We start from the raw sequence: 111802 nt of genomic DNA on the forward strand, positions 1-111802 counted from the left end.
GCTTGCCTTCGGTCTTCATGATCAACCAGGTGCACCCCAGCAGCGCATACGCCACCACCAGTGCCGCACCGCAGAACAGGGTGAAAGGCGTCAGCCAGTCCAGCGAGCCGCCGGCGAACTGTCGGTCAACCACTTTGAAGCCATCGATAAACGCACCGAGGGCCACGCCCTGGAAGAAGGTCGCGGTGATCGAGCCACCGATAAACGCCTTGTCCCAGACGTGCACCTTGTCGTCCTTGGCCTTGAAGCGGAACTCGAAGGCCACCCCGCGAAAGATCAGCCCGATCAGCATCAGGATCAACGGCAGGTACAAGGCCGAAAGGACCACCGAGTAGGCCAGCGGGAAGGCCCCGAACAACGCGGCGCCCCCCAGTACCAGCCAGGTTTCGTTACCGTCCCAGACCGGGGCGACGGTGTTCATCATCACATCACGGTCGCTCTTGCCCTTGATGAACGGGAAAAGAATCCCGATCCCCAGGTCAAAGCCGTCCATGACCACGTACATCATGATGCCGAAGATGATAATCACGGCCCAGATCAGTGGAAGATCAATACCCATGACTCAATTCCCCTTGTTCAGGCTGTCGCTGTGGTCACCTTCGGTGCCGTCATCGGCAGCGGAAAGCGGACGGGCCGGCGTGCGTTGCTGACCAGGACCACCGTGGCTCGGTTCGGCCCCTTCATTGAGCTTGGGCCCCTTGCGCACCAGGCGCATCATGTAGCCCAGGCCCACACCGAACAGCGAGAAATACACCACCACAAACAGCGCCAGGGTAATGCTCATCTGCACCACGCTGTGCCCGGAGGAGGCATCGGCAGTGCGCATCACCCCGTAGATCACCCACGGTTGGCGTCCGACTTCCGTGGTGAACCAGCCCGCGAGAATTGCGATCAGGCCAGAAGGCCCCATCCACAGGGTCAGGTACAGGAACGCGCGGTTCGAATACAGCCGATCACGCTTGCGCAGCCACAGGCTCCACAGGCCGGTGAAGATCATCAGCATGCCCAGGCCGACCATGATCCGGAACGACCAGAACACGATGGTCGAGTTCGCCCGGTCTTCCGGCGGGAATTCCTTGAGCGCCGGCACCTGCTTGTCCAGCGAGTGGGTCAGGATCAGGCTGCCCAGGTACGGAATTTCCACCGCGTACTTGGTCCGCTCCTCCTTCATGTCCGGCCAGCCGAACAGGATCAGCGGCGTCGGTTCGTCGCCATGGTTTTCCCAGTGACCTTCGATCGCGGCGATTTTCGCCGGTTGGTGCTTGAGGGTGTTGAGGCCGTGGAAGTCACCGATCACGGCCTGGATTGGCGCGACGATCAACGCCATCCACATGGCCATCGACAGCATGGTGCGGATCGCCGGGTTGTCGCGACCGCGCAGCAGGTGCCAGGCCGCCGACGAACCGACGAAGAATGCGGTCGCGACAAAGGCAGCGGTGGCCATGTGCATCAGGCGATAGGGGAACGACGGGTTGAAAATCACCGCAATCCAGTCCACCGGGATGACCTGGCCGTTGATGATTTCGTAACCCTGGGGGGTCTGCATCCAGCTGTTGGAGGCGAGAATCCAGAACGTCGAGATCAGCGTGCCGATCGCCACCATGATCGTGGCGAAGAAGTGCAGCTTGCGCCCTACCTTGTTCCAGCCAAACAGCATGACGCCGAGGAAGCCGGCTTCGAGGAAGAATGCCGTGAGCACTTCATAGGTCAGCAATGGCCCAGTGACGGAGCCCGCGAAGTCCGAGAAACGGCTCCAGTTGGTACCGAACTGGTAGGCCATGACCAGGCCGGAGACGACTCCCATGCCGAAGTTGACGGCAAAGATCTTCGACCAGAAATGGTAGAGGTCACGGTAGGTGTTGTTGTTGGTTTTCAGCCACAGGCCTTCAAGCACCGCCAGGTAACTCGCCAGGCCGATGGTGATCGCCGGGAACAGAATGTGGAATGAGATGGTGAACGCGAACTGAATTCGGGCGAGATCAAGTGCCTCCAAACCGAACATAAGTCTTCCTCTGTCAGGTAAAACGGCTACAGGCTTGTGGCCTGCACCCACCGCCCCCACGGGTATGGAGTGTGGCGAATTCGAATTCGTTCTTTTTTTACAATCATCACAACGCAGGGAGTCTGGCCATCTGGCCGTCAGAACAAATCCCCCAAGGGCTTTGATCTGGATCAAGCAACGATCAAAGAGTAGTCGCATTTTCAGCGACAGAGCGTGTGGTCTATTGCCGCGTGACAGGTTGCCTCAGGACCCTGGCGCGCCAATCCAGGCGATCGCTGCAACCTTTAGTTACAACTTGATGATAGGCTCAGCTTTTTCCCCACCAGACCTGTCTGCCGATGCCCAGCCCAGAGCCCCTGCTGTTACGCCATCACCGCCCTTTCCTTGCGTTCTGGCTGGCGCGGATTTTCACCGCCAGCGGTTTCCAGATGCTCACAGTGGCCATTGGCTGGAACCTCTACCAGCTCACTGGCAACGTGCTGGACCTGGGGTTGGTCGGGCTGGTGGAGTTCGCTCCGCGGGTACTGTTCATGCTGCACACCGGGCATGTGGCTGACCGCTATGACCGGCGCAAGGTCGCTGCCCTCTGCCAGTCCTTGCAGGCTTTGATCGCCCTGGCCCTGACCATCGGCAGCGCCACCGACCAAGTGACCCGCGAGCTGATCTTCATCCTCGCCTTCCTGCTGGGCGCTGCCCGCTCGTTCGAGATGCCCACCACCCAGGCCCTGCTCCCCAGCATCGTGCCCACGGCCTTGTTCCCGCGTGCGGTGGCGGCGGCGCAGTCGGCGCAACAGTCGGCCACCATCATCGCCCCGGCCCTGGGCGGCCTGCTCTACGCCTTTGGCAGCGTCTGGGTCTATGGGCCGACGGTGCTCTTGTACGTCATCGCCTGCACCCTGATGCTCAACCTGCCTGCGCGGCAAACCCCGCTGAACAAAGGCAAGGCCACCCTGGATTCACTGCTGGCCGGCGTTCGCTTCATCCGCAGTCGCCCAGACATTCTCGGGGCGATCTCCCTGGACCTGTTCGCGGTACTGCTGGGCGGCGCCACCGCGCTGTTGCCGGTGTTCGCCAAGGACATCCTGCTGACCGGGCCATGGGGCCTGGGGCTGCTGCGCTCGGCACCGGCAGTGGGCGCCCTGCTGATGTCACTCTGGCTGGCGCGGTTTGCCGTGGAGCGCAAAGTCGGACGGGTGATGTTTACCGCCGTCGGCGTGTTCGGCGTGGCGACCATTGCCTTTGGCCTGTCGACCTCATTCTGGTTCTCGTTGGCGGTGCTGGTGGTGCTGGGGGCGGCGGACATGATCAGCATGGTGATCCGCGCCTCTTTTGTGCAACTGGAAACCCCGGATGAAATGCGCGGCCGGGTCAGCGCCGTGAACGGCTTGTTCATCGGCGCTTCGAACCAGTTGGGTGAATTCGAATCCGGCCTGACGGCGCACTGGTTCGGCACTGTGCCAGCGGTGGTCATGGGCGGAGTTGGCACGCTGTTGGTCACCGGCACCTGGATCAAGCTGTTCCCGACCCTGGCCCAGCGTGATCGCATGCATGTGCCGGTGGCTGCCCCCGAGAATTCGCCGACCGTAGCTAAGCCAGCAACTCCCGCGCCACCGCCAGCTTGACTGCCCTGCCGCACAGTTGCTCCACCAATTGCAGGGCAAATGCCAAGGCCGCCGCCGAACCCTGGGCGGTAATGCAGTTGCCGTCGACCACCACCGGCTGATCGACGAAGGTGCAGCCCAGCAGTTGCTGACTGACGGCCGGCAGGCAGGTCATGCGGCGTTGGCGCAATACGCCGAAGGCCTGCAGGGCAAGCGCCGGCGATTCGGCGATGGCGGCGAACAATCGGCCGGCGGCGGCCTGGTCCTTGAGCAATTGCTGCAGCGGCTGATGGGCGGCCAGGTGCTTACCGCCGACGGCGCCGCCAGGCAGGACAATCAGGTCGAAGGGTTGCGCCAGCACGTCCACCAGCATCGCATCGGCGGTCAGGCGTGTGCCCCGGGCGCACGTCAGCATGCGCCGCGCCTCGATGCTGGCCACCACCACTTCGACGTTCGCCCGGCGCAGCACGTCGATCAGGGTGACGCTTTGCAGGTCGTCGATGCCCTCGGCAAGGGTAATCAGGGCTCTAAAGGTCATGGTCGGTGTCCACAGGGTGATCCTTAAAGCGTAGTCACCTTTACTGACAGGCGTTCAAGTCCCCCCGCACGGCCCATTACTTGATGTAGATCTGGGTCGACAGGGTGTTGGCCGGTGCGTTGATCGAGGAATTGCGGAACGTGAAAGTGCCACGCTGCTTGCCGGCCATATCGAAGATATAGAGGTAGCCGACGATCTTGCTGACCATGCCGGCGCATTCCGTCAGGTCGCCATTATCAAAGGCACATACCCGGGTGCGCACGCCATCGATGTCCGCGCCATCCAGCCCGGCCTGGGGTGAACGGCCATAACCGACCTCCAGCACGTAGATCTTGATGTTCGGCCCTTCGTGATCACAGCTGGTTTGTGCCTGCCCAGGACTGATGTCCTCCATGCCGCAGGACGGCGACTGGACCTTAAGCACCTTGATTTCGCTCAACGGCGGTGCGGAAGCCGCCTCGGCCACCTGCATGCCGGACAACAAGGCGCCACACACACCCACCACCAGAGCCAACCCGCGTTTTTTAGAAGACATGACCACTCCCGAAACCAGCGCGCAGTATGCCCCACCCGTCTCAAAGGCAAAACATCGCCGACGATCGCAGCCATAGCCCCAAGCTGCTGGTATGATGCGCGGCTTTTTCCGACCGACAGAAAAATCCCGGGCGCCTGCTGTGGTCTGTGCTTTGCTGTTCAAGTCGATACATTCACGGCGCAAGATGCGCCACGGGGAGCAGACATGCTGGAAAGGCTGTTTCAACTCAAGGCACACAACACCAACGTGCGCACCGAGATTCTTGCGGGCGTCACGACCTTCCTGGCCATGGCCTACATTTTGTTCGTCAACCCGAGCATCCTCGGCGAGACAGGCATGGACAAGGGCGCAGTGTTTGTCGCGACCTGCCTGGCGGCCGCCATCGGCTCCACCGTGATGGGCCTGATTGCCAACTACCCGATCGCGCTGGCACCGGGCATGGGCCTGAACGCCTTCTTCACCTACACCGTGGTCCTGCACATGGGCCACACCTGGCAAGTGGCGCTGGGTGCGGTATTCATTTCGGCGGTGCTGTTCTTCCTGCTGTCGATCTTCCGCATCCGCGAATGGATCATCAACAGTATCCCGCTGCCGCTGCGTTCGGCGATTGCCGCCGGTATCGGCCTGTTCCTGGCCCTGATTGCCCTGCACAACGCAGGCATTGTGGTCAGCAACCCGGCGACCATGGTCGGCCTCGGTGACCTGAAACAACCGGCTCCGATCCTCGCGACCCTGGGCTTTGCCCTGATCGTGGCCCTTGAAGCCCTGAAAGTACGCGGTGCAGTGCTGATCGGCATCCTGACCGTGACCATCGCCTCCATCGCCCTGGGGTTCACCCCGTTCGGCGGCGTAGTGTCGATGCCACCCTCCCTGGCGCCGACCTTCCTGCAACTGGACATCAAGGGCGCCCTGGACATCGGTCTGGTCAGCGTGATCTTCGCCTTCCTGTTCGTCGACCTGTTCGACAACTCCGGCACCCTGATCGGCGTCGCCAAGCGCGCCGGCCTGATGGGCAAGGACGGCCACATGCCGAAAATGGGCCGGGCGCTGATCGCCGACAGTACGGCGGCCATGGCCGGTTCCCTGCTGGGCACCTCGACCACCACCAGCTACATCGAATCGGCAGCGGGCGTCAGCGCCGGCGGCCGGACCGGCCTCACCGCCGTGGTCGTGGCCATCCTGTTTCTGCTGGCGCTGTTCTTCTCGCCACTGGCTGCCAGCGTTCCGGCTTTCGCCACCGCGCCGGCCCTGCTGTTCGTCGCCGTGCTGATGACTTCCGGCCTGGCGGAAATAGACTGGGATGACATCACCGTGGCTGCGCCTGTGGTGATCACCGCCCTGGCGATGCCTTTCACTTACTCCATCGCCAACGGCATTGCCTTCGGTTTCATCGCCTGGACCGCAATCAAACTGCTGTCCGGTCGTGGCCGTGAGCTGAACCCGGCGCTGGTGATTCTCTCCATTCTGTTCGTGATCAAGTTGGGTTGGTTCAACGCATGACATTCGATTCCCAGGCTTACGCCGCTCAGCTCGAAGACAAGGTCACGCGCCTGCGCGACCTGCTGGCCCCGTTCGATGCCCCGCAACCTGCGGTGTTCGACTCGCCGCTGGCCAACTTCCGCCTGCGCGCCGAATTCCGCCTGTGGCGCGAAGCCGGCGAGCGGCACTACGCAATGTTTTCCCAGGAAGACAAGCGCACGCCGATCCTGATCGAAGAGTTCCCGATCGCCAGCCTGCGCATCAACCAGTTGATGCCGCAGCTCAAGGCCGCCTGGCAAGCCAGCGCAGCCTTGAGCCACAAGCTGTTCCAGGTGGAGTTCCTGACCACCCTGGCGGGCGACGCGATGATCACCCTGTGCTACCACCGCCCGCTCGATGAGCACTGGCATGCGGCGGCCAGCCAGTTGGCTGCCGACTTGAATGTCAGCGTGATCGGTCGCTCCAAGGGTAAGCGCGAAGTGATCGGCCAGGATTATGTGGTCGAGAAACTTGAAGTCGGTGGGCGTACCTTCAGCTATCGCCAACCCGAGGGGGCATTCACCCAGCCCAACGGCACGGTGAACCAGAAGATGCTCAACTGGGCGTATGACGCCCTGGGCGAGCGCCCGGACGATCTGCTGGAACTGTATTGCGGCAATGGCAACTTCACCCTGCCCCTGGCGACCCGCGTAGGCAAAGTGCTGGCCACCGAAATCAGCAAGACCTCGGTCAATGCTGCGCTGAGCAACCTCAGCGAAAATGCGGTGGACAACGTCACCCTGGTGCGGCTATCCGCTGAAGAGTTGACCGAAGCCTTGAACGAAGTGCGCCCGTTCCGTCGCCTGCACGGTATCGACTTGAAGAGCTACGCGTTCGGCAGCGTGTTCGTCGATCCACCGCGCGCGGGCATGGACCCGGACACCTGCGAGCTGACCCGACGCTTCGACAACATCCTGTACATCTCATGTAACCCAGAGACCTTGGCAGCCAACATCGCCCAGTTGCACGACACTCATCGCATCACCCGCTGCGCGCTGTTCGATCAATTCCCGTGGACCCACCACATGGAATCCGGGGTCTTGCTGACCCGTCGTTGATCGCTGATCACGCTCCACAAAAAAGCCGTCCCGAGGACGGTTTTTTTGTGCCTGCTCACAGCGTCGTATCGACCTTGCGTGGCCGCCCACCCTTGCGGCCATTGGCACGGGCAGCGTCGGCCTTGGCGGCGCTGCTCTGGCGACCATTGCGGCTGGCGATGAGCGAGGCGGCCATGTCCATCAGCGGTTTGCTTGCCAGAATCAGTCCGGCGATGGACACCTGCAGGTCCTTGCGCTCATGGCAGAGCGCCGTACCGCCGAACCCGACCTGCAAATCCGCGAAGTCGCTGCTGTCCAAGCCCGTGAACTCGGGGTAATTGTGCACGGGCAGCAGCACGGCACTGCCATCCTCGAAGCCGATCGACAGGTGTTGCCCCACAAGGCTCACGCACTGGGCGCAAATGCCGCTACGACGCACCTCGCCGCGCTCGATGGCTTCGTCCACGACCTTCTCTGTCAGCGGCCGGTCCGCAGGGGTCTTGGCTTGTATCCTTTTCATAATTCAATCTCCACGCCTTCACAGGCGCCCACTAACTCCATCAGGGTTGTATTGCCCTTGAGGTCATAACGCGCCGAAGCAATACGCCGGATCACCTTGGGGTTACGGTTGATCAGCACCATTTCATTGGCCTGGCTATCCCACAGCTGATTGCGCAGACAGGTCGTATGCAGCTTCACCCACCAGACACAACGCGCTCGGCGCAAATGAGCAGCTTGTTTGAGTGTCTGGCGCAGGCCCTCCAACACCGCCAGCGGCGGCCTTCGCGATAGCGGGGTGACATCCAGGAGCTCTACGCCGTTGTGCCAGAAGCTGAACACAAAGCGCGCACCCCAGGCGCCACCATCGACATGTACGTGGGGCGGACAGTGCTCATCGCGCAACATGATCACCAGCGACAGTCCTTTGTAGCTGCATATCTTCATGCTAACCCATCCGTTAGGTTTTTGAGCTGAAGTTTCCCACCGTTCCTTGAGATCCCGACCGAAGGCAATCTTTCACCCACGGCAAATCCCACCTCAGGCTAGTTCTGCCTAGGCGATAACACCTGCCATGCAGGGGAGAAATGGGTAAGCAATCTTTGCTGCGCCCACCAGGGGCTTGGACAGCGCTCGGGTAAACGGTGTCCTGGGCGGATACCGGAGCCAAAGCCCCTCACCACAGCTCAGGCCTGCAGGTAGCGCAACACCGACTCACAGATCATCTGCCGATGACGCTGCTTGATCGCCGCATCGGGCAGGTCGATCTGGAAGATCTCACCGACGGTGTGGCGGTTCGACACTCGGTAGAAACAGAACGAGGTGATCAGCAGATGCACGTCCAACGGGTTGAGTCCGTCACGGAACACTCCCTCCACGACCCCGCGCCGCAGTATCCCCCCCAGTGCATCGAGGATGGTGATGTTCATCGCCTTGATCGCCTCGGAGTGCTTCACGTACTCGGCGTTGTGAATATTCTCGATGCTGACAATGCGCACGAAATCGACATTACGATCATGGTGATCGAAGGTGAACTCCACCAGCCGCTGGATGGCTTCACGCGGCGCGAGCTCGGCGAGTTGCAAGCGATTCTCGGTACTGCGGATATCCCCGTAGAGTTTCTCCAGCACCTCGACGTAGAGCTGCTCCTTACTCCCGAAGTAGTAATAGATCATGCGCTTGGAGGTATGGATTCGTTCGGCGATGGCATCCACTCGCGCCCCGGACAGCCCCTGCTGGACGAACTCGACAATGGCTTCTTGAAGGATGTTCTCGCGGGTCTTTTGCGGATTGTTCTTGCGACTCTTGCGCGGCTCGAGCGCTGCCGCTTCGGGCGCTACGGTAAGGTCTGTGGTCATTCTCATTCCGGGCTCGTGGCCGACGCTGCAGAGGCTGGCGATTATGGGCCGCTCGCTGCAGCGAAGGAAGTATCGCTACCTCGTATAGCCCCCCTGCTTACGATTTCAATACAACTTGCCCCGGCACACCCCGGCGCTGTCGCTCACCTGCGTTTACACATTGCCCGTCACCCTCCGTGCCATAGCTGGTGTATGCAGACACCAGGCAATGAATGCCGCTCAACTCACAAGGAATGTCGACATGTTATGGAACAAAGCCCGTCCCAGCGATAACGTTACGGATACCCGCAAATCCTCCTCCAAGCGCTTCCCCCCCGGCAAGAAACTCGGGATCGCCCTCGGTGTTGCCGCCCTCTCGGGGGTTGTGGCGTTGGGCAGCCTGACCTCCACCCAGGAGACTGACCCGCCAGAGACACCCCTGACCGAAGTCACGCCGGTACACACCGATGACCCCGACCTGGCGTTCGTGCGCGCCGTGCTCGGGGATACCGAGGACACCTGGAGAGCCCAGTTTCTAACCCTGGACCAGCCCTACCCTGAACCCACCATGATCCTCTTCGAGCAGGGTGTGGCTTCCGCCTGCGGTTACGCCTCGTCGGCGGTCGGGCCGTTCTATTGCCCTGACAGTCAGGTGCTGTACCTGGACTTGGGATTTTTCCGCAAAATGGCCCAGCAGATGCCCAACTTCGGCGAGTTTGCCCAGGCCTATGTGATCGCCCACGAAATCGGGCATCACGTGCAGACCCGCCTGGGGTTATCCCGGCCCTTCGACGAAGCCCTGGCTGCCGGCCAACTCACCGCCGGTGACAACGGCCTGGAAGTGCGCGCCGAACTGCAGGCCGACTGCCTGGCGGGCGTCTGGGCGCACCATGCCCAGCAACGCCTGAACTGGCTGGAGCCAGGCGATCTGCAAGCCGCGCTGGAAGCGGCTGCGGTGTTCGGCGACGATTACCAGCGCGGGAACCAAACGACCGGCCCGATGCCTGAGACTTTCACTCACGGGACGTCTGTGCAGCGCGTGCGCTGGTTCGAGCGCGGTTTCGAGCAAGGTCGCATCGAACAGTGCGACACCTTCTCGGCCAATCCGCTGTAGCACGGCAGCGTCGCACATCGAATGCCATACTACCTTTCGTCCGACATCGTCTGACGACCGGACTGGCGACTATCCCACTCACCAGCAACACTCACACCACGCGTAATCAGAGGATTCCCACATGTTATGGAAAAAAGGCCGCCGCAGTGACAACGTGGTGGATGCCCGGGGTGAGGGTGGTGGCGGCGGTGGCATGCGTTTTGGCGGGGGCAAGGGGCTGAGCCTGACGGCCATCGTGCTGATCGTCGGGATCGGCTGGATCACCGGGCAGGACCCGATGCAGATTCTCGGGCAACTGGCCGGGCAAATGGACCAACAGTCAGCCCCTGCCACCACCCAAACCCGCAAGGCGCCGCCGGCCAATGACGAGCAGGCGGAATTTGTGGCGCGAATCCTCGGTGACACCGAAGACACCTGGGGCCAGATCTTTCAACAAGCCGGGCGCCAGTACTCGGCGCCCAAGCTGATGCTGTTCAGCGGTCGGGTCAACTCGGCCTGCGGCGGTGCTTCGGCGGCGACCGGGCCGTTCTACTGCCCGGCGGATCAAAGGGTGTACCTGGACATGAGCTTCTTCCAGGAAATGTCCCAGCGTTTCGGCGCGGCCGGCGACTTCGCCCAGGCGTATGTCATCGCTCACGAAGTCGGCCACCATGTGCAGACCCTGCTCGGGGTATCCGCCAAGATCCAGGCTGCGCGCCAGCAAGGACGACGCATGGAAGGTGATGGCGGGCTGCTGGTGCGCCAGGAATTACAGGCCGACTGCCTGGCCGGGGTCTGGGCCAACCATGCGCAAAAACGTTTGAACTGGCTTGAGCCCGGGGACATAGAAGAAGCGATGAACGCCGCCAACGCCATCGGCGACGACCGTTTGCAGCAACAGGGTCAAGGTCGCGTGGTCCCGGATTCATTTACCCATGGTACTTCGGCGCAACGCGTGCGCTGGTTCAAGACTGGCTTCGCCCAAGGCCAGATCAATCAATGCGACACCTTTGCCGCGAAGAGTCTCTGAATGGCAAAACCCTGGCTGGCGGTATTTGTTCTGTCACTGGGGTGCTGATTATCCTCCATGGAGGTTTGCACAACGCCCGTAGAGGATCAGGCTGCAAGCAAATTGCGCAACGCCACGCAGTCGACGGCGTGCCAGTCGGTCAATTCCGGCCATGGATTGTCCGGTAGATTCACCAGCACCGTGCGCGTGCCCGCCGCACGACCGCAATCGAGGTCAAACCGGTAGTCACCGACCATCACCATATTGCCAGGTTCAACATCCCAGGCCTGGGCCAGTTTCAGCAATCCACCGGGATCGGGCTTGGGCGGCGCATCGTCGCGGCCCAGGACGTCCTCGACCGCAAAGCAGTCCGCCAAGCCAATCGCCTGGAGCGTGATATGGGCCAGTTCCCGCGCATTGCGGGTAAGGATGCCCAGGCGATAACCACGCCCGGCCAACTCACGCACCAGCTCGACGGCGCCAGGGGCCGGCTGCGAACCCAGCGCCAGGTCCCGTTCGTGTTCCAGCAGCCAGGCATGCTTGGCCGCGGCTTCGGCGGCGGGCAACGCTGCGAGATGGGTCAGGATGTCGTGCTCGGGGGGAATCGCCAGGGCCTGGCGAATCGCCGCAAAATCATGCACGGCCACCGTCAGGGTGCCGTCCATGTCGAACACCCAGTGGCGTACCTGCGCCAGGCTCATGCCCAATCCTTACGGTGGCGAATCAGGCCTTCCTGGGTCACCGAGGCCACCAGTTTGCCCGCGCGGTTGAACACGCTGCCGCGAGTAAAGCCCCGGGAGTTGCCGGCCCACGGGCTGTCCATGGCGTACAGCAGCCAATCATCGGCACGCACGTCGGCGTGGAACCACAATGCGTGGTCGAGGCTGGCAACCTGCATGTCTTTTTGCCAGACCGATTTGCCGTGGGGCAGCAATGAAGTGACCAGCAGGCCGAAGTCGGAGGCGTAGGCCAGCAGATACTTGTGCAGCGCCGGCGAGTCGGCCAGCGCACCGTCGGCGCGAAACCAGACGTACTTGACCGGGTCGGCCGGCTGCGGATTGTAGGGATCACTGTCGGTCACCGGACGGAACTCGATCGGCTTGGCGCACAGCAGTTTTTCGCGCATGTGTTCGGGAATCAGGTGCGCGCGTTGCTGGGTCAGTTCCAGCTCCGAGGGCAGGTTTTCCGGACCGACCACCTGGGGCATCGCGCTCTGATGGTCGAAGCCCTCTTCGTCGTACTGGAACGACGCGCTGCAGGTGAAGATCGGCTGGCCCTTCTGGATCGCGGTCACCCGGCGGGTGCTGAAGCTACCGCCGTCGCGGACCCGGTCCACCTGGTAGACCACCGGCAAACCGGCGTCGCCCGGACGCAGGAAATAACCGTGCAGCGAATGCACGTGACGCGCTTCTTCAACGGTCTGGCTGGCCGCCGACAGGGACTGGCCCAGCACCTGACCGCCGAACAACTGACGAAAACCCAAGTCCTGGCTACGGCCGCGAAACAGGTTTTCTTCGATCGGTTCCAGGGTCAGCAAGTCGACCAGATCTTCCAGCACTTGGCTCATTCAGACTCTCCTCACACAGAGCAATGCCGCGCAGTCTTGGCTGCGGCGGTCGATTCAGGTTTTGGCCCGGGCCAACATTGCGCACATTGTAAACATCCCGGCCAGCTTATCCATGCAAGGTTTCCAACCATTGCTCACGGGTGATGCGGTACAACACGTGGCTGCGCAGCGGATGACCGGCTTGCAGCTTGGGGTGCTGGAAATCGCCTGCCGGGTCAGGGTGCATGCCAATGGCCTGCATGACTTTCTGAGACGGCAGGTTGGCCTCGGTGGTAAAGGCCACCACCTGATCCAGCAGCAAGCGGTCAAAGCCGCAGCGCAGAGCGGTCCAGGCCGCTTCGCTGGCATACCCAAGACCCCAGTGTTCGCGGGCCAGGCGCCAAGCGATTTCGGTGGCCGGGGTGAACGGGGCGTCAAACCCGACCACCCCCAAGCCGGTAAATCCAATGAATGCACCATTGTCCTTGCGCTGCAGCGCCCACGGACCAAAACCGTGCTCGGCAAAATGTCCGCGGATTCGCCCGATCAATGCAGCGCTTTCCAGGCGACTCAAGGGTGCCGGGAAGTAGCGCATGACTTGCGGGTCGGCGCACATCGCGGCAAATTCCGGCAAGTCCTCATCACGCCACTGGCGCATCAGCAGCCGCGCGCTCTCAAGTTCCAGTATCGGCTCCATCGCTCCCCTCCGTTTCCCTGCATACAAGTCTAGATCGCTGGTAGGATCCTTCACTTCGTCACTCCACGCCACGAACCGACCATGCCCCTGCCGCTGATTTACCACGAAGACTACAGCCCCGAGTTTCCAGCGGAACATCGTTTCCCCATGGACAAGTTCCGACTGCTGCGCGATCACCTGGTGGACAGTGGCCTGACCGAGGACCAGCACCTGCTGCGTCCACAGATTTGCCCGGCAGACGTACTGGCCCTGGCCCACGACCCCGGCTATATCGAACGCTACATGAGCGGCGAGTTGTCCCGCGAAGACCAACGGCGCCTCGGCCTGCCCTGGAACGAAGCCCTGGCCCGGCGCACCGTGCGGGCGGTCGGCGGCTCCCTGCTGGCCGCCGAACAGGCGCTGGAACATGGCATGGCCTGCCACCTGGCGGGCGGTACCCATCACGCCCACTACGATCACCCCGCCGGCTTCTGCATCTTCAACGACCTGGCGGTAATCAGCCATTACCTGTTGGCAAGCGGACGGGTTTCACGGGTGTTGATCTTCGACTGTGACGTGCATCAGGGCGACGGCACGGCGCGGATTCTGCAACATACCCCGGACGCGGTGACGGTTTCCCTGCATTGCGAAAAGAATTTTCCCGCACGCAAGGCCGACAGCGACTGGGACATTCCGCTGCCCATGGGCATGGGCGATGCCGAGTACCTCAAGGTGGTCGATGACGCGCTCAACTACCTGCTGCCGCTCTACCAGCCGGACCTGGTGCTGTACGACGCCGGGGTCGATGTGCACAAGGACGACGCCCTGGGGTATCTGAAGCTGACCGATGCCGGGGTCGCCGCCCGCGATGAGGCCGTATTGCGCCACTGCCTGGGCCGCGACATCGCGGTGATGGGCGTGATTGGCGGCGGCTACAGCAAAGACCGTGAGGCCCTGGCTCGGCGTCACGGCATCCTCCATCACAGTGCGCAACGGGTCTGGCAGTCATCAGGCTGTCATTGAGTTGTGGATGCTTTACCCACAATGCCTGTGGAACGGCCTGTGGATAACCTGAGTGAAAGGACCTGCAAGCCCTGTCCACTATGGCCTACAAGCCACTGATCATTTTTCAACCAACGCCCTAGAACCGCCGAGCCCCTGTAGCAGCTGCCGAGCCCGCGAGGCTGCGTTCGGCTGCGCAGCAGCCGCCAGACTCAACGCACCCGGCGAGGACTGCCTCCTCGAACGCAGCCTCGCGGGGCTCGACAGCTGCTACGGGGGGCTTGTGGTGCTGCTAGAATACGCGGCCTTTCGAGCCGAATCGCAGTGCATGCCATGAGCCAACCCGTCGCCCACCCTCCCCAGCACGTCGCCATCATCGGTGGCGGCCCTGCCGGCTTGATGGCCGCCGAGGTGCTGAGCCAGGCCGGGGCCAGGGTCGACCTCTACGACGCCATGCCGTCGGTGGGCCGCAAGTTCCTGCTGGCCGGTGTCGGCGGCATGAACATCACCCACTCCGAAGCCTACCCGGCGTTCCTTGCACGCTACGCCGCACGCGCCCCGCACATCGCCCCGCTGTTGCGCGGCTTCGATGCCCCCGCGCTGTGTGATTGGATTCACGACCTGGGGATAGAAACGTTCGTTGGCAGTTCCGGCCGGGTCTTTCCCACCGACATGAAAGCCGCCCCGCTGCTGCGTGCCTGGCTCAAGCGCCTGCGCGATGGCGGAGTAGTTATCCACACCCGCCATCGCTGGCTAGGCTGGAATCCGGACGGCAGCCTGCGCATTGCCAATCCGGACGGCGAACAGAAGATCAACCCCGACGGCCTGTTACTGGCACTCGGTGGCGGCAGTTGGGCGCGACTGGGCTCCGATGGCGCCTGGATGCTGCCCCTGGAACAACGCGGAGTCGCCCTGGCGCCTTTGAGACCGAGCAACTGCGGGTTCGAGGTGACCGCCTGGAGTGAGTTGATGCTCAGCAAATTTGCCGGCGCGCCGCTGAAAAACATCGCCATCGGCTTGAATGACGATGTCCCGCGCCTGGGGGAATGCGTGATCACCGCTACCGGGGTTGAGGGCAGCCTGATCTATGCCTTGTCCGCGCCGATCCGTGATGCCATTGAGCAGCAGGGTTCGGCCACTGTGCACCTGGATCTACTGCCCGGGCGCCCTGTGGATAAAATCCACGCGGCGCTGAGCAAGCCGCGCGGCTCCCGTTCCATGGCCAAACATCTACACAGCCAGTTGGGCCTGGATGGCGTCAAGGCCGCGCTGCTGCGCGAGCTGACACCGAGCGAGTCATTCGCCGATCCATTGGCGCTGGCCCACGCCATCAAGGCGCTGCCGCTGGCACTGGTCAAGGCCAGGCCCTTGGACGAAGCCATCAGCAGCGCCGGCGGCGTGACGTTCGAAGCGATGGATGAACAACTGATGCTCAAGGCATTGCCCGGCGTGTTCTGCGCAGGCGAAATGCTCGATTGGGAAGCGCCGACCGGCGGCTATCTGCTGACCGCCTGTTTCGCCAGTGGGCGTGCGGCCGGGTTGGGGATGGTGCAGTGGCTGAAGAGCAGCTACACGCTATAAGCCGCAAGCTTCAAGCTTGCGGCTTATAGCCGCCTCACTTCTTCTTGCGCGGCCCGGTGTTGAATACCGGCACTTTGCGCACCGGCTTGACCGGCACATCGGCCACGGTCTCACCGCTATCCACCCATTTACCCAGGTTACGTTTGCCACCACCGGAAGCCTTGGGCTTCTTCGGCTTTTTCGGCTTCTTGATCACCTGGCCGCTGGCGTCGGTGTCCGGCACCCGGTGCTCCGGCTCGAAGTCCTGCTCCATATGGCGAGTCAGGGCCTGACGGGTCAGCGTCTCGATCGCCGACAACAGGTTCACTTCATCGGCACACACCAGCGAAATCGCCTCGCCGGTGGCCCCGGCACGACCGGTACGGCCGATCCGGTGGATGTAGTCCTCGGCCACGATCGGCAAATCAAAGTTCACCACCAGCGGCAGGTCTTCGATGTCCAGGCCACGGGCCGCGACGTCAGTAGCCACCAGGATCTGGATTTCGCTGGCCTTGAAACGATCCAGCGCCCGCTGGCGGGTCGCCTGGGGTTTGTCGCCATGAATACCGTCGGCATTGACGCCCAGGCCCTGGAGTTTCTCCACCAGCGCGTCCACGCCGTTACGGGTCTTGGCGAACACCAATACCTGCTTCCACTTTTGCTTGCGCAGCAAATGCACGAACAGCTCTGGCTTGCGCTTCTTGTCGACGGTGTAGAGCCATTGCTTGACCGTGTTGGCAGCAACGTTGCGCGGGCTGACTTCGATGCTCAGCGGATCATTGAGCATTTGCCCGGCCAGCAGGCGGATCTGATCCGAGAAGGTCGCGGAGAACAGCAAGGTCTGGCGCTTTTTCGGCAGCACCCGGTAGATATTCGACAGTTCTTCGGAGAAGCCCAGGTCGAGCATGCGGTCCGCTTCGTCGAGCACCAGGGTCTGCAGCTGATTGAATTTCAGCGCGTTCTGGCGGAATAGGTCGAGCAGGCGACCGGGAGTCGCCACCAGCAGGTCGACGCCTTTGCGCAGCTTCATCATCTGCGGGTTGATGCTGACGCCGCCGTACACCGCGTAGGTGCTCAACGGCAGATGCTCGGCGTACTGGCGCACGCTTTCATGCACCTGTTCGGCCAGCTCGCGAGTTGGCACCAGGATCAGCGCACGCACCGAGTTACTGGTGACTTTCGGCCCCTCCATGGCCAGCAACTGCAACAGCGGCACGGCAAAGCCGGCGGTCTTGCCGGTGCCGGTCTGGGCGGCGGCCATCAGGTCGCGACCGGCCAGCACCGCCGGAATGGCTTGCGCCTGAACCGGGGTCGGGGTCTGGTAACCGAGCGTCTCAAGGGCGCGCAGCAAGGGTTCGATCAGGCCAAGAGTGGCGAAAGTCATTGGGATACCGTAGGAAAAAATCAGCGCACGTGGGCAATGCGCGGCAGTTTACCTTAAATCACTGCGGTTTCTGCTTACGCCACTGCGGCAAGCCGATCAACACCACGGCACTGATGATCACCGTCATCGCCAGGGCTTCCTCCATGCCAATGGTTTCACCGGCAAAAACAATCCCCAGCAACACCGCCACGGCCGGGTTGACGTAGGCATAACTGGTGGCCGCTGCCGGGCGCACGTGCTTGAGCAGGTACATGTAGGCGTTGAACGCGACGATCGAACCGAGCAGCACCAGGTACATCAGCGCTGCCCAGCCTTCGATCGGCGGCAGGCTATGCAGGCGTTCGCCGGACAGTGCGCTGGCGATCATCAGCACCACGCCACCCACCAGCATCTCGGCGGCACTGGCCATCGCTCCTTGGGGCAACGGCAAATGCTTGCTCCACACCGAACCAAAGGCCCAGGCCGCGGCGGCAAAGATCAGCAACGCCGCACCCAAGGGGCTGGACTGCAGGTTGGAGCCGAGGTTGAGCATGGCGATCCCGATCAGGCCCAGCACAATCCCCGCCCACTCCAGGCGGGTATTGCGCGCGCCCCAGAAATAGCCGCAGAGCAAGGTGAACAGCGGCACCGTGGCCACCGCCAATGCCGCCACGCCCGAGGCCACGCCCGCGTGCTCGGCAACCGTCACCGCGCCATTACCACAACTGAGCAACAGCACCCCGATCGCTGCGGCCGCCTTCCATTGCTGCCACGTGGGCGCCGGCACCCCGCGCCAGCGCAGAAAGGCATACAGCAGGGTCCCGGCAATAATAAAGCGCACGCCCCCCAGCATCAGCGGTGGCCAGTACTCGACGCCGATGCGGATCACCAGGTAGGTCGACCCCCAGATCACATACAGCGCAAAAAAGGCTCCAATCAGCGGTAACGGGAAACGGCGAAGACCAGGCATGGGACGCTCTGAGGCAGGACAAGTGGAGCGTTATTCTAGAAAGCCGACGGACGGAACTTAAGTTACAAAACCTGTTTATAAGGCCCGTACACTTTTCAAAACACGGAGATAACAGCTATAAGCCGTACTTTCGAAAGTCAGCGGTTCAGGGAGCCTGTTTATGGATAAATACGACCGAATGCTGCTCAGTGCCCTCATGGAAAATGGGCGAGCGTCCTACGCCGAATTGGCGCGCAAGGTGAACCTGTCGGCGCCCGCCGTCGCCGAGCGGGTCGCCAAGCTGGAGTCCAGCGGTGTGATCACCGGTTACCAGGCCACCGTCGACCTGGCCAAGGTCGGCCTGCCGATCCAGTGCCTGATCGAGTTGCGCCTGACCCAGCACGGCAACCAGAAAGCCTATGACGAAATGATCAAGATCCCCCAGCTCACCGAGTGCCATCGCGTCACCGGCGACTCCTGCGTGATCATGCGTGGCGCGGTGGCCTCGATGATCGAGTTGGAAGACTTGATCAATCGTGTCGCCCGGTTCGGCTCCAGCAAGACCTCGATCGTGCTCTCCAGCGCCTTCGAAAAACGCGTCCCCCTGGGGCAACTGGAAGGCAACGCTAAAAACGGCGCATGAGGTCTAGGGGGTGGCCCGGAAGGTCAGAACCCGCGATGGCGCTTGAGATGCTCGTTGATCTTCGCCGCCGGAACTTTCTGCAAGCTGCGCAGCAGGTCATGGGACAGCTCGCGCAAGCCGTGCGTGTGCCGCAACTCCTGCGCCAGGTGCGCAGTTAGGTTGGCCGCCATCTCGGCGTCGGCCATGGCCCGGTGAGCCTGGCCGGTGTGGGGCAACCCGGCGAAACGGGTGAGGGTACCCAACTTGTGGTTGGGCGCCGCCGGCATCAGGCGGCGGGCCAGCAACAGCGAGCAGGCAAAGTGCTGCAAGCGCGTGCGCTTGATCTGCCCCAGCTCGAAGTCCCAGAACTTCTGGTCGAATGCTGCGTTGTGCGCCAGCAGTGGCGTGGTCCCGACAAACTCGTTGACCTCGTTCATCACCTGCTGCGCACTGGGTGCGGTGCGCAGCATGGCGTTGCTGATGCCGGTCAGTTGTTCGATAAATGCTGGCACGCGCACGCCGGCATTCATCAGGCTCTGGTAACGCTCGACGATGCGCCCCTGTTCTAGAATCACCACGGCGATTTCCGTGGCCCGGCAACTGCTGCTGGGGGAGATTCCGGTGGTTTCAAAGTCGATGACGGCTATGCGTTCCAAACCTGTTCCTTGCGTTCAATAATCAGTTTTTGAGCAACAACGCGCCTTCGATCGGTACGTAGCGTGTGGCCGCGCGAATCAGCGAATTGGCGGTGAGACCCGGCACGCCATAGGCAACGGCGGCCACCCCGTGCTTGTTGATGATGCGCTCGAGCAGCATGTCGAAATCGCCGTCACCGGAGGCCAGCACCACTTCGTCGACGTGGTCGGCGGCGTCCATGATATCCAGGGTAATACCCACGTCCCAGTCGCCCTTGGCCGAGCCGTCGCTGCGCTGGATGTAGGGCTTGAGCTTCACGATGAAACCGAGGTTACGCAGGATCTGCTGGAACTGCTGCTGCTTGCTGTCACCGCGATCGATGGCGTAGGCATAGGCCTCGACGATCTGCCCGTGCTGGCTGATGTCAGCCCACAAGGCGGCATAGTTGAAATGACAGCCGTAGGCCTGGCGCACGGTGTAATAGAGGTTCTGGACATCGGCGAACACTGCGATCTTCTTCACCGCACATCCTCTTGGCGCGCACAGGCGCAGGCGATTGTTCGGACCCCGGGCCCGAAAAGTCGCCCAGTATGCCAGTCGCAAGGAAGGTTGGGCGAATCATCAGTCCGGGACGGCGCAACGCCCCGGACGAATGGCGGATCAGACGAAGCTATCGTCGTCGCCGAACAACGACGAGCCGTCATCGCTGTAGCCGGCGTCGGCAAACCCGCCCTGGTCGTTGCCGTAGCTGTCGTTACCGGCCATGCGCGGTTCGTCACTCCAGCCGGTGCCGGTGTCATTGACTGGCGCGGGCTCTGGCTTGATCACCTCGACGACTTCCTGGGGCGCCTGGTTACTGTGGAACAGGCTGCTGATGCCCTGCGCCAGCATCACCCCGCCCGCTACCCCGGCAGCGGTCTTCAGGGCGCCACCGAGGAAGCTGCCGCCAGCCGCCGGCGCCTGTTGCGCCGCAGCGCCTGGGCTCTGGGCCGCAGCCGTGAAGTTTTGCGCGCCGGACTGGGCATTGGGCGCCGAGCGTCCGGGCTCACGCCAACCATTGCCGCTGGATGTCGGCGCTACGCGGGATGCACCAGGCTGTGGGTCACGCGGCCCGCCAAACAGGCTGGACAGGAACCCGCCACTGCCGCTCGGCGCCGCTGCCGGGGTCTGCGCCTGGGCCTGCAACACCTGGTTGCGCAATTGCTCAACCTGTTGCGCGAGCGCTTGGTTTTGCTCGTCGAGGCGCTTGAGCGCCGCCTCTTGCACCAGGATCGCCTGGGTCATGAAATAACCGGCATCGGGCTGGCGGCCCAGGTGCTGGTTGATTCGCGCTTGCGCCAGGGCGTCGCGCGGTTCGGCCTGGGTTTGCGCCTGTTGCAGCCGTGCAAACAGGTCATCGATCAGGGATTGCTCTTCGCTGTTCATGGCGACCTCATAGATTGCCGGAAAAATCTTTGCCCTCATCCCGTGTGGATTAGGTGCCCGGCAGTAATGGGGCCGACGCCAGCTGTTTCAATGCGCTTTACCTAACGTTTACCTTTGTTCAGGTAAGGCTCCCATCGGTTACAGTGTCGCCATACTTTGCAACCTGCGAAAGCGACCGATGAATCCGTTAGACGTACTCCGCGACTCCTTGTATTTCTTCAAGCGCAACCTGGGCGGCATCGTCTCGTTGTGCCTGCCGCTGGTGGTGATCGAGGCCCTGCTGCAACAATTGGTCGACCACACCCAGGGACCCGAGGCGTTTCCCGGCTACAGCGTGATTGTCGGGCTGCTGGTCTACCCGTTGTACACCGCCGCGCTGATTCTGTTTCTCGATGCCCGCAGCCGTGGCGAATCTCCACGCACCCGTGACCTGTGGGCAGCATCGGCCAGCCTGTGGCCACGCTTCGCCTTGCTGACGGCCGTCAACACCCTGATGATTCTGGTGGGCCTGTCGCTGTACTTCCTGCCGGGCATCTGGCTGATGGTGATGCTGGCGTTCGCCGAATACCTGCTAGTACTGCGCAACCTGGCGCCGTTGGCCGCGATCCGCGAAAGCATGCGCCTGGCCCGAGGCAATTTCCTGCGCATCCTGGTGTGCATTCTCTGTGTGATGGGGCCACTGTGGCTGCTCAAGGGGGTGAGCGTCTCGCTCTATCCGTCACCACAGAACCCGGTGCTGTCGGTCCTTATCGAAAGTGGCCATAGCTTCCTGCAACTGTTCACCAGCGTGGTGCTGTTTCGCCTGTTCATGCTGATCAGCGAAGCGCCTGACAAAACCCAGGGCAATGCCTGACCGCAGCACCCTTGGGCTCGGACCCTGCTCTCGGTTATGCTCGGGACCAACTTTGTAACGCCATAAGCCGAGCCCATGACCCGCCTACTGCGCTACACCCTCTTAGGCCTGCTGATCCTGGCAGGCCTGTTGCTGGCCTCGACCTACAGCCTGACCTGGCGCCCCGAGGCCAAGGAACCCCTGACGGTGCAGTGCAGCGCCCCGGCGCCCTCGCTGGTGCCTGGCCAGGCGCTGAAGGTCATGACCTGGAACGTGCAGTACCTGGCGGGCAAGCGTTATGTGTTCTGGAACGACCTGGCCCAGGGCAGCGACGAATCCCCGACCCCGGAAGACATGGCCTTCAGCCTCGATGAAGTGGCGCGGGTGATCCGCGATGAGCAGCCGGATGTAGTGCTGTTGCAGGAGCTGGATGACGGGGCCAAGGCCAGCGACTATCAGGACCAGCTCAAACTGCTCCGCGAACGCCTGGCGGACCTTTATCCCTGCAGTACCTGGGCGTTCGACTGGAAGGCTGACTTCGTGCCGGACCTGCATATTTTTGGCAGTGTCGGCCGGCAATTGGCGACCTTGAGCCGCTACCAGATCGAACACGCCGAACGCCAGCAACTGCCCGAGCCGCCGCAGAACTTCATCAGTCGCCAGTTCCAACCGAAAAACGCCTTGCTGGTGAGCTACCTGCCCCTCAGAGACGGCGGCCAGTTGGCGCTGCTCAATACTCACCTGGACTGGGTGCGCCAGCCGGACGACAGCCTGCAGAACAAGGTCGCGGCGGTCGCCAAGGTGTTGGATAAGTTCGAGGCGCGCGGCACCCCGTGGCTGATCGGTGGTGATTTCAACCTGCTGCCCCTGGGCCAGTTCCAGCGCCTGCCCCCCGAACAGCGCACGCCCTACACCGCCGACAGTGCCCTGCACACGCTGTGGGACAAGTACCCGATGATCCCGACCAATAACGAAGCCAGCGGCATCGACCGCGCCCGCTGGCTGACCCACTATCCCAACGACCCTGGCCTCAACGGCCCGGACCGGACGGTCGACTACCTGTTCTACAGCCCCAGGCTCAAGCGGGTACAAGCCGAGGTCCGGCAGGACGATACGCTGCGCATTTCCGATCACTTGCCGGTGATTGCGCGGTTTCTGCTACCAGCAACACCGTAAGCACGGTTTTTTTGTAGGAGCGAGCTTGCTCGCGATGGCGGTGTGTCAGGCAACCTTGATGTTGAATGGACCGGCCCCATCGCGGGCAAGCCCGCTCCCACAGATCCGGATTCAGGTGCTCGCGGATGTTGCATACGGCCACCCAACCATCAGGACTTGCGCGGTTTGGCCCGCGCCGTGGCTTCTGCCACCAGAGGGTCATCGGGCCAGTAGTGCTTGGGGTATCGGCCCTTCAGGTCCTTCTTCACTTCGGCGTAGGTACTGCGCCAGAAATTTGCCAGGTCCTGGGTCACCTGCACCGGGCGGCGGGCCGGTGACAGCAGGTGCAGCTTGACCACCTGCCGGCCACCGGCAATGCGCGGGGTCTCGGCCAGGCCAAACAATTCCTGCAGGCGCACTGCGAGAATCGGTGGTTGTTCACTGTAGTCCAGGCGGATCGACGACCCCGAAGGCACGCTCAGGTGATGGGGCGCCAGCTCATCCAGGCGTTGGGGCAACGGCCAGGGCAGCAAGTTATGCACAATGCTCGACAGGTCCAGGTTGGCAAAGTGGCTGAGCCGTGAAACCCGCCCCAGATAAGGCATCAGCCAGTGTTCCAGGCTCTTGAGCAGCGCGCCGTCGCTGACATCCGGCCAACTGCTGTCGCCCTGCTGATCGAGGTCGAGCTGGCGCAAGAGCGCCACACGGGCCTGCCACTGGCGCAGCTCCGGGGTCCAGGGCAACAGCTCCAGGCCCTTGCGCCGCACCAGGTTGACCAGCGCCTGGCTGCGCGCCGCTTCATCCAGGCCGGTCAACGGCTCACGACTCAATACCAGCTCGCCGACCTTACGCTGGCGCTCAGCGCGCAGCACGCCTTCGCGCTCGTCCCAATCCAGTTGATCGACGCAGCGCACTTGCTCGGCCAATACCGAGTCGAACAGCGCCGGGTCAAAATCCGCCGCCAGGTAGATCCGTTCTTCCCGTTGCCCCTGGCGACTGCCCAAATCGGCGACGACCAGCCAGCCCTGTTTCATCAGGCTGTCCGCCTCGGCAAACAACGCCGCGCGTCCGTTGGCCAAGCGATATTCCGCCCCGCCCGCACGGCGCTGCTGGGCCACGCGGTCCGGGTAGGCCAGGGCCAGCAACGCGCCAAGCCAGCGCGGATGTTGCGGGTCCGGCACCGGTTGCTCGGGTTTGCCACGCAGATAGCCGCGATACTGCCGCGCCAGTTGCCGAGCCCGCTGCACACCACCCTGGGCGCCCCGGGCAGCCCGTTCCTCACCGGACAGCAGCACCAGGCGACTGTGCAGGTCGGCACCGGCGCCGCGCAAAATATCCCGCTCGCCGAGCAACGCCGCGACATCGCAGGCCATGTTCGCCAGGCCCAGCGCCTGGCCGCGCAGCAACAAATGGGCAATCCGCGGGTGGGCCGGCAGTTCGGCCATAGCCTGGCCATGCCGGGTCAGTTGCCAATCTTGCGGCGAGGAGCCTTGCAGGGCCCCCAAGCGTTCGAGCAGGTCCTGGGCCTGGGCATACGCCGCCGCCGGCGGCACATCGAGCCACACCAGTTGCCCCGGAGTCACACCCCAACGCCCCAACTGCAACGCCAGGCCGGCGAGGTCCGCCGAGAGTATTTCGGCACTGGCATAGGCTGCCAATTGTTCATGCTGGTCCTGGGACCACAGCCGATAACACACCCCCGGCTCCAGGCGTCCGGCACGACCGGCACGTTGGGTGGCGCTGGCGCGGGAGATCCGCTGGGTATCGAGGCGTGTCATGCCGCTGCCAGGGTCGAAACGCGGCACCCGCGCCAGCCCGGCATCGATTACTACCCGCACGCCGTCAATGGTCAGGCTGGTCTCGGCGATGTTGGTCGCCAGCACCACTTTGCGTTGCCCCGCCGGCGCCGGATCGATGGCCGCCCGCTGCGCTGCCAGGTCGAGTTCGCCGTGCAACGGGCACAACAACACCGTGGAGCGCTCACCCAGGGCATCGGCCAACTGCTGGTGCACCCGACGGATTTCCGCTTGCCCGGGCAGGAATACCAACAGGCTGCCAGTCTCATCATTCAAGGCTTCGAGCACGGTCTGCACCAACCGTGGCTCGATGAACTCACCCGGCTGAAACGGCCGGCCCCAGCGCATCGCCACCGGGTACATGCGGCCTTCGCTGCGCAGGATCGGCGCATCATTCAGCAAGCTGGCCAGGCGCTCGCCTTCGAGAGTGGCCGACATCAGCAGAATCTTCAGTGGCTGCTCGTCGCGAAACAACTCCCGGCCATTGAGGCTCAGGGCCAGGGCCAGGTCGGCATCCAGGCTGCGCTCGTGGTACTCATCGAAAATCAGCAGGCCAACCCCCTCCAGCGCCGGATCTTCCTGCAAGCGGCGGGTGAGGATGCCTTCGGTGACCACTTCGATACGGGTGTTGGGACCGACCTTGCTGTCCAGGCGGATCCGGTAGCCGACGGTTTCCCCGACTTTCTCCCCCAGCTCACTGGCCAGGCGCTCGGCCGCTGCGCGCGCCGCCAGCCGGCGCGGCTCCAGCATCAGGATGGTTTGCCCGGCCAGCCACGGCTCGTTGAGCAGCGCCAAAGGCACGCGGGTGGTCTTACCGGCGCCGGGCGGTGCTTCGAGCACGGCTTCATGGCGTGTCGTCAGGGCTTCACGCAGCGCGGGTAAAACTTCATCAATCGGCAAAGAAATCATGCTGGCTCCAAAACAGAGCGGCGAGTATAACGGCGAACTGCTTTGCGTTCGTCACGGTCCTAATTCATAGCGACGACGTTTCGTTTCAAGTTTGCCGAGGAGAATTCTTATGCGTGTTCCGTTTCGTCTGATTGGTGGTGTGCTGGTAGCGACCCTGCTGACCCAACTGACCGCGTGCGGGTCGATTTTCTACCCCGATCGCCGTGGCCAGATCGACGGCAAGATCGACCCGGCAATTGCCGTGCTCGATGCCGTTGGCCTGCTGTTTTATGTGATCCCCGGGCTGATCGCCTTTGCCGTGGACTTCACTACCGGGGCGATTTATTTCGAGCCAGGCAAGACCGCCCAAGTGGCCCCGGAAAAACTCCAGCAAGCGATCGGCGCCGACGGCCAGGTCGACAACGCCAAGCTGCAGACCATCCTGCAAACCGAGTTGGGCCGCAGCTTCCCGTTGGACGATCCACGCCTGATCCAGCATAAGGGCAGTGCCCAGCAACTGGCATCGCTAGGGTTGCAACCCGCCGCTTGATGACGCGCACCGAAGGAACGATGCACCTATGACCAGCAGCCCGGAACACGCTCGCCTGTTACGCCTGGCCACCCGCGCCTCGGTGGCGGTGGCCAGCATCCTGATTATCGCCAAGGCCATTGCCTGGTGGTTAAGCGGGTCGGTGAGCATGCTCGCCGGCTTGACGGACTCGGCACTCGACGGCGTGACCTCGCTGCTCAATCTGCTGGCGGTGCACTACGCCCTGCGCCCGGCGGACGACGATCACCGCTATGGGCATGGCAAGGCCGAGTCCCTGGCGGGTATGGCCCAGGCGCTGTTCATCGGCGGCAGTGCGTTACTGATCGCCTTCCAGGCTTTCGACCGGCTCAAGCATCCGGAGCCGGTCGGTGCGCCCTGGATCAGTATCGGGGTGATTGTGTTTTCCCTCGGCCTGACGGCAGCATTGCTGCTGTTGCAACACCGGGTTATCCGCGAAACCGGGTCCAATGCGGTGCGCGCCGACTCACTGCACTACCGCTCCGACCTGCTGCTCAATGGCAGCATCCTGCTTGCCCTGGTGCTGGCTGGGTTTGGCTGGCATCAACTGGACGCCTGGTTCGGCCTGGCCATTGCCGCCTACATCCTGTGGAGTGCGATACAGATCGCCCGGGAAAGCTTTACCGTGCTGATGGACGAGGAACTGCCGCCCGAGATCAGCCAGCACATGCTCGAACTGGCCTGTGGCGTGCCCGGCGTCCTGGGCGCCCACGACTTGCGCACCCGGGTCTCGGGCAACCACTGGTTTGTGCAACTGCACCTGGAACTGCCAGGGGACCTGACCTTATCCGTCGCCCATGGCATCAGCGACCAGGCGGCCGATGCCATTCACGCCGCCTACCCACGAGCCGAAGTGCTGGTGCACGCTGACCCGATTGGCTCAGCCGCAAGCGGCAAGCTTTAAGCTCACAGCTACCACTGAACCTGATAGTCCCGCGAGCCCAGGCAATTGCCCGGGCCTGGCCTTATTTCGCGCACCATAAAAAAGGGAGGCCCGTCGGCCTCCCCTTGAGAACTTAGTCCGTGCTCGACGCTTTTGACGCCGGCTCACCTCACTCCGTCTTCTGGACAGTGTGTAGCCCGGGGGCCAACTCGCCTCCTGTGGGAGGGGTGGCCGCGGCTGGCCTGATTCGGCGGGCCGCTGTGGACTGTTTGTCCGGGCAGTGATTCTGGTAATAAGAATAGGCCTGAGGCCACGGCAGAGGATTGCGAATATTGCTCAAATAAACATAACTTGCGCAATTTTTCACCCCTGATAGATAATCCACCGCAATTGTTAAGACAAAGGCCTGTTTCATGAGCAAACTCGACCGATACGACTTGAGCATTTTGGCGGAATTGCAGCGCGACGCACGCATCTCCAATCAGGAGCTGGCCGAGCGCATCGGCCTTTCGCCCTCGCCTTGTTCGCGGCGGGTCAAACAGTTGGAGGACGATGGCTACATCAGCCGCCAGGTCGCCCTGCTCGACCGCAAGCTGCTCGGCTTGAGCCTGACGGCCTACGTATTGATCGGCATGGACCGCCACACTCCCGAGCGCTTCGAAAATTTCGAGGCCGCCATTCGCACCCTGCCCCAGGTACTGGAGTGCAGCCTGGTGACCGGGATGGACGCCGACTACCAGCTCAAGGTGGTGGTGCCGGACATGGACCATTACCAGAAACTGCTGCTCGGCCACCTGACCCGGATTGAAGGGGTGACCAGTGTGCGCTCCAGCTTCGTGCTCAACCAGGTATTGAACAGTACCGAGTTGCCGTTGACCCATTTGCGCGGCTAAGTACGCCATCGCGGGCAAGCCTTGCACCTACGGGGCGCAAGGCTGCGGCACACCGACGCAGGTCAATGCCCCGCCGCGCGCCCTTGGCGTATACTCCCCCGGCCTTTTTTGCCCTGCGCACGCTGGAGATGTTCGATGGATCCTGCACTGTTGGAAGAGTGGATGATGACCGGCCTGGTCAGCATCCTGATCATTTTCATGGGTTTCATCGTCTGGGACCTGGCAAAGAAATCCAAGGCCGGACGTTTCGGCTCGTTCATCCTGTTCTTTGTGCTGGGCCTGGGTGTGGCGGCATTCATCATCAAGAGCGTGGTAATTGGCCTGATCGAATCCGGCACTTTATAAGCGCGCCGGCACTTCCTTCCACTGGCCCTGGTCGAGCCCCTCGAGCGTCCAGTCGCCGATTCGCACGCGCACCAGGCGCAAGGTCGGCAAGCCCACTGCCGCGGTCATGCGCCGCACCTGGCGGTTGCGCCCCTCACGAATCACCAACTCCAGCCAACTGGTCGGCACGCTTTTACGAAAGCGTACCGGCGGGTTGCGTGGCCACAGCTCCGGCGTTTCCAGCTGACGCGCCTCAGCGGGCAAGGTCATGCCGTCATTGAGCTCGACACCGTCACGCAAGCGCTGCAACTGCTCGGCCGACGGCTCGCCTTCGACCTGCACCCAATAAGTCTTGGCCAACTTGTGCTTGGGGTCGGCAATCCGCGCCTGCAACTGGCCATCGTTGGTCAGCAACAGCAGCCCTTCGCTATCACGGTCCAGGCGGCCGGCCGGGTAGATCCCGGGAATCTCGAGGTAATCCTTGAGCGTCGCCCGCCCTTCGCCATCACTGAATTGCGTCAGCACATCGAAGGGTTTGTTGAACAGAATCAGTTTCGGTTCAGCCGGCGGCGCTTTGGCCACGCGGCGCGGGCCTGCGGGGGCAGCACCTGGGCGACGGGAAGGAGGACGAGGACGGGACATGGCAAACACAACATCTAACGGTCAGGGCTGCCCATGCTAGTGCCCCGACCGTCAAATGACCACGATAACAATCAGCGGAACGGCGGCTCGTCAAAGCTGCGCAGTTTGCGCGAGTGCAATGAGTTGAGCTCGGTGCGCAGTAGATCCACCGCGGCGATGCCGATTTTCAAGTGCTGGCTGACCGCACGCTCATAAAAAGCGTTGGCCGAACCCGGCAGCTTGATTTCACTGTGCAGCGGCTTGTCCGAGACACACAGCAACGTGCCATACGGCACCCGCAGACGATAACCCTGGGCGGCGATGGTGCCGCTTTCCATGTCCACCGCCACGGCCCGCGACAGGTTGATCAACGGTCGTTCCTGGGCCCAACGCAATTCCCAGTTACGGTCGTCGTAGGTCAGCACGGTACCGGTGCGCAGGCGTTTTTTCAGGTCATCGCCCTTCTCGCCCGTGACGTTGGCAGCCGCCTGTTGCAGCGCCATTTGCACTTCGGCCAGCGCCGGGATCGGAATGTTCGGCGGCACCACCCGGTCGAGAATCCCGTCGCGCCGCATGTAGGCGTGGGCCAGCACGTAGTCGCCGATCGTCTGCGATTGGCGCAGGCCACCGCAGTGCCCGATCATCAGCCAGCAGTGCGGACGCAGCACAGCCAGGTGGTCGGTGATGTTCTTCGCGTTGGACGGGCCGACACCAATGTTGACCAGGGTCACGCCATGCCCGTCGGACGCCAGCAAGTGGTAGGCCGGCATCTGGTAACGGTGCCAGACCACACCTGCGGCAATGGCCGAGGCTTCGCCGTGATCCATGCTCTTTTCGATGATCACGTTGCCCGGCAGCACCATGCGCACAAAGCGCGGGTCGCTGCGCAATTGCTCCAGGCCATGGACGATGAACTGGTCGACATAACGATGGTAGTTGGTCAGCAGGATCCACGGCTGCACATGCCGCCAGTCGCTGCCGGTGTAGTGCACCAGGCGGCGCAGGGAGAAGTCGACCCGCGCGGCGTCGAACAGGGCCAGAGGCAGCGGATCGGTATTTTCCCAATCGTACAGGCCGTCGGCGATGCCATCGGTGGCCGCCGACAGGTCGGTGCTCGGGAACACCCGCGCCAGCACCGCGGCGGTCACGCCGGAGCCGGCCAGTTCATCGCCCTGCTCGACCACATAGGGGTACGGGATATTCTGCTGGCTGACACCCACTTCCACCGTCACGGTGAAGTCGTGCATCAAGGGCACCAGTTGCTCCAGCAAGTACTTACGAAACGCCGCCGGATGGGTGACGGTGACGCTGTAGGTCCCCGGCAACTGCACCTTGGCGTAAGCCCGGGTGGTCTGTGGGACTTCGCCCTGGCACAGGTAGGTCAGGCGCAATTCCGGGTAGCGGAACATCGCACGCTGTTCGGCATCGGGTTCGATGCGGTCTTTCAGATAACGCTTGAGCGCCTGGTTCAACGCCGTAGTGGCTCGCTCGTGCAGCGCGGCGAGCCGGTCCACGGCTTGTTCAGCGGTTTGAACGACAATAAAGGCTTCGGTCACGATCAGCTTCCTGTGTTCTGGCTTGCAGGCCTTCATCTTGCCTGCAACGTTGCTTCACGGGAACAGTGGCGTGTTGGTTACGCTTCAATTCCGGAACACTGGAAATCCTGTGGGAGCGGGCTTGCCCGCGATTGCGGTGTGTCAGGCAACATTGATGTTGAATGTTTGATCGCAATCGCGAGCAAGCTCGCTCCCACAGGGCTTTGTTGTGGTCAGTAGCGCTGCGGGGTCGAACGGGCGACGATGGCTTCCACATCCAGACCTCGCGGCAACGCACCGTAAACCCGGCCTCCACCGTTCAGGCGACTGGCGATAAAGGCGTCGCTGACGCTGGCATTGCCCGCCTCGAGCAACAACTTGGCCTGCAGGCCCAGGGCAATGTCCTCGGTCAGTTGGCGGGCGCGGTATTGGATGTCGCTGGTGTCCTTGAACGCCGCCTGCAACTGCTGGATGTGCGTGGCCAGGCGTTTGTCGCCATGCCCGTCGCCCAGTTCGCTGAACAGTGCATCGAGCACTCCGGGCTCTTTGGACAGGGCACGCAGCACGTCCAGGCACTGCACGTTACCGGAACCTTCCCACGTCGAGTTCACCGGCGCCTCACGGTACAGGCGCGGCAGGATGCTTTCCTCGACATAACCGGCGCCGCCCATGCACTCGGCAGCTTCATTGATCATGGCCGGGGCGCGCTTGCAGATCCAGTACTTGCCCACCGCTGTCACCAGCCGGGCGAACTTGGCTTCCTGGGAGTCATCCAGTTGATCCAGCGCCTGCCCCATGCGCAGGCTCAAGGCCAGGGCGGCCTCGCTTTCCAGCGCCAGGTCGGCGAGCACGTTCTGCATCAGCGGCTGTTCGCTGAGAAACTTGCCACCCACCTGGCGGTGGGCGCAGTGATGGCTGGCCTGAGTCAGCGCCTGGCGCATCAAGGCACTGGAGCCGACCATGCAATCAAAACGGGTCATGGCGACCATTTCGATAATGGTCGGTACGCCACGCCCCTCCTCGCCGATCATCCACGCCAGCGCCCCACGAAACTCGACTTCACTGGACGCATTGGAGCAATTGCCCAGTTTGTTTTTCAGGCGCTGGATGTAGAACTGGTTCCGCGTGTCATCCGGTCGATGGCGCGGCAGCAGGAAGCAGGTCAGGCCCTTGTCGGTCTGGGCCAGGGTCAGGAAGGCGTCGCACATCGGTGCCGAGCAGAACCATTTATGGCCCACCAGTTCATACGCCTGGCCCGGACCGGCCGCACCGACTGGATACGCCTTGGTGGTATTGGCCCGCACGTCGGTGCCGCCCTGCTTCTCGGTCATCGCCATGCCGATCGTGACGCCGGCCTTGTGGGCCATGCCGACATTGCGCGGGTCATACTCGCGGGCGAGGACTTTCGGCAGCCATTGCCGGGCGATGTCCGGCTGCAGACGCAAGGCGGGCACGCTGGCGAACGTCATGGTCAGCGGGCAGCCACTGCCGGCTTCGGCCTGGCTGTGCAGGTACGTCATGGAGGCCCGGGCAACATGGGCGCCGGCCTGTGGATCGGTCCAGGGCAAGGACGTCAGCCCGTGCTCGACCGCAGCCCGCATCAGTTCATGGTAAGCCGGGTGAAACTCCACCAGGTCGATGCGATGACCATACCGATCATGGCTGCAGAACAGCGGCTTGTTCTGGTTGGCCAAAAACCCCGCGGCCATCAACGGACCACCGGCCAAGGCACCATAGGCGTCGATTCGCGACTCGGCCCAACCCGCCCCGAAACGCCGCGACCACTCTTGCAGCGGCAGGTCGACGCGGTACAGGTTGACCCCGTCCAGGGAGGGTGGCTGATTGGTGACTTCGTGGGTTTCGGCGAACTGGTGCAGGTTCATGGCGGGCCTCCTTGGGTCAGCGAAGACCCTCAGTTAAGCACCCTGCCACCCCCTCACAAAGTGGCATATACGCCTAAATGCCGGCGCTTTCACCTTGCTGCTGGCAAAGTAACCGACGATGCAGCACCGCCTGCAACTCTTCGAATTTCACCGGTTTGCTCAGGCAATCAGTCAGCCCGGCCTCGAAGTCCAGGCTGGTGGTGGCCACCGCAGCCAGCACCGCAACGTTGGCGTAGCCCGGCAGCGCACGGATCTGCTCGCACATCGTCTGCCCCGCCAGCGCGGGCATCGGACTGTCCAGCAGCACCGCATCAAAATACTCCCGGCGCAAGCACTCCAGCGCGGCGGGGGCGCTGTCGACACTGCGCACCCGATAGCCGAGCTTGAGCAACATGCCGCGCACCACCAGTTGATTGATACTGTCGTCGTCGACCAACAACACCCGGCAATCCTGGGGGTCGCGCACGCTCACCAGGTCCTGGCCGTGACGCACGGTAGCGGTGCTCGGCGGCAGCGTCACCACCTCGAACTCGACATCCAGCTGAAACCGGCTGCCACGCCCAGGTTCAGAGCGGTGGGTCAGGCGCCCGCCGATCAACTCGACCAATTGCCGACAGATCGCCAACCCCACTCCCAGGCCGCCGTACTCGCGGGTCATGGAACCGTCGAGCTGGAAAAAGCGCTGATACATGGTCGCCTCGCCCAGGTCAGTAAAGCCGATGCCGGTGTCGATTACGGCAAAGGACAACGCCTGGCGCCCGGCTTCAGCCGGCTTGCCGCTGACCCGCAACGCCAACCCGCCGACGTGGGTGAACTTGATCGAGTTGTCCAGCAGGCACTCCAGGCACTGCACCAGCTTGGCGCTGTCACCGTGCAGGCGATCGGGCAAGCCCTGGGCCAGCTCAACCTTGAAATCCAGGGCCTTGCTCGCGGCATTGGCGGCGAACTGCTGGTGCAGGCCATCGACCACCGAACGCAGGCTGAACGACTCCGGGTAGGCCTTGAGGCGCCCGGCCTGCAACTCGGTCAGGGTCAGGATGCCGTTGACCATGCGCATCATGTCCCGGGCCGAACCGGCGGCGGTCTGCTGATACTGCTCCAGCTCCGGATCCATCTCGACGGTCTGCATCAACTCCAGCGAACCGATCACCCCATTCATCGGCGTGCGCAGTTCGTGGGTCAGGGTCGCCAGGAACTCATCCTTGAGCTGGTTACTGTGGGCCAGTTGCTGGTTCAACACTTCCAGCTTCTGCCCGGCATCGAACAATGTCTGTGCCTGCTGCTCGCGCATGGTGTTGATGCGGTCAGCCAGGGCCAGGGACAGCAATGCGACCTCAATCGCCGAACCGATCTGGCTGGCGTACATGGTCAGGAACACGTTAGGCAGGTAGCCCAGCACCATCAGCGTATTGACGATGCCGCCGAGCAGGAACGCCGACCAGGCGATGATGAAATAGCGTGCTACCCGCAGGCCGCGCCACCAGGCGAAAATCCCCGCCGAGAAAATCACCACGGTGAAGATCAGCGCCAATGCCGTGGCCAGGCGCAGGGCCAGGGCATAGCTGGTCATCAACGACAGGCCGACCACCACCGCGCTGCAGGCCACCAGCGTCAATAGCAGGCGATCGAACCAGCGACTGTGACTGGAGGTTTGCAGGAAACTGCGGGCGAACTGGCTGCCGAACAGCGCCGCGCAGCCGATGAAAAACGGTGTCGAGGCGTTGGCCCACCAAGGGTTGTTCGGCCAGAAGTACTCCACCGCCGCCCCGTTCACCGAGAGCTGGTACAGGCCGAACGAGGCGATATAGAAGATGTAATAGAGGTAGCTGGTGTCGCGCACGCTGAGGTAGATGAACAGGTTATAGACCAGCATCCCCAGCAGGACCCCGTAAATCAGCCCGAGGATATACAGGCGCACCGGCTGGTCTTCCAGATAGGCCGTACTCGACCACAGCGCCAGCGGCGCCTGGATCGAACCCTGGCTTTGCAGGCGCAGGTAGACGGTCTTCTGTTCATTGGCCACGAAGGGCAAGTCAAACAGGTAGTTGTTCTGGCGAATTTCCCGGGTGGCGAACGGCAAGGCGTCACCGGTGCGCTGCTTGAGCTGATAATTCCCAGTGCCATCGGGCAGGTACAGGTCGACGTGATCCAGGGGTGGGTACGCCAACTCCAGCAGCCAGGTACGCAGGACCTCGGGATTGCTCGGGCGGTAATGCAGGTCGATCTTCAGCCAGAACACCGAACGGGAGTAACCGGCATTCAGGGTGGCTTTGTGGTGGGGGCTGAAATGACCGGCCGCCGCTTGGGCCTGGACGTCTTTGATGCTCGCAGTGCCGGCGACATCCTCGTACACCTGCATGATCCGACCCAAGGGGAGCTTTTGGGTGAACTCATCAAAGTCCGCTGCGCTCGCCAACATGGGCAAACTCAACAGCAACATCAGCAAATAGCGCATAAAGCCCCAGCATGGCCTGTCCGGTGCGTCAGGAAGCCCCCCCATTTCCTTTTGAGCAGACGTCGAACCGATACAACCTGTTATTGGTTTGGATCCACTCTAGCATAGCCGCTGGTGGCGTTTGAACACCATTGAAATTTTTAGTTTGAAGGCTCTAGAACGGGCCTTTCGGCGGAACAGAGCGGTCAATACCTGAAGATCCAGTCAGATTATGAGGATCATCCCTAACCGCCCGCCGCTGCCACGAGCCCACGCGGCTGGCAGCAAGTCCTGGCGTGCTGCCAGGCGCACCGAAAAAACGTGTTTGGTGGTAAGCTCGCGCACCATGAATATCTACAGCTCTCGCCCCGTTGTCCTCTGTCTCTCCGGCCACGACCCAAGTGGTGGCGCCGGCTTGCAGGCAGATATCGAAGCCCTGCTGGCTCAGGGTTGTCATGCGGCCCCGGCCGTCACTGCCCTGACCGTGCAAGACACCGTCAATGTCAGTGATTTCCGCGTCCTCGATCGTGAGTGGGTACTGGCCCAGGCCAATGCCGTCCTCAACGACTCGCAGGTTGCGGCGGTCAAGCTGGGCATGCTCGGCTCACTGGAAATGGTCGACACCGTGGTCGAACTGCTCCAGGCGCATCCGCACCTGCCCGTGGTCTGCGACCCGGTGCTGCGCGCCGGCGGCGGCGGACGCCTGGGCAAGGACGAAGTCGGCTACGCCATGCGCGAGCGCCTGCTGCCATTGGCGATCATCGCCACCCCTAACCTTCCTGAAGCCCGGATCCTGGCTGAACTGCCAGACGGCAGCGCCGACCAGTGCGCAGAAAAACTCCTGCCCTACGTCAAACACTTGCTGATTACCGGTGGGCATGGCGACGAACATCAAGTACACAATCGCCTCTACAGCCGCGACGGTCACCGCGAAACCTTTACCTGCCAGCGCCTGCCCGGCAGCTACCACGGATCCGGATGCACCCTGGCCAGCGCCCTGGCCGGTCGCCTGGCCCAGGGCGAACACCTCGCCAGCGCGGTGAAGTCGGCACTGGACTACACGTGGCGCACCCTGCGTGACGCCGAACAACTGGGCAAAGGCCAGTTTGTTCCGCGCCGCCTGCCGCTGGATTTTTGCTCGTAACGCCATGAGGCTTGCCCGATGAAATTACGTGGTCTGTACGCCATTACCGACAGTCAGTTACTGGCCGGCAAGTTCCTGCCCTATGTGCAAGCGGCACTGGAGGGTGGCGTGACCTTGCTGCAGTACCGCGACAAAAGCACCGACGAGGCGCGCCGCCTGCGCGAAGCCGAAGCCCTGCGCGGCCTGTGCGAGCGCTACAAGACCCAGTTGATCATCAACGACGACGCCGAACTGGCCGCACGCCTGGGCGTCGGCGTGCACCTGGGGCAAACCGATGGCCCGCTGACCCCGGCCCGGGCGCTGCTGGGTCGCCAGGCGATCATCGGCTCGACCTGTCACGCGCAGATCGAGCTGGCCGAACAAGCGGCCAAGGAAGGTGCCAGTTATGTCGCCTTCGGCCGCTTTTTCAACTCCAACACCAAACCCGGCGCACCGACCTGCAGCCTCGAACTGCTCGACCAGGCCCGCGCCCGGCTACACCTGCCGATCTGTGCGATCGGCGGTATCACCCTGGACAACGCCGCCCCGCTGGTGGCCCATGGGGTCGACCTGCTGGCCGTGGTGCATGGCCTGTTCGGCGCCGACAGCACGAGCGAAGTGACCCGCCGCGCGCGCGCCTTCAACGCATTGTTCAATTCCTGAATTTTTGAGAGCCCTACCATGTCTCGTTCCGAAATCCTGTTTGCCAACGCCCAGAAACACATTCCCGGCGGCGTGAATTCGCCCGTACGTGCATTCAAGAGCGTGGGCGGCACCCCGCTGTTCTTCAAGCACGCTGAAGGCGCCTACGTGACAGACGAAGACGACAAGCGCTATGTCGACTACGTCGGCTCCTGGGGCCCGATGATTCTCGGCCACAGCCACCCAGAAGTGCTGGACGCTGTGCGCAAGCAACTGGAACACGGCCTGTCCTACGGCGCCCCAACGGCGATGGAAACCGAAATGGCCGACCTGGTCTGCTCGATCGTGCCGTCGATGGAAATGGTGCGCATGGTCAGCTCCGGCACCGAAGCGACCATGAGCGCGATTCGCCTGGCCCGTGGTTTCACGGGCCGTGACAGCATCATCAAGTTCGAAGGCTGCTACCACGGCCATTCCGACAGCCTGCTGGTCAAGGCCGGCTCGGGCCTGCTGACCCAAGGCGTGCCAAGTTCCGCTGGCGTACCCGCCGCCTTTGCCAAGCACACCCTGACCCTGCCGTTCAACGACATCGATGCGGTGGCCAAGATGCTCGGCGAAGTCGGCCAGGAAGTGGCGTGCATCATCGTCGAGCCGGTAGCCGGCAACATGAACTGCGTACCGCCGGCTCCGGGTTTCCTCGAAGGCCTGCGCAGCCTGTGCGACCAGCACGGCGTGGTGCTGATTTTCGACGAAGTGATGACCGGTTTCCGCGTGGCATTGGGCGGCGCCCAAGCGCACTACGGCGTGACTCCAGACCTGAGCACCTTCGGCAAGATCATCGGCGGCGGCATGCCGGTGGGTTGCTTCGGCGGCAAGCGCGAAATCATGTCGCACATTGCCCCGCTGGGTCCGGTCTACCAGGCTGGCACCCTGTCGGGTAACCCGCTGGCCATGGCGGCCGGCCTGACCACCCTGCGCCTGATCAGCCGTCCGGGCTTCCACGCCGAACTCAGCGACTACACCAGCCGCCTGCTCGATGGCCTGCAACAGCGTGCCGATGCCGCGGGCATCCCATTCGTCACGACCCAGGCGGGTGGCATGTTCGGCCTGTACTTCAGTGGCGCCGACGACATCGTGACCTTTGACGACGTCATGGCCAGCGATGCCAACCTGTTCAAGCGTTTCTTCCACCTGATGCTCGAAGGCGGCGTGTACCTGGCGCCAAGCGCCTTCGAGGCAGGCTTCACCTCGATCGCCCACGGCGACGCCGAGTTGCAGTTGACCCTGGACGCGGCCGAGCGAGCATTTGCCGCGCTGAAGTAAGCCAAAACCGCTGACGTCGACCTCGGTCGACGTCAGCTTTATCCTACATTGCTGTCTTTTTGCTGCTACGACTATCCAAGTTGCCGCTAAAAGCGGTAGATATAGTTCCCGCGCGGCAGAAAAACGAGTAAAGACTTTGTAAGGAAGGTCCTGCTTATTTCATAATGCGCGCTTATTGGATCCCTCGATGGGTCCGCGCGCCCTTCAGAGGTAAGTCGATTCCCATGAACCGCACCGGCCGCACCCTTGCATTGGGCTGCCTGTTGCTCCTTCAGCCGCTGCTCGCGCACGCACAAGCCGGCGGCAACTCGTTGTTGATCCCGGCAATGGGTCGTTGCACCCTCAATACCCAGCCTGAAGACCTGAAGGAGGCCCTTGAAGCCTGCCAGAAAGCGTCGGACGCCGGGGATGCGGAAGCGCAATACGAGTTGGGCGAGTTCTACTACGACGGTAAAAATGCACCGCGCGACCTCAATCAAGCCCTGAGCTACTTCGAAAAGGCCTCCCTGCAAGGCCACGCCCAGGCGCAATTCAAACTCGGCACCATGTTCTTCCACGGCGAAGGCGTGCCCGCCAATAACGTCCAGGCCTATATCGTGCTGAAAATGGCTGCGGTCAACGGCGCCGAAGATGCGCTGGACACGGCCGACGAAGTCGCCGAGCACATGCAACGCGATGAACTGGAAGTCGCCACCCAGGTGCTGGGGCAGATTTTCCGCAAATACCTGATGGAGCTGCAAAGCGCGGATGGGCGTACGCCGTTCTCGCCGCTGCCGTAAGCCTTCACTGACCTGTCTGGCCCCATTGCGAGCAGGCTCGCTCCCACAAACAGTGTGTTCACAGAAGACCCGCTGTGGGAGCTAGTCTGCTAGCGATGAAGACGACGCGGTGTTAAGGCTTACTTCTCAGGCATCGGCATCGGAAACGGCATGACATTGCCGACCGCGCCACGGGCTTCGCTGATTTTTGGCGTGCCCAGGCGCTCGACCTCGTCGATGCGCACAATCGAATGCATCGGCACAAAACTGCGCACCACGCCTTCGAACTGCGCCTTGAGCTTCTCTTCGCTCGGATCGACGACCACTTGCGTGCGCTCGCCAAAGACGAACTCTTCCACTTCCAGGAAGCCCCACAGATCGCTTTGATAGATCTGCTTGGCGTACATTTCGAACACCTGGCCCTGGTTGAGGAAAATCACCTTGTAGATTGGAGCTTCACGTTTGGTCATGGTGGGCGGGTAACACATCGAGGGATAAAAATGAGGGCGCGAACTATAGCATAGCCGCTGGACGCACGACGGTAGGAACCTGAGGACTTGTTCCCTATAATGCGCGGTTCTTTGAATCACGTGATGACCCCGTCCATGGCCAAGAAGCTTTACATCGAAACCCACGGTTGCCAGATGAACGAGTACGACAGCTCGCGCATGGTTGATCTGCTGGGTGAACACCAGGCCCTGGAAGTGACTGCCCGCGCCGAAGACGCGGACGTGATTCTGCTCAACACCTGCTCGATCCGCGAACGTGCCCAGGACCGGGTGTACTCCCAGTTGGGCCGCTGGCGTGAGCTGAAGCTGGCCAACCCGGAGATGGTGATCGCCGTCGGCGGCTGCGTGGCCAGCCAGGAAGGCGCCGCCATCCGCGACCGCGCGCCCTATGTCGACGTGGTCTTCGGCCCGCAGACCCTGCACCGCCTGCCGGAAATGATCGACGCCGCGCGGATCACCAAACTGCCGCAGGTCGATGTCTCGTTTCCGGAAATCGAAAAATTCGACCATCTGCCCGAACCGCGCATCGACGGCCCGAGCGCCTATGTCTCGGTGATGGAAGGCTGCAGCAAGTACTGCACATTCTGCGTGGTGCCCTATACCCGTGGCGAAGAAGTCAGCCGACCGTTCGATGACGTGATCGCCGAGATCATTCACCTGGCCGAGAACGGCGTGCGTGAAGTGACCCTGCTGGGGCAGAACGTCAACGGTTATCGCGGCACCACCCACGACGGGCGCCTGGCAGACCTGGCCGAGCTGATCCGGGTGGTTGCCGCGGTCGATGGCATCGACCGCATCCGCTACACCACGTCCCATCCGCTGGAATTTTCCGACAGCCTGATCCAGGCTCACGCCGACGTGCCGGAGTTGGTCAAGCACCTGCACTTGCCGGTGCAATCGGGTTCGGACCGAATCCTTTCGGCCATGAAGCGCAACCACACTGCGCTTGAGTACAAGTCCAAGCTGCGCAAGTTACGCGCCGCCGTACCGGGCATCTGCATCAGCTCGGACTTCATCGTCGGCTTCCCGGGCGAAACCGAGAAAGACTTCGAACAGACCATGAAGCTGATCGAAGACGTTGGCTTCGATTTCTCCTACTCGTTCGTCTACAGCCAGCGCCCAGGCACCCCGGCCGCCGACCTCGCCGACGAGACGCCGGAAGAGCTGAAAAAACAGCGCCTGAACGCCCTGCAGCATCGCCTCAACCAGCAAGGCTTCGAAATCAGCCGACAAATGGTCGGATCGATCCAGCGGATCCTGGTCACCGATTACTCGAAAAAAGACCCTGGCGAACTGCAGGGGCGCACCGAGAACAACCGTATCGTCAACTTCCGCTGCGACACGCCAACCCTGATCGGCCAGTTCGCCGACGTGCACATCGACGCCGCACAGCCGCACTCGCTGCGAGGTTCGCTGATCCAATAACACCACATTCCCCTGTGGGAGCGAGCAAGCTCGCTCCCACAGGGGGAAGGTGTTCAACATTGGTCTGTATAAGAGCTTTCGCACCCAGGCCACTGGCGTTATCCTTGATTTCATCTTAATTGCCCAAGGGCGGCTGAAAACAACCTTGAACGCACCCATAGAACCGCATCGTTTCATCCTCGAGCCCTTTGAGGCTCACCGCTTCGCCAATCTGTGCGGGCAATTCGACGAGCATTTGCGCTTGATCGAACAGCGCCTGGCGATCGTGATCCGCAACCGCGGCAATCAGTTCGAACTGATCGGCGAGCTCAAGCACACCACCTCGGCGGAAAACCTGCTGCGCCGCCTCTACCGTGAAACCAAGGGTAGTGAGCTGTCGCCGGACATGGTTCACCTGTTCCTGCAGGAATCGGCCGTCGAAGAGCTGGAAAACCACGCCCCTGCCGAACCCGCCGTAGCCTTGCGCACCAAAAAAGGCATGATTCGCCCTCGCGGCTTGAATCAGCAGCGCTACGTGAAGGAAATCCTCGGTAACGATATCAACTTCGGGATCGGCCCAGCCGGTACCGGCAAGACCTACCTGGCTGTCGCCTGCGCGGTAGATGCCCTGGAGCGCGAGCAGATTCGCCGCATCCTGTTGGTGCGCCCGGCGGTCGAAGCTGGCGAGAAACTTGGTTTCCTGCCGGGCGACCTGTCGCAGAAGATCGACCCGTACCTGCGCCCCCTGTACGACGCCCTGTATGAAATGCTCGGCTTCGAATACGTGGCCAAGCTGATCGAACGCCAGGTCATCGAGGTCGCACCGCTGGCCTACATGCGTGGTCGCACCCTGAACAACAGCTTCATCATCCTCGACGAAAGCCAGAACACCACGGTGGAACAGATGAAGATGTTCCTGACCCGGATCGGCTTCGGGTCCACGGCGGTCATCACCGGTGACATCACCCAGGTCGACCTGCCCAAGGGCACCAAGTCCGGGCTCAACCACGTGATTGAAGTGCTCGAGGACGTACCGGGTATCAGCTTTACCCACTTCAAGCCCAAAGACGTCGTGCGCCACCCGCTGGTGCAGCGCATAGTCGAAGCCTATGAGCGCTTCGAGAATCGCGTTGCACCCGACTCCCCGAAGGACAACCGCCGCGATGCTTGAGCTTGACCTGCAGCTTGCCACCGAGGGCAACGCCCCCAGCGAAGCCCAATTCCGCCAATGGTGCGAGCTGGCCCTGCGCCAGCGCACGGCCGACTCGGAAATGACCATTCGCCTGGTCGATGAAGCCGAAGGCCGTGAGCTCAATCACACCTGGCGTCAGAAAGATTACGCAACCAACGTCCTGTCGTTCCCGGCCGACGTGCCCGACGAGTTTCTCGACATCCCACTGCTGGGCGATCTGGTGATCTGCGTGGCCGTGGTCGAGCGTGAAGCCGCCGAGCAAGGCAAGGCGCTGGACGCCCATTGGGCTCACCTGGTGATTCACGGCTGCTTGCATCTGCTTGGTTACGACCATATAGATGACGAGGAAGCCGAGGAAATGGAAGCACTGGAACGAACGTTGCTTGCCGAACTGGGTCATCCGGACCCTTACGCAGACGACGAAACCGAACTATCCCCTACTGTTACAACAAAGGATTCAGAGTAATCGCTATGAGCGAAGATCGATCGAGCAACGGGCAGAAGTCATGGCTGGGTAAGCTCACCCAGGCTTTTGCCCACGAGCCGAAGAACCGTCAGGAGCTCCTGGAGCTGCTGCGCGATGCCCATCAGAACAAGTTGCTGGACAGCGAAGCGCTGGCCATCGTCGAAGGCGCCATCCAGGTGGCTGACCTGCAAGTGCGCGACATCATGGTGCCGCGCTCGCAGATGGTCAGCATCAAGGCGACCCAGACTCCCCGTGAGTTCCTGCCAGCCGTGGTCGACTCGGCTCACTCGCGCTATCCGGTGATCGGCGAAAGCCACGATGACGTGATGGGCGTATTGCTGGCCAAGGACTTGCTGCCGTTGATCCTCAAGGAAAACGGCGACAGCTTCAACATCAAGGACCTGCTGCGCCCGGCCACTTTCGTGCCGGAGTCCAAGCGCCTGAATGTGCTGCTGCGTGAGTTCCGCGCCAACCATAACCACATGGCCATCGTCATCGACGAATACGGCGGAGTGGCGGGCCTGGTGACCATCGAAGACGTGCTGGAACAGATCGTCGGCGATATCGAGGACGAGCACGATGTCGAAGAAGACAGCTACATCAAGCCCCTGCCCAGCGGCGACTTCCTGATCAAGGCCCTGACGCCGATCGAGAACTTCAATGAGTTCTTCGACAGCGAATTCTCCGACGATGAGTTCGATACCGTAGGCGGCCTGGTGATGAGCGCGTTCGGGCATCTGCCAAAACGCAACGAAATCACGGAAATCGGCGCCTATCGCTTTCGCATCCTCAATGCCGACAGCCGTCGTATCCACTTGCTGCGCCTGACACCTATCGCCCGGTAACCCCTAAGGATCGAAATGCGCTGGATAACCCGCCCCGGCTGGCCCGGTAACCTGCTGGCCGTGGCGGCCGGTGCAATCACCACCCTGGCGCTGGCGCCGTTCGATATCTGGCCGCTGGCACTGCTGGCGGCCGGCTTGTTCTATGCCGGCCTGCGCCATCTGACCCCGCGCCAGGCACTGGGGCGCGGCTGGTGCTTCGGTTTCGGCCTGTTCGGCGCCGGTACCAGCTGGATCTACTACAGCATCCACCACTTCGGCGGCGCCTCGATGCTGCTCGCCGGCTTCCTGATGCTGCTGTTCACCGCGGCGATCGCCTGGTTCTTCGCCCTGCCCGCCTGGGTCTGGGCGCGCTGGCTGCGCCGTAACGAAGCGCCGCTGGCCGACGCCCTGGCCTTTGCCGCCTTGTGGGTGGCCCAGGAAGCATTCCGCGGCTGGTTCCTTACCGGCTTCCCCTGGCTCTATTCCGGCTACAGCCAGCTCGATGGCCCGCTGTCCGGCCTGGCGCCAGTGGGTGGGATGTGGCTGGTGTCGTTCACCATCGCCCTGACCGCAGCGCTGCTGTGCAACGCGCCACGCCTGCTACGCAACCGCCGCCCTGGTTTCATCGCCGCCGGCGTGGTGCTGCTGGTCGGCCCATGGGCGGCGGGCATCGCACTCAAGGGCCACGCCTGGACCAGCCCGTCCGGCGAGCCGTTGAGCGTGGCGGCCATTCAAGGCAACGTCGAACAAAGCATGAAGTGGGACCCGGCGCAGCTCAACTCGCAGTTGGCGCTGTACCGCGACATGAGCCTGAGCTCCAAGCGCGTCGACCTGCTGATCTGGCCGGAAACCGCGGTGCCGGTACTCAAGGAGTCCGCCGAGGGCTACCTGAGCATGATGGGCACCTTTGCTGCCGAGCGGAATTCGGCGCTGATCACCGGTGTGCCGATTCGCCAGGTGGTGCACCAGGAAAAACGCTTCTACAACGGCATTACCGTGGTCGGTGAAGGTGACGGCACCTACCTCAAGCAAAAGCTGGTGCCGTTTGGTGAATACGTGCCTCTGCAGGACGTGCTGCGTGGCCTGATCGCCTTCTTCGACCTGCCGATGTCAGACTTTGCCCGTGGCCCGGCCGACCAGCCGATGCTGCAAGCCAAGGGCTACCAGATAGCCCCGTTCATCTGCTACGAAGTGGTCTACCCGGAGTTTGCCGCGAGCCTGTCAGCGCGCAGCGACCTGCTGCTGACCATCAGCAACGACACTTGGTTCGGCACCTCCATCGGCCCGCTGCAGCACCTGCAGATGGCGCAGATGCGCGCGCTGGAAGCCGGGCGCTGGATGATTCGAGCGACCAACAATGGCGTCACCGGGCTGATCGACCCATTCGGCAAGATCACCGTGCAGATCCCGCAATTCGAGCGCGGCATCCTCTACGGCGAGGTGGTGCCGATGCACAACCTGACACCGTACCTGCAATGGCGCTCGTGGCCGCTGATCGTCCTCTGCCTATTGCTGTTTGGCTGGGCACTGCTGGCCAGCCGGATGGCCAAGACCGTCTAGAACCGAACCCGCCCCTTGTAGGTGCTGGCTTGCCAGCGAACGCCTGCAAGGGGTGCAACGGGTCATCGATAAAACAACGCATACCCCGCCTGCCCCGCCGCCTCATTCAACAACTGCCCGGAGCGCCAGATCGACTTGAAGGTCGGTAGCCAGCCACCCAGTGGCTCGGCATTGGCGTTATCGCTGCCCAAAAAGCCCATTGGCGCCGGCACCACGCTCAATCCCGCGGCCTCAAAACTCCAGACACTGCGCGGCATGTGCCAGGCCTGGGTCACCACCACTACGCGCTTCAAGCCCAACGGTTGCAGCAGTTCGGCGGTGAACTGGGCGTTTTCCCAGGTCGTGCGGCTGCGCCCTTCCTGCCAGCGCACCGTGACCCCGAAATCTTCCTGCAGCGAATCGGCCATCAGCTTGGCCTCGGTCGGCGGCGTGCCGTAATGCAGGCCGCCACTGGTCAGTACCGGCAAACCCGAAGCCTTGGCCAGGCGCGCCGCATAGCGTTCACGCTCCAACGCCACGCCCGTGGGCTGGTCGGAACCCCAGGCCGGGTCGCCTCGCTCACGACCAGCGCCCAACACCACGATCACATCCGCGCGCTCGGCCAGGCTCGCCCACTCACTGCGCGCCAGCGCCGGTTCACGCTCAAGAGCCTTGGCGCCCCATTGCACCATTACCGGCAAGCTCATCAGCCAGAATCCACCGGCACCCAGGACAAAACACAGGGTTGCCAGACGCGGCCGGGAACGGCGAAACCACCAGGCTAGCGCCAGCAGCAGCAAAAGAATGCCGGGCGGCATGAGCAGTTGTTTGACCAAGTAACGAAAAGGCATCGAGCATCTCCAAAGATGCCCGAAGCCTAAGTGGGTTGAAGTAAAGCGACAACCAAGGTGACGGACCTTTTCATCAAAAAACCATCACCGGTGACTTCATGTGCCCGCTCGGGGCGACAAACACGTACCTGATCACTTACTTGACCTGCAGGGACCGGACCTTTACCGCGTCGCTGCCAGGTGCCTTGTCTTTCAACCAGATGACTTTGGCCGAACGAGGGGCATCGTTGTGCTTCACTGCTGTTGACAAGACTCCATGCGCCTCGCGTTCACTACGGTCCAGATAAGCCTTGATCAGATCGAACTCTGCGCGGCTCAACCCGCGAAGTTCCAGTTCCAGCGGACGCTCATCACGCAACCGCCCGGCGGTCTTTACCGCGTCCAGGGCCATCCCCAGACGATCTATCAGTTTTTCGTACAACTCGGGTTGCGTAACTTTTGTTTGCGACTCAACCATCCCTCACCTCATTGAAGATAAGACCTACTCCCCAACTAGAGCTTAGCTTCGTCGCACAAACCGGCCGCGCGCCGCGACCAACGGCCCCAGCTGTGGTTAACGCGGCGCAATCAGGGTTTCCCTAGGCCGAGTACGGTCATGTATGCTACGGCGCTTCCTGTAACTCCACTTCCAGCTCGGCTGGGCATCGAAAACGCCACATGTGGCGCAATCCAGGTCCAGCGTTGCATTGAAGAGGATTAGGCCACCCCTAATCAGTTAAAAAGTAGCCATGCACGAACAATATCAGCCCCGTGAAATCGAAGCCGCCGCCCAATCATTCTGGGACGAGCAAAAGTCCTTTGAAGTCAGTGAACAGCCAGGCAAGGAGACTTTCTATTGCCTATCGATGTTCCCTTACCCCAGCGGCAAGCTACACATGGGGCACGTGCGCAACTACACCATCGGCGATGTGATCTCCCGCTACCAGCGCATGCTCGGCAAGAACGTCCTGCAACCCATGGGTTGGGACGCCTTCGGCATGCCGGCGGAAAACGCCGCGATGAAGAACAACGTCGCACCGGCCAAGTGGACCTACGAAAACATCGCCTACATGAAGACCCAACTGCGCAGCCTGGGCCTGGCGGTGGACTGGTCGCGCGAAGTGACCACCTGCAAGCCCGATTACTACCGCTGGGAACAATGGCTGTTCACTCGCCTGTTCGAAAAAGGCGTGATCTACCGTAAAAACGGCACCGTGAACTGGGACCCGATCGACCAGACCGTCCTGGCCAACGAACAGGTAATCGACGGGCGCGGCTGGCGTTCCGGCGCGCTGATCGAAAAGCGCGAAATCCCGATGTACTACTTCAAGATCACTGCCTACGCGGATGAGCTGCTGGAGAGCCTCGACGAACTGACTGGCTGGCCGGAACAGGTCAAGACCATGCAGCGCAACTGGATCGGCAAATCCCGCGGGATGGAAGTGCAGTTCCCGTACAACGTCGATTCGATCGGCGAAGCCGGCACCCTGAAAGTGTTCACCACCCGTCCGGACACTTTGATGGGAGCGACTTACGTCGCCGTGGCCGCCGAGCACCACCTGGCTTCGCTGGCTGCAAAAAACAATCCTGAGCTGCAAGCGTTCATCGCTGAATGCAAAGGCGGCAGCGTGGCCGAAGCCGACGTCGCCACCCAGGAGAAAAAGGGCCTGCCGACCGGCCTGTTCGTCGAGCACCCGCTGACCGGTGAAAAACTCCCGGTCTGGGTCGCCAACTATGTGCTGATGCACTACGGCGATGGCGCGGTAATGGCGGTGCCGGCCCACGACGAGCGTGATTTCGAATTCGCCCACAAGTACAACCTGCCGGTCAAATCGGTGGTGCGTACCAGCGCCGGCGAAACCAACCCGGCCCCGTGGCAAGACGCCTACGGCGAGCACGGTACGCTGATCAACTCTGGCGAATTCGACGGCCTGGATTTCCAGGGCGCGTTCGACGCCATGGAAGTGGCCCTGATCAAGAAAGAACTGGGCGCCTCGCGCACCCAGTTCCGCCTGCGCGACTGGGGCATCAGCCGCCAGCGCTACTGGGGCTGCCCGATCCCGATCATCCACTGCGAAACCTGCGGTGACGTGCCAGTGCCGCAAGATCAACTGCCGGTCGTACTGCCCGAAGACGTGGTACCGGACGGCGCCGGTTCGCCATTGGCGCGCATGCCTGAGTTCTACGAGTGCAGCTGCCCGAAATGCGGCGCACCGGCCAAGCGCGAAACCGACACCATGGACACCTTCGTCGAGTCGTCGTGGTACTACGCCCGCTACGCCTCGCCGCACTTTGAAGGCGGCCTGGTAGAAAAATCCGCGGCCGACCACTGGTTGCCGGTTGACCAGTACATCGGCGGTATCGAACACGCCATTCTGCACCTGCTGTACGCGCGCTTCTTCCACAAGCTGATGCGTGACGAAGGCCTGGTGAGCTCCAACGAGCCGTTCAAGAACCTGCTGACCCAGGGCATGGTGATCGCCGAGACGTACTACCGTCGCGAAGCCAACGGCGCCTACACCTGGTTCAACCCGGCGGACGTCGAGCTGGAGCGCGACAGCAAGGCCAAAGTGATCAGCGCCAAGCTGATTGCCGACGGCCTGCCGGTGGAAATCGGTGGCACCGAGAAGATGGCCAAGTCGAAGAACAACGGCGTTGACCCACAGTCGATGATTGACCAGTTCGGCGCAGACACCTGCCGCCTGTTCATGATGTTTGCCTCGCCACCGGACATGAGCGCGGAATGGTCCGACTCCGGCGTCGAAGGTTCGCACCGCTTCCTCAAGCGCGTCTGGCGCCTGGCGCAAGCGCACATCACCCAGGGTCTGCCGGGCAAAGTGGACGTCGCCAGCCTGAACGACGAGCAGAAAGCCATTCGCCGCTCGATCCACCTGGCCATCAAGCAGGCCAGCCACGACGTCGGCCAGAACCACAAATTCAACACTGCCATTGCCCAGGTGATGACGCTGATGAACGTGCTGGAAAAAGCCCCGCAAGGCACCGCACAAGATCGCGCCCTGGTTCACGAAGGCCTGGAAACCGTGACCTTGCTGTTGGCTCCGATCACCCCGCACATCAGCCACGAGCTGTGGCATCAACTGGGCCACGCCGATCCTGTGATCGACGCCGGCTGGCCAGTGCAGGATGACAGCGCTCTGGTCCAGGACAGCTTGACCCTGGTTATCCAGGTCAACGGCAAGCTGCGTGGCCAGATCGAAATGCCGGCCAGCGCCACCCGCGAAGAGGTCGAAGCTGCGGCGCGCGCCAACGAAAACGTACTGCGTTTCGTCGACGGCCTGACCATTCGTAAAGTGATCGTGGTACCCGGGAAACTGGTCAACATCGTCGCCAGCTAATTGGAGCAGGTGCCAGGCCCGGCCTGGCACCGAACAAAACCTTTCGGGCGCCATAGCGGCCCACATGGTTTCAAGGGGAGCAACAAGATGATCAAACGCAATCTGCTGGTGATGGGCCTCGCGGTCCTGCTGAGCGCCTGCGGTTTCCAGCTGCGCGGCACCGGTACTACCGCACTGGCAATCAAGGAACTCGACCTGAGCGCACGTAACGCCTATGGCGAAACCGTGGTCATGATGCGCCAGGTATTGCAAAGCAGCGGCGTCAACGTGGTTACTGGTGCACCGTACAAACTGGTGTTCACCGACGAACAGACCACCCAGCGCAGCCTGAGCTACTCCGGTGCCGGGCGGACCGCCGAGAACGAACTGACCACGGTGCTCAACTACCAGATCGTTGGCCAGAACAACCTGTCGCTGATCAGCGACAAACTGCAGGTGCAGAAGGTTGTCATGCACGATGGCAGCAACATCACCGGCTCCGTCCAGGAAGAAGACGAAGCCCGCAAGGAAATACGTCGCGACCTGGTGCAGCGCATGATGTTGCGCTTGCAGCAACTGACCCCGGCCCAGCTGGATCAACTGCAGCAGACCGCTGACGCCCGCGCCAAAGCCGAAGCCGATGCTCTGGAAGCGGCGCAACAGACTGAAGCGAACACCCCGCGCCAGTCGCCGCTGCAAGTCCCTGCCGAGTAAGTCTTACGGGGCGCCTGTGCGCCCCGTTTGCCCCGCCCTATGAAACTCGCCCCCGCCCAACTCGCCAAACACCTGCAAGGCGCCCTCGCGCCGGTCTACATCATCAGCGGCGATGACCCGCTGCTCTGCCAGGAAGCCGCCGACGCCATTCGCTCGTCTGCCCGCCAGCAAGGTTTTGATGAACGCCAGGTCTTCAGCGCCGATGCCAGCTTTGACTGGGGCACGCTGCTGCAAGCCGGCGCCAGCATGTCGTTGTTCGCCGAAAAACGCCTGCTGGAGCTGCGCTTGCCGTCCGGCAAACCGGGGGACAAGGGTGCCGCGGCCCTGATGGAGTACTGCTCGCGTCCGGCCGAAGACACCTTGCTGCTGATCAGCCTGCCCAAGCTCGACGGCAGTGCGCAGAAAACCAAATGGGGCAAGGCCCTGGTCGAAGGCGCGCAGACCCAGTTCGTGCAGATCTGGCCGGTGGACGCCAACCAGTTGCCGCAGTGGATTCGCCAACGCCTGTCCCAGGCCGGACTCAGCGCCAGCCAGGATGCCGTTGAACTGATTGCCGCCCGCGTCGAAGGCAACCTGCTGGCGGCCGCCCAGGAGATCGAAAAGCTCAAGCTGATGGCTGAGGGCGGGCAGATCACGGTCGAAACGGTGCAAGCGGCCGTGGCCGATAGCGCGCGCTTCGATGTGTTCGGGCTCACCGATGCGATTCTCAACGGTGAAGCCGCCCACGCCCTGCGCATGCTCGAAGGCTTGCGTGGTGAGGGCGTGGAACCACCGGTGATTCTCTGGGCCCTGGCCCGTGAGCTGCGCCTGCTGGCCAACCTGTCGCTGCAATACAGCCAGGGCGTGCCGCTGGACAAAGCCTTCAGCCAGGCCCGACCACCGGTATGGGACAAACGCAAACCGCTGATGAGCAAGGCCCTGCAACGCTACTCGGCGCCCCGCTGGGCGCAACTGCTGCTCGAAGCGCAACGCATCGACGCGCAGATCAAGGGCCAGGCCGCGGGCTCACCGTGGATGAGCCTCAGCCGCCTGTCGTTGCTGATGGCCGGCCAGCGCCTGATGCTACCCGCCGAGTAATCTTGTAGCAGCTACCGCAGGCTTCGCCAGCGGCTACAAATCGTCCGGGCGCGAAAGGTCCTACATAATGTAGGGGCTAGACAGTTCCCTCACTTCAGCCGATGATTCGCCCCGCACCACCCACCCCAGGAGTACACCGCCCATGAGCAGAAAACAGCGGCCCAACAAGGCCAAATCCATCGTCGCCCAGCCATTGTTCCGCAGCCGCCAGGAACAACCGGCCAAGGGCAAAGGCAGCTACCGCCGCGAAGCCTTCCAGTCTAAAAGCTGGGAGGCTTCTTACTTTCTGGCCGCTTGAAGCGCAGCACCCCCTCGACATGTTAAGGTCGGCACCTGATTCGTATTCTCTGGACCTGTGCATGCCCTTTAGTATTTCCCGTCGTTGGCACCTGCGCCAACTGATCGCTGCCACAAGCCTCGTTCTGCTTGTCGCCTGCGCGGAAAAACCAACCGCCGCCGACGCCCAACCGCTTCAGACCATTCCTGTCCCGACTGCCCCGGCCATTGTCCCGCCGGTGGTACCGACCGGCGACAATCTCGAGATCCAGCCGACCCAGACCTTCGAGCAATGGCAGGCCAACTTCCGCAAGGACGCGCTCGCCGCCGGTGTCAGCCCGAGCCTGTTCGACCGCGCCTTTGCCGGCGTCACCCCGGACATGAGCGTGATCCGCGCCGACCGCAGCCAGCCAGAGTTCTCCCGTCCGGTGTGGGAATACCTCGATGGCGCGCTGTCAGCCTTGCGCGTGCGCCGCGGCCAGGCGCTGCTGGAGCAATACGCCGAGACCCTGGGCGCGATCGAACAGCGCTACGGCGTCGATCGCCAGGTACTGGTTTCCGTCTGGGGTATGGAAAGCAACTTCGGCAGCTTCCAGGGCGACAAGTCGGTAATCCGCTCGCTCGCGACCCTGGCCTACGAAGGCCGGCGCCCGGGCTTTGCCCACGCGCAATTGCTGGCCGCGCTGCAGATTCTGCAACAAGGTGATATCGCCCCCGAGAAGATGCTCGGCTCCTGGGCCGGCGCCATGGGCCAGACCCAGTTCATCCCGACCACCTACAACACCCACGCCGTGGACTTCGATGGCGACGGGCGCCGCGACATCTGGGGTAGCCCGGCCGATGCGCTGGCCTCCACCGCGCACTACCTGCAAAGCTCTGGCTGGCAGAAAGGCCAGCCGTGGGGTTTTGAAGTCGAGGTGCCGAGCAGCTTCAACTACTCGCTGGCTGACGGAGCGATTCGCAAGACCGTCGCCGAATGGACACAGCTGGGCGTCAAGTTGCCCAACGGCGCCAGCGTGCCAGCCGGTTCCGAGCAACTGTCCGCCGCCTTGCTGCTGCCGGCCGGTTACCGTGGCCCGGCGTTCCTGATCCTCGATAACTTCCGCGCAGTGCTCAAGTACAACAACTCGTCGTCCTACGCCCTGGCGGTCAACCTGTTGTCCCAGCGCTTCAGCGGTGGCGGCCGGATCAACGGCGAATGGCCCAAGGATGACCTGCCGCTGAGCCGTTCCGAGCGCATTGAATTGCAGAATCTACTGAGCACCCACAACTACGACGCCGGCAACCCCGACGGCATCATCGGCGCCAATACCCGCAAGGCTATCCGCGCGGCACAACAGTCATTCGGCTGGCCGGCTGATGGCTACCCGACGCACAAACTGCTGGACGCCTTGCGCAGCCGTTAAGAACCTCGCGAGCAAGCCGCAAGCGGGCCGGGCGGCGCTCCGCTTGCCAGGGATAGCGGTGGGTCAGGCGCCAGCGATGCTGAATGTACCGACCCCATCGCGAGCAAGCTCGCTCCTACAACCTGACCACCACATCCTGTTCCAGCACCAGGCTCTTGCCCCCCGCATCCAGCGTCACCAGGGCGCCCATCGGCAAGCTCAGGTTCGGGTCGCAATGGCCGCTGCGCCAGCCGGCCAGTACCGGAATCGCGAACGGCGCGAAAGTCTGCTTGACCAGGCGTGCCAGGGCATCGCTTTCAACTCCCGCCACATCCCCCACCAGCACCCCGCGCAAGCGGCTGAGTTTGCCGGCCAGGCGCAAGTGCGTCAGCAACCGATCGATGCGATACAGCGGCTCGTTGATGTCTTCGATGAACAGAATGATCCCGTCGGCGTCTATTTCGAACGGCGTGCCCATGGTGGCGGCGATCATCGACAGGTTACCGCCCAACAGTCGCCCCTGGGCGATGCCTGGCTCGATGGTCGTCAATGGGTAGGCCACCGGGTGCGCCAGCCGACTGCCGGCCGTCAGTTGACCTCGGAGCAGGCTGAACAACGACGCCTCGGTCGGCGCTTGTTTGCCCCCCAGCAGGTCGGCATTGAGCATTGGCCCGTGAAAGGTGACGAACCCCGCATAGCGACTGATCGCCAGGTGCAAGGCGGTGATGTCGCTGTAGCCGACAAACGGCTTGGCATGCCGGCGCAGCAGCTCGTAGTCGATCCGGTCCAGCAGGCGCGGGCTGCCATAACCGCCGCGCAGGCACAGGATCGCGTCGATGGCCGGGTCACTGAACGCCTGGTGCAGGTCATTGAGGCGCACCTCATCGCTGCCCGCCAGGTAACCGTCCTTCTCCAGGACCCCGGGGTAGATCTTCAGCGAGTAGCCGCGCGTGCGCATCCAGAGCAGCGCCTGTTCGGTATCCAGGGCCGCCGGACCTGCGGGCGCAATCACTGCGATGCGGCCCGCAGCGGGTAACGCCGGTACGGCGGTATGTGGCGCAACAATGGCAGTAGAGCGAGTGGTCATCCGTGATTCCTTCCTATGACCCGATTAAAAAAAAGCCCGCAAAGCGCTAAACCTTGCGGGCCCTTGGTCTTTCACCCAGCGATCAGGACGACATCAGCTCGGCCTTGACCAGCTTGGCCTGCTCGTCCGCGTGGTACGAGGAACGCACCAGCGGGCCGGAAGCGACGTTCTTGAAGCCCATCTTGTAACCTTCCTCGGCGAACCAGGCGAAGGTGTCCGGGTGCACAAAACGCTGCACCGGCAAGTGGCTGCGCGACGGCTGCAGGTATTGGCCCAGGGTCAGCATGTCGATGTCGTGTTCGCGCATGCGCTTCATGACTTCGATGACTTCTTCGTCGGTTTCGCCCAGGCCCAGCATCAAGCCGGACTTGGTCGGAATGTGCGGCATCATCTGCTTGAATTTCTGCAGCAGGGTCAACGACCACTGGTAGTCCGAACCCGGACGCGCGGCCTTGTACAGGCGCGGCACGGTTTCCAGGTTGTGGTTGAACACATCTGGCGGCTCGGCGGCAGTGATGGCCAGCGCCACGTCCATGCGCCCACGGTAGTCGGGGACCAGGGTTTCGAGCTGCACGTTCGGCGACAGCTTGCGGATCTCGCGGATGCAGTCGGCAAAGTGCTGGGCACCGCCGTCGCGCAAGTCGTCGCGGTCGACCGAGGTGATCACCACGTACTTGAGTTTCAGGTCGGCGATGGCGATGGCCAGGCTTTCCGGCTCATTGACGTCCAGTGGTTTCGGACGGCCGTGACCGACGTCGCAGAACGGGCAACGACGGGTGCAGATGTCGCCCATGATCATGAAGGTCGCGGTACCGCCCGAGAAGCACTCGCCCAGGTTCGGGCAGGAGGCCTCTTCACAGACACTGTGCAGCTTGTGTTTGCGCAGCAGGGCCTTGATGCGGTCGACTTCCGGGGAAACCGGGATACGCACGCGAATCCAGTCTGGCTTCTTGGGCAGTTCGGTGGTCGGAATGATCTTTACCGGGATGCGTGCAACCTTCTCGGCGCCGCGCAGCTTAACGCCGGCTTCAACCTTGGCACGCGGGGCCGGACGCTCGGTGACATCCAGCGTCGGGATCATGGTTTGCACTGCATCAGTAGTCATATCAGTCGATTCCGCCCGTTAGGGTCGTCTGCTCAGCATAGTCGAGGTGTTTGACGAGCTGCGCGCGCAGCCGGGCACTTACCTCGGCAAATTCTATCGGCCCTGTATGGTCACGCAGCTGAGTCATTGCCAGCCCGGCGTAGCCACAGGGGTTAATCCGTCGGAACGGCTCAAGGTCCATATCCACGTTCAGGGCCAGGCCATGAAAGGAACAACCGTGGCGGATCCGCAGTCCCAGCGAGGCGATCTTTGCACCGTTGACGTAAACCCCTGGTGCATCCGGCTTGGCCACGGCGCTAACACCATAGCTGGCCAGCAACTCGATCAGGCAGCGTTCCATCCGGCTGACCAGGTCCCGCACGCCAAACCCCAGCTTGCGCACATCCAGCAGCAGGTACGCGACCAACTGCCCCGGGCCGTGATAGGTCACCTGGCCGCCGCGGTCGACCTGCACTACCGGGATTTCCCCCGGCAGCAGCAGGTGTTCGGCCTTGCCGGCCTGGCCCTGGGTGAACACCGGCGGATGCTCGACCAGCCAGATCTCGTCGGCACGCTCGCTGCCACGCTCGTTGGTGAAACGCTGCATGGCCTGCCAGACCGGCTCGTAAGCCAGCTGGCCGAGCTCGCGAAAGCCCAGCGGTGCGGTCATCACAGCACCATGTGCACGAAACCGGTAGCCCGCAGCTCGCTATTGATGTCGTAGAGCTGTTCCTGACCGGTAGCAATGATGTGCAACTGGATGGTCGTGTACTTGCCATTGGTACTCTGGCGCTCGGCCAGGGTCTTGTGGTCTACGGTGGCGTGCTTCTCCAGGATCGCAATGATCTTGTCCTTGAAGCCCACTCCGGTATCGCCGATCACCTTAATCGGGTAATCCGCGCAAGGGAATTCGATCTTTGGCGCCTTTACTTCTGTATCTGTCATGGCGTAACGGCCTCGTAAGCCGTGGCAACGGACATGGCCCCGCTCCAGGTCGGAACGGGGCCATGCAGGTCCACACTAAATCAGTTGAACAAGCCGAAGAAGAATAGACGGATGCTATCCCACATGCGGCGCAAGATACCACCCTCCTCGACGGCGTCCAGCGCGATCAGGTCGGCGCTGTGCACCACCTTGTCGTCCAGCTTGACTTCGACTTTACCGATCACGTCGCCCTTGGCGATTGGCGCGATCAGTTGTGGGTTCATGGTCATGCTGGCAGCGAGCTTCTTCAGCTGGCCTTTGGGCAGAGTCATGGTCAGGTCTTGGGCCAGGCCAGCCTTGACCTGGTTGGTGGTGCCCTTCCAGACAGGAGCCTGGGCCAGCTCGGCGCCTTTTTGGTAGAACGTCTGGGTTTCGAAGAAGCGGAAGCCGTAGGTCAGCAGCTTCTGGGTTTCGGCTGCACGCGCGGTGTCGCTGTTGGTGCCGAACACCACGGAGACCAGGCGCATGCCATCACGTACCGCCGAGGACACCAGGCAGTAGCCGGCTTCGTCGGTGTGACCGGTCTTCAGACCGTCGACGGTCTTGTCGCGCCACAGCAGCAGGTTGCGGTTAGGTTGCTTGATGCCGTTCCAGAAGAACTCTTTCTGCGAGTAGATCGCGTAGTGAGCCGGGTCTTCGTGGATGATCGCGCGCGCCAGGATGGCCATGTCATGAGCCGACGAGTAGTGCTCTGGGTTTGGCAGGCCGGTCGGGTTCATGAAGTGGCTGTTGGTCATGCCCAGGTCAGCGGCAGTCTTGTTCATCATGTCGGCAAACGCGTCTTCGCTGCCGGCGATGTGCTCGGCGAGCGCAACACTGGCGTCGTTGCCCGACTGGATGATGATGCCGTGCAGCAGGTCGCTGACCGACACCTGCGAACCGACCTTGATGAACATCCGCGAACCGCCGGTACGCCAGGCGTTTTCGCTGACGGTTACCGGATCGTTTTCACCGATCTGGCCACGACGGATTTCCAAGGTCGCGATGTACGCGGTCATCAGCTTGGTCAGGCTGGCCGGCGGCAGACGTTGGTCACCGTTGTTCTCGACCAGCACGTTGCCGCTGCTGGCGTCCATGAGCACGTAGGCCTTGGCGGCCAGTTGTGGTGACGACGGCATCATCTCGGCCGCGAAAGCGGACGGCGAGAGGAGCAGCGGGACTAGCAGGCACAGGCGTTTGGCAAAGGTGGTGATGTTCATCCGTCTCTCGAAATCGCTAATGGAAACTGCCCTCGCGGGCAAAACTAATCTGACAACCTTCCCGGCACGGGCCTTGGGGTTGTCGCGTGTTCAGTTGTTCACTCACTAACCCTTGCCGGGCTTTTGTTGTACTACGAGCCAACAACTCAGGTTCACCCCCCAATACCGCAAGCGAACCTTGAATCAGGTGTTACTTACTCGGCCGTGACCAGGCTCGGCGAACCGAGATTGGCCAGGCGCACGCTGTTTTGCACTTGCGTAATCTCACCCGGCGAACCGATAGGCCCCAGGCGAACCCGGTGCAGGGTCTGCTGATTGCGCACGATAGAGCTGATGAACACCGGAGCGCTCACCATCCCGCTGAGCTTCGATCTCAGGAGCTCTGCAGCGTCCGGGTTGGCGAACGCGCCCACCTGCAGATACTGGCCAGAGGCTGGTACAGAAGCGTTTTTTTTAGCGTTGATCTGCATCGGCACGACCGCTGCCGCGTGCTGCTGTGGCGGCGGGGTCCATTGCTCGACCTTGCCGGTCGATGCGGTGATCACCGGCCCGCTGTTTTGCGCGACCTGTGGCTCATTGAGCATCAACGGTGCTGGCCGGCCCTTGGCCGCCCACCACTCTTGCGGGTCGATGCCTTCGACCTTGACCCGCGCGGTACCGGTTTCGGCATAACCGAGTTTCTTCGCGGCGGCGTAGGACAGGTCGATGATGCGGTCGGAATAGAACGGCCCACGGTCGTTGACCCGCAGCACCACCGTGCGCTTGTTGTCCAGGTTGGTCACGCGAACGTAGGCAGGCAACGGCAGGGTCTTATGCGCGGCACTCATGCCGTACAGGTCATAGACCTCGCCATTGGCGGTGTTCTGGCCATGGAACTTGGTGCCGTACCAGGACGCCGTCCCTGTCTCGACATAACGCTTGGACTCGGGCATCGGGTAGTAAGTCTTGCCCAGCACTGTGTAGGGGTTGGCCTTGTAGGACCCGGTGTGCAGGGTTGGCGTGGCGTCGGGAATGCGCGACACATCGACATCCCACCACGGCGCGCCGTCCTTGTGAGCCCGGTTGATGTCCAGTCCCGGCGTGGCGCGGACAGCGGGCGGGGCTTTCTGCGGTTGCGGCGCACGGCTGGTCGAACAACTGACCATGAGCATCGACAACGCGGTGAAGGCCACCAGCTTCAGGGGTTTGCGGATTGGCAATGCCGGCATTACTTGACGCCCCGTGCTTGGACCAGCTGTTCAGACAACTGATGTACGGCCATGGCGTACATCACGCTGCGGTTATAACGCGTGATCGCGTAAAAATTCTTCAGGCCCATCCAGTATTCAGGGCCATTGTCGCCTTCCAGACGAAACGCGGTGACCGGCATATCGTCGCGCAGCGCATCATGACTCGACCAGCCCAGCGCTCGCAACTCCCCGACGGTTTTCGTCGGTTCGATCCCGGTGGTCAGGCCCTGGTCGACCTGATCGCCCCGCACTTCGGCGAGACTGACCACCGGCTGCCCGGCTTCCCAGCCGTGACGCTTGAAATAGCTGGCGACGCTGCCGATGGCATCGTCGGCGTTGGTCCAGATATTGATGTGGCCGTCGCCGTCGAAATCCACCGCATAAGCCCGAAAGCTGCTTGGCATGAATTGCGGCAAGCCCATGGCGCCGGCGTATGAGCCTTTGAGCGTCAGTGGATCGACCTGCTCTTCGCGCGCCAGCAACAAGAACTCACGCAACTCCTTGCGGAAGAATTCGGCACGTGGAGGGTAGTCGAAACCCAAGGTCGACAAGGCATCGATTACCCGATAGTTGCCGGTATTGCGGCCAAAGAAGGTTTCGACCCCAATGATCGAGACAATCACCTGGGCCGGCACGCCGTATTCCTGCTCGGCACGGGCCAGCACTGCCTCATGCTGACGCCAGAAGTCCACGCCGCGGGCAATTCGTGCATCGGTGAGGAACATCGGGCGATATTCCTTCCATTGCTTGACCCGCTCGGCAGGCCGCGAGATGGCATCGAGAATCGCCTGCTTGCGCTGGGCTTCACGGAACACGCCCATCAGCTGTTCGCCGGCAAAACCATAGTCGCGGGTCATCTCACCGACAAATTCGGCCACTTGGGGCGAGCCTTCATATTCGCCGGCCAACGCCATGGGCGCCGTGCCAAGGATGCTTACCAGGCCGACCCACGGAGCGTATCGAGTCGCCCAGCCACGCATTACTTGCATTGAACTCTTCACCTTATTCAAACCTGCGCGATCCACTTACGATGGGTATGGATCGACATCAAAACCCCAAACGCTGACAGCAGCGTCACCAGCGAAGTTCCGCCGTAGCTAATGAACGGCAACGGCACCCCCACCACCGGCAACAGGCCACTGACCATACCGATGTTGACGAAAACGTAAACAAAAAACGTCATGGTCAGCGCGCCAGCCAGCAATTTGCCAAACAGTGTCTGGGCCTGGGCGGTAATCACCAGGCCGCGGCCAATCAGTAGCAGATAGATCAGCAACAGGGCGCAAATGCCCACCAGGCCGAACTCTTCGCCCATCACCGCGATGATGAAGTCGGTGTGGCTTTCCGGCAGGAAGTCCAGGTGCGACTGGGTGCCCAGCAGCCAACCCTTGCCAAATACTCCGCCGGAGCCGATGGCGGCCTTGGACTGGATGATGTTCCAGCCAGTGCCCAGCGGATCGCTCTCCGGGTCGAGGAAGGTCAGCACGCGCTGCTTCTGGTAGTCGTGCATGACAAAGAACCACATGGCGATCGCCACCGGGACCGTGGCCGCCAGCACGCTGATGATCCAGCGCCAGCGCAGGCCCCCCATGAACAGCACGAAGGCGCCACCGGCAAGGATCAGCAGCGAGGTACCAAGGTCCGGCTGGCGCACGATCAGGATGAACGGGATGCCGATCAGGATCAGGCTGACCCCGACGTGCTTGAGCTGCGGCGGCAGTGTGCGCTTGGCCAGGTACCAGGCGATGGTCGCCGGCATGATGATCTTCATGAACTCCGAGGGCTGGAAGCGAATCACCCCGGGAATGTTGATCCAGCGCGTCGCCCCCATGGCGTTGTGGCCCATGATGTCGACCACGATCAGCAGCACCACGCCGAGCACATAGCCCAGCGGTACCCAGCGCGCCATGAAGCGTGGCTCGAACTGGGCGATGATGACCATCGACACCAGGCCGATGCCGAACGAGGTCGCCTGCTTGGCCAGCAGGTCCCAGCTCTTGCCGCTGGCCGAATACAGCACGAACAGGCTGCCGGCCGCGAGGATCAGCAGCAGGATCAGCAGCGGACCGTCGATGTGCATGCGTTGCAACAGCGTCGCGCGGCGACGCATCACATCCTCGCTGGAGAGAATGCGATCAAAATTACTCTTCACGGGCCGTAGCCTCCGCGGTATTGGGGCTGGCGAACTCGGATTTGAGCCGGCCGTCCTGGTCCAGGAGCCAGGCGTCCATGATTTGACGGACCACCGGCGCAGCGACGCCGGAGCCGGACTCGCCGTTCTCGACCATCACCGACACGGTGATTTTCGGGTTGTCGGCTGGCGCGAACCCGACAAACAAGGCGTGGTCGCGGTGGCGCTCCTGCACCTTGGAGCGGTCGTACTTCTCACCCTGCTTGATCGCGACCACCTGGGCGGTACCCGACTTGCCGGCGATCCGGTATTGCGCGCCGATCGCTGCTTTGCGCGCCGTGCCGCGAGCACCGTGCATCACCTGCTGCATGCCATGGTTGACCCGGTTCCAGTCCAGCGGATCACGCAGGATGATGTCCGGCATCGGGTTGTCGTCCACCGGCTTTTCGCCTTCGATGGTCTTGGCCAGGTGCGGACGAATCCACTTGCCCTTGCTGGCTACCAGTGCCGTGGCCTGGGCCAGCTGCAACGGGGTGGACTGCATATAACCCTGGCCAATCCCCAGGATCAGGGTTTCCCCCGGGAACCAGGCCTGGCGGCGGGTGGCGCGTTTCCACTCGCGGGACGGCATCAGCCCCGGCGATTCTTCAAACATGTCCAGCGAGACCTTCTGGCCGATGCCGAACTTGCCCATGTAGGTCGACAACCGATCGATCCCCAGCTTGTGGGCCAGGTCATAGAAGTAGGTGTCGTTGGAACGCATGATCGCCGTGTCGAGGTCGACAAAACCGTCGCCGGAGCGGTTCCAGTTACGGTATTTGTGATCGTAGTTGGGCAATTGGTAATAGCCCGGGTCGAACACCCGCGAGGAGGCCGTCACCACCCCGGAGTCCAGGCCGGCAATCGCCACCGCCGGCTTGATGGTCGAACCCGGTGGATACAGGCCACGCAGCACGCGGTTGAACAGCGGCCGGTCAATGGAGTCACGCAACTCGGCATAGGCCTTGAAGCTGATACCGGTGACGAACAGGTTCGGGTCGAAACTCGGCTGGCTGACCATCGCCAGTACTTCGCCAGTGTTCGGGTCCAGCGCCACCACCGCGCCACGACGGCCACCCAACGCCGCTTCCGCCGCCTCTTGCAGCTTGATGTCCAGGCTCAGGACGATGTCCTTGCCGGGAATCGGATCGGTGCGCTTGAGTACCCGCAGCACCCGGCCTCGAGCGTTGGTCTCGACTTCTTCGTAACCGACCTGGCCGTGCAACTGGGGTTCGTAGAAACGTTCGATACCGGTCTTGCCGATATGATGGGTGCCGCTGTAGTTCACCGGATCGAGGGTCTTGAGCTCTTTTTCGTTGATCCGCCCCATGTAGCCCACCGAGTGCGCAAAGTGCGCACCCTGGGGGTAATGGCGCACCAACTGCGCAACCACTTCGACGCCTGGCAGGCGGAACTGATTGACCGCAATACGGGCAATCTGCTCCTCCGTCAGCTCGAAGAGGATCGGCACCGGCTCGAACGGCCGACGCCCCTGGCGCATGCGTTTTTCAAAGATCACCCGGTCCTCGGGCGTCAGCTGCAGCACCTCGACGATCACATCGAGTACCTGCTGCCAGTCGCCGGAACGTTCGCGGGTCATGCTCAGGCTGAAGCTGGGCCGGTTGTCGGCAATCACCACGCCATTACGGTCGAAGATCAAGCCGCGCGTCGGCGGAATCGGCTGAACGTGGACGCGGTTGTTTTCCGACAGGGTCGAGTGGTACTCGTACTGGATCACCTGCAGGAAATACAGCCGCGCAATCAGCACGCCGATCAGCACCACCACTGCAATTGCCCCGAACACGACGCGGCCACGCACCAGACGGGCGTCTTTTTCGTGGTCCTTGATGCGGATCGGCTGGGACATGAGGGCAGAGCTACTTGTGGTAAGGGTGGCCGGACAGAACAGTCCAGGCACGATACAGCTGTTCGCCGATCAGGATGCGCACCAGCGGGTGCGGCAAGGTCAAGGGCGATAACGACCAGCGCTGGTCGGCCCGCGCACAGACTTCCGGCGCCAGCCCCTCGGGGCCGCCGACCATGAAGTTCACCGTGCGCGAGTCCAGGCGCCAGCGATCGAGCTCTACCGCCAGTTGCTCAGTGCTCCACGGCTTGCCATGGACTTCGAGGGTGACGATGCGCTCGTTCGGCCCGACCTTGGCCAGCATGGCTTCGCCTTCCTGGCGAATGAAACGCGCCACGTCAGCATTCTTGCCCCGGGTGTTGAGCGGTATTTCCACCAGTTCCAGCGCCAGCTCGGACGGAAGACGCTTGGCATATTCATGCCAACCTTCTTCCACCCATTTGGGCATGCGTGAACCGACGGCGATCAGTCGCAGTCGCACAGCGATCCCTTATAGCTGGTCTTTGTTGAGCTTGGTGAAGTGCTCATGGGTGTTTTCCGGGCTGTGGTGCGCGGCGCTGGCCGAACGGCTTTGCTCGGCACCGGCCCACAGGCGCTCCAGGTCGTAGAACTGGCGTGCCGAGGCGGTCATCATGTGCACGATGACATCGTCCATGTCCAGCAGGACCCAGTCGCTGTCGCCCTTGCCTTCTTCGCCCAGCGGCTTGACGCCCTGTGCCTTGACCGCTTCGCGGACCTTGTCCAGCATCGCGCCGATCTGGCGGTTGGAGGTACCGGTGGCGATGATCATGAAGTCGGTGATGCTCTGCTTTTCACGAACGTCGATCACCTGGATGTCCTGGGCCTTGACGTCTTCCAGGGCCGCTACGGCAACCTTGACCAGCTCTTCGCCGGCCAGGATCACGCCAGTGTGTGCCTCTACTGGCAGCGGGGCGCTCTTGAACGTGCCTTTACGCTTTACTTTGGTTTGGTCTTTGTCAGTCATATAAAACTCGTTTTGCTCGTATGTTCGGGCGCATCAATACACGTTGTTGCCACGTGCCTTGAGGCACTCCTATTCAGTTCGGCGCACGGTAAAGTCCATGCGCATCGATGTAGGCCAGGACCGCGTCGGGCACCAGGAAACGTACCGACTTACCGCTGGCCAGCAGTTGACGGATCTGGGTGGCGGATACCGCGAGCGGTGTCTGCCAGACGAATGCAATCTGTCCACTCGGCCCTTTGAGGGCCAGCGGGTCGCTCACCGAGCGCGCGGCCAGCAGGTTGCGCAAGGCATCCGGCGGTTCGCTGTCGGCATCCGGGCGTTGCAGCACCAGGATGTGGCAATGCTGGAGCAACTCTTCCCAGCGATGCCAAGTGGGCAGGCCGCAAAATGCGTCCCAGCCCAAAAGTAAAAATACCTGGTCATCGGCGGCGAGTTCCGCGCGCATCAGCTCCAGGGTGTCAATAGTGTAGGACGGCTTGTCGCGTTTGAGTTCGCGGTCGTCCACCACCAGGGGTGCAACTCCAGCTACCGCGCACTCAACCATCGCCAGACGGTCGAGCGCCGACACCTGCGGCGTACCCCGATGGGGTGGCCTGGCGCTGGGTGTCAGGCGCAACTCATCGAGGTCCAGCGACTCGGCCACTTCCAGCGCACCGCGCAAATGGCCGATGTGCACCGGGTCGAAGGTCCCGCCCAGCACGCCAATGCGCCGGGGACAGGGTTCCTGGCGGGTCACTGTGGCTGACGGCTCGAGGTCGCCCAAGTCAGACCGGCTCCTGACCGCGCAACTGGCCATCACCGACCACGATGTACTTCTCGCAGGTCAGACCTTCGAGACCCACCGGGCCGCGGGCGTGCAGCTTATCAGTAGAAATGCCGATCTCGGCACCCAATCCGTATTCGAAGCCATCGGCAAAGCAGGTCGGGGTGTTGATCATCACCGACGCCGAGTCGACTTCAGCCACAAAACGCCGGGCGTCGCCCTGGTGTTCGCTGACGATCGAGTCGGTATGGTGCGAGCCGTAATGATTGATGTGTTCGATGGCCTGGTCCAGGCCATCGACCACCAGGATCGACAGGATCGGCGCCAGGTACTCGGTGCTCCAGTCTTGCTCGGTGGCCGCTTCGGCCTCGATGATTGCGCGGGTCCGCTCGCAGCCACGCAGTTCGACGCCTTTTTCGCGGAACTGGGCAGCCATGGCCGGCAGGAAGTCCTTGGCGACCGCCTGGTCGACCAACAGGGTTTCCATCGCGCCACAGATGCCGTAGCGGTAGGTCTTGGCGTTGAACGCAATCCGCTGCGCCTTGGCCAGGTCGGCGTGGGCACTGACGTAGACGTGGCAGATGCCGTCCAGGTGCTTGATCACCGGCACCCGGGCGTCGCGACTGACCCGTTCGATCAGGCCTTTGCCGCCACGCGGCACGATCACGTCGACGTATTCCGGCATGGTGATCAGCGCGCCCACTGCGGCACGGTCCGTCGTCTCGACCACTTGCACCACGGCAGCCGGCAGGCCGGCCTCGGCCAGGCCGCGCTGGATGCAGGCGGCAATGGCACGGTTGGAATGAATCGCCTCCGAGCCACCGCGCAGGATGGTCGCATTGCCCGACTTCAGGCACAGGCTGGCGGCGTCGATGGTCACGTTGGGCCGCGATTCGTAGATGATCCCGACCACGCCGAGGGGGACGCGCATCTTGCCCACCTGGATACCCGACGGCCGATAACTCATGTCGCGGATCGCGCCTACCGGGTCCGGCAGCGCCGCCACCTGACGCAAACCGACGATCATGCCGTCGATGCGTGCGGGGGTCAGGGCCAGACGCTCGAGCATTGCCGGCTCCAGGCCATTGGCCCGGCCAGCGGCCAGGTCCAGCTCATTGGCGGCAGTCAACTCGGCACGCGCGGCATCCAGGGCGTTGGCGGCGGCCAGCAGGGCGCGGTTTTTCTGCCCAGTGCTGGCACGGCCGATCACGCGGGAAGCATCGCGCGCAGCGCGACCCAAGCGGGTCATGTAGTCAAGAACGGACTCAGTCATAGTCTGGAGTGGTCTTTGCTATGGTCGTGGTAAAGAGTAAAGCGGCAGATTATAGCTGTCGCGTCACTCGACTAACAGCGGTGACGGGCGGATGGTCGAAATGGACAGCAAATAGTCAGTCTTCAGCCTGGATTAAGGCCCTGGTTGTTATCATAACGTCACATTTGCTCTCTGAATGCTGCCGCCCATGACCATTGTGACCCATCCCACGCAGCCAAAGGCCCTGCCTGACAGCTTTTTCAACCGCGACGCACAATTGCTCGCGTGCGAATTGCTGGGCAAGGTGATCCGCCATCGGATCGGAGATTTGTGGCTTTCGGCGCGGATTATTGAAACAGAAGCCTATTACTGCGACGAAAAAGGCAGTCACGCCTCCCTCGGCTACACAGAAAAGCGTAAGGCTTTGTTTCTGGATGGCGGGCACATCTATATGTATTACGCCCGTGGTGGCGACTCCCTGAACTTCAGCGCCCACGGGCCCGGCAATGCGGTACTGATCAAGTCCGCCTATCCTTGGGTCGACGAGGTCTCGGGGCCAGCGAGCCTGGCCCAGATGCTGCTCAACAACCCCGATGCGAATGGCCGGCCGCGCCCCTCGCAGAAGCTCTGCGCCGGCCAAACCCTACTGTGCAAGGCCCTGGGGCTGAAAGTACCGACCTGGGACGCCAAGCGCTTTGACCATGAGGTGCTGTTTGTCGAAGACCTTGGCCGACCGCCCACCCATGTGATCCAGACCACCCGCCTGGGCATCCCCCACGGCCGCGATGAGCACCTGATGTACCGCTTTGTCGACAGTGCCTACGCACCCTATTGCACACGGAACCCTCTACGCCGCGGCCAGGTCGAAGGCCGCGACTATTTACTGATCTGATCCCTGCCCTCGATGGGCCAACAGCAATCCTGGAGTTGTACCTATGGGCCCATGGCTCGATAGCCTGACCGCTTGGTTAACGGCAAACCCGCAATGGCTGGCGGCCGCCGTATTTATCGTGGCCTGCATTGAGTGTCTGGCGATTGCCGGCCTGATCGTCCCCGGCACCGTCCTGTTGTTTGCCGTTGCGGTACTGGCGGGCAGCGGCGCCCTGTCGCTGGGGGAAACCCTACTGCTGGGCTTTCTCGGCGGTGTGCTGGGGGACGTGGTGTCGTATTTCGTCGGCCGGCACTTCCATCAGAACATCCGGCGCTTGCCGGGCTTGCGCCACCACCCTGAGTGGATCGGCAGTGCCGAAGCCTATTTCCAGCGCTATGGCATCGCCAGCTTGCTGGTGGGGCGCTTTATCGGTCCGTTGCGCCCGATGCTGCCGATGGTCGCCGGGATGTTCGACATGCCCTTCCCGCGCTTTTTTGCCGTCAGCCTGCTGGCAGGTGCCGGCTGGGCCGTAGCCTATCTTCTGCCGGGCTGGGCCACCGGGGCGGCTATCCGCTTGCCATTGCCCGAGGGTTTCTGGCCCCAGGCCGGGCTGGTAGTGGGCAGCATCGCGGTGCTGGTAGGCCTGGGTATCAACAGCGGCCTGCGCGGACATCGGCGCTCTACCTTGCTGATCGCCGGCCTGAGCCTGCTGATACTGGGCGGGCTGTTTGTCGGCTACTCACACCTTGGCGCCTTCGATCAAGGCCTGATGACCCTGGTGCAGGAACACCGCAAACCGCTGCTCGACGAGTTCGCGGTGATGCTGACCCAACTCGGTGAGTTCAAGCACATGTTGGTGATCAGCGCGGCGCTGACCCTGGTGCTGCTGGCCACGCGGCAATGGCGGCACTTGCTGTTCGCCGGCGGCACCTTGCTGGTGACTGCGCTGGCCAATACCGCCACCAAGCAGTTGTTCGCGCGGATGCGCCCGGAAGTCCTGACCGACCCACTGACCAGCTACAGCATGCCCAGCGGTCATGCCTCAGGTTCGTTTGCGCTGTTCCTGACCCTGGCCGTGCTGGCGGGTCGAGGACAACCCCAGCGCATGCGCCTGACCTGGCTGCTGCTCGGTTGCCTGCCGGCCCTGGCCATTGCCTTGTCGCGGGTTTACCTGGGGGCTCACTGGCCGACCGATGTGGTGGCCGGAGCCATGCTCGCAGCCTGCGTGTGTGCCGCCAGCCTGTGGCTGAGCCAGCGCCAGGCGCCGCTCAATCCGCTACCGGCGAAAATCTGGTGGTTGATCCTGCCCGTGATGGTGGCGCTGTTCGGCTTCTACGCCCTGCAGAATCTGCCGCACGCGATGATGCGTTACGCGTACTGAGGCAATATCAGGCGAACAACTCACCCTGCAGCTCATCCAACAACGCCTGGATCGCATCCAGGCGTTGTTGCGGATCATCGACCTGCAGCAGCCCGATCTTGTCCAGCTCGGAGAATGGCAACAAGTAGGCCAACTGGTTGGCCAGTGACTGCTGGCCTGCGGCGTCGGTACCCATGTTCAACGCCTCGACCATCGGGTGCTCGGCCAGCGCCTTGAGCAAGGCCATCAGATCGGCGTCCTCTTCCTGCAGGGGCTGCTCGGGTAAATCGTCGAGCCACTCGACTTCGGCGACCGTCAACTGATCGCGCTGCACTTCGCTGCGCAACACATTGAAGCGGCGTGCGCCCTGCACTCGAATTCCCAGCAGGCCGTTGTCCTGCTGCTTGAAATCGGTGATCCGCGCTTCGCAGCCGACCAGTGCATACCCCTGCGGGGCCAGGCCGACCTCTTCGCCCTCAAGAATGCACACCACGCCAAACCCTGCCCCCTGCTTCATGCAGCGGCTGATCATGTCCAGGTAGCGCGCCTCGAAAATCTGCAGATCAAGGAAACAGCCGGGAAACAGCACCGTATTCAGCGGGAAAAGCGCCAGACTCATAGACATGTCCTTACACCACCATCGACACCGCCAACGGCAACAACACCGCCGTGGCCACACCCATCAGGCTCATCGCCAACGCGGCAAACGCACCGCACTCTTCACTTTCCTGCAGGGCTACTGAAGTGCCCACCGCATGAGCGGTCATGCCCAGGGCCATGCCGCGGGCCTCGGGGCCATGGACGCCGAGACGATCGAGCAGCGCCGGGCCGAAAATCGCCCCGATCACCCCGGTGATCAGCACAAACACCGCCGCCAACGCCGCCACGCCACCGATCTGCTCGGCCACCAGCATGGCAATGGGCGAGGTCACCGACTTCGGTGCCATAGTCATCAGAATCATGTGTTCGGCGCCAAACCACCAGCCCAGCAACACGCACAGGCCGGTAGCGACCACCCCACCTACCACCAGCGTAGTAAAAATCGGCCAGAACAGTTGGCGAATGCGCCGCAGGTTGAGGTACAGCGGCACCGCCAGGGCCACCGTCGCCGGCCCCAGCAGGATGCTGAGGATTTCCGTGCTTTTACGGTACTCGGCATAGGTCAGGCCACAGGTGAGCAATACGCCAATCACCAGCAGCATGGACACCAGCACCGGCTGCAGGAAGATCCAGCGGGTTTTCTCGAACGCCGCCAGCACCAACTGATAAGCCCCCAGGGTAATGCCGATCCCGAACAACGGGTGATGGATCACTGCCGCCACCGCGCCCTGCCAGTCAAACATCATGAGCGCTCCTCCCGTCGAGCCTGGCGCTTGACCAGCCATTGCATCAGCACCCCGGCAAAGGCCATGGACAGCAGCAACGACAGCACCAATGCGCCGGCGATCGCCCAGAAGTCAGCCGCGATATCCGCGGCATACACCATCACCCCCACCGCAGGCGGGACCAGCAGCAACGGTAGATAGCGCAACAAGCTGCCGGCAGCCAGGCTCAGTGGCTCGCCGACTTCGCCGCGCATGATCAGGTACACCAGCAACAGCAGCAGGCCGATAATCGGCCCCGGCAGCACCGGCAACAACAAATGGTTGATGGCCGTGCCGAGCAATTGAAACAGCACCAGCCAGGTCAGGCCGCGAAGCAACATGAATCATCCCCCCACAAAACTCGCCCCCCAAAACGGGCCTGCCATTATAAGCATGGCATCTGCTATGCATGGGTATTCGCCAATGGTATGCAAGCTTGACCGGCACCCGTGGCCATGATGATCTAAGGTGGTTCCTGATCCCTCAAAAAAAATATAAAACCGATGAACCCAAGGAGAGTCTCAATGCCCTATGTACCCGTTGCAGAGCTCAAGAATTATGTCGGCAAGGAACTCGGACGTTCCGAATGGCTCACCATCGACCAGGAGCGCATCAACCTGTTCGCTGAAGCCACGGGCGACTTTCAGTTCATCCACGTTGACCCGGTAAAAGCCGCACAGACACCATTCGGTAGCACCATCGCCCACGGTTTCCTGTCGCTGTCGCTGATTCCCAAACTGATGGAAGACATCATGGTCCTGCCCCAGGACTTGAAAATGGTCGTCAACTACGGCCTCGACAGCGTGCGCTTCATCCAGCCGGTGAAAGTCGATTCAAGGGTCCGGCTCAAGGTCGAACTGACCGACGTCACCGAGAAAAAACCCGGCCAATGGCTGCTCAAGGCCACCGCCACCCTGGAAATCGAAGGCCAGGAAAAACCGGCCTATATCGCCGAACCCCTGTCACTGGCGTTCGTGTAACCCCTGCCGGATGCGGAGCAGTTACTGCTGTTTCGCACCGCGTCTCTATTTATCAGGCACATAGCTGCGGCATACTCGGTCGCCTAATCACCCGGATCCTGCTATGCGCTTACTTGCACCCCTCGCATTGACCCTGTTGCTCACCGCCTGTGGCGACGGCGAATCGCTGTTGCCGCCGGACGCGCGCCTGCCTGACGGCGGACGCTATCGGGGCGACCTGGTCGACGGGCTGCTGCAAGGCCAGGGTCGCATCGACTACCCGAACGGCAGTTGGTACGCCGGCCAGTTCGACAAAGGCCAATGGCATGGGCAGGGCGAGTGGCACGGCAGCAATGGCGAGGTCTACCGCGGCGCCTTCCAGCAAGGGCTGTTCCATGGCCAGGGCGCCCTGACCACCAGCGACAGCAGCTACACCGGCGGCTTCAAGCTGGGGCGGCGCGACGGCGAGGGCACGCTCAAGGAAAACGGCATGACCTACCGGGGCGAATTCAAGGCCGACCAGTACTCCGGACTCGGTCGCCTGGAACTCGAAGACGGCAGCCAATACCAGGGCCAGTTCGCCCACGGCAAACCCAATGGCCAAGGCCAGCGCAGCGATGTCAGCGGCAATCAGTTCAGCGGCCACTTCATCAACAGCCAACTGGACGGCATTGGCAGCTTCAACAGCGCCGAAGGCGACAGCTATGTCGGCGGCTTCAAACAGAATCAACTGCACGGCAAGGGCCGCTACGAAAACGCCGACGGCGACGTGTGGATCGGCCAGTTCAAGGAAGGCGCGCTCAGCGGCAAGGGCGAGCTGATCGGCGCTGACAACAGTCACTACCTCGGGCACTTCAGCGACTGGCGCTTCACCGGCCAGGGGCGCCTGAACCTGCCCGATGGCAGCTTCTACGTCGGCCAGTTCGACAACGACAGCTATCAGGGCCACGGCACGCTGGTACTGACCGACGGCACGGTGCAGAGCGGCGACTGGATCAATGGCCAGCGCGTGCGTGATGCCGACGGCAAATTGCTGCCCGACACCCTGGAGCTGGGCCTGCTGGCCCAGGGCCGCCTGCTCGATGAAGCGCTGGCCAATGTGCCTGCCTCAACTCCCGCGATCGAGCTGTACAGCCTGACGCTCGGCGGCGACGGCAAGCAGAGCGTATTCCTGCGCGAGTCCGACTACGTCAGCAACATGCTGGCCAGCCGTTTCGGCGCCTACGGCCAGATCCGCCTGGTCAACCACCGCGACCACCTCGGCGACCGGCCCATGGCCACCCGCGAAAACCTGCGCCGCGCCGCCCTGACCCTGGCCGAGCGCAGCGGTCCAGAAGATTTGCTGTTCATCTACCTGACCAGCCACGGCACCCACGAACACGAACTGGTGCTCGACCAACCGCGCATGGAACTGGCCGACCTGCCCGCCGATGAGTTGGCCGCCGTCCTGGCACCGCTGAAAAACCGCGACAAGATCATCGTGATTTCCGCCTGCTACTCCGGAGGTTTCCTACCAGCCCTCAAAGACGAGCGCACGCTGGTCATGACCGCCTCGCGGGCTGACCGTGTGTCGTTCGGCTGCTCCGAGGAAGCGGACTTCACCTACTTCGGCGATGCCCTGTTCGCCCAGGCACTGAACCAGACCGACGACCTCGAACAAGCCTTCAAGCTGGCCAAGGCCACGGTTGCCGAACGGGAACTGGCAGACAACTTCGAAGCTTCTGAACCACAGATCTGGGCACCCAAGGGGGTTCTGGCGCGCTGGCAGGCACTGCGCAAGCAGCAAGCACGAAAAGCGCTGCAAAATGCGGCGTTGAACAACACGGATGCAAAGAGCAACTAAGCTGAACAGTATCAAGGGAGAAACACTATGTACTTGACGCCTCAGCACGTACTGCTCGCTGGAGCCACCGGCCTGACCGGTGAACATTTGCTCGACCGGTTGCTCAACGAGCCCACCATCAGTCGCGTACTGGCGCCCTCTCGCCGACCGCTGGCGGAACACCCGCACCTGGAAAACCCAGTCGGCGACCCTACCGTGTTCCTGCCTCAACTCAATGGCCGGGTAGACATCGCCTACTGCTGCCTGGGCACCACGATCAAGCAGGCCGGTTCGGAACCGGCATTTCGCGCGGTCGACCTGGACATGGTGGTGGCTTTCGCCAAACGGGCGCGCGAAATGGGTGCACGACACCTGATCGTGATCAGCGCCATCGGCGCGGACCCAAAATCCTCGGTGTTCTACAACCGCGTCAAAGGGGAAATGGAGCAGGCCCTGCGCGCGCAAGACTGGCCGCAGCTGACCATCTGCCGGCCCTCCCTGCTGCTGGGCGAACGTCTTGAGCCACGCCTGGCCGAGCAACTCGCCGGTCCGCTGTCCAGGCTGATCCCGGGTAAATACCGTGGCATCGAAGCCTGCCAACTGGCCCGCGCCATGTGGCGCCTGGCGTTGGAGGAGCAGGACGGGATACGGGTGGTGGAATCGGACGAACTGCGCAAGCTGGGCAAGTAGCCCTGCGCTACAACCCGCCCGTCGCCTGAAACCCGACCCCAAGCACCGTCAACACCGACAACGGCAGCAACAGTGTGTCGAGCAAGGCACTGGCCGGCAGGTCGAGGCCTGGATAACTTGGGGCTTCGGCACCAAATCGATCCTTGGCACAACAACCACCCTGTAGCGCATACCAGTCCAGGCGCGCCCCGGAATACACCACCGGAGCACCCGGTTGCGCGGCATCCAGGGTGCGCACGCTGGCACAACCGGCCAGTTGCAAGGCCAGCAGCACCAGCAGCAGCTTACTCATCACTGCTCAGATGGTGTTCGCCCCAACGCGGCAGCATGTCCTGCGGGATGTTCAACACATTGAGAATCCGCGCCACGACAAAATCCACCAGGTCATCGATGGTCTGCGGCTGATGATAGAAACCCGGCGACGCCGGCAGGATAGTCACGCCCATGTTCGACAGCTTGAGCATGTTTTCCAGGTGAATGCTCGAATACGGCGCCTCGCGCGGCACCACAATCAACTGCCGGCGCTCTTTCAACGTCACGTCGGCGGCACGTTCGATCAGGTTGTTGCAGGCGCCCATGGCGATGGCGGACAAGGTCCCGGTCGAACAGGGCACCACCACCATCGCGGCCGGTGAGCCGGAGCCCGAGGCCACCGGCGACATCCAGTCTTCCTTGCCATACACCCGAATCTGCCCGGCGACCGCACCGGTGTATTCGGTGAGAAAGGCCTGCATCATCTGTGGCTTGGGCGGCAGCGTGACGTCAGTCTCGGTAGCCAGTACCAACTGTGCGGCCTTGGAGATCAGGAAATGCACCTCACGGTCTTCGCGCACCAGGCAATCGAGCAGGCGCAAGCCATACTGGGCGCCTGAAGCGCCCGTCATGGCCAGCGTGATGCGATCCGGACCGTTGTTCATTTAAGCGCCTCGGCCAGCTTGCCGTGCAGGCCGCCGAAGCCGCCATTGCTCATGATCACCACGTGCGTGCCCGGTTGAGCCTGGCTCTGGACCCGCGCAATGATGCCGTCCAGCGAATCGCTGACGATCGACGGCACCGTACACAGCGCCGCGGTGCCCGCCAGGTCCCAACCCAGGTTGGCCGGGGCGTACCAGATCACCTGGTCGGCATCGACCACGCTTTCCGGCAGTCCGTCACGGTGCGCGCCGAGCTTCATGGAGTTGGAACGCGGCTCGATGATGGCAATCAGCGGTGCGTCGCCAATGCGCTTGCGCAGGCCGTCCAGGGTGGTAGCGATCGCCGTCGGATGGTGGGCAAAGTCGTCGTAGATGGTGATGCCGTTGACCTGGGCCACGACTTCCATGCGCCGTTTGACACTCTTGAACGCGCTCAGCGCCGCAATGCCCATGGCCGGCAGCACGCCGACATGGCGTGCTGCCGCCAGGGTCGCCAAGGCGTTGGCGACGTTGTGCTGACCGGTCATGTCCCAGTCGACCACGCCCTGCGCGACGCCCTCGAACAGCACTTCGAACTTCGAACCGTCTTCGCTGAGCAATTTGACCTGCCATTGCCCGCCGGCACCGGTGGTTTGCACCGGGGTCCAGCAGCCCATCTCGACGACCCGCTGCAACGCCGGCTCAGTGGTCGGATGAATCACCAGGCCTTCGCTCGGGATGGTGCGCACCAAGTGGTGGAACTGGCGCTCGATCGCTGGCAGATCGGGGAAGATGTCTGCGTGATCAAACTCAAGGTTGTTGAGGATCGCAGTGCGCGGGCGGTAGTGGACGAACTTCGAACGCTTGTCGAAGAAGGCGCTGTCGTATTCGTCAGCCTCGATCACAAAAAACGGCGTGTCGCCCAGGCGCGCCGAGACCGAGAAATTCTGCGGCACGCCGCCGATCAGGAAGCCCGGGCTCATGCCCGCGTGCTCCAGCACCCAGGCGAGCATGCTGCTGGTGGTAGTCTTGCCATGGGTGCCGGCAACCGCCAGCACCCAGCGCCCTTGCAGCACATGGTCGGCCAGCCACTGCGGGCCCGAGACGTACGGCAAACCTTTGTTCAAGACGTACTCGACCGCCGGGTTACCGCGGGACATGGCATTGCCGATCACCACCAGGTCCGGGGCCGGGTCGAGCTGGGCCGGGTCATAACCCTGCGTCAGTTCAATGCCCTGAGCCTCCAGTTGGGTGCTCATCGGCGGATAGACATTCGCGTCGGAGCCGGTCACGCGATGGCCCAGCTCTTTGGCCAGAACCGCCATCGAGCCCATGAAAGTGCCGCAGATACCCAGGATATGAATGTGCATAGTCAACCTCGTAAAACATCGAGGCAGGTTAGCCTAGGGTGGGAAAAATCGCACCTGATGTTTAAACGGGCGAGTCACTGCACCCTATTAAACGACTGAACATTCAGAATCTGCCTGCGACCCTGTACAACACCGATGCCGCTGATAATCTTGGCATCCCTCACGCTTGAGTGATCGCCGGAGACCGCCCATGAGCAAAACCACCTACGACCTGAGTATCTCCCCAGACAAAGGTCCCAAAAAATTGTCTGCCGGGCAGCGAAAATTCAATGAGCTGGTGAAAAAAATCGACAAACAACGGCAGATCCTGCAAGCGTGGGAAGCGGCCACCGCGCTTTATGAGCAGCGCTGGCACAGTGAGTTCGTGCCCCAGCTCGACATCCTGCATCAACACACGGTCGGGTTCGTGCAACTTCTGAGCGACCTGGGCGAGCGAATCAAACTCTCGAAAACTGATCGCAAGACGCTGACCCAGGAAATTTGCGGCCAAGCCTACGCCCTGCTTGATAGCGGCAATTGCAGCGAAGAGGAGCAAGTGCGCTTGAAAGCGCTGTACAACCAGCACAGTGGCCGTGACTTCGATACCGATGAGGAAGAAGACAACGAGTTTCTCAAACTGGGACTGCAGGAGATGTTCGGGGTCGAGCTCGACGACGATATCCAGGGGCTATCTCCCGACGACATCGCGCAAAAAATAAATGAGCGCTTGCAGAGCGAACAACCTGAGCCAAACAAACCTGGCAAGAAAAACGCCCACCAGCTACGCCAGGAAGCAGCCGCCGCCGAGGCCAGCCAGTCCGTGCGCGAGGTGTACCGCAAACTGGCCAGCGCCCTGCACCCAGACCGAGAAACCGACCCTGACGAGCGCGAGCGCAAAACCGTGTTGATGCAGCGCGTCAACCATGCCTATGGCCAGCGCAATCTGCTTGAGCTGCTGCAACTACAGCTGGAGTTGGAGCACATCGATGCAAGCACCCTCAACACGCTGACTGCTGATCGACTGAAACATTACAACCGCGTATTGACCGAGCAACTCGATGAACTAAAACAGGAAGTATTCGATCAGGAGCAAGGATTCAAACTGCAGCTAAATCTCGACCCGTTCGACAAACTGACACTGGCGAACCTGCCTGGTTTTTACCAGCAGCAACTCGACTCGGTCCTGGATGATATTCAGGAACATATTCTGCTCGGCGAAGAGCTGAATGATCCCAAGAACCTGAAAGCCTGGCTCAAGGCACAGAGGGACTATGAGCGCGAAATGGAAAAATCACTCAACAACGACCTGTTTTTCGACGACCCGTTCTTTCGCTGAACAGCCGTCACTTCAGCCAACACCTAACGGGTTATCCCGTGCTTGCGCAGCTTTCTATAGAGGGTATTGCGACTGACCCCCAACTGTTCGGCCGCATGGGTCATGTGCCAGCGCTGTTGTTCCAGGGCATTGAGCAAGGCCAGGCGCTCGGCATCGTCGAGTGGAAACTCGACCGGCGCCGGTGCACTGCTCGATGCCGGACGAGCCTGGCGAATCATCGCCGGCAAGTCCTCCACACCGATGCGCCCCTCTTCACACAAGGCTGCCAAGGTCCGCAGCACCGTGCGCAACTGCCGCACGTTGCCTGGCCAGGCAAACCCGAGCAACGCCTGGCGCGCCGGAGCATCAATCAACACCGCCTCGCCACCCGCCTCTTCGGCCAACAGAAAGTCCAGCAACTGGGATTTATCACTGCGCTCACGCAGGGGCGGCAAACCTACCTCCAGGCCATTGAGCCGGTAATACAGGTCTTCGCGAAAGCTGCCATCCTGCACCCGCTCCAGCAAGTCACGGTGAGTGGCGCTGATGATCCGCACGTTGACCGCCTGCGGCTCGCCACCAATCGGCACCACCAGCCGGTCCTCAAGTACCCGTAACAAGCGGGTTTGCAGGGCCAGGGGCATGTCGCCGATTTCATCCAGGAACAAAGTCCCGCCATCGGCCTGCTGCAGCTTGCCGCGCATGCCTTCCTTGCGTGCGCCGGTGAAACTGCCGCCGCGATAGCCGAACAGCTCGCTCTCGATCAGGCTCTCAGGAATGGCCGCGCAATTGAGCGCGACAAAGGCTTTGTCGGCACGCTGGCTGGCCTGGTGCACGGCCTTGGCAAAGGCCTCTTTGCCTGAACCGGTCTCGCCATTGATCAACAGCGGCACATCACGTTCGAACACCCGCAGGGCTTTGCGAAAATCCGCCTGCAAACCTTCATCGCCCAGGCAAATACCGGCCAACCGCGGCCGCTCGGCAACCCTCTGCGCCTGCGCAACCGGGGCGGGCACACTGCGCGGCTGACCGCGCAACAGGGCAAACAAGGCCCGGCCGTCGCGGGTGCGCAGTGGCCAACTGGCGCTGGCGTTGACGCTGGCGCGAGACATCAGTTGATCCAGCGAACAGTCGAAAAAGGCCTCCACCGGCTTGCCCACCAGGCCGCCGCGAATATGCCCCAGCAGGTTCAACGCGCTCTGGTTGACCGCACTGATGCGCCCTTCCCCGTCAAATGCCAGCAGCCCTTCGCTGAACAACCCGACCGACTCGGCCTGCAGGTGAAAGCGCAGCAACCACTGGTTGTCGAAGTGGCGCAGGAAGTAGCAGCTCTCGATCATTTTCGCCGAGAGATTGACCAGCGCCATGGTGTGGAACTGGCTCTGGCGCGAAACGTCATGGCGCGCCGAGGAAACGTCGAGCACCGCCAGCAGCTCGCCATGGGGGTCGAACACCGGGCTGGCCGAACAGGTCAGGCCCGTGTGGCGGCCGCGAAAGTGTTCATCCTGGTGGATGGTCAGCGCCTGGCGCTCCACCAGGCAGGTGCCGATTCCGTTGGTGCCTTCGCAGGCCTCACTCCAGTCGGCGCCGAGCCACAGGCCGGCGCGCTCGAAGATCTTGCGCTCGGTGGACGCCGTGACACAGTTGAGAATCACCCCACGGGCATCGGTCAACAGCACCGCGTGCCCGGCACCGCTGAGTTGCTGATGCAGGCTGTTCATTTCTCCGCCGGCAATCTGCAGCACCTGCTGCAGGCGCTCGCGACTTTCCAGCACCCGACCATGCTCCAGCACCGTGGGCGCGATGGCCAATGCCGGATCGAGATGATAGTCCTCCAGGCATCGCAGCCAGGAACGGGCGATGGACGGATCGCTGCCCGGACCGTGCAACTGGTTCTTGCCCTGGGTCACGGTCAAGACCTGTTGGGCATGGCGACTTAAATGGTTGCTGTGCATTTCTTATTGTTCTCCCCGAGGGTCAGGTCCGCAGAACGGTCGTAACCCCCGTGTCCCCTATCTTGTGCCTGGTTCAGGCGAGTGCTTCGCCCTCTCATGCAGCCGAGCATCCTCCAGCCCGGCGCGCATTGCAATGCCAGCGAGACCGACCGGTCACGCGCTGTGCCACAAACGGTACAAAGTGTCACACGCCCCGTATCGCATCTGGCACAGCCTGCAAGCAAGGCCCCGCCGCCGACTGCGCAAACCCTTGATTTACAGGCACCACAAGGCACTGGCCCGACCTTTGCTCTAGGCTTGTACCAGCGCTTATTGCGCGTACTCCCCTATAAGCACAAAAGCCAAGGAGACACTCATCATGCGTTACGCTCACCCCGGTACTGAAGGCGCTATCGTTTCGTTCAAAAGCAAATACGGTAACTACATCGGCGGCGAGTTCGTCGCGCCTGTCAAAGGCCAGTACTTCACCAACACCTCGCCGGTCAACGGCCAACCGATTGCCGAATTCCCCCGCTCCACGGCCGAAGACATCGAAAAAGCCCTGGACGCGGCCCACGCCGCGGCCGATGCCTGGGGCAAGACCTCGGTCCAGGACCGCTCCCTGGTGCTGTTGAAAATCGCCGATCGCATCGAGCAGAACCTCGAAGTGCTGGCAATCACCGAATCCTGGGACAACGGCAAGGCCGTGCGCGAAACCCTGAACGCCGACATCCCGCTGGCAGCGGATCACTTCCGCTACTACGCCGGCTGCATCCGCGCGCAGGAAGGCAGCTCTGCGGAAATCAACGAACACACCGCCGCCTATCACTTCCACGAACCGCTGGGCGTGGTCGGCCAGATCATCCCGTGGAACTTCCCGATCCTGATGGCTGCCTGGAAACTCGCGCCGGCCCTGGCTGCCGGTAACTGCGTGGTGCTCAAGCCGGCCGAACAAACGCCGCTGGGCATCAGCGTGCTGCTGGAACTGATCGGCGACCTGCTGCCACCGGGCGTGTTGAACGTGGTGCAAGGGTTCGGCAAAGAAGCCGGCGAGGCCCTGGCCACCAGCAAGCGCATCGCCAAGATCGCCTTCACCGGCTCGACCCCGGTCGGCTCGCACATCATGAAATGCGCCGCCGAAAACATCATTCCGTCGACCGTGGAACTGGGCGGCAAGTCGCCGAACATCTTCTTCGCCGACATCATGCAAGCCGAAGAATCGTTCATCGAAAAAGCCGCCGAAGGCCTGGTGCTGGCGTTCTTCAACCAGGGTGAAGTCTGCACCTGCCCGTCTCGCGCCCTGGTGCAAGAGTCGATCTACGACGATTTCATGAAAGTCGTGATGAAGAAGGTCCTGCAAATCAAGCGCGGCGACCCGCTCGACACCGACACCATGGTCGGCGCCCAGGCGTCCGAGCAGCAATTCGACAAAATTCTCTCCTACCTGGAAATCGCCAAGGGCGAAGGCGCCGAGCTGCTGACCGGTGGCAAGGTGGAAAAACTCGAGGGCAACCTGGCGACCGGCTATTACATCCAGCCGACCCTGCTCAAGGGCACCAACAAAATGCGCGTGTTCCAGGAAGAAATCTTCGGCCCAGTGGTGAGCATCACCACCTTCAAGGACGAAGCCGAAGCCCTGGCCATTGCCAACGACACCGAGTTCGGCCTCGGTGCCGGTCTCTGGACCCGCGACATCAACCGCGCCTACCGCATGGGCCGAGCGATCAAGGCCGGTCGCGTGTGGACCAACTGCTACCACCTGTACCCGGCGCACGCCGCGTTCGGTGGCTACAAGAAGTCCGGCGTCGGCCGTGAAACCCACAAGATGATGCTCGATCACTACCAACAGACCAAAAACCTGCTGGTGAGCTACGACATCAACCCGCTGGGCTTCTTCTGATCCAACCTCCCGGCGACTTCGGTCGCCGGGACTGACCTGTACCGGCAAGACTCTTTTTTCATGCAGTGCATTCGGCCCCCTTCGGCGGCCGGACGCACGGCTGCAAGCAGAAAATCGCAAAAGCCCGCGCACCTTTGGTTAAACACAGCGTCCGCGCAGGAAAACAACAATAAGAAAGGAAACCGCAATGGATCAGATCGGCAACTACGTGCTCTATCTCATCATGTTCTGCGCCGTACTCGGCGCCTTCGCGGCGATCTACAACAGCGATGAAGGACTTGGTAAAGAATTCATGGAAGGCATTCACGCCACCGGGCACATCTTCGTGCCGGCGGCGGGGATCATGGCGTCCATCCCCTACCTGACCGTGGTCATCGAAAAAGCCTTCGGGCCGTTCTTCAGCTCCCTGGGCGCTGACCCGGCACTGGCGGCGACCATGATCATCGCCTCGGACATGGGCGGTTATCACCTGGCCTCGGCCCTGGCGGCCAGTAAAGAAGCACTGGTCATGGCGCTGATCACCGGCTTCATGGGCGGCGCGACCATCGTGTTCTCCATTCCCATGGGCCTGGCGATGCTCGACAAGCGCGACCACAAGTACATGGCCCTGGGCATCATGTCGGGCATCCTGACTATCCCGCTGGGCGTGCTGATTGCCAGTGTCATCCTCGCGTTCAGCAACCCGCTGGTGCGCGACCTGGTGTCGACCAACGGCGAAGCCACCTATCAATTGGCCCTGGGCCTGGGCAGCATCTTCGCCAACCTGCTGCCGATCCTGATCTTCGTCGTGGCCCTGGCCCTGGGCCTGCGTTTTCTGCCCGACCTGATGATCAAGGGCTTCATCATCTTCGGGCGCACCCTGGACGCCGCGATCAAGCTGGTCCTGGTGTTCTCCATCGTCGAGTACTTCACCGGCGTATTCACCCTGGTGTTCGGCAGTTGGGGGTTCCACCCGATCATCGCCGACGCTGAAGACCAGACCCGCGCCCTGGAAACCGCTGGCTACATCGGCATCATGCTGGCCGGTGCCTTCCCGATGGTCTATCTGCTGCGCAAGTACCTGGGCAAGCCGCTGGAAAGCCTGGGCAGCAAGATCGGCCTGAGCGCCGTTGGCAGTGCCGGCATGCTGGCGACCATCGCCAACATCCTGGCCATGTTCCGCCTGGTGCGTTTCATGCCGCCAAAGGACAAAGTGATCAACATTGCCTTTGGCGTGTGCGCGGCCTTCCTGCTGGGCGACCACCTGTCCTTCACTGCCAACTTCCAGCCCACCATTATTCTTCCGGTGCTGATTGGCAAGATAAGTGCAGGTTTCATTGCCGTGGGCTTGGCGTATTGGCTGTCGGTACCCAAGGCCTTGCAACTGGAAGCCGAGGACCGCGCCGCCGGGATCATTGCCAAGGGCGAATACCTGGGACTGCCGCTGCCGGAAACCCTGCACCCCGATGGCACCAAGGCAACGGCCTGAGTCTGCTGCATTGAAGTGCGCTGCCCACGCCGAGCGTGGCATGCTCAGCCACGGCCGGCCCCGGGCAGCGCACTGTCCTATTTGAAACGGAGACTGAAATGGCAAGTTTTTCCCATAGCGTGGGCGCCCAGACCTACCGCTTCGACGACCTCAAGGACGTCATGGCCAAAGCCAGCCCGGCACGCTCCGGAGACTTCCTGGCCGGTGTCGCCGCGCAGAACGACGGTGAGCGGGTAGCGGCGCAAATGGCCCTGGCGGATATCCCGCTCAAGCACTTTCTGCAAGAAGCGCTGATCCCCTACGAGACCGATGAAGTCACCCGGTTGATCATCGACACCCACGACGCCAACGCCTTTGCCACCGTCAGCCACCTGACCGTCGGCGGCTTTCGCGACTGGCTGCTCAGCGACGCCGCCGACGAACACAGTCTGCGTGCGCTGGCCCCCGGCCTGACGCCAGAAATGGCCGCGGCCGTGTCGAAAATCATGCGCGTGCAAGACCTGGTGCTGGTGGCGCAGAAAATTCGCGTAGTCACCCGCTTTCGCGGGACCCTGGGCCTACGCGGTCGCTTGTCGACCCGGCTGCAACCCAACCACCCCACCGACGAGCCGGCCGGTATCGCGGCGAGCATTCTCGACGGCCTGCTGTACGGCAATGGCGACGCGATGATCGGCATCAACCCGGCCACGGACAGCATCGCCTCGATCTGCGCCATGCTGGAAATGCTCGACGCGGTGATCCAGCGCTACGAAATACCGACCCAGGCCTGCGTCCTGACCCACGTCACCACCTCCATCGAGGCGATCAACCGTGGCGTGCCCCTGGACCTGGTGTTCCAGTCGATTGCCGGCACCGAAGCCGCCAATGCCAGCTTTGGCATTAGCCTGAGCGTGCTCCAGGAAGGCTACGACGCCGGACTGAGCCTCAACCGCGGCACGCTGGGGCAAAACCTGATGTATTTCGAGACCGGCCAGGGCAGCGCGCTGTCGGCCAACGCCCACTTCGGCCTCGACCAGCAAACCTGCGAGACCCGGGCCTATGCCGTGGCACGGCATTTCAAGCCATTCCTGGTCAACACCGTGGTCGGTTTCATCGGCCCGGAGTACCTGTACAACGGCAAGCAGATCATCCGCGCCGGCCTGGAAGACCACTTCTGCGGCAAGTTGCTCGGCGTGCCCATGGGCTGCGACATCTGCTACACCAACCACGCCGAAGCCGACCAGGACGACATGGACACCCTGCTGACCCTGCTGGGCGTGGCCGGGATCAACTTCATCATGGGCATCCCCGGCTCCGACGACATCATGCTCAACTACCAGACCACCTCATTCCATGACGCCCTCTACGCGCGCCAGACCCTGGGCCTGAAACCGGCCCCGGAATTCGAGGCATGGTTGGCGAACATGGGTATTTTCACGCAGGGTGACGGCAAGGTCCGGTTCGGCAACAACCTGCCGCCGGCCTTCCGCCAGGCCCTGGCGCAACTGGGATGAAAGAGGTGCTCATGGAACAACCACCGATCGACCCGCAGAACCCCTGGCTGGAACTGCGCCGCCTGACCCCCGCGCGCATCGCCCTGGGCCGCTCCGGCACCAGCATGCCGACCGGTGCCCAACTGGATTTCCAGTACGCCCACGCCCAGGCCCGTGACGCCGTGCACCTGCCCTTCGATCACGCCGGGCTGAGCACGCAGTTGGCCACAGCCGGACGCGCCAGCCTGCTGCTGCACAGCGCCGCCAGCGATCGGCATAGCTACCTGCAGCGCCCGGACCTGGGGCGCAAACTCTCCGAGCACTCGGCGCAAACCCTGCGTGAATATGCCGAGGCCCACCCAGGCGGGGTCGACCTGGCCGTGGTGGTGGCAGACGGCCTGTCGGCACTGGCGGTACATCGGCACACCCTGCCCTTCCTGGCGCGCATGGAAGAACAGACCGAGGCCGAGGGTTGGTCCCTGTCGCCGGTGATTCTGGTGGAACAAGGTCGGGTCGCCGTGGCCGACGAAATCGGCCAGTTGCTGGGAGCCAAAATGGTGGTGATCCTGATCGGCGAACGCCCCGGCCTCAGCTCGCCCGACAGCCTCGGCCTGTATTTCACCTACAACCCCAAGGTCGGCCTGACGGACGCCTACCGCAACTGCATCTCCAATGTCCGCCTCGAGGGTCTGAGCTACGGCATGGCCGCCCACCGCCTGCTGTACCTGATGCGCGAGGCCTGTCGCCGGCAGCTATCGGGCGTCAACCTGAAAGATGAGGCGCAACTGCAGACTATCGAGTCAGAAAACGACGCACAAACCAGCTCCAATTTCCTGCTCGGTCCGCAGAAACCCTGAGTCTACTGCGCATTGCGTTTTAGTCGCGCTTTGAGGCAGAGTCGACGAACGGCTGCCCGAGTGATGGATCAATTGCCGTCAAATCCACTGGAAACTGCCGTCATATCTACTTGAAGTTGAGGCCTCTAGCATGCGGATTATTCAAGCTACTCTCGAGCACCTGGACCTGCTGACGCCTCTGTTCGTCAAGTACCGCGAGTTTTACGGCTCGCTGCCTTATCCGGATTCCTCCCGCGCGTTCCTGGAAAAACGCCTGCGCCGCAAGGAGTCGGTGATTTACCTGGCCTTGCCAGATGACGACGATGGCCGACTGCTGGGCTTTTGCCAGCTGTACCCGAGCTTCTCGTCCCTGTCGCTCAAGCGGGTATGGATCCTCAACGACATCTACGTCGCCGAAGACGCCCGCCGCCAACTGGTCGCCGACAACCTGATGCGCACCGCGAAAAAAATGGCCAAGGAAACCCAGGCCGTGCGCATGCGCGTGTCCACCAGCAGCGACAACCTGGTGGCGCAAAAAACCTACGAGTCCATGGGCTTTCGTGAAGACAGCGAGTTCAAGAACTACATTTTGCCGATCAGCGACGAACTCTGACATTAGTGACGTTTCCAGGTGGCGCGGGCGCACGCTCCCGCCGGGGGGTGCGTTGCGCCCCTGAAACCTGAACCCAGGCTGAACCCGATGCACTTGATTCCCCCGGCAATCCTCACACCATCGCCTTCGTAATCCCTCGCTACAAAACCCACACGCTTTTCACTTTGCTGTCCGTATAATCGCGATCTTTATCGGCCGTAAGAAATAGCCCGCGGCCTTGTAGTCATATTTTTCAGACTTTCCGCACAGGCTTGCCGAGTCGAGCCGCCACACAGGTGCCCTCCATGGATTTCAACCCGATCGACCTTGTCCTGCATCTCGATGTGTACCTCGATATGCTGGTCACCAACTACGGGCCATGGATCTACGCCATTCTTTTCCTGGTGATCTTCTGCGAGACCGGCCTGGTGGTCATGCCCTTCCTGCCGGGCGACTCGCTGCTGTTCATCGCCGGTGCCGTCGCCGCCGGTGGCGGCATGGACCCGGTGCTGCTGGGCGGGTTGCTGATGCTGGCGGCGATACTCGGAGACAGTACCAACTATGTGGTCGGTCGAACGGCCGGGGAAAAACTGTTCAGTAATCCCAACTCGAAAATCTTCCGCCGCGACTACCTGCAACAAACCCACGACTTCTATGAAAAGCACGGCGGCAAGACCGTGACGCTGGCGCGCTTCCTGCCGATCATCCGGACCTTTGCGCCCTTCGTCGCCGGTGTCGCCAAGATGCCCTATCCGCGTTTTTTCGCCTTCAGTGTGTTCGGCACCATCCTCTGGGTCGGCGGCCTGGTGACCCTGGGTTACTTCTTCGGCAACGTGCCCTTCATCAAGAAGAACCTGTCGCTGCTGGTGGTAGGCATCATCCTGTTGTCGCTGGTGCCGATGATCATTGGCCTGGTCCGCAGCCGCTTCGGTGGCTCGAGCTCCAAAGCCCAGTCGCGCTGATCGCCCATGGGCCTGCTCAGCACCTGGCGTCGCCAACGCACCCTGGCCAAGCACCCCGTTGCCGATGAAACCTGGCAGCGGGTCCGTCAGCACCTGAGTTTTCTCGACGGCCTGAGCGAGGCCGAGGACCAATGGCTACGCGAGTCGGCCGTGCTGTTCCTGCAGGACAAACACCTGACCTGCCTGCCCGGTGTCGAACTGCACCAGGAACAACGCCTGCTGCTCGCCGCCCAGGCCCAGTTGCCGCTGCTGCACCTGGGCGATCTGAACTGGTACCAGGGTTTCCATGAGATCGTGCTGTACCCCGACGACTTCCTCAGCCCGCAGCGCCATCGCGATGCCAGTGGCGTGGAGCATGAGTGGGACGGCGAACACAGCGGTGAAGCCTGGCAGCAAGGGCCGATCATCCTGGCCTGGCCGGGAGTGATGGCCAGTGGTGGCTGGGAAGGTTACAACCTGGTGATCCACGAACTGGCGCACAAGCTCGACATGCTCAACGGTGACGCCAACGGCCTGCCGCCGCTGCACAGTGACATGCGGGTCTCGGACTGGGCACAGGTGATGCAACACGCCTACGACGACCTCAACCGCCAGCTCGACCACAACCCCGATGCCGACACGCCGATCGACCCCTACGCCGCGGAAAACCCTGCCGAGTTCTTCGCCGTCACCAGCGAATACTTCTTCAGCGCCCCGGATTTGCTGCACGGCAGTTATCCACAGGTCTATCAGCAACTGCAGCTGTTCTACCGCCAGGATCCCCTGGCAAGGCTTGCGCATTTGCAAGCCGAACATCCGGCGTATCAGCCACACGACTAAGGTCTACGCGACTTCTGGTACGTGGCACAGGCTCAGGAATATGCCTATAATCGCCGCCACTTTTTGGTCAATCCGGCCAAGTCATTTGGCCACTAACGGGGGCACCGCCCAATGAGCTACAGCAAGATTCCGGCTGGCAAAGACCTGCCGAACGACATCTACGTCGCGATCGAGATCCCGGCTAACCACGCGCCGATCAAATACGAAATCGACAAAGACAGCGATTGCCTGTTCGTTGACCGTTTCATGGCCACCCCAATGTTCTACCCGGCCAACTACGGTTTCATCCCCAACACCCTGGCTGACGATGGCGACCCCCTCGACGTGCTGGTTGTAACCCCTTACCCGGTTGCTCCAGGCTCGGTCATCCGCGCACGTCCAGTTGGCATCCTGCACATGACCGACGACGGCGGCGGCGATGCCAAAGTTATCGCGGTGCCACACGACAAGCTGTCCCAGCTGTATGTCGACATCAAGGAATACACCGACCTGCCAGCCCTGCTGCTGGAACAGATCAAGCACTTCTTCGAGAACTACAAGGATCTCGAAAAAGGCAAATGGGTGAAGATCGACGGTTGGGGCGACGCCGAAGCTGCGCGCGCTGAAATCATGAAGTCGGTTGCCGCCTACAAAGGCTGAGACGGCTTTGGCCTGGCGCCACTGACGGCTTGAAAAACCCCGGTTATCCGGGGTTTTTTTATAACTATAGAAACTTCAAATAACAGTCTAATTAATACAATTTGGAAGGTTGTTTAGTTGCGTTTAGCGCTCACTTACAAGCTCTTGCAAAACAAGCGGATATTCCTGCGTAAATTGATCGGTTTGTTTATTCAATACCGTTAGTTGACTGAGTAAAATCCGCGTTTATGAAAAAACACAAATGCGGCCCACGCTTCAAGGCACTCCTCAAGGAGGTGAAAATCACCCCCTCGGAGTTTGCTACCTTCTGCAACGTCGAGCCCCAGCACATCAACAACTGGTACATCCGCGGCGTGCCCTACCCCCGCGTTGAAGAAATCGCCCGCCTGCTGAGCGTCAACAGCCAATGGCTGATCAACGGCGAAGGCCCCAAGCATCCCGTCATCGGCCATGCTCCCGAGCCGACTATCCCCCTTCTGGACACCCGGGAGTCCCGCGAGCAATACCAGGTCAGTGTCGACTCCCCAGACATCGAACTCCCGCTCTACAAAGAACTGCCCAAAGCCCTCGGCTCCAGCGACACCCATGTCGTCGCAATCCCCGGCGAAGCCGTTCGCCTGCCCCGCCACTACCTGGAGAACCTGGAAGTCAAACCCATCCATGCCATCTGCGTGCCCATGGTCGGCGACAGCATGTCGGAGAGAATCGAAGACGGCTCGACCCTGGCCATCGACCGCAGCCTGACCCAGATCATCGACGGCCAGATCTACGCCCTCCAGCACGCCGGCATGCTGCGCATCAAATACCTGCACCGCCTCCCCGGCGGCGCCCTGCGCTTGCGCAGCCACAACAGCAGTGGCTATCCGGACGAAATCTTCAGCGCCGAACAAATCAAAAAACAGGATATCGACGTCCTCGGCTGGGTGTTCTGGTGGTCCACCCTCAACAAACAGCGCCCGCCAGTACCCTTTGCATGACCACCGCAACGCCCTGCAATACACATCGCACTGGGAATTCCCCAAAAAAATCAGTATGCTGCGCCCCACATTTGCATCGACCCGCCCCGCGCCGGTCCGATCGCACCGACAAGGCAGATGACTTTCTCGCCAAGTCCCACAGCCGGACGCAAGATCCGGGTGTACGTTTTGAAGGCTGGTACGGTTTACCAAAAATAAACCAAGCCAGTCCCCGAGAAGCCGGCCACAAGCCGGCTTTTTAATGCCTGAAAACCACGCAGAATGCGTGCCGGATACGAAACGCCATCTTTGACCCACACCAAAGCGCTGGGTTAGCCACTCCATCCATTGACTCCATTACGTTGACACACTCGACCCGTCGCCATATCAGCGTGACCACCAAGCTCGCTTATATTGACCACCTACTTGCTCGAGGCTTGAGCTGTACGCACCAAGGTAGCGGTCGGTGCTCGACCCATAGCTGCCGGCGGCGATATGCAAAATCGGCCTAGAGTAGTCGTTGGGCAGCTATGAGATAACTGCTTTTTCAGAATGGGCTTCGACGAATGGCAGCCCGGCACCGGATCACTGCCACGCAACAGGAATATTGATCCTATCAAGGTCTATTCACCTCTAAGCGGTTACACTACTGGCTTCGAAAGGTTGAACACTATGGCTAGCAGCGAACATCTGAAAGCGCTTCTGCGCTCACACATCAAGGGGGATGATGCCCACTTCTTGTCCGTCGCTATGCAGCTGGCGGCACATGAAGCAAAGCAGGGGCATGGCAAGCTCGCGGAAGATCTGCGAGCCCTCATTGACTCGGCCAAGAAAAACCGCATGCCATTGGCCTCTCCGGTTCCGATCGGTCAGCCACGAGGCGAGCTGGGTAACCTGGTCTCTGCTGTTCTACCTCGCACTCGATTTTCGGAAATGATCCTGGATGAGGCCACGCACAATCGCTTGGCCCGGATCATCAATGAGCAGCGTAACTTCGAGAAAATCCGCGCTCACGGCCTATCACCACGTCGCAAGCTCCTACTTGTTGGCCCACCCGGCACCGGCAAGACAATGACGGCCTCCGCACTTGCTGGCGAACTAGGCATTCCTTTATACGCCGTTCGCCTGGACAGCCTTATCACCAAGTTCATGGGCGAGACTGCATCGAAGCTTCGCCAGATCTTTGATGCCATCCGCGATACACGTGGTATCTACTTTTTTGACGAGTTCGACGCTATCGGCTCGCAACGCGGCCTGTCCAACGACGTGGGCGAGATCCGTCGCGTCCTGAACAGCTTCCTGCAGATGATTGAGCAGGATCAGTCCAACAGCCTGATCATCGCGGCCACGAACCATCCGGAAATTCTTGACTACGCCTTGTTCCGCCGCTTCGATGATGTTATCGAATATGGGCTCCCTAATCAGGAACAAACAAAGGCTGCGCTGAAGAGTCGGCTCGTTAATTACTCGAAGTCGATTCGCAGCTGGGAAAAGCTCTGCAAGGTGGCAGAGGGCCTCAGCTACGCTGAGCTTGCAAAGGCAGCAGACGATGCGATCAAGGATGCGATCATTAATGACCGCCCACAGGTCGACATCAAGGACGTGGAAAAGCATCTTGAGGAACGAAAGGCTTTCCATGGGAGACAACGTTCGTAAGTTAGTAGAGCCTCTAGATGACGGAACCAAAGGCAGGACAGCGACCACATTTTCACTTTCATGGAACGGGGCAACCAGAAAGGTTTCGCTCCACAGCATCCGCATCAAGGGACCCGCGTTTTCCGCCGCAGGACCGAGCCAGACACGGTGCGGCGTTGCTTGGCCAATTGCGATCCGTTGGCTCGCAGATGACCGAGGCCATCAATCTTCAGCGCCAATCAGGTCGAGATAGCGGGTTTGGCCTGCAGATCGAATTCAAAAGCTTCCCCGGATTCGAATTGGCCTTCGAGGGTCTTGCTCGTGGAGCGCAGCGCATTGAGTTACTAAACGTGCGCCGAGACCGAGAAAACCATACCGACATGGCAACGGTTTTCGTTCCCGATGGCCAGCTTAAGGCTTTTGAGAGCCTCATTAGCCAGTACCTGGAGGCGAATACGTCCAAGGGGCAACCACGCAATGCACCGCTGCTCAACCCGATTCAGGAGATCCGGTTTGCCGCGTTCAATGCACTCTGGACCGATGATCCCTCGGTACTTCCTGCGAGCGATACCGACACGATATGGTGGGAATTCTGGTTGCCGGTCCGGCAAGATCGCGAGGCCGTACTCAATCGATTCCGAGCCATTGCAGAAGCCTCTGGCTTCATCACTTCAGAGAAAACTCTCCACTTCCCTGAGCGCACGGTGTTGAACGTCTTCGCATCGAAAGCGGCAATTACCCGATCGATTCTGCTCCTCAATGAAGTCGCGGAAATTCGAAGGGCAAAGGAAACCGCAGAGTTCTTCGACGCTATGCCCGCAACCGAGCAGCACGCGTGGGTCGATGAGTTACTCGGGCGCACCACTGCTGGCCACGAAGACTGCGTGCGCCTCTGCCTCCTCGACACCGGAGTGAACCCAGGACACCCGCTTCTAGCCTCGCATGTTGGCCTTAACGACCTGTACAGCGTCGATCCAGCGTGGGGTGTCCAGGACGACGTGGGCCACGGTACTGGTCTGGCCGGGCTCGCCATTTATGGCGATCTCGTAGACCCTCTGTCGTCACAAAGCCCCATCACAATCCAGCACCGGGTCGAGTCAGTGAAGCTTCTGCAAGCCGCCGTAGGTAACCAGAAAGAACCCTATGGTGCTCTCACCATGTCGGCAGTTGCCTTGCCGGAAATCGCCCAGCCGAACGTGGATCGGGTCTTCAGCATGGCCATTACTAGCACCGATGCTCGCGATCGCGGTCGCCCGTCTGCTTGGTCCGCCGCAGTAGATGGATTGGCTTCCGATGCTCTCGGCGAGCGGGCGAATCCACGACTGATTGTGGTTTCGGCCGGTAACGCAGATCAGAATCAGGCGCTGGACTACCCCAACAGCAATGCCACCGACGGTATCCATGACCCTGGCCAATCCTGGAACGCTCTATGCGTAGGGGCGTACACACAAAAAGTCACTATCGATCCGCCCAATACCACTCTGCAGCCAGTGGCTCCTGCAGGAAGCCTGAGCCCTTACAGCACTACTTCGTTGACCTGGCAGCGCACCGCCTGGCCACTTAAGCCTGATGTGATGTTCGAGGGCGGCAATCTGGTTAAGGATCAGTTGGCCGCCTACAACTATCCCTCGGTCTCCCTACTGACAACCTGCCACACTCCTACTGTACGGCTGTTCGACCTCACTAGGGCCACCAGCGCGGCCTCTGCGTTGGCAGCTCGCATGGCTGTACAGATTTTGTCCAGATACCCGGACTTCTGGCCAGAGACTGTTCGAGCGCTAATGGTCCACTCTGCTGAGTGGACCGAACGCATGAAGGACGACTTCCTGGGCGCTGGGTCGAAAGGCGATTACGAGCGGCTAGTGAAAACCTGCGGCTTTGGGGTACCCGACTTAGGGCGAGCACTGTGGAGCGCCGGCGACTCACTCACCTTGGTCGTTGAGGACGAGCTGCAACCGTTCATGAAGCCTATCAAGGGCAATCCCACTGCTCGCGATATGCATCTTCATGATCTGCCATGGCCGAAACAAGAACTACTTGATCTTGGCAACACCAACGTAGAGATGCGGGTGACGCTTTCCTACTTTGTTGAACCCAACCCTGGAGTTGTCGAACGCGGCATCAAAGGTCGTTACAGGTACGAATCTCACGGCCTTAGGTTCGATGTCAGCCGCCCAACGGAAGAAAAGACTCAGTTCCGGCAGCGTATCAACAAACGTGCTCGCGACGAAGAAGACGGTATCTATCAGGGGGGCGGAGCAGATCCGAACTGGCTGCTAGGAACCCAGACGCGGCACCGAGGTTCACTGCACTCGGACATCTGGCGCGGCACTGCCGCTGAATTGGCCGACCGCAGCATGATCGGCATCTACCCGGCCCTCGGTTGGTGGAAGACCCTGCTTAAACAGGAGCGATACAATGATCGTGTCCGGTACAGCCTCGTTGTCTCAATCAAGACGGAGCAAACCGCCATCGATCTCTATGCAGCGATCCAGAACGTGATCGTGGCTAAAACAGCGATTGTGAACCAAGGGTAAATCAACTCGGACGTTGCCCAGTCGTGCTCGGCCAAGCCGACATGATTGGGCAACGCTACATTGGAAATCGGCAGAAGTACGTAGAAGCTATAAATGCCGGCCACAAGCCGGCTTTTTAATGCCCGTTACCCCCCTCTCTTCACAAATCACCCCTCCCCAAACACCACCGCCTGCATCGGTGCTGTATTCACCTTCAACTGAAACACCTCCGGCCGCGAATAGTGCCCGCACACATCAAAATCAAGATTACTGGCCCGGCCAATGGACAAATCGATGTCCGCATACAGGATGGTTTCCTGGTCAAACACTGGCCCTGCCAGCACTTCGCCGGTCGGGCTGACGATCATGCTGCCGCCGTGCATGATGTAGTCGGCGTCCTGGGCCTGGAGGTTGAAGTCTTCGCGGTAGCTGGCCGGGTATTCGCCCAGGGTGATGGCCTGGCAGGCGGACAGGACGTGGACCCGGCCTTCGAGGGCGATGTGCACCATCGATGAGGCCCAGGTTGGGCGGTCGTCGGCGGTGGGCGCGCAGTAGATTTCAGTGCCTTGGGCGTACATGGCCTGGCGCAGGGCGGGCATGTAGTTTTCCCAGCAGATGACGCTGCCCAGGCGGCCGAAGGGGGTGTCCACCGGGGCGATGGTCGAGCCATCGCCGAAGCCCCAGATGATCCGCTCCTGGCCGGTCGGCATCAGTTTGCGGTGATACCCGGCAATGCCTTGGCCCGGGGCCAGGGTCACGGCGGTGCAATACAACGTGCGGCCTAGGCGCTCGATGATGCCCATGACCACATGCAGGCCGGTTTCATTCGCCACTTCGCTGAGACGGGCCAGTTCCGGGCCGTCGAGGGTGACTGCGCCGTCCATGTAGCGCTCGAAGTGCGCGCGGCCGGTGGCATTGCGGCTGCCGATGACGGTACCGAAGGCGGCGCCCTTGGGGTAGCCGCCGAGGAAGGCCTCGGGGAACACCGCAAGCGTGGCGCCCTGGGCGGCGGCCTGGCGGATCAGGCCGGCCGCTTTTTCGGCGCTCAGTTGCGGCTCGAACGGAATGGAAGACGCTTGCACTACAGCTGCTTTAAACATGAGCCTTGCCTTGTGTCAGAAGAAGATGGGGATTAACCACGAGTGATGTCGCGGTCCTTGGTTTCCGGCAGCAGGAACCAGAGCACGATGAAGCAGGCCAGTGACACGGCGGCCAGGTACACGGCAGGAATGTTCGGGTTGTGGGTGGCCTGGATCAGTGCCACGGCAATGAACGGGCCCGGGCCAGCCAGCAGGGCCAACGCCACGTTGTGCCCGACTGCGGCGCCGGTGGAGCGGATCGACGCTGGGAACACTTCCACCAGCAACACCACGTCCATCACCGCAGTGATCGCCACCAGCAGCGCCATGATCAGCAATCCCAGGAGGATTGCCCCGTAGTGGCCGGTGTTCATCAACAGAAACACCGGGTAGGCCAGCACGGTCAGGCCGAATGCAGCGCTGAGGACAAAAGGACGACGACCAAAACGATCGCTGAGGCGCCCGACAATCGGGTTGAGCAAGGTGTAGATCACCAGGGTCAGGCTGCACAGCCACAGGGCCGTGGATTTGCTCAGGCCGACGGTTTGCGTCAGGTGGGTGTTGGCGTAGGTGATGAAGTAGTACAGCGACACGCCGAACAAGGCAGAGAATGCGAAGGAAATCACGAACGCGCGCCATTTGGCCCGGCTGGATACGGTTTCCAGGGTGTTGTTGGCCCGCTTGCGTTCAAGCTCCTCGTAGACCGGGGTGTCACCCAGTTTGCGGCGGATGTACATGGCCACGCCCGCCATGACGATGGAGGCAACGAACGGTACTCGCCATCCCCACTGAGCCACTGCCTCCTCGGACATTGAACTGGTGATGATCGCCGCAATCGCCGTACCGCAAAGAAATGCTGCGCCGGCCGTACCGGTAATCACGCTGGCAGCGGTGGCGCGGCGATTGGCCGGGCGAGAAACCCCACGGCGAACACCGCCAGCGACGACAGCAGCGAGACGCCGGGCTGGGTGGATGGGAAGAAGATCTGGCCGATCACCGCGGCGAAGTAGCCGTAGATGGCAAAGTCGAACCACTCCATGAAGTTGCCGATACCGACAGCCACCGCGCGTTTGCGCAGCTCCGCCGCGGCGCTGGATGACGCTATGCCATCAGGTTGATCCGTTCGCGCTATCGTCTGTTGCATGCTGAGGTTCTCGATTGTTGTTGTGTTTGCCTGGGTTGAGATTAAGAATCCGCAGGTTAATTAATCAAACGAATACTAGAGATACCCATGATTAGAATTTCTAATATCAGTAGGGTCGACCTCAATCTGTTAATCATCTTCCAGTGCCTGATGACCGAGCGCAGCGTGACCCGCACGGCTGCCGTGCTGCACGTGACTCAAGGGGCGGTGAGCTCTTCGCTCAAGCGGTTGCGCGAACAGTTTCACGACGAACTGTTTCTGCGCACCGGCACCGGCATGGTGCCGACACCTCGGGCACTGGAGATCGCACCCAAGGTGATGGAAGCGCTGACAGCCGTCAGCGCGATTGTCGATCGCCAGCCGCAGTTTGCCGCCGAGTCATCCAACCGGGTGTTCAACATCGCCCTGTCGGACGACATCGAAAGTTACCTGTCGCCCAGGCTGGTCAACGAGGCCAAGGCCCGCGGCCTGTCAGTGAGTTTCGCCTTTCACCAGACCAACAGCTCACTGTGGAAAAACGCCCTGGCGGACCCGGCCATCGACATGGTCTTGTGTTCCGAACCCAAGGAAGTCACCTCGCACTACTCCTCTCAAGTGCTGTTCTCTTCGTCCTACTCCTGCCTGTATGACGGACCACGTCTCAACCTGCAGAGTCCTATCAGTCGCGACGAATACCTGCGCCACGAACATGTGCGGGTATCCTTCGATGGCCGCCGTGGTTTCGTCGATGACCTGCTGGAAAGTGAAGGCATTCCGCGTCGGGTATCAGCGTCCTTTACCCACTTTTCCGGGGCCCTGGCGACGCTGGTCAATAGCGATGTGATCGCCACCCTGCCGACCTTTGCGGCGCTGTCCTACGCCCGGATTGCCCGACTGACGGTCAGCCCGGTGCCGATTTTTGTCCCGGCCTTTCGTGTGTTCATGGTCTGGGACGTGGAACACAACGACGACCCGCACAACCGCTGGCTGCGTAATTTCATTATCGATACCACCCAGGAGTTGCAGCGGGGGTCGTTGACGCCGGTTTAGAATTGGCGACAACCGCTCCTTCCCCCCCCACTGCCACGCGAACACTCAACGAGAACCCCACACATGCCCTTGCACATCCCGACTCTCTTAGTGGTCTCGGTGTTTGTATTCATCCTGATGGGGCTGTTGACCGTGCACGCCTGGTTGCGCGAGACCCGCGATCGCTCGCTGGCCTACCTGGGGTCCATGATGCTGCTGGCGGCCCTGGGCATGGTGCTGGTCAGCCTGCGGGACCTGGGCTTCGATGCTGTGCCCATCGTGCTGGGCAATGTGGTGCTGTTGCTGAGCGCAGCGATGAGCTGGACCGCCATGCGAGTGTTCACCGGGCGTTCGCCTTCTGTGCCGGGGATACTCGCCGGGGCGGGCATCTGGCTGAGCCTGTGCCTGGTGCCGGTGTTCTATGCCTCCCTGCCCGTTCGGGTGTTCGCCTACTCGGTGCTGGCGGCCGGCTACGGGGTATTGACCATCCTAGAGTTTGTGCACGGCCGCAAGACCCTTGAAGTCGCCTACCTGCCAGCGCTGATCCTCACCGTTCTGCACACCCTGTTCTATGCCGTGCGCAGCCTGACCGATCTGGGCCTGCCCCTGGATCAGGCACTGCGTGGGGCCGGCACCGGGGTGGGATTTTTCTCGTTCATGCTGTTCGAGTCGATGCTGTATGTGATCGGCATCGGCTACGTGACCCTGGCAATGGTCAAGGAGCGCGCCGAACTGCGCTTCAAGGCTGCCGCCCTGTGCGATGCCCTCACCGGTGCCGGCAACCGCCGCGCCTTCATGTTGCATGGCGGGCAACTGCTCAAGGACTGCGCTCAACGCGAGCAGCCTGCGGCCCTGCTGCTGTGCGACCTGGACTACTTCAAGCGCCTGAACGACACCTTCGGCCACCACATCGGCGACCAGGCCCTGATTGCGTTCGCCCGGGTCATCCAATCCAACCTGCGCAAACCAGATGTCTTCGCCCGCATCGGCGGCGAAGAGTTTGCCTGTGTGCTGCGCGACTCAGACTTGCAGCACGCCGTACTGGTCGCCGAACGCATTCGCCAGGCATTTGCCGAGCTCACGCTACTTGAACCGGGCCTGCTCAGCGTCAGTATTGGCGTCGTGACCAGCGTTGAGGCTGGCTACAACTTGGTGCGCCTGCTTTCACAGGCCGATGAAGCGCTGTACGTGGCCAAGGCCAAGGGCCGCAACCGAGTGCAGGTCGCGGGGCCGGCGGCCGTGGCGCGAGTGCAGGGTGGAAGTGTCGCCGGATGAAGAACCGCAGCAGGCATGTTAGAGGTGAAGGCGACAATGCCTGCTCTCGGCCGGCATCAAGCCATTCCAATGGCCTCCGCGTTGCTGATCCCCCCCCTATCTGCTAGTGTCGCGCCGGTTCAAATGTCACCTGGATAGCCGCCATGGCCCGCAAAAAAGCTGCACTGGATTTCGAACAATCCCTCGCCGACCTGCAAACGCTGGTTGAGCGTCTGGAGAACGGCGAGTTGTCGCTGGAAGACTCGCTGACCGCCTTCGAACAAGGCATCGGCCTGACCCGCGATTGCCAGGCCGCACTGGCACAGGCCGAGCAGAAGGTCCAGGTGCTGCTGGAGCGCGATGGCGAACTGGCCGAGGCGCCTTTCGACGCGGATCAACCAGAATGATCGCGGCGTATTCGGCCAGCAGTCAGGCCCGGGTCAACGCCGCGTTGGAAAGCCTGTTCGTCGCGCCGAGCCCGGAGCTCGCGCGCTTGTACGAAGCCATGCGCTACAGCGTGATGAACGGTGGCAAGCGCGTGCGCCCGCTACTGGCTTACGCCGCCTGCCAGGCCTTGGGCGGCGAGGCTGAGCAAGCCAATGGCGCGGCCTGTGCGGTCGAATTGATCCACGCTTACTCGCTGGTGCATGACGATTTGCCGGCCATGGACGACGACGACCTGCGTCGCGGCCAGCCCACCACGCACAAGAAGTTCGATGAAGCCTGCGCGATTCTCGCCGGTGACGGCCTGCAGAGCCTGGCTTTCAGCGCCCTGCTCGACCCGCGCTTGAATAACGCCGATGCCGAGATCCGCCTGCAAATGGTCAGCGCCCTGGCGTTGGCGGCAGGCCCGGCCGGCATGGTCGGCGGCCAGGCCATCGACCTCGGTTCGGTGGGCATCAAGCTCGACCAGCAAGCCCTGGAATACATGCATCGGCACAAGACCGGCGCGCTGATCGAGGCCAGCGTCAAGCTCGGCGCCCTGGCCAGTGGTCGGGCCGAGAAGAGCGAGCTCAAGGCGCTGCAGACCTATGCCCAGGCCATCGGCCTGGCGTTCCAGGTGCAGGACGACATTCTCGACGTCGAAAGCGATACCCAGACCCTGGGCAAACGCCAGGGCGCCGATATTGCCCGGGACAAACCGACCTACCCGGCCCTGCTCGGCCTCGAAGCAGCCAAGGCCTATGCCCTGGAACTGCGCGATCAGGCCCTGCACGCGCTGCGACCGTTTGACGCGTCGGCCGAGCCGCTGCGCGATCTGGCCCGCTATATCGTCGACCGCCGCAACTGATCCGGCGCACGCTGCCCAGCAAGTTCCGCGCTCTGCGTGGGCAGCGTGCGCTGCATCAGGTAAACTGCCGCATCTTTTATACCTATAACGATTCGCCTGATGCCCACGACGTTTCATGAGATTCCCCGCAAGCGCCCGACCACGCCCCTGCTCGACCGTGCCAACACGCCGGACGGCTTGCGCCGGTTAGGCGAAGCCGAGCTGGAAACCCTGGCCGATGAGTTGCGCCTGGAATTGCTCTACACGGTCGGTCAGACCGGTGGGCATTTTGGTGCTGGCCTGGGCGTGATCGAGCTGACCATCGCGCTGCATTACGTGTTCGACACCCCGGACGACCGGCTGGTGTGGGATGTGGGTCATCAGGCTTATCCGCACAAAATTCTCACCGGTCGTCGTGAGCGCATGGGCACCCTGCGCCAGAAAGACGGGATCGCCGCCTTCCCGCGCCGCTCCGAAAGCGAATACGACACCTTTGGCGTCGGCCACTCCAGCACCTCGATCAGCGCAGCGCTGGGCATGGCCATTGCCGCCCGCCTGCAGAACAGTGATCGCAAGGCCATCGCGGTGATCGGCGACGGCGCCCTGACCGCTGGCATGGCCTTCGAGGCGCTGAACCATGCGCCCGAAGTCGACGCCAACATGCTGGTGATCCTCAACGACAACGACATGTCGATCTCGCGCAATGTTGGCGGGCTGTCCAATTACCTGGCCAAGATCCTTTCCAGCCGCACTTACGCGAGCATGCGCGAGGGCAGCAAAAAGGTCCTGTCGCGCCTGCCTGGCGCCTGGGAAATCGCCCGTCGCACCGAAGAATACGCCAAGGGTATGCTGGTCCCCGGCACCCTGTTCGAAGAGCTGGGCTGGAACTACATCGGGCCGATCGACGGCCACGACCTGCCGACCCTGATCGCCACGCTGCGCAACATGCGTGACCTCAAGGGGCCGCAGTTCCTGCATGTGGTGACCAAAAAAGGCAAAGGTTTCGCCCCGGCGGAAGTCGATCCGATCGGCTACCACGCCATCACCAAGCTCGAACCCCTGGATGCCCCGGCCGCCGCGCCGAAGAAAGCCAGCGGGCCGAAGTATTCCGGTGTGTTTGGCGAATGGCTGTGCGACATGGCCGCTGCCGACCCGCGCCTGGTGGGGATCACCCCGGCGATGAAGGAAGGCTCCGACCTGGTGGCGTTCAGCGAACGTTTCCCGCTGCGCTATTTCGACGTGGCGATCGCCGAGCAACACGCGGTGACCCTTGCCGCCGGCATGGCCTGCGAAGGCGCAAAACCGGTGGTGGCGATCTACTCGACCTTCCTGCAGCGTGGCTACGACCAACTGGTGCACGATGTGGCGGTGCAGAACCTCGATGTGCTGTTCGCCATCGACCGCGCCGGCCTGGTGGGCGAAGACGGTCCGACCCACGCCGGCAGCTTCGACTTGTCTTTCCTGCGCTGCATCCCCGGGATGCTGGTGATGACCCCAAGCGACGAGAACGAACTGCGCAAGATGCTCACCACCGGCCACCTGTACAACGGCCCGGCGGCAGTCCGGTATCCACGCGGCAACGGCCCGAACGCGACGATCGACAAAGACCTGGAGCCGATCGAGATCGGCAAGGGCGTGGTGCGCCGCCAAGGCAGCACCGTCGCCCTGCTGGTGTTCGGCGTGCAACTGGCCGAAGCGCTGAAAGTCGCCGAGACCCTGGATGCGACCGTGGTCGACATGCGCTTCGTCAAGCCACTGGATGAAGCGCTGGTGCGTGAGATTGCCGCCAGCCACGAGCTGCTGGTGACCATCGAAGAAAACGCAATCATGGGCGGCGCCGGTGGTGCGGTCAGCGAATTCCTCGCCCGCGAGAACATCCTCAAGTCGATGCTGCACCTGGGCTTGCCGGACAGCTACGTCGAACACGCCAAACCGGCGCAAATGCTGGCCGAGTGCGGGCTGGATGAGGCGGGAATCGAAGCGTCGCTTCGCGAGCGCTTGCAGCTGCTGAACATCTAAAGACACATACAAAACCCTGTGGGAGCGAGCTTGCTCGCGATGACGGTCTGACAGTCGACATATTCGTTGACTGACAGACCGTCATCGCGAGCAAGCTCGCTCCCACATTGGTTTCATGCTTTTCAAAACTATACTCGCTCCAAAGCCGATGGACTGCCAATGAAACTCTCCCGCCTTGCCATGACGCTGACCCTGCTGCCGGCCGGCCCACTGCTGGCCGACACCTTCGAACGCGACCAGGCACTGAAGCTGCCCGAAGTCCTGATCAGCGCCAATCGCCAGGTCGAAGCCCGCAATGACAGCAGCGCAGCCAACACGGTGTTCACCCGCGAGGATATCGACCGCCTGCAACCCTCCAGCGTCACCGACCTGCTGAGCCGGGTGCCGGGGGTGCAAGTCACCCAGGCGGGCGGGCGCGGCAGCCTGCCGGGGATTTCCATTCGTGGCACCAAGTCCGCGCAAAGCCTGGTGCTGGTAGACGGCCAGCGCATTGGCAATTCGACCTCGGGCGACAGCAACCTGCAGCACATCAACATCGAACAGGTCGAGCGCGTGGAAGTGTTGCGCGGCTCACGCTCGGTGATTTATGGCAGCGATGCGATTGGCGGGGTGATTCAGATCTTCACCCGGCGCAGCGCCGAGCCCGGCCTGCAGCCACGCCTGCACATGGGGTTGGGCAGCAACCAGACCTGGGAGCGTAGCCTCGGCCTGTCCGGTGGCGATGCCAACACTCGCTTCAACCTCGGCGCCAGCCTGGATGAAACTGCCGGGATCGACCGCACCCACCAGTCCTACCCCAGCGATGGCGATCACGACGCCTACCGCAACCAGGCGCTGAGCCTGAGCCTGAGCCATGGCTTCAGTGACGACCTGGAAGTCGGTTTCAACGTGCTGGATAACCGCGGCAAGAGCGAGTTCGATAGCCCGTTCGGTCGCTACGACTCAAGCACGGGGCAAAGCTACCAACAAAAGCCCTACAGCGATTTCAACGTCAGTAGCGTCAGCGGCTATTTCGATGCCCGCGTCAACCAGGCCTGGAAGACGCGCGTCGAACTGGGCCACAGCGAGAACCGCGAACAAACCCGCGACAAGCTCAGCACTGAAGACTCGGTGTTCAACACCTACCGCGACTCCGTGAGCTGGCAGAACGACCTGACCCTCAACGAGCAGAACAGCCTGATCCTGGGGGGTGACTGGTACGAAGATCGGGTCAACAGCGACTTTGACTACTACGGGGCGCGCGCCGCTTTAGGTGAAGACAGCCGCTGGAACCGCGCCGCGTTCATTCAGCATCATTTCACTGCCGAGCACTTCTCCACCGAGCTGGGCCTGCGCCGCGACGACAATCAACAGTTCGGCAGCCAGAACAGCTGGAGCGGCACCTTCACCCTGCCGCTGAACACCGACAATGACTTACTGCTGACTTACAGCGAAGGTTTCCGGGCGCCGACCTTCAACGACCTTTACTACCCGGACTACAACAACCCGGGCCTGAAGCCTGAAACCTCAAAGAGCTACGAACTGCAATGGCGCAGCCAACTGACTGAAAGCAGCCGACTGGAAGCCTCGCTCTACCGCACCGACCTCGAAGACGCGATCATCTATGGCAGCCGCCCGGAAAACGTCGCCTCGGCGCGGATCAACGGCTTCGAGGCAGCCCTCAAGCAGGAGCTGTTCGGCTGGCAGAGCAACCTGGGCGTCTCGATCATCGACCCACGGGACCGCGACAGCGGCCACACCCTCGCCCGCCGTGCCCGCCGCACCTTGAACCTGGACCTGGACCGGCAGTTCGACCAGCTCGGACTGGGGGCGACCTGGCAAGCGGTGAGCAGCAGCTACGACGATGAGAAAAACCTCCAGCCCTTGGGCGGCTATGGCCTGCTGAGCCTGCGCAGCAGTTGGGCGGTGAACCACGAAGTCACCCTGCAGATGAAAATCGACAACCTGCTGGACAAGGACTACAGCCGCGCGCTGTACCAGTACCAAGGCGAGCAGTACGGTTATCGCGAGGAAGGCCGGGCGTTGATGTTCGGGGTGACGTGGATGCCGCAGCTCTGAACTGAGATCAGCGGTGTTGCGGCCATCTCTTCGCGAGCAGGCTCGCTCCCACAAAGGCCCGGCGGGTGTATGCAAAACCTGCGAACACCCAAAGCCACTGTGGGAGCGAGCCTGCTCGCGATAGCCGCACCTCGGTCTTACCGACCAGGCGCAATCAACCGGCACAACGCCGCCGTCGCTTCGATCATCTGCCCGCTCGGCCGCTCCAGGCCTTTGTCGGTCACCCGCAGTAATTGCCCACTACTCACCGCCGTGACCTGTCGCCAAGCTTTCCAGGCATCGAGCTGAGCCTGGCTGCTGGCGAGGATCACCTGCGGATTACGCGCCAGTACCGACTCGATGCTGACCTGCGGCGCCGGCAGGCGCAGGTCGGCGAACACATTCCGCGCACCACACACCTCTAGCGCGTCGCTGATGATCTGCCCGCCGCCCACGGTGTATAGCGGCTGGTCCCAGACCTGATAGAACACCCGCAGCGGCACCTCGCGCCGGTAGCGCTGGCGCAAGCCATCCAATTGCCGACGCAGGTCGGTCGCCAGTGCTTGCCCACGTTCGGCTCGTCCCAGTTGCCGGGCAATGTCTTCGATCTGGGTAGTCAATTGGTTGAGGCTGTGGGGTTCGGCGACGTAGGTGGGGATGCCCAGCCGGCTCAGTTGTTCGCGCTGTGCCGGGCCGACACTACCGGGCCAGAGCAGCAACAGATCGGGCTTGAGGCTGAGCAGGCGTTCCATGTCCAACTGGCCATAACGGCCCACCGATGGCACGGACTCAAGGGCTGGCGGACGCTCGCCGGCATCGAGCACGCCGACCAGCAGGTCGGCCGAGTCCAGCTCGACAACGATTTCCGACAGGGACGGTGCCAGGCTGACTACTCGCTCCACGGCGGCCGCTGGGCCACTGAGGACCAACAGCAGCGCCAGCCAGCGCCCCATCAGCCGAGTTGACGCGGAATACGGTAGAGGTAGAACAGCACGCCAGTGGCCAACCCCAGCAGCACCAGAGGCACCGCCTCCAGGCCGACGAACACCGCCAGCGCGCCGATCCAGGCCGGCAGGGAGGCGACCAGCATGGCGCTGCGGCGCTGAGCGGCCAGGGCGATCCAGGCCGCCGGTTCATCGGCGGTGTCCAGGGCTTTTTGGGTGGCGATCAAGCCGTGCTTGTAGGCACCGAAAAATTTCAGGCTGACGAACATCGAGGCCATGCCGGCGATGAAGAACGGCATCGCCAGGATCGGAGCCAGGGCTTCACCCTCGCCAAACAGGCCATTGATCACCAGCAACGGCAGCAGGGCCAGCGCGAAGTATTGCCACCAATTGACGGACAGGCGCCGCCGAACCTGGCCGCGGGTCACGCCCGGTCTGCCTCGCCCTGATGCTCGTTGCCCATCATGTGGTCGAGCTTGCTGGCCTTGGTCGCCAGGTAGAGTTTGTTGTGCGGATTGTGGCCGGTGTGCAACGGCACGCGCTCGGCAACCACGATGCCCATGTCGGTCAATGCCTTGACCTTGCGCGGGTTGTTGGTCATCAGGCGCAGGGATTTGACGCCCAGGTGCTCGAGCATCGGCAGGCACATGGCGTAGTCACGCTGGTCAGCGGCAAAACCCAGGCGCTCGTTGGCTTCAACGGTATCGGCACCGCCATCTTGCAACTCATAGGCGCGGATTTTGTTCAGCAGGCCAATACCCCGGCCTTCCTGGCGCAAGTACAGCAACACGCCACGGCCTTCGCGGGCGATGGCCTGCAAGGCGGCTTCCAATTGTGAGCCGCAGTCGCAACGCTGGCTGAACAAGGCATCGCCGGTCAGGCACTCGGAGTGCAGCCGGCCGAGTACCGGGGCACCATCGGCCACATCACCCAAGCTCAACACGACGTGCTCGCGGCCAGTGGACTCATCGAGAAAGCCATGCATGGTGAATTGCGCAAAAGGCGTTGGCAGCTTGGAAGCGGCAACAAAAACGACAGGCACCGGTGTGCTCCTGATCTATGTACTGGAGATTCGCAGAGGCGGCATTGTAACAGCAGGTTCCGAACCACGCTTAGGCTGAATTATCGGCCATAACGATCAAATAGTTTGATCACTGGCCGGCGGGCATCAGGTTACCCTCAAACGGATACGGTTGTTTCCAGCGTTCGAAAATCGGTTTCAGCCCGCCATTGCCGACCAGCAGGGTCATGCGCTGATCATACAGCTTCATCAGCGACCTGGCCTGGGAGGTATCGGCAAAACCGAGGAACAGCGGCAGTTCGGCCAGGTGGGTATAGCGAAACTGCTGCGAATCGACGGCGCCTTTGAGTACCGCCTCGACCTCGGTCTGGGCGTCGATGTAATAGTCCGCACGACCCTGCTGGAGCATCGGCAGAATGCCGGTGCGGCGCTCGATCTGGTTATAGCGGCGCACATTGGGCAGGTAGTTTTCGTAACGGTAGCCGCGCACCCAGGCCAGGCGGTACTTGCCCAGCGTGGCCTGGGTAGGTGCCGGACTGCTCGCCAGGCCGAGGGCATAGATGTGGTCGGAGTCAAAATTCCAGTGCGGGTACAGCACGCCCTTGGCCTCGTCCCGGTAGGACCCGACCAGGGCATCGACTTCCTTGAGTTGCACCAGGCCGATCGAACGGGTGTAGGGCACCGTGCGGATATCCAGCTTGACCCCGGCCGGCTCGAACACCTCACGCAAGATGTCCAAGGCCAGGCCGTGCCCGTCGGCAGCGGTGTAGTCTTCCCAGTCTTCGCTCGCCAGATGGATTACCGCAGGTACAGCGGGCACTTCCACCGCACGGGCGACCGAGCAGACCATAGCCAACAGCAGGATCCAGCAACCGCGCCGCACCATTCCCTAGCCCCTCGAACAGTCCCTCAGGTGAAATACCAGACCAGCCCCTGCATCCCCAGCCAGGCAAAGACCCCCGCCAGCACGTCATCGAGCATGATCCCGATGCCGCCGTGCACATGCCGGTCGATCCAGCGAATCGGCCATGGCTTGAGGATGTCGAAAAAGCGGAACATCAGGAACCCCGCCAACAACCAGTACCATCCCTCCGGCACCAGCCACAGGGTGATCCACATCCCGACCATTTCGTCCCAGACAATGCCTTCGTGGTCGTGCACGCGCAAGTCGTCGGCAACCTTGCCGCAGAGCCAGAAGCCGAACAGCATGGTGATGCCCAGCATCAGCCAGTAGCCCCAGTCGGGCAGCATCTGCCACAGCGGGATGAAGGGTAGCGCAACTAACGAGCCCCAGGTGCCGGGTGCCTTGGGCAAGGTGCCCGAGCCAAAGCCGAAGGCCAGGAAATGCCAGGGATTGCGCCAGACCGATGGCGGCACGAACTCTGCCGGAACCTGTTTGGGATGATCTGTCACGGTGTCTCCTGGAAATGTTGATAACCCCGGATGTTCGGGGTGATGTCCTGCCCATTGGCGTCCAGCAGCGTTACGCCCTGCCCGGCCACGACCCGGCCGACCACGTGGATCGGCCAGCCCTCGGCCAACAGGGTCGGCAGATGAGCCGGCGGCAAGGTAAACGCCAGTACGTAGTCGTCACCGCCGCTGACCGCTGCCACCCGGGCCGCATTCTCGCCGAGAAACCCCAGTAGTGCCGCCGACAGCGGCAGTTTCTGATTCTCCACCAGCAAGCCGACAGCCGACGCCTTGGCAATATGCCCGCAGTCGGCGAGCAAGCCATCGGAGATATCCAGCGCCGCGCTGGCCTTGCCGCGCAACGCCTGGCCCAACGCCAGCTGCGGCTGTGGCGACCAGTAGTGCGCCAGCAACGGTTCGGCGATAGCGGCCGGCGCCGTACGCTGGCCGAGCACCAGGGGCAAGGCCCCGGCGGCGTTGCCCAGCTCGCCGCCAACACACAGCAGGTCGCCGACCTGCGCACCGCTGCGGGTCAGGGCCTGGCCGGCCGGGACACGGCCGAACACGGTCATGGTCAGGCTCAGCGGGCCGCGCGTGGTATCACCACCCACCAGCCGCACGCCGCAGCTCTGCGCCATCTGGTTCAAACCACGGGCATAGGCATCCAGCCAATCGGCGGTTACCGTCGGCAAGGTCAGGGCAAGGGTAAAGGCTACGGGGGTGGCGCCCATGGCAGCCAGGTCACTGACGGCCACCGCCAGCGAACGCTGACCGAGCAAAAACGGGTCGCAGGGATCTGCGAAATGCACACCGGTCACCAGCGTGTCGGTGGAGATCGCCAGCTGTTCCCCTGCGGGAACAGCGAGCAAGGCGCAGTCGTCGCCGATCCCCAGCGCAACGCCATCGCCCGCCTGCGCACAGGGCGCAGCGGCGAAGTAGTTGCGGATCAGCTCAAACTCGCCCATCAGGTACCCTGTCTCAAGCGCGTATCAGCGCTTGAACGCCTTCACTTCAGCTTCACGCAAGCGCGGGGCCAGCTTGTCGAGGACACCGTTGACGAACTTGTGGCCATCGGTGGAACCGAAGACTTTAGCCAGCTCGATGCCTTCGTTGATCACCACCCGGTACGGCACGTCGACGCGCTTGAGCAGTTCCCAGGTGGACAGGCGCAATACCGCCAGTTCAACCGGGTCGAGCTCGTCGATGGTCAGGTCCAGGCAAGGCGTGAGAGCGGTGTCGATTTCGGTCTTGAACTGCGGAACCCCGTGGAGGATTTCGCGGAAGTAGGCGCCATCGACATCACTGAAATCGTTATCGACCCGGAACTGCGCTTCGATCTCGTTCAAAGACTGCTTGGCCATGTGCCATTGATACAGGGCCTGGGTCGCGAGCTGACGGGCTTCGCGGCGCTTGACGCTCTTCGATGGTTTACCAGCATCCGCAGGCTTTGGATCGCGCGGGTTGAAACGATCGCTTTCGTCGCTAATCACTTGGCCTCCAACTGCGCCAGCAGGCTGACCATTTCCAGAGCGGACAGGGCAGCTTCGGCACCTTTGTTACCGGCCTTGGTGCCGGAACGTTCGATGGCTTGCTCGATGGAATCAACGGTCAGCACGCCGAAAGCGACTGGAACGCCGAACTCCATGGACACCTGGGCCAGGCCCTTGGTGCATTCACCTGCCACGTATTCGAAGTGCGGAGTACCGCCACGAATGACCGCGCCCAGGGCGATGATTGCCGCGAACTCGCCTTTCTGGGCGACTTTCTGCGCAACCAGCGGGATTTCGAAGGCGCCAGGGGCACGGATGATGGTGATGTCGCTTTCGCTCACGCCATGGCGAACCAGGGCATCAACCGCACCGCTTACCAGGCTTTCGACAACAAAGCTGTTGAAACGGCCAACAACCAGGGCGTAGCGGCCTTTGGGGGCGATGAAGGTACCTTCGATGGTCTTCAGGGTCATTCGACAAATCTCTTAAAGAGCCGGGACGCGTTCAGTACGCGTCCCTCAGTGATATTTGAACCGCGAACAAGGGGTGGAAAAACACCGGCCTTTATTCGGAGGGCACGTATTCTACAACTTCCAGATCGAAACCGGATATCGCATTAAATTTCATTGGCGCCGACATCAGGCGCATTTTGCGTACGCCAAGGTCGCGCAGGATCTGCGAACCGGCACCGACGATGCTGTAGGTGGTCGGCTTTTTCACCGCCGCCTGGTCAGCGGTTTCGCGGATATGCGCCAGCAACACGTCGCCATCGAGCGGGTGACCGAGCAACAGCACCACCCCGCTACCCGCCTCGGCAACCGCGGCCATGGCGGCGCGCAGGCTCCAGCGGCCCGGCTGCTTGACCATCAACAGGTCGCGCAGCGGGTCCATGTTGTGCACCCGCACCAGGGTCGGTTCTTCGGCGCACACGGTGCCCAGGGTCAGGGCCATGTGCACGTCGCCTTCCACCGAATCACGATAGGTCACCAGGTTGAATTGGCCCAGTTCGCTGTCCAGTGGCTGCTCGGCAATCCGCTGAACGGTACGTTCGTGGATCATCCGGTAGTGGATCAGGTCGGCGATGGTGCCGATCTTGATGTTGTGTTCAGCGGCAAAGGCTTCCAGCTCGGTACGACGGGACATGGTGCCGTCGTCGTTCATCACCTCGCAGATCACCCCGCTCGGCTCGAACCCGGCCATGCGCGCCAGGTCGCAGGCGGCTTCAGTGTGGCCGGCGCGGGCCAGGGTGCCACCGGCCTGGGCCATCAGCGGGAAGATGTGCCCCGGGCTGACGATATCTTCAGCCTTGGCGTCCTTGGCGGCAGCGGCCTGCACGGTACGCGCACGGTCGGCGGCCGAGATGCCGGTGGTCACGCCTTCGGCGGCTTCGATCGACACGGTGAACTTGGTGCCAAAGCCGGAACCGTTGCGCGGCGCCATCAGGGGCAGCTTCAGCAGTTCGCAGCGCTCGCGGCTCATCGGCATGCAGATCAGGCCACGGGCGTGCTTGGCCATGAAGTTGATGTGCTCAGCCTGGCAGCACTCGGCGGCCATGATCAGGTCGCCTTCGTTCTCGCGGTCTTCGTCATCCATAAGGATGACCATCTTGCCTTGGCGGATGTCTTCAACCAGTTCTTCGATGCTATTGAGCGCCACGCGGCACCCCCCTTCTTTCGAAATTTGAGCTTCAGGATTTGAGGTAGCCGTTGGCGGCCAGAAAGCTTTCAGTGATGGTGCCGCCGGCAGTCGACTCCGCAGCCTTGTCGCCCAGCAGCAGTCGCTCCAGGTAACGGGCCAGCAGGTCCACTTCCAGGTTCACCCGGCGACCCGGCTGATACGCGGCCATGATGGTTTCGCTCAAGGTGTGCGGAATGATCGTCAGCAGGAATTCGGCGCCATCGACCGCGTTCACCGTCAGGCTGGTGCCGTCGACGGTGATCGAGCCTTTATGGGCGATGTACTTGGCCAGTTCCTTCGGGGCACGGATGCGGAACTCCACGGCCCGGGCGTTTTCGGTGCGGGTGACCACTTCGCCGACGCCGTCGACGTGACCGCTGACCAGGTGGCCACCCAGGCGGGTGGTCGGAGTCAGGGCTTTTTCCAGGTTGACCGGGCTGCCGCTCTTGAGGTCATTCATGGCGGTGCAGTCGAGGGTTTCGCGACTGACGTCCGCTGCAAAACCGTCGCCTGGCAGCTCGACGGCCGTCAGGCAGACGCCGTTGACCGCAATGCTGTCGCCCAGTTTGACATCGCTCAGGTCGAGCTTGCCGGTGGCTACGTGAACCCGTACATCTCCGCCTTTTGGGGTCAATGCACGAATACTGCCGATGGATTCGATGATGCCGGTAAACATGAAGTCCTCCTCGAGAACAAAACCTTCTTGGCCGCAGCCGGGAATTATACGCTTGCGGCCGGCACGGGAATGGCGGTGACTCGCCAGTCATCGCCAACCGCACGAATGTCAGTGATTTTCAGTGCCGGCGCATCCTTCATTTGCGTCAGTGGCCAGTCGAGCAATGGCCGCGCGGTGGAGCCGAGGAACTTGCCAGCGACAAAGATCTGGTACTCGTCCACCAGGCCTTGCTGGGCAAAGGCGCCCGCCAGCCTTGGGCCGGCTTCCACCAGCACCTCGTTGACGCCGCGGGCGGCCAGTTCGAGCAATAGCTTGCGCAGGTCGACCTGACCCTCTTCACCCGGCACGATCAGGCACTCGGGGCCGTTGGCGTACTGCTCTTCCACGGCCACGCAGGTGGCGACCAGGGCCGGGCCGGCCTTGAAGAACGGGGCATCGAGCGGCACCCGCAGGCGACCATCGATCAATACCCGCAACGGTGGACGGCTCATGGCCAGGGCGCTTTGTTCGGCGTCCAGCCCCAACTCGTCGGCGCGCACAGTCAGGCGCGCGTCGTCCGCCAGCACCGTGTCGGCCCCCGTCAACACCACGCTGGCCTGCGCCCGCAGGCGTTGGACCGCGGAGCGCGCCGCCGGGCCGGTAATCCATTGGCTTTCGCCGCTGGCCATGGCGGTGCGCCCATCCAGGCTCATGGCCAACTTGACCCGCACGAACGGCAAGCCGTGCTCCATGCGCTTGAGGAAACCCAGGTTGAGCTGGCGCGCCTCGCCTTCGAGCACGCCGCAGGTGGTGGCGATGCCGGCCTGTTCCAGGCGCTGCAGGCCACGCCCGGCCACTTCCGGGTTGGGGTCCTGCATGGCGGCAACGACGCGTGCTACCCCCGCCGTGACCAACCCATCGGCGCACGGTGGCGTGCGGCCGTGATGGCTGCAGGGTTCGAGCGTGACGTAGGCGGTCGCGCCCCGCGCCTGCTCGCCGGCGGCGCGCAAGGCGTGGACTTCGGCATGCGGCTCGCCGGTGCGCACATGCCAGCCTTCGCCGACGACCTGCCCGTCACGCACGATCACGCAACCGACCCGCGGATTGGGGTGGGTGCTGTAGTGGCCCTTGCGTGCCAGTTCCAGCGCGCGCGCCATGTAGTGGGCGTCGAGGATCGCTTGCTCAGTGGACATCGTCATGGTTTGACCGGTTCTCGGGCCAGGCGATCGATCTCTTCGCGGAACTCGTTGAGGTCCTGGAAGCGGCGATACACCGAAGCGAAACGAATGTAGGCGACTTCATCAAGCTTCTGCAGCTCGGCCATCACCAGCTCACCGACCACCAGCGATTTGACTTCGCGCTCGCCGGTTGCCCGCAGTTTGTGCTTGATGTGCACCAGAGAGGATTCCAGGCGCTCGACGCTCACTGGACGTTTTTCCAGGGCGCGCTGCATGCCGGCGCGAAGTTTTTCTTCGTCGAACGGCTGGCGGCTGCCGTCGGTTTTGATCAGGCGCGGCAACACCAGTTCGGCGGTCTCGAACGTCGTGAAACGTTCGCCGCAGGCCAGGCATTCACGCCGGCGGCGCACCTGTTCGCCCTCGGCGACCAGACGGGAGTCGATGACCTTGGTGTCGTTGGCACCGCAGAAGGGACAGTGCATGGTGGCAGGCAACAAAAAAAGGGAGGGCCATGGTAGCGCATCCCGGTGGCAAGACAAGCCATAGGGTTTACGGTATACAGACGGGCTATAGTGCTTGATCCATGGATTTCACCTCGCTGGAGCCGCAAATGCCGCTACGACCGCTTGTTTTACTCAGTTTCGTCAGCCTGCTGGTGGCCTGTAGCAGTGATGCGCCCAAGCCCGCAGAACCGGCATCCGGCCCCGCGCCGCAGATGGCCCAGAAGAAGGCCCAGGCGTCCGCCGACCAGGGTCCGCTGCCGGCTTACCAGCGCGAACTGAGCGGTTCGTTGCAGGGTGTGCCAGCGGGGGCCGAAGTCGAACTGGCGCTGCTGGTGGTCGACGAGCGTTCGCGGCCGCAGCAGTTGCTGGCCAGCGCCAACCTGGTCGGCAACAACCAGGCCCTGCCGTTTCACCTGCGCTTCAACCCCGAAGCCTTTCCCGCCGGCGCGCGGGTCGAGCTGCGCGGGCGCGCCAGCCAATCCGGGCAACTGATCCTGCACCTGCCCTCGCAACGAATTTTCCAGCCGACTTCCCAGGCTCTGGGGCAATTGCAATTCGTCAAAGCACCATGACGGCACCGCTCGACCTGCAACACGCCCTGAGTGAACTGCTGGGCGATGCGCAACTGGTGCCCTGCCCGCTGCCGGATACCGAGCTGCAACTGTGGCTGATCGACGGCGACAACATGGACCGTGCCTTCAGCCCGGAAGAAACCCGACGGATCCTGCATGAACCGCCGTACTGGAGTTTCTGCTGGGCCAGCGGCCTGGCAGTGGCGCGTTACCTGGCCGCCCACCCACAGTGGGTCGCTGGCAAGCGGGTGCTGGATTTCGGTGCCGGTTCCGGGGTGGCGGGGATTGCGGCGGTCAAGGCCGGTGCCCTCGAAGTGGTGGCCTGCGACCTCGATCCCCTGGCACTCGCCGCCTGCCGGGCCAATGCCCGGCTCAATGGGGTTGAACTCAGCTATTCAACGGACTTTTTCGCCGAGGCCGATCGTTTCGACCTGATCCTGGTGGCTGACGTGCTGTATGACCGCGCCAACCTGCCGCTGCTCGACGCATTCCTCAGCCGAGGCCGCGAAGCCCTGGTCGCCGACTCACGGGTGCGCGACTTCTCGCATCCGCTCTACCGGCGGCTGGAGATGCTCGAGGCCATGACCTTGCCCGACCTGGCCGAGCCTGAAGAGTTTCGCCATGTGAGCCTGTACCATGCTGCCCGCTGCGTTACGGATTGACCCGGCTGCCTGCGCTTTCGGCCAACCCCACCAAGCTTTATAGTTGCCCCATCCACGTTTTTTCGAGAAACCCCATGAGTCAAGACACGCCGTACATCTTCGACGCCACCACCGCTGATTTCGAGCAGTCGGTGATCGAGAACTCGTTCCACAAGCCCGTGCTGGTGGATTTCTGGGCTGAATGGTGTGCACCGTGCAAGGCGCTGATGCCGATGCTGCAAACCATCGCCGAGAGTTACCAGGGCGAGTTGCTGCTGGCCAAGGTCAATTGTGATGCCGAGCCAGACGTCGTGGCACGCTTCGGCATTCGCAGCCTGCCGACCGTGGTGCTGTTCAAGGACGGTCAGCCGGTGGACGGTTTTGCCGGCGCGCAACCGGAATCCGCGGTGCGCGCACTGCTCGAACCCCATGTACAGATGCCTCCGCCGCCTGCGGCCGATCCATTCGAACAGGCCCAGGGGTTGTTCGACGAGGGGCGCTTTGCCGAGGCCGAGGCCGCGCTCAAAGTGCTGCTGGGGGAAGACAACAGCCACGCCGGCGCACTGATCCTGTATGCCCGCTGCCTGACCGAACGCGGCGAGCTTGGCGAAGCCCAAGCCGTGCTGGATGCGGTCAAGAGCGATGAGCACAAGGCCGCACTGGCGGGCGCCAAGGCGCAGATCCAGTTCCTCGGCCAGGCAGCGAACCTGCCGGATGTGGCCGACCTGAAAGCGCGCCTGGCACAGAATCCACAGGACGACGAAGCGGTCTATCA

At 62.2% G+C, this 111802-nt stretch carries 112 protein-coding genes (2 of these 112 cut by a window edge); 54 read left to right on the forward strand and 58 right to left on the reverse strand.

The window, feature by feature from the left end:
• Both cydB and PspS04_RS23800 read right to left on the reverse strand, forming a co-directional pair.
• Positions 1 to 559: the 5' portion of a cytochrome d ubiquinol oxidase subunit II gene (cydB, locus tag PspS04_RS23795; RefSeq protein WP_095166424.1), read on the reverse strand. 449 nt of this gene lie to the left of the window's left edge; the window shows 559 of its 1008 coding nt (coding positions 1–559); its start codon is at positions 557 to 559; its stop codon lies off the left edge, out of view.
• Between the two features lie 3 nt (positions 560 to 562).
• Positions 563 to 2002 carry a cytochrome ubiquinol oxidase subunit I gene (locus PspS04_RS23800; protein ID WP_095166422.1) on the reverse strand — a complete coding sequence of 480 codons (1440 nt, stop codon included), beginning with the start codon at positions 2000 to 2002 and terminating at the stop codon, positions 563 to 565.
• Between the two features lie 338 nt (positions 2003 to 2340).
• Between PspS04_RS23800 and PspS04_RS23805 the strand changes: the two genes are divergently transcribed.
• On the forward strand, positions 2341 to 3624 hold the full coding sequence (locus PspS04_RS23805; RefSeq protein WP_174244599.1) for an MFS transporter: 1284 nt from the start codon (positions 2341 to 2343) through the stop codon (positions 3622 to 3624).
• Here PspS04_RS23805 and PspS04_RS23810 read toward each other — a convergent pair.
• Both PspS04_RS23810 and PspS04_RS23815 read right to left on the reverse strand, forming a co-directional pair.
• Positions 3590 to 4141 carry a DJ-1 family glyoxalase III gene (locus PspS04_RS23810; RefSeq protein ID WP_159998072.1) on the reverse strand — a complete coding sequence of 184 codons (552 nt, stop codon included), beginning with the start codon at positions 4139 to 4141 and terminating at the stop codon, positions 3590 to 3592. The genes PspS04_RS23805 and PspS04_RS23810 overlap by 35 nt on opposite strands.
• A 76-nt stretch (positions 4142 to 4217) precedes the next feature.
• Positions 4218 to 4676: a DUF4879 domain-containing protein gene (locus tag PspS04_RS23815; RefSeq protein ID WP_159998074.1), complete on the reverse strand. Its 459-nt coding sequence runs from the start codon at positions 4674 to 4676 to the stop codon at positions 4218 to 4220.
• 204 nt (positions 4677 to 4880) lie between these two features.
• On the opposite strand from PspS04_RS23815, the gene PspS04_RS23820 reads away from it, so the two are divergent.
• Positions 4881 to 6176 (forward strand): NCS2 family permease, encoded by a 1296-nt coding sequence (locus tag PspS04_RS23820; RefSeq protein WP_095166416.1) that lies wholly within the window; start codon positions 4881 to 4883, stop codon positions 6174 to 6176.
• Positions 6173 to 7252 (forward strand): tRNA (uridine(54)-C5)-methyltransferase TrmA, encoded by a 1080-nt coding sequence (gene trmA, locus PspS04_RS23825; protein ID WP_095166414.1) that lies wholly within the window; start codon positions 6173 to 6175, stop codon positions 7250 to 7252. The genes PspS04_RS23820 and trmA overlap by 4 nt, the downstream gene beginning before the upstream one ends.
• Positions 7253 to 7307: 55 nt before the next feature.
• Here trmA and PspS04_RS23830 read toward each other — a convergent pair whose 3' ends face one another.
• The 3 genes from PspS04_RS23830 to PspS04_RS23840 all read right to left on the reverse strand — a co-directional run bounded on the left by PspS04_RS23830 (position 7308) and on the right by PspS04_RS23840 (position 9093).
• A complete protein-coding gene (locus PspS04_RS23830; protein WP_159998076.1) occupies positions 7308 to 7751 on the reverse strand; it encodes a DUF2442 domain-containing protein in 444 nt (147 codons plus the stop codon).
• Positions 7748 to 8176, reverse strand: a complete 429-nt coding sequence (locus tag PspS04_RS23835) for a DUF4160 domain-containing protein (protein ID WP_095166410.1) — start codon at positions 8174 to 8176, stop codon at positions 7748 to 7750. The genes PspS04_RS23830 and PspS04_RS23835 overlap by 4 nt, the downstream gene beginning before the upstream one ends.
• 239 nt (positions 8177 to 8415) lie before the next feature.
• Positions 8416 to 9093 (reverse strand): TetR/AcrR family transcriptional regulator, encoded by a 678-nt coding sequence (locus PspS04_RS23840; RefSeq protein ID WP_159998078.1) that lies wholly within the window; start codon positions 9091 to 9093, stop codon positions 8416 to 8418.
• A 235-nt stretch (positions 9094 to 9328) separates the two neighbouring features.
• On the opposite strand from PspS04_RS23840, the gene ypfJ (PspS04_RS23845) reads away from it, so the two are divergent.
• Positions 9329 to 10180, forward strand: coding sequence for a KPN_02809 family neutral zinc metallopeptidase (gene ypfJ, locus PspS04_RS23845; protein ID WP_159998080.1), 852 nt, complete (start codon positions 9329 to 9331; stop codon positions 10178 to 10180).
• Positions 10181 to 10301: 121 nt separating this feature from the next.
• Positions 10302 to 11189 (forward strand): KPN_02809 family neutral zinc metallopeptidase, encoded by an 888-nt coding sequence (gene ypfJ / locus PspS04_RS23850; protein WP_159998082.1) that lies wholly within the window; start codon positions 10302 to 10304, stop codon positions 11187 to 11189.
• A gap of 86 nt (positions 11190 to 11275) precedes the next feature.
• Here the strand turns inward: ypfJ (PspS04_RS23850) and PspS04_RS23855 are convergent, their stop codons facing one another.
• The 3 genes from PspS04_RS23855 to PspS04_RS23865 all read right to left on the reverse strand — a co-directional run bounded on the left by PspS04_RS23855 (position 11276) and on the right by PspS04_RS23865 (position 13411).
• Complete coding sequence (locus tag PspS04_RS23855) at positions 11276 to 11869, reverse strand: HAD family hydrolase (RefSeq protein ID WP_159998084.1); 594 nt, start codon at positions 11867 to 11869, stop codon at positions 11276 to 11278.
• Positions 11866 to 12735, reverse strand: a complete 870-nt coding sequence (gene tesB / locus PspS04_RS23860) for an acyl-CoA thioesterase II (RefSeq protein ID WP_095166400.1) — start codon at positions 12733 to 12735, stop codon at positions 11866 to 11868. The genes PspS04_RS23855 and tesB overlap by 4 nt, the downstream gene beginning before the upstream one ends.
• Positions 12736 to 12841: 106 nt before the next feature.
• A complete protein-coding gene (locus PspS04_RS23865; protein ID WP_159998086.1) occupies positions 12842 to 13411 on the reverse strand; it encodes a GNAT family N-acetyltransferase in 570 nt (189 codons plus the stop codon).
• 81 nt (positions 13412 to 13492) lie between these two features.
• On the opposite strand from PspS04_RS23865, the gene PspS04_RS23870 reads away from it, so the two are divergent.
• Positions 13493 to 14413 carry a histone deacetylase family protein gene (locus PspS04_RS23870; protein ID WP_159998088.1) on the forward strand — a complete coding sequence of 307 codons (921 nt, stop codon included), beginning with the start codon at positions 13493 to 13495 and terminating at the stop codon, positions 14411 to 14413.
• A 312-nt stretch (positions 14414 to 14725) separates the two neighbouring features.
• Complete coding sequence (locus PspS04_RS23875) at positions 14726 to 15973, forward strand: TIGR03862 family flavoprotein (protein ID WP_159998090.1); 1248 nt, start codon at positions 14726 to 14728, stop codon at positions 15971 to 15973.
• A 34-nt stretch (positions 15974 to 16007) separates the two neighbouring features.
• On the opposite strand, the gene PspS04_RS23880 is transcribed toward PspS04_RS23875, so the two are convergent.
• Both PspS04_RS23880 and yedA read right to left on the reverse strand, forming a co-directional pair.
• A complete protein-coding gene (locus PspS04_RS23880) occupies positions 16008 to 17336 on the reverse strand; it encodes a DEAD/DEAH box helicase (RefSeq protein WP_095166392.1) in 1329 nt (442 codons plus the stop codon).
• Positions 17337 to 17394: 58 nt separating this feature from the next.
• The gene (gene yedA, locus PspS04_RS23885) at positions 17395 to 18285 is read right to left on the reverse strand and encodes a drug/metabolite exporter YedA (RefSeq protein ID WP_159998092.1); all 891 of its coding nucleotides are present in this window, start codon (positions 18283 to 18285) and stop codon (positions 17395 to 17397) included.
• A 160-nt stretch (positions 18286 to 18445) separates the two neighbouring features.
• On the opposite strand from yedA, the gene PspS04_RS23890 reads away from it, so the two are divergent.
• Entirely contained in the window at positions 18446 to 18907 is a 462-nt protein-coding gene (locus PspS04_RS23890) for an Lrp/AsnC family transcriptional regulator (RefSeq protein ID WP_159998094.1), read from the forward strand.
• A 23-nt stretch (positions 18908 to 18930) separates the two neighbouring features.
• Here PspS04_RS23890 and PspS04_RS23895 read toward each other — a convergent pair whose 3' ends face one another.
• The 3 genes from PspS04_RS23895 to PspS04_RS23905 form a co-directional block, all read right to left on the reverse strand.
• Entirely contained in the window at positions 18931 to 19542 is a 612-nt protein-coding gene (locus PspS04_RS23895) for a 3'-5' exonuclease (protein ID WP_159998096.1), read from the reverse strand.
• Between the two features lie 22 nt (positions 19543 to 19564).
• On the reverse strand, positions 19565 to 20044 hold the full coding sequence (locus tag PspS04_RS23900) for a LabA-like NYN domain-containing protein (protein WP_159998098.1): 480 nt from the start codon (positions 20042 to 20044) through the stop codon (positions 19565 to 19567).
• A 138-nt stretch (positions 20045 to 20182) separates the two neighbouring features.
• On the reverse strand, positions 20183 to 20947 hold the full coding sequence (locus PspS04_RS23905; protein WP_159998100.1) for a DUF2076 domain-containing protein: 765 nt from the start codon (positions 20945 to 20947) through the stop codon (positions 20183 to 20185).
• Between the two features lie 178 nt (positions 20948 to 21125).
• Here PspS04_RS23905 and PspS04_RS23910 point away from each other — a divergent pair, with 178 nt between their 5' ends.
• Both PspS04_RS23910 and PspS04_RS23915 read left to right on the forward strand, forming a co-directional pair.
• Positions 21126 to 21800: a YciC family protein gene (locus PspS04_RS23910; protein ID WP_159998102.1), complete on the forward strand. Its 675-nt coding sequence runs from the start codon at positions 21126 to 21128 to the stop codon at positions 21798 to 21800.
• A 75-nt stretch (positions 21801 to 21875) separates the two neighbouring features.
• Entirely contained in the window at positions 21876 to 22955 is a 1080-nt protein-coding gene (locus PspS04_RS23915; protein ID WP_159998104.1) for an endonuclease/exonuclease/phosphatase family protein, read from the forward strand.
• Positions 22956 to 23104: 149 nt separating this feature from the next.
• On the opposite strand, the gene hrpB is transcribed toward PspS04_RS23915, so the two are convergent.
• A complete protein-coding gene (gene hrpB, locus PspS04_RS23920) occupies positions 23105 to 25639 on the reverse strand; it encodes an ATP-dependent helicase HrpB (RefSeq protein WP_159998106.1) in 2535 nt (844 codons plus the stop codon).
• A gap of 109 nt (positions 25640 to 25748) precedes the next feature.
• On the opposite strand from hrpB, the gene PspS04_RS23925 reads away from it, so the two are divergent.
• The 4 genes from PspS04_RS23925 (at position 25749) to PspS04_RS23940 (ending at position 28307) form a co-directional block, all read left to right on the forward strand.
• Positions 25749 to 26168 (forward strand): polyribonucleotide nucleotidyltransferase, encoded by a 420-nt coding sequence (locus tag PspS04_RS23925; protein WP_095166375.1) that lies wholly within the window; start codon positions 25749 to 25751, stop codon positions 26166 to 26168.
• Positions 26169 to 26196: 28 nt separating this feature from the next.
• Complete coding sequence (locus PspS04_RS23930; protein WP_095166366.1) at positions 26197 to 27090, forward strand: cation diffusion facilitator family transporter; 894 nt, start codon at positions 26197 to 26199, stop codon at positions 27088 to 27090.
• 392 nt (positions 27091 to 27482) lie between these two features.
• Positions 27483 to 27962, forward strand: a complete 480-nt coding sequence (locus PspS04_RS23935; RefSeq protein WP_095166364.1) for an Lrp/AsnC family transcriptional regulator — start codon at positions 27483 to 27485, stop codon at positions 27960 to 27962.
• Between the two features lie 135 nt (positions 27963 to 28097).
• Complete coding sequence (locus PspS04_RS23940) at positions 28098 to 28307, forward strand: DUF2788 domain-containing protein (RefSeq protein ID WP_095166363.1); 210 nt, start codon at positions 28098 to 28100, stop codon at positions 28305 to 28307.
• On the opposite strand, the gene PspS04_RS23945 is transcribed toward PspS04_RS23940, so the two are convergent.
• The 4 genes from PspS04_RS23945 to PspS04_RS23960 form a co-directional block, all read right to left on the reverse strand.
• The gene (locus PspS04_RS23945) at positions 28302 to 28868 is read right to left on the reverse strand and encodes a pseudouridine synthase (protein ID WP_174244640.1); all 567 of its coding nucleotides are present in this window, start codon (positions 28866 to 28868) and stop codon (positions 28302 to 28304) included. The genes PspS04_RS23940 and PspS04_RS23945 overlap by 6 nt on opposite strands.
• Positions 28869 to 28999: 131 nt before the next feature.
• Entirely contained in the window at positions 29000 to 30499 is a 1500-nt protein-coding gene (gene amn, locus PspS04_RS23950; protein ID WP_162530213.1) for an AMP nucleosidase, read from the reverse strand.
• 176 nt (positions 30500 to 30675) lie between these two features.
• The gene (locus tag PspS04_RS23955) at positions 30676 to 32325 is read right to left on the reverse strand and encodes an acyl-CoA dehydrogenase family protein (RefSeq protein ID WP_159998110.1); all 1650 of its coding nucleotides are present in this window, start codon (positions 32323 to 32325) and stop codon (positions 30676 to 30678) included.
• A 73-nt stretch (positions 32326 to 32398) separates the two neighbouring features.
• Positions 32399 to 34780, reverse strand: coding sequence for a 7TM diverse intracellular signaling domain-containing protein (locus PspS04_RS23960; RefSeq protein ID WP_159998112.1), 2382 nt, complete (start codon positions 34778 to 34780; stop codon positions 32399 to 32401).
• Positions 34781 to 35105: 325 nt separating this feature from the next.
• Here PspS04_RS23960 and PspS04_RS23965 point away from each other — a divergent pair, with 325 nt between their 5' ends.
• The 4 genes from PspS04_RS23965 to PspS04_RS23980 all read left to right on the forward strand — a co-directional run bounded on the left by PspS04_RS23965 (position 35106) and on the right by PspS04_RS23980 (position 38626).
• Positions 35106 to 35903, forward strand: a complete 798-nt coding sequence (locus tag PspS04_RS23965; protein WP_095166340.1) for a hydroxymethylpyrimidine/phosphomethylpyrimidine kinase — start codon at positions 35106 to 35108, stop codon at positions 35901 to 35903.
• Between the two features lie 18 nt (positions 35904 to 35921).
• Positions 35922 to 36545 (forward strand): thiamine phosphate synthase, encoded by a 624-nt coding sequence (gene thiE, locus PspS04_RS23970; RefSeq protein ID WP_095166338.1) that lies wholly within the window; start codon positions 35922 to 35924, stop codon positions 36543 to 36545.
• A gap of 18 nt (positions 36546 to 36563) precedes the next feature.
• Entirely contained in the window at positions 36564 to 37847 is a 1284-nt protein-coding gene (gene hemL / locus PspS04_RS23975; protein WP_159998114.1) for a glutamate-1-semialdehyde 2,1-aminomutase, read from the forward strand.
• A 224-nt stretch (positions 37848 to 38071) separates the two neighbouring features.
• Positions 38072 to 38626, forward strand: a complete 555-nt coding sequence (locus PspS04_RS23980; RefSeq protein WP_095166334.1) for a tetratricopeptide repeat protein — start codon at positions 38072 to 38074, stop codon at positions 38624 to 38626.
• 119 nt (positions 38627 to 38745) lie between these two features.
• Here the strand turns inward: PspS04_RS23980 and PspS04_RS23985 are convergent, their stop codons facing one another.
• Positions 38746 to 39075, reverse strand: a complete 330-nt coding sequence (locus tag PspS04_RS23985) for a DUF1820 family protein (protein WP_003185742.1) — start codon at positions 39073 to 39075, stop codon at positions 38746 to 38748.
• A 135-nt stretch (positions 39076 to 39210) separates the two neighbouring features.
• Here PspS04_RS23985 and miaB point away from each other — a divergent pair, with 135 nt between their 5' ends.
• From miaB to lnt, 5 genes are all read left to right on the forward strand, one after another.
• Positions 39211 to 40539 carry a tRNA (N6-isopentenyl adenosine(37)-C2)-methylthiotransferase MiaB gene (gene miaB, locus PspS04_RS23990; RefSeq protein ID WP_095166623.1) on the forward strand — a complete coding sequence of 443 codons (1329 nt, stop codon included), beginning with the start codon at positions 39211 to 39213 and terminating at the stop codon, positions 40537 to 40539.
• 145 nt (positions 40540 to 40684) lie between these two features.
• Complete coding sequence (locus tag PspS04_RS23995; RefSeq protein ID WP_159998116.1) at positions 40685 to 41689, forward strand: PhoH family protein; 1005 nt, start codon at positions 40685 to 40687, stop codon at positions 41687 to 41689.
• A complete protein-coding gene (ybeY, locus tag PspS04_RS24000; protein WP_095166332.1) occupies positions 41682 to 42176 on the forward strand; it encodes an rRNA maturation RNase YbeY in 495 nt (164 codons plus the stop codon). The genes PspS04_RS23995 and ybeY overlap by 8 nt, the downstream gene beginning before the upstream one ends.
• A 5-nt stretch (positions 42177 to 42181) precedes the next feature.
• Positions 42182 to 43021: an HlyC/CorC family transporter gene (locus PspS04_RS24005; protein WP_016773041.1), complete on the forward strand. Its 840-nt coding sequence runs from the start codon at positions 42182 to 42184 to the stop codon at positions 43019 to 43021.
• A 15-nt stretch (positions 43022 to 43036) separates the two neighbouring features.
• Positions 43037 to 44560, forward strand: coding sequence for an apolipoprotein N-acyltransferase (lnt, locus tag PspS04_RS24010; RefSeq protein ID WP_159998118.1), 1524 nt, complete (start codon positions 43037 to 43039; stop codon positions 44558 to 44560).
• Between the two features lie 62 nt (positions 44561 to 44622).
• Here the strand turns inward: lnt and PspS04_RS24015 are convergent, their stop codons facing one another.
• Complete coding sequence (locus PspS04_RS24015; RefSeq protein ID WP_095166328.1) at positions 44623 to 45390, reverse strand: YdcF family protein; 768 nt, start codon at positions 45388 to 45390, stop codon at positions 44623 to 44625.
• A 136-nt stretch (positions 45391 to 45526) separates the two neighbouring features.
• Positions 45527 to 45847, reverse strand: a complete 321-nt coding sequence (locus PspS04_RS24020) for a hypothetical protein (RefSeq protein ID WP_159998120.1) — start codon at positions 45845 to 45847, stop codon at positions 45527 to 45529.
• A 271-nt stretch (positions 45848 to 46118) separates the two neighbouring features.
• On the opposite strand from PspS04_RS24020, the gene leuS reads away from it, so the two are divergent.
• The 5 genes from leuS (at position 46119) to PspS04_RS24045 (ending at position 52177) form a co-directional block, all read left to right on the forward strand.
• Positions 46119 to 48725 carry a leucine--tRNA ligase gene (leuS, locus tag PspS04_RS24025; RefSeq protein ID WP_095166324.1) on the forward strand — a complete coding sequence of 869 codons (2607 nt, stop codon included), beginning with the start codon at positions 46119 to 46121 and terminating at the stop codon, positions 48723 to 48725.
• 87 nt (positions 48726 to 48812) lie between these two features.
• Complete coding sequence (locus PspS04_RS24030) at positions 48813 to 49418, forward strand: LPS-assembly lipoprotein LptE (protein ID WP_159998122.1); 606 nt, start codon at positions 48813 to 48815, stop codon at positions 49416 to 49418.
• A gap of 39 nt (positions 49419 to 49457) precedes the next feature.
• Complete coding sequence (gene holA / locus PspS04_RS24035; protein WP_095166320.1) at positions 49458 to 50495, forward strand: DNA polymerase III subunit delta; 1038 nt, start codon at positions 49458 to 49460, stop codon at positions 50493 to 50495.
• Positions 50496 to 50637: 142 nt separating this feature from the next.
• Positions 50638 to 50793 carry an alternative ribosome rescue factor ArfA gene (arfA, locus tag PspS04_RS24040; protein WP_095166318.1) on the forward strand — a complete coding sequence of 52 codons (156 nt, stop codon included), beginning with the start codon at positions 50638 to 50640 and terminating at the stop codon, positions 50791 to 50793.
• Positions 50794 to 50854: 61 nt separating this feature from the next.
• Positions 50855 to 52177, forward strand: a complete 1323-nt coding sequence (locus PspS04_RS24045; RefSeq protein ID WP_159998123.1) for a lytic murein transglycosylase — start codon at positions 50855 to 50857, stop codon at positions 52175 to 52177.
• A 115-nt stretch (positions 52178 to 52292) separates the two neighbouring features.
• On the opposite strand, the gene PspS04_RS24050 is transcribed toward PspS04_RS24045, so the two are convergent.
• From PspS04_RS24050 to PspS04_RS24110, 13 genes are all read right to left on the reverse strand, one after another.
• Entirely contained in the window at positions 52293 to 53243 is a 951-nt protein-coding gene (locus PspS04_RS24050) for a S66 peptidase family protein (RefSeq protein WP_159998125.1), read from the reverse strand.
• A gap of 82 nt (positions 53244 to 53325) precedes the next feature.
• Positions 53326 to 54348: a lipoyl synthase gene (gene lipA, locus PspS04_RS24055; protein ID WP_095166313.1), complete on the reverse strand. Its 1023-nt coding sequence runs from the start codon at positions 54346 to 54348 to the stop codon at positions 53326 to 53328.
• Position 54349: 1 nt separating this feature from the next.
• Positions 54350 to 54997: a lipoyl(octanoyl) transferase LipB gene (lipB, locus tag PspS04_RS24060; RefSeq protein WP_095166311.1), complete on the reverse strand. Its 648-nt coding sequence runs from the start codon at positions 54995 to 54997 to the stop codon at positions 54350 to 54352.
• Entirely contained in the window at positions 54997 to 55272 is a 276-nt protein-coding gene (locus tag PspS04_RS24065) for a DUF493 domain-containing protein (RefSeq protein ID WP_008152827.1), read from the reverse strand. The genes lipB and PspS04_RS24065 overlap by 1 nt, the downstream gene beginning before the upstream one ends.
• Before the next feature lie 80 nt (positions 55273 to 55352).
• Positions 55353 to 56510, reverse strand: a complete 1158-nt coding sequence (locus PspS04_RS24070) for a D-alanyl-D-alanine carboxypeptidase family protein (protein ID WP_095166309.1) — start codon at positions 56508 to 56510, stop codon at positions 55353 to 55355.
• 194 nt (positions 56511 to 56704) lie between these two features.
• The gene (locus PspS04_RS24075; RefSeq protein ID WP_371917574.1) at positions 56705 to 57661 is read right to left on the reverse strand and encodes a septal ring lytic transglycosylase RlpA family protein; all 957 of its coding nucleotides are present in this window, start codon (positions 57659 to 57661) and stop codon (positions 56705 to 56707) included.
• Between the two features lie 56 nt (positions 57662 to 57717).
• Positions 57718 to 58728 carry a lytic murein transglycosylase B gene (gene mltB, locus PspS04_RS24080; protein ID WP_095166304.1) on the reverse strand — a complete coding sequence of 337 codons (1011 nt, stop codon included), beginning with the start codon at positions 58726 to 58728 and terminating at the stop codon, positions 57718 to 57720.
• 17 nt (positions 58729 to 58745) lie between these two features.
• On the reverse strand, positions 58746 to 59849 hold the full coding sequence (gene rodA, locus PspS04_RS24085) for a rod shape-determining protein RodA (RefSeq protein ID WP_162530240.1): 1104 nt from the start codon (positions 59847 to 59849) through the stop codon (positions 58746 to 58748).
• Between the two features lie 31 nt (positions 59850 to 59880).
• Positions 59881 to 61776 (reverse strand): penicillin-binding protein 2, encoded by a 1896-nt coding sequence (gene mrdA / locus PspS04_RS24090; RefSeq protein WP_095166300.1) that lies wholly within the window; start codon positions 61774 to 61776, stop codon positions 59881 to 59883.
• A 10-nt stretch (positions 61777 to 61786) separates the two neighbouring features.
• Positions 61787 to 62254: a 23S rRNA (pseudouridine(1915)-N(3))-methyltransferase RlmH gene (gene rlmH / locus PspS04_RS24095; protein ID WP_003185785.1), complete on the reverse strand. Its 468-nt coding sequence runs from the start codon at positions 62252 to 62254 to the stop codon at positions 61787 to 61789.
• Between the two features lie 9 nt (positions 62255 to 62263).
• Positions 62264 to 62758, reverse strand: a complete 495-nt coding sequence (rsfS, locus tag PspS04_RS24100) for a ribosome silencing factor (protein ID WP_095166298.1) — start codon at positions 62756 to 62758, stop codon at positions 62264 to 62266.
• Positions 62759 to 62831: 73 nt separating this feature from the next.
• Positions 62832 to 63554, reverse strand: coding sequence for a nicotinate-nucleotide adenylyltransferase (gene nadD / locus PspS04_RS24105; protein ID WP_095166296.1), 723 nt, complete (start codon positions 63552 to 63554; stop codon positions 62832 to 62834).
• The gene (locus tag PspS04_RS24110) at positions 63523 to 64794 is read right to left on the reverse strand and encodes a glutamate-5-semialdehyde dehydrogenase (protein ID WP_095166294.1); all 1272 of its coding nucleotides are present in this window, start codon (positions 64792 to 64794) and stop codon (positions 63523 to 63525) included. Before PspS04_RS24110 ends, nadD begins: the two co-directional genes overlap by 32 nt.
• Before the next feature lie 187 nt (positions 64795 to 64981).
• On the opposite strand from PspS04_RS24110, the gene PspS04_RS24115 reads away from it, so the two are divergent.
• Both PspS04_RS24115 and PspS04_RS24120 read left to right on the forward strand, forming a co-directional pair.
• The gene (locus PspS04_RS24115; protein ID WP_095166292.1) at positions 64982 to 65665 is read left to right on the forward strand and encodes a DNA-3-methyladenine glycosylase; all 684 of its coding nucleotides are present in this window, start codon (positions 64982 to 64984) and stop codon (positions 65663 to 65665) included.
• 43 nt (positions 65666 to 65708) lie between these two features.
• On the forward strand, positions 65709 to 67025 hold the full coding sequence (locus PspS04_RS24120) for a bifunctional DedA family/phosphatase PAP2 family protein (RefSeq protein WP_159998127.1): 1317 nt from the start codon (positions 65709 to 65711) through the stop codon (positions 67023 to 67025).
• Positions 67026 to 67032: 7 nt separating this feature from the next.
• Here PspS04_RS24120 and PspS04_RS24125 read toward each other — a convergent pair whose 3' ends face one another.
• The 3 genes from PspS04_RS24125 to PspS04_RS24135 are packed head-to-tail and all read right to left on the reverse strand — an operon-like array spanning position 67033 to position 68709.
• Positions 67033 to 67623 (reverse strand): LON peptidase substrate-binding domain-containing protein, encoded by a 591-nt coding sequence (locus PspS04_RS24125; RefSeq protein ID WP_159998129.1) that lies wholly within the window; start codon positions 67621 to 67623, stop codon positions 67033 to 67035.
• Positions 67624 to 67633: 10 nt separating this feature from the next.
• Positions 67634 to 68350, reverse strand: coding sequence for an LrgB family protein (locus PspS04_RS24130; protein WP_095166287.1), 717 nt, complete (start codon positions 68348 to 68350; stop codon positions 67634 to 67636).
• The gene (locus PspS04_RS24135) at positions 68347 to 68709 is read right to left on the reverse strand and encodes a CidA/LrgA family protein (protein ID WP_095166285.1); all 363 of its coding nucleotides are present in this window, start codon (positions 68707 to 68709) and stop codon (positions 68347 to 68349) included. Before PspS04_RS24135 ends, PspS04_RS24130 begins: the two co-directional genes overlap by 4 nt.
• A 183-nt stretch (positions 68710 to 68892) precedes the next feature.
• Between PspS04_RS24135 and PspS04_RS24140 the strand changes: the two genes are divergently transcribed.
• The 3 genes from PspS04_RS24140 (at position 68893) to PspS04_RS24150 (ending at position 71839) form a co-directional block, all read left to right on the forward strand.
• Positions 68893 to 69348, forward strand: a complete 456-nt coding sequence (locus PspS04_RS24140; protein WP_095166283.1) for a MaoC family dehydratase — start codon at positions 68893 to 68895, stop codon at positions 69346 to 69348.
• A 103-nt stretch (positions 69349 to 69451) separates the two neighbouring features.
• A complete protein-coding gene (locus tag PspS04_RS24145) occupies positions 69452 to 71170 on the forward strand; it encodes a C13 family peptidase (RefSeq protein WP_095166281.1) in 1719 nt (572 codons plus the stop codon).
• 27 nt (positions 71171 to 71197) lie between these two features.
• A complete protein-coding gene (locus PspS04_RS24150) occupies positions 71198 to 71839 on the forward strand; it encodes an oxidoreductase (RefSeq protein WP_095166279.1) in 642 nt (213 codons plus the stop codon).
• 7 nt (positions 71840 to 71846) lie between these two features.
• Here PspS04_RS24150 and PspS04_RS24155 read toward each other — a convergent pair whose 3' ends face one another.
• The 3 genes from PspS04_RS24155 to mpl are packed head-to-tail and all read right to left on the reverse strand — an operon-like array spanning position 71847 to position 74102.
• On the reverse strand, positions 71847 to 72131 hold the full coding sequence (locus PspS04_RS24155) for a YceK/YidQ family lipoprotein (protein ID WP_159998131.1): 285 nt from the start codon (positions 72129 to 72131) through the stop codon (positions 71847 to 71849).
• Positions 72124 to 72756 (reverse strand): flavin prenyltransferase UbiX, encoded by a 633-nt coding sequence (gene ubiX, locus PspS04_RS24160; protein WP_095166275.1) that lies wholly within the window; start codon positions 72754 to 72756, stop codon positions 72124 to 72126. The genes PspS04_RS24155 and ubiX overlap by 8 nt, the downstream gene beginning before the upstream one ends.
• On the reverse strand, positions 72753 to 74102 hold the full coding sequence (gene mpl / locus PspS04_RS24165) for a UDP-N-acetylmuramate:L-alanyl-gamma-D-glutamyl-meso-diaminopimelate ligase (RefSeq protein WP_159998133.1): 1350 nt from the start codon (positions 74100 to 74102) through the stop codon (positions 72753 to 72755). The genes ubiX and mpl overlap by 4 nt, the downstream gene beginning before the upstream one ends.
• 190 nt (positions 74103 to 74292) lie before the next feature.
• Here mpl and PspS04_RS24170 point away from each other — a divergent pair, with 190 nt between their 5' ends.
• Positions 74293 to 75417 carry a molecular chaperone DnaJ gene (locus PspS04_RS24170; RefSeq protein ID WP_159998135.1) on the forward strand — a complete coding sequence of 375 codons (1125 nt, stop codon included), beginning with the start codon at positions 74293 to 74295 and terminating at the stop codon, positions 75415 to 75417.
• Positions 75418 to 75440: 23 nt separating this feature from the next.
• Here PspS04_RS24170 and PspS04_RS24175 read toward each other — a convergent pair whose 3' ends face one another.
• Positions 75441 to 77351 carry a sigma-54-dependent Fis family transcriptional regulator gene (locus tag PspS04_RS24175; RefSeq protein ID WP_095166269.1) on the reverse strand — a complete coding sequence of 637 codons (1911 nt, stop codon included), beginning with the start codon at positions 77349 to 77351 and terminating at the stop codon, positions 75441 to 75443.
• Between the two features lie 358 nt (positions 77352 to 77709).
• Here PspS04_RS24175 and exaC point away from each other — a divergent pair, with 358 nt between their 5' ends.
• From exaC to PspS04_RS24230, 11 genes are all read left to right on the forward strand, one after another.
• Entirely contained in the window at positions 77710 to 79230 is a 1521-nt protein-coding gene (gene exaC / locus PspS04_RS24180) for an acetaldehyde dehydrogenase ExaC (RefSeq protein ID WP_095166267.1), read from the forward strand.
• Between the two features lie 187 nt (positions 79231 to 79417).
• Entirely contained in the window at positions 79418 to 80698 is a 1281-nt protein-coding gene (eutH, locus tag PspS04_RS24185) for an ethanolamine utilization protein EutH (protein ID WP_095166265.1), read from the forward strand.
• A gap of 98 nt (positions 80699 to 80796) precedes the next feature.
• Positions 80797 to 82191 carry an ethanolamine ammonia-lyase subunit EutB gene (locus tag PspS04_RS24190; protein ID WP_095166263.1) on the forward strand — a complete coding sequence of 465 codons (1395 nt, stop codon included), beginning with the start codon at positions 80797 to 80799 and terminating at the stop codon, positions 82189 to 82191.
• An 11-nt stretch (positions 82192 to 82202) separates the two neighbouring features.
• Positions 82203 to 83027 (forward strand): ethanolamine ammonia-lyase subunit EutC, encoded by an 825-nt coding sequence (gene eutC, locus PspS04_RS24195; RefSeq protein ID WP_095166619.1) that lies wholly within the window; start codon positions 82203 to 82205, stop codon positions 83025 to 83027.
• A 130-nt stretch (positions 83028 to 83157) separates the two neighbouring features.
• Entirely contained in the window at positions 83158 to 83619 is a 462-nt protein-coding gene (locus PspS04_RS24200; protein WP_095166261.1) for a GNAT family N-acetyltransferase, read from the forward strand.
• A gap of 284 nt (positions 83620 to 83903) precedes the next feature.
• The gene (locus PspS04_RS24205; RefSeq protein WP_095166259.1) at positions 83904 to 84560 is read left to right on the forward strand and encodes a DedA family protein; all 657 of its coding nucleotides are present in this window, start codon (positions 83904 to 83906) and stop codon (positions 84558 to 84560) included.
• Positions 84561 to 84566: 6 nt separating this feature from the next.
• Positions 84567 to 85379, forward strand: a complete 813-nt coding sequence (locus tag PspS04_RS24210; RefSeq protein ID WP_095166257.1) for a zinc-dependent peptidase — start codon at positions 84567 to 84569, stop codon at positions 85377 to 85379.
• Positions 85380 to 85490: 111 nt separating this feature from the next.
• A complete protein-coding gene (gene ppa, locus PspS04_RS24215; protein WP_095166255.1) occupies positions 85491 to 86018 on the forward strand; it encodes an inorganic diphosphatase in 528 nt (175 codons plus the stop codon).
• 227 nt (positions 86019 to 86245) lie between these two features.
• Positions 86246 to 86995, forward strand: a complete 750-nt coding sequence (locus PspS04_RS24220) for an XRE family transcriptional regulator (protein ID WP_159998137.1) — start codon at positions 86246 to 86248, stop codon at positions 86993 to 86995.
• A 651-nt stretch (positions 86996 to 87646) separates the two neighbouring features.
• Positions 87647 to 88630 (forward strand): AAA family ATPase, encoded by a 984-nt coding sequence (locus tag PspS04_RS24225; RefSeq protein ID WP_159998139.1) that lies wholly within the window; start codon positions 87647 to 87649, stop codon positions 88628 to 88630.
• 188 nt (positions 88631 to 88818) lie between these two features.
• Positions 88819 to 91146, forward strand: a complete 2328-nt coding sequence (locus tag PspS04_RS24230; protein WP_159998141.1) for a S8 family peptidase — start codon at positions 88819 to 88821, stop codon at positions 91144 to 91146.
• A 146-nt stretch (positions 91147 to 91292) separates the two neighbouring features.
• Here the strand turns inward: PspS04_RS24230 and PspS04_RS24235 are convergent, their stop codons facing one another.
• From PspS04_RS24235 to PspS04_RS27895, 3 genes are read right to left on the reverse strand one after another with little or no spacing between them, the layout of a single operon-like run.
• Positions 91293 to 92225: a carbon-nitrogen hydrolase family protein gene (locus tag PspS04_RS24235; RefSeq protein ID WP_159998143.1), complete on the reverse strand. Its 933-nt coding sequence runs from the start codon at positions 92223 to 92225 to the stop codon at positions 91293 to 91295.
• 32 nt (positions 92226 to 92257) lie between these two features.
• Positions 92258 to 93085 (reverse strand): MFS transporter, encoded by an 828-nt coding sequence (locus tag PspS04_RS24240; RefSeq protein ID WP_237234942.1) that lies wholly within the window; start codon positions 93083 to 93085, stop codon positions 92258 to 92260.
• A complete protein-coding gene (locus tag PspS04_RS27895) occupies positions 93082 to 93348 on the reverse strand; it encodes a hypothetical protein (protein ID WP_237234943.1) in 267 nt (88 codons plus the stop codon). The genes PspS04_RS24240 and PspS04_RS27895 overlap by 4 nt, the downstream gene beginning before the upstream one ends.
• 87 nt (positions 93349 to 93435) lie before the next feature.
• Between PspS04_RS27895 and PspS04_RS24245 the strand changes: the two genes are divergently transcribed.
• From PspS04_RS24245 to PspS04_RS24270, 6 genes are all read left to right on the forward strand, one after another.
• Positions 93436 to 94377 (forward strand): LysR family transcriptional regulator, encoded by a 942-nt coding sequence (locus PspS04_RS24245; RefSeq protein ID WP_237234944.1) that lies wholly within the window; start codon positions 93436 to 93438, stop codon positions 94375 to 94377.
• Between the two features lie 63 nt (positions 94378 to 94440).
• The gene (locus tag PspS04_RS24250; RefSeq protein WP_095166244.1) at positions 94441 to 95631 is read left to right on the forward strand and encodes a GGDEF domain-containing protein; all 1191 of its coding nucleotides are present in this window, start codon (positions 94441 to 94443) and stop codon (positions 95629 to 95631) included.
• Positions 95632 to 95774: 143 nt separating this feature from the next.
• Positions 95775 to 96017, forward strand: a complete 243-nt coding sequence (locus PspS04_RS24255; RefSeq protein ID WP_095166242.1) for an exodeoxyribonuclease VII small subunit — start codon at positions 95775 to 95777, stop codon at positions 96015 to 96017.
• Positions 96014 to 96901, forward strand: coding sequence for a (2E,6E)-farnesyl diphosphate synthase (gene ispA / locus PspS04_RS24260; RefSeq protein ID WP_095166240.1), 888 nt, complete (start codon positions 96014 to 96016; stop codon positions 96899 to 96901). Before PspS04_RS24255 ends, ispA begins: the two co-directional genes overlap by 4 nt.
• A gap of 99 nt (positions 96902 to 97000) precedes the next feature.
• Positions 97001 to 98899, forward strand: a complete 1899-nt coding sequence (gene dxs, locus PspS04_RS24265; protein WP_159998145.1) for a 1-deoxy-D-xylulose-5-phosphate synthase — start codon at positions 97001 to 97003, stop codon at positions 98897 to 98899.
• 159 nt (positions 98900 to 99058) lie between these two features.
• Entirely contained in the window at positions 99059 to 100957 is a 1899-nt protein-coding gene (locus tag PspS04_RS24270) for a TonB-dependent receptor domain-containing protein (protein ID WP_159998147.1), read from the forward strand.
• Positions 100958 to 101094: 137 nt separating this feature from the next.
• On the opposite strand, the gene PspS04_RS24275 is transcribed toward PspS04_RS24270, so the two are convergent.
• The 12 genes from PspS04_RS24275 to nrdR all read right to left on the reverse strand — a co-directional run bounded on the left by PspS04_RS24275 (position 101095) and on the right by nrdR (position 109793).
• A complete protein-coding gene (locus PspS04_RS24275) occupies positions 101095 to 101889 on the reverse strand; it encodes a cobalamin-binding protein (RefSeq protein WP_159998149.1) in 795 nt (264 codons plus the stop codon).
• Positions 101889 to 102308, reverse strand: coding sequence for an MFS transporter (locus tag PspS04_RS24280; RefSeq protein ID WP_159998151.1), 420 nt, complete (start codon positions 102306 to 102308; stop codon positions 101889 to 101891). The genes PspS04_RS24275 and PspS04_RS24280 overlap by 1 nt, the downstream gene beginning before the upstream one ends.
• Positions 102305 to 102922: a GTP cyclohydrolase II gene (gene ribA / locus PspS04_RS24285; RefSeq protein WP_027617724.1), complete on the reverse strand. Its 618-nt coding sequence runs from the start codon at positions 102920 to 102922 to the stop codon at positions 102305 to 102307. The genes PspS04_RS24280 and ribA overlap by 4 nt, the downstream gene beginning before the upstream one ends.
• A gap of 109 nt (positions 102923 to 103031) precedes the next feature.
• Positions 103032 to 103787, reverse strand: coding sequence for a substrate-binding periplasmic protein (locus tag PspS04_RS24290; RefSeq protein WP_159998153.1), 756 nt, complete (start codon positions 103785 to 103787; stop codon positions 103032 to 103034).
• A 23-nt stretch (positions 103788 to 103810) separates the two neighbouring features.
• A complete protein-coding gene (locus PspS04_RS24295) occupies positions 103811 to 104314 on the reverse strand; it encodes a phosphatidylglycerophosphatase A family protein (RefSeq protein WP_095166229.1) in 504 nt (167 codons plus the stop codon).
• Positions 104311 to 105276: a thiamine-phosphate kinase gene (gene thiL / locus PspS04_RS24300; protein ID WP_095166226.1), complete on the reverse strand. Its 966-nt coding sequence runs from the start codon at positions 105274 to 105276 to the stop codon at positions 104311 to 104313. Before thiL ends, PspS04_RS24295 begins: the two co-directional genes overlap by 4 nt.
• Before the next feature lie 24 nt (positions 105277 to 105300).
• Positions 105301 to 105801: a transcription antitermination factor NusB gene (nusB, locus tag PspS04_RS24305; RefSeq protein ID WP_056728930.1), complete on the reverse strand. Its 501-nt coding sequence runs from the start codon at positions 105799 to 105801 to the stop codon at positions 105301 to 105303.
• Entirely contained in the window at positions 105798 to 106274 is a 477-nt protein-coding gene (gene ribH, locus PspS04_RS24310) for a 6,7-dimethyl-8-ribityllumazine synthase (RefSeq protein ID WP_003228649.1), read from the reverse strand. Before ribH ends, nusB begins: the two co-directional genes overlap by 4 nt.
• A gap of 91 nt (positions 106275 to 106365) precedes the next feature.
• Positions 106366 to 107457: a bifunctional 3,4-dihydroxy-2-butanone-4-phosphate synthase/GTP cyclohydrolase II gene (gene ribBA, locus PspS04_RS24315; protein ID WP_095166224.1), complete on the reverse strand. Its 1092-nt coding sequence runs from the start codon at positions 107455 to 107457 to the stop codon at positions 106366 to 106368.
• Between the two features lie 31 nt (positions 107458 to 107488).
• Positions 107489 to 108154: a riboflavin synthase gene (locus PspS04_RS24320; protein WP_095166222.1), complete on the reverse strand. Its 666-nt coding sequence runs from the start codon at positions 108152 to 108154 to the stop codon at positions 107489 to 107491.
• 44 nt (positions 108155 to 108198) lie between these two features.
• Entirely contained in the window at positions 108199 to 109332 is a 1134-nt protein-coding gene (gene ribD, locus PspS04_RS24325) for a bifunctional diaminohydroxyphosphoribosylaminopyrimidine deaminase/5-amino-6-(5-phosphoribosylamino)uracil reductase RibD (RefSeq protein ID WP_159998155.1), read from the reverse strand.
• Entirely contained in the window at positions 109329 to 109793 is a 465-nt protein-coding gene (gene nrdR / locus PspS04_RS24330) for a transcriptional regulator NrdR (RefSeq protein WP_162530215.1), read from the reverse strand. Before nrdR ends, ribD begins: the two co-directional genes overlap by 4 nt.
• Positions 109794 to 109921: 128 nt before the next feature.
• Here nrdR and PspS04_RS24335 point away from each other — a divergent pair, with 128 nt between their 5' ends.
• The 3 genes from PspS04_RS24335 to trxA all read left to right on the forward strand — a co-directional run.
• Entirely contained in the window at positions 109922 to 110386 is a 465-nt protein-coding gene (locus tag PspS04_RS24335) for a YbaY family lipoprotein (protein WP_095166615.1), read from the forward strand.
• Positions 110383 to 111048 carry a class I SAM-dependent methyltransferase gene (locus PspS04_RS24340; RefSeq protein ID WP_159998157.1) on the forward strand — a complete coding sequence of 222 codons (666 nt, stop codon included), beginning with the start codon at positions 110383 to 110385 and terminating at the stop codon, positions 111046 to 111048. The genes PspS04_RS24335 and PspS04_RS24340 overlap by 4 nt, the downstream gene beginning before the upstream one ends.
• A 74-nt stretch (positions 111049 to 111122) precedes the next feature.
• Positions 111123 to 111802: the 5' portion of a thioredoxin gene (gene trxA / locus PspS04_RS24345; protein WP_159998159.1), read on the forward strand. 193 nt of this gene lie beyond the right edge of the window; the window shows 680 of its 873 coding nt (coding positions 1–680); it begins with the start codon at positions 111123 to 111125; its stop codon lies off the right edge, out of view.

Origin of the sequence: Pseudomonas sp. S04, assembly GCF_009834545.1 — a bacterium.
Lineage (GTDB): Bacteria > Pseudomonadota > Gammaproteobacteria > Pseudomonadales > Pseudomonadaceae > Aquipseudomonas.

Excerpts from the sequence above, each read along its gene's own strand:
- PspS04_RS23835 (WP_095166410.1), bottom strand. The coding sequence starts at position 8,176 with ATGAAGATATGCAGCTACAAAGGACTGTCGCTGGTGATCATGTTGCGC.
- PspS04_RS23930 (WP_095166366.1), top strand. The coding sequence starts at position 26,197 with ATGACCAGCAGCCCGGAACACGCTCGCCTGTTACGCCTGGCCACCCGC.
- lnt (WP_159998118.1), top strand. The coding sequence starts at position 43,037 with ATGCGCTGGATAACCCGCCCCGGCTGGCCCGGTAACCTGCTGGCCGTG.
- PspS04_RS23985 (WP_003185742.1), bottom strand. The coding sequence starts at position 39,075 with ATGACCAAACGTGAAGCTCCAATCTACAAGGTGATTTTCCTCAACCAG.
- PspS04_RS23915 (WP_159998104.1), top strand. The coding sequence starts at position 21,876 with ATGACCCGCCTACTGCGCTACACCCTCTTAGGCCTGCTGATCCTGGCA.
- PspS04_RS24255 (WP_095166242.1), top strand. The coding sequence starts at position 95,775 with ATGGCCCGCAAAAAAGCTGCACTGGATTTCGAACAATCCCTCGCCGAC.
- PspS04_RS23980 (WP_095166334.1), top strand. The coding sequence starts at position 38,072 with ATGAACCGCACCGGCCGCACCCTTGCATTGGGCTGCCTGTTGCTCCTT.
- PspS04_RS24200 (WP_095166261.1), top strand. The coding sequence starts at position 83,158 with ATGCGGATTATTCAAGCTACTCTCGAGCACCTGGACCTGCTGACGCCT.
- PspS04_RS24070 (WP_095166309.1), bottom strand. The coding sequence starts at position 56,510 with ATGAACATCACCACCTTTGCCAAACGCCTGTGCCTGCTAGTCCCGCTG.
- PspS04_RS23840 (WP_159998078.1), bottom strand. The coding sequence starts at position 9,093 with ATGAGAATGACCACAGACCTTACCGTAGCGCCCGAAGCGGCAGCGCTC.
- PspS04_RS23880 (WP_095166392.1), bottom strand. The coding sequence starts at position 17,336 with ATGACTTTCGCCACTCTTGGCCTGATCGAACCCTTGCTGCGCGCCCTT.
- PspS04_RS24205 (WP_095166259.1), top strand. The coding sequence starts at position 83,904 with ATGGATTTCAACCCGATCGACCTTGTCCTGCATCTCGATGTGTACCTC.
- exaC (WP_095166267.1), top strand. The coding sequence starts at position 77,710 with ATGCGTTACGCTCACCCCGGTACTGAAGGCGCTATCGTTTCGTTCAAA.
- PspS04_RS24245 (WP_237234944.1), top strand. The coding sequence starts at position 93,436 with ATGATTAGAATTTCTAATATCAGTAGGGTCGACCTCAATCTGTTAATC.
- PspS04_RS23810 (WP_159998072.1), bottom strand. The coding sequence starts at position 4,141 with ATGACCTTTAGAGCCCTGATTACCCTTGCCGAGGGCATCGACGACCTG.
- ppa (WP_095166255.1), top strand. The coding sequence starts at position 85,491 with ATGAGCTACAGCAAGATTCCGGCTGGCAAAGACCTGCCGAACGACATC.
- PspS04_RS23855 (WP_159998084.1), bottom strand. The coding sequence starts at position 11,869 with ATGAGCCTGGCGCAGGTACGCCACTGGGTGTTCGACATGGACGGCACC.
- PspS04_RS24235 (WP_159998143.1), bottom strand. The coding sequence starts at position 92,225 with ATGTTTAAAGCAGCTGTAGTGCAAGCGTCTTCCATTCCGTTCGAGCCG.
- lipA (WP_095166313.1), bottom strand. The coding sequence starts at position 54,348 with ATGACTACTGATGCAGTGCAAACCATGATCCCGACGCTGGATGTCACC.
- PspS04_RS23955 (WP_159998110.1), bottom strand. The coding sequence starts at position 32,325 with ATGAACCTGCACCAGTTCGCCGAAACCCACGAAGTCACCAATCAGCCA.
- PspS04_RS24210 (WP_095166257.1), top strand. The coding sequence starts at position 84,567 with ATGGGCCTGCTCAGCACCTGGCGTCGCCAACGCACCCTGGCCAAGCAC.
- PspS04_RS23940 (WP_095166363.1), top strand. The coding sequence starts at position 28,098 with ATGGATCCTGCACTGTTGGAAGAGTGGATGATGACCGGCCTGGTCAGC.
- holA (WP_095166320.1), top strand. The coding sequence starts at position 49,458 with ATGAAACTCGCCCCCGCCCAACTCGCCAAACACCTGCAAGGCGCCCTC.
- PspS04_RS24230 (WP_159998141.1), top strand. The coding sequence starts at position 88,819 with ATGACCGAGGCCATCAATCTTCAGCGCCAATCAGGTCGAGATAGCGGG.
- yedA (WP_159998092.1), bottom strand. The coding sequence starts at position 18,285 with ATGCCTGGTCTTCGCCGTTTCCCGTTACCGCTGATTGGAGCCTTTTTT.
- rodA (WP_162530240.1), bottom strand. The coding sequence starts at position 59,849 with ATGCGTCGCCGCGCGACGCTGTTGCAACGCATGCACATCGACGGTCCG.
- ubiX (WP_095166275.1), bottom strand. The coding sequence starts at position 72,756 with ATGAACAACGGTCCGGATCGCATCACGCTGGCCATGACGGGCGCTTCA.
- PspS04_RS24220 (WP_159998137.1), top strand. The coding sequence starts at position 86,246 with ATGAAAAAACACAAATGCGGCCCACGCTTCAAGGCACTCCTCAAGGAG.
- dxs (WP_159998145.1), top strand. The coding sequence starts at position 97,001 with ATGCCCACGACGTTTCATGAGATTCCCCGCAAGCGCCCGACCACGCCC.
- PspS04_RS24170 (WP_159998135.1), top strand. The coding sequence starts at position 74,293 with ATGAGCAAAACCACCTACGACCTGAGTATCTCCCCAGACAAAGGTCCC.
- PspS04_RS24015 (WP_095166328.1), bottom strand. The coding sequence starts at position 45,390 with ATGCCTTTTCGTTACTTGGTCAAACAACTGCTCATGCCGCCCGGCATT.
- mpl (WP_159998133.1), bottom strand. The coding sequence starts at position 74,102 with ATGCACATTCATATCCTGGGTATCTGCGGCACTTTCATGGGCTCGATG.
- PspS04_RS23820 (WP_095166416.1), top strand. The coding sequence starts at position 4,881 with ATGCTGGAAAGGCTGTTTCAACTCAAGGCACACAACACCAACGTGCGC.
- PspS04_RS24225 (WP_159998139.1), top strand. The coding sequence starts at position 87,647 with ATGGCTAGCAGCGAACATCTGAAAGCGCTTCTGCGCTCACACATCAAG.
- PspS04_RS24020 (WP_159998120.1), bottom strand. The coding sequence starts at position 45,847 with ATGGTTGAGTCGCAAACAAAAGTTACGCAACCCGAGTTGTACGAAAAA.
- hrpB (WP_159998106.1), bottom strand. The coding sequence starts at position 25,639 with ATGATTTCTTTGCCGATTGATGAAGTTTTACCCGCGCTGCGTGAAGCC.
- eutC (WP_095166619.1), top strand. The coding sequence starts at position 82,203 with ATGGAACAACCACCGATCGACCCGCAGAACCCCTGGCTGGAACTGCGC.
- PspS04_RS24110 (WP_095166294.1), bottom strand. The coding sequence starts at position 64,794 with ATGACTGAGTCCGTTCTTGACTACATGACCCGCTTGGGTCGCGCTGCG.
- PspS04_RS24130 (WP_095166287.1), bottom strand. The coding sequence starts at position 68,350 with ATGATGTTTGACTGGCAGGGCGCGGTGGCGGCAGTGATCCATCACCCG.
- lipB (WP_095166311.1), bottom strand. The coding sequence starts at position 54,997 with ATGACCGCACCGCTGGGCTTTCGCGAGCTCGGCCAGCTGGCTTACGAG.
- ispA (WP_095166240.1), top strand. The coding sequence starts at position 96,014 with ATGATCGCGGCGTATTCGGCCAGCAGTCAGGCCCGGGTCAACGCCGCG.
- PspS04_RS23865 (WP_159998086.1), bottom strand. The coding sequence starts at position 13,411 with ATGGAGCCGATACTGGAACTTGAGAGCGCGCGGCTGCTGATGCGCCAG.
- trmA (WP_095166414.1), top strand. The coding sequence starts at position 6,173 with ATGACATTCGATTCCCAGGCTTACGCCGCTCAGCTCGAAGACAAGGTC.
- PspS04_RS23925 (WP_095166375.1), top strand. The coding sequence starts at position 25,749 with ATGCGTGTTCCGTTTCGTCTGATTGGTGGTGTGCTGGTAGCGACCCTG.
- thiE (WP_095166338.1), top strand. The coding sequence starts at position 35,922 with ATGAAATTACGTGGTCTGTACGCCATTACCGACAGTCAGTTACTGGCC.
- mrdA (WP_095166300.1), bottom strand. The coding sequence starts at position 61,776 with ATGTCCCAGCCGATCCGCATCAAGGACCACGAAAAAGACGCCCGTCTG.
- PspS04_RS24050 (WP_159998125.1), bottom strand. The coding sequence starts at position 53,243 with ATGACCACTCGCTCTACTGCCATTGTTGCGCCACATACCGCCGTACCG.
- PspS04_RS24045 (WP_159998123.1), top strand. The coding sequence starts at position 50,855 with ATGCCCTTTAGTATTTCCCGTCGTTGGCACCTGCGCCAACTGATCGCT.
- ribD (WP_159998155.1), bottom strand. The coding sequence starts at position 109,332 with ATGACGATGTCCACTGAGCAAGCGATCCTCGACGCCCACTACATGGCG.
- PspS04_RS24175 (WP_095166269.1), bottom strand. The coding sequence starts at position 77,351 with ATGCACAGCAACCATTTAAGTCGCCATGCCCAACAGGTCTTGACCGTG.
- PspS04_RS24320 (WP_095166222.1), bottom strand. The coding sequence starts at position 108,154 with ATGTTTACCGGCATCATCGAATCCATCGGCAGTATTCGTGCATTGACC.
- hemL (WP_159998114.1), top strand. The coding sequence starts at position 36,564 with ATGTCTCGTTCCGAAATCCTGTTTGCCAACGCCCAGAAACACATTCCC.
- nrdR (WP_162530215.1), bottom strand. The coding sequence starts at position 109,793 with ATGCACTGTCCCTTCTGCGGTGCCAACGACACCAAGGTCATCGACTCC.
- ypfJ (WP_159998080.1), top strand. The coding sequence starts at position 9,329 with ATGTTATGGAACAAAGCCCGTCCCAGCGATAACGTTACGGATACCCGC.
- PspS04_RS23965 (WP_095166340.1), top strand. The coding sequence starts at position 35,106 with ATGAATATCTACAGCTCTCGCCCCGTTGTCCTCTGTCTCTCCGGCCAC.
- PspS04_RS23830 (WP_159998076.1), bottom strand. The coding sequence starts at position 7,751 with ATGAAAAGGATACAAGCCAAGACCCCTGCGGACCGGCCGCTGACAGAG.
- PspS04_RS24335 (WP_095166615.1), top strand. The coding sequence starts at position 109,922 with ATGCCGCTACGACCGCTTGTTTTACTCAGTTTCGTCAGCCTGCTGGTG.
- PspS04_RS24075 (WP_371917574.1), bottom strand. The coding sequence starts at position 57,661 with ATGCTCATGGTCAGTTGTTCGACCAGCCGTGCGCCGCAACCGCAGAAA.
- PspS04_RS24155 (WP_159998131.1), bottom strand. The coding sequence starts at position 72,131 with ATGAGTAAGCTGCTGCTGGTGCTGCTGGCCTTGCAACTGGCCGGTTGT.
- mltB (WP_095166304.1), bottom strand. The coding sequence starts at position 58,728 with ATGCAAGTAATGCGTGGCTGGGCGACTCGATACGCTCCGTGGGTCGGC.
- PspS04_RS23805 (WP_174244599.1), top strand. The coding sequence starts at position 2,341 with ATGCCCAGCCCAGAGCCCCTGCTGTTACGCCATCACCGCCCTTTCCTT.
- PspS04_RS24115 (WP_095166292.1), top strand. The coding sequence starts at position 64,982 with ATGACCATTGTGACCCATCCCACGCAGCCAAAGGCCCTGCCTGACAGC.
- PspS04_RS23875 (WP_159998090.1), top strand. The coding sequence starts at position 14,726 with ATGAGCCAACCCGTCGCCCACCCTCCCCAGCACGTCGCCATCATCGGT.
- ribH (WP_003228649.1), bottom strand. The coding sequence starts at position 106,274 with ATGACCCTGAAGACCATCGAAGGTACCTTCATCGCCCCCAAAGGCCGC.
- thiL (WP_095166226.1), bottom strand. The coding sequence starts at position 105,276 with ATGGGCGAGTTTGAGCTGATCCGCAACTACTTCGCCGCTGCGCCCTGT.
- PspS04_RS24150 (WP_095166279.1), top strand. The coding sequence starts at position 71,198 with ATGTACTTGACGCCTCAGCACGTACTGCTCGCTGGAGCCACCGGCCTG.
- nadD (WP_095166296.1), bottom strand. The coding sequence starts at position 63,554 with ATGGCCAGTTGCGCGGTCAGGAGCCGGTCTGACTTGGGCGACCTCGAG.
- PspS04_RS24140 (WP_095166283.1), top strand. The coding sequence starts at position 68,893 with ATGCCCTATGTACCCGTTGCAGAGCTCAAGAATTATGTCGGCAAGGAA.
- PspS04_RS24065 (WP_008152827.1), bottom strand. The coding sequence starts at position 55,272 with ATGACAGATACAGAAGTAAAGGCGCCAAAGATCGAATTCCCTTGCGCG.
- PspS04_RS23905 (WP_159998100.1), bottom strand. The coding sequence starts at position 20,947 with ATGAACAGCGAAGAGCAATCCCTGATCGATGACCTGTTTGCACGGCTG.
- PspS04_RS27895 (WP_237234943.1), bottom strand. The coding sequence starts at position 93,348 with ATGCAACAGACGATAGCGCGAACGGATCAACCTGATGGCATAGCGTCA.
- PspS04_RS24120 (WP_159998127.1), top strand. The coding sequence starts at position 65,709 with ATGGGCCCATGGCTCGATAGCCTGACCGCTTGGTTAACGGCAAACCCG.
- PspS04_RS24340 (WP_159998157.1), top strand. The coding sequence starts at position 110,383 with ATGACGGCACCGCTCGACCTGCAACACGCCCTGAGTGAACTGCTGGGC.
- rsfS (WP_095166298.1), bottom strand. The coding sequence starts at position 62,758 with ATGACTGACAAAGACCAAACCAAAGTAAAGCGTAAAGGCACGTTCAAG.
- PspS04_RS24190 (WP_095166263.1), top strand. The coding sequence starts at position 80,797 with ATGGCAAGTTTTTCCCATAGCGTGGGCGCCCAGACCTACCGCTTCGAC.
- miaB (WP_095166623.1), top strand. The coding sequence starts at position 39,211 with ATGGCCAAGAAGCTTTACATCGAAACCCACGGTTGCCAGATGAACGAG.
- PspS04_RS23935 (WP_095166364.1), top strand. The coding sequence starts at position 27,483 with ATGAGCAAACTCGACCGATACGACTTGAGCATTTTGGCGGAATTGCAG.
- PspS04_RS24030 (WP_159998122.1), top strand. The coding sequence starts at position 48,813 with ATGATCAAACGCAATCTGCTGGTGATGGGCCTCGCGGTCCTGCTGAGC.
- PspS04_RS23815 (WP_159998074.1), bottom strand. The coding sequence starts at position 4,676 with ATGTCTTCTAAAAAACGCGGGTTGGCTCTGGTGGTGGGTGTGTGTGGC.
- PspS04_RS24250 (WP_095166244.1), top strand. The coding sequence starts at position 94,441 with ATGCCCTTGCACATCCCGACTCTCTTAGTGGTCTCGGTGTTTGTATTC.
- tesB (WP_095166400.1), bottom strand. The coding sequence starts at position 12,735 with ATGAGCCAAGTGCTGGAAGATCTGGTCGACTTGCTGACCCTGGAACCG.
- ybeY (WP_095166332.1), top strand. The coding sequence starts at position 41,682 with ATGCTTGAGCTTGACCTGCAGCTTGCCACCGAGGGCAACGCCCCCAGC.
- PspS04_RS23890 (WP_159998094.1), top strand. The coding sequence starts at position 18,446 with ATGGATAAATACGACCGAATGCTGCTCAGTGCCCTCATGGAAAATGGG.
- arfA (WP_095166318.1), top strand. The coding sequence starts at position 50,638 with ATGAGCAGAAAACAGCGGCCCAACAAGGCCAAATCCATCGTCGCCCAG.
- PspS04_RS24290 (WP_159998153.1), bottom strand. The coding sequence starts at position 103,787 with ATGGTGCGGCGCGGTTGCTGGATCCTGCTGTTGGCTATGGTCTGCTCG.
- ypfJ (WP_159998082.1), top strand. The coding sequence starts at position 10,302 with ATGTTATGGAAAAAAGGCCGCCGCAGTGACAACGTGGTGGATGCCCGG.
- PspS04_RS23910 (WP_159998102.1), top strand. The coding sequence starts at position 21,126 with ATGAATCCGTTAGACGTACTCCGCGACTCCTTGTATTTCTTCAAGCGC.
- PspS04_RS24005 (WP_016773041.1), top strand. The coding sequence starts at position 42,182 with ATGAGCGAAGATCGATCGAGCAACGGGCAGAAGTCATGGCTGGGTAAG.
- PspS04_RS24145 (WP_095166281.1), top strand. The coding sequence starts at position 69,452 with ATGCGCTTACTTGCACCCCTCGCATTGACCCTGTTGCTCACCGCCTGT.
- PspS04_RS24125 (WP_159998129.1), bottom strand. The coding sequence starts at position 67,623 with ATGAGTCTGGCGCTTTTCCCGCTGAATACGGTGCTGTTTCCCGGCTGT.
- leuS (WP_095166324.1), top strand. The coding sequence starts at position 46,119 with ATGCACGAACAATATCAGCCCCGTGAAATCGAAGCCGCCGCCCAATCA.
- eutH (WP_095166265.1), top strand. The coding sequence starts at position 79,418 with ATGGATCAGATCGGCAACTACGTGCTCTATCTCATCATGTTCTGCGCC.
- PspS04_RS24135 (WP_095166285.1), bottom strand. The coding sequence starts at position 68,709 with ATGTTGCTTCGCGGCCTGACCTGGCTGGTGCTGTTTCAATTGCTCGGC.
- amn (WP_162530213.1), bottom strand. The coding sequence starts at position 30,499 with ATGAAGGCCTGCAAGCCAGAACACAGGAAGCTGATCGTGACCGAAGCC.
- PspS04_RS24270 (WP_159998147.1), top strand. The coding sequence starts at position 99,059 with ATGAAACTCTCCCGCCTTGCCATGACGCTGACCCTGCTGCCGGCCGGC.
- PspS04_RS23870 (WP_159998088.1), top strand. The coding sequence starts at position 13,493 with ATGCCCCTGCCGCTGATTTACCACGAAGACTACAGCCCCGAGTTTCCA.
- PspS04_RS24275 (WP_159998149.1), bottom strand. The coding sequence starts at position 101,889 with ATGGGGCGCTGGCTGGCGCTGCTGTTGGTCCTCAGTGGCCCAGCGGCC.
- PspS04_RS23800 (WP_095166422.1), bottom strand. The coding sequence starts at position 2,002 with ATGTTCGGTTTGGAGGCACTTGATCTCGCCCGAATTCAGTTCGCGTTC.
- PspS04_RS23960 (WP_159998112.1), bottom strand. The coding sequence starts at position 34,780 with ATGCGCTATTTGCTGATGTTGCTGTTGAGTTTGCCCATGTTGGCGAGC.